General features: G+C 63.8%; 102 protein-coding genes and 1 pseudogene (2 of these 103 cut by a window edge). 69 read left to right on the top strand and 34 right to left on the bottom strand.

The window, feature by feature from the left end; genetic code table 11:
• Both BUA41_RS05600 and BUA41_RS05605 read left to right on the top strand, forming a co-directional pair.
• Nucleotides 1-34, top strand: partial view of a LysR family transcriptional regulator gene (locus tag BUA41_RS05600; protein WP_072820582.1) — the final stretch only. The gene continues 872 nt to the left of window position 1, outside the view; 34 of the gene's 906 nt are visible here — the last part of the coding sequence; the start codon falls outside the window, past its left edge; it ends in the stop codon at nt 32-34.
• An 83-nt stretch (nt 35-117) separates the two neighbouring features.
• Nucleotides 118-1,122, top strand: a complete 1,005-nt coding sequence (locus tag BUA41_RS05605; RefSeq protein WP_072820585.1) for a glutathione S-transferase family protein — start codon at nt 118-120, stop codon at nt 1,120-1,122.
• A gap of 55 nt (nt 1,123-1,177) precedes the next feature.
• Here the strand turns inward: BUA41_RS05605 and BUA41_RS05610 are convergent, their stop codons facing one another.
• Complete coding sequence (locus tag BUA41_RS05610) at nt 1,178-3,325, bottom strand: heavy metal translocating P-type ATPase (RefSeq protein ID WP_072820588.1); 2,148 nt, start codon at nt 3,323-3,325, stop codon at nt 1,178-1,180.
• Between the two features lie 83 nt (nt 3,326-3,408).
• On the opposite strand from BUA41_RS05610, the gene BUA41_RS05615 reads away from it, so the two are divergent.
• From BUA41_RS05615 to bioA, 11 genes are all read left to right on the top strand, one after another.
• Nucleotides 3,409-3,870, top strand: a complete 462-nt coding sequence (locus BUA41_RS05615; protein WP_245791853.1) for a MerR family transcriptional regulator — start codon at nt 3,409-3,411, stop codon at nt 3,868-3,870.
• 95 nt (nt 3,871-3,965) lie between these two features.
• On the top strand, nt 3,966-5,633 hold the full coding sequence (locus tag BUA41_RS05620; RefSeq protein ID WP_072820594.1) for a putative bifunctional diguanylate cyclase/phosphodiesterase: 1,668 nt from the start codon (nt 3,966-3,968) through the stop codon (nt 5,631-5,633).
• Nucleotides 5,634-5,639: 6 nt separating this feature from the next.
• The gene (locus tag BUA41_RS05625; protein ID WP_072820596.1) at nt 5,640-6,077 is read left to right on the top strand and encodes a BLUF domain-containing protein; all 438 of its coding nucleotides are present in this window, start codon (nt 5,640-5,642) and stop codon (nt 6,075-6,077) included.
• 106 nt (nt 6,078-6,183) lie between these two features.
• Nucleotides 6,184-6,537: a Lin0512 family protein gene (locus BUA41_RS05630; protein WP_072820599.1), complete on the top strand. Its 354-nt coding sequence runs from the start codon at nt 6,184-6,186 to the stop codon at nt 6,535-6,537.
• Nucleotides 6,530-6,916, top strand: a complete 387-nt coding sequence (locus BUA41_RS05635) for a Lin0512 family protein (RefSeq protein ID WP_072820601.1) — start codon at nt 6,530-6,532, stop codon at nt 6,914-6,916. The genes BUA41_RS05630 and BUA41_RS05635 overlap by 8 nt, the downstream gene beginning before the upstream one ends.
• Before the next feature lie 57 nt (nt 6,917-6,973).
• Nucleotides 6,974-8,029 (top strand): biotin synthase BioB, encoded by a 1,056-nt coding sequence (gene bioB / locus BUA41_RS05640; protein WP_072820604.1) that lies wholly within the window; start codon nt 6,974-6,976, stop codon nt 8,027-8,029.
• Nucleotides 8,013-9,200 carry an 8-amino-7-oxononanoate synthase gene (gene bioF / locus BUA41_RS05645; protein WP_072820606.1) on the top strand — a complete coding sequence of 396 codons (1,188 nt, stop codon included), beginning with the start codon at nt 8,013-8,015 and terminating at the stop codon, nt 9,198-9,200. Before bioB ends, bioF begins: the two co-directional genes overlap by 17 nt.
• Nucleotides 9,197-9,907, top strand: a complete 711-nt coding sequence (locus tag BUA41_RS05650; RefSeq protein WP_072820609.1) for an alpha/beta fold hydrolase — start codon at nt 9,197-9,199, stop codon at nt 9,905-9,907. The genes bioF and BUA41_RS05650 overlap by 4 nt, the downstream gene beginning before the upstream one ends.
• A gap of 2 nt (nt 9,908-9,909) precedes the next feature.
• On the top strand, nt 9,910-10,698 hold the full coding sequence (locus BUA41_RS05655) for a methyltransferase domain-containing protein (protein ID WP_072820612.1): 789 nt from the start codon (nt 9,910-9,912) through the stop codon (nt 10,696-10,698).
• Between the two features lie 3 nt (nt 10,699-10,701).
• Nucleotides 10,702-11,418: a dethiobiotin synthase gene (bioD, locus tag BUA41_RS05660; protein WP_072820615.1), complete on the top strand. Its 717-nt coding sequence runs from the start codon at nt 10,702-10,704 to the stop codon at nt 11,416-11,418.
• Entirely contained in the window at nt 11,415-12,680 is a 1,266-nt protein-coding gene (gene bioA, locus BUA41_RS05665) for an adenosylmethionine--8-amino-7-oxononanoate transaminase (RefSeq protein ID WP_072820618.1), read from the top strand. Before bioD ends, bioA begins: the two co-directional genes overlap by 4 nt.
• Here the strand turns inward: bioA and BUA41_RS05670 are convergent.
• Nucleotides 12,677-13,267 carry a TetR/AcrR family transcriptional regulator gene (locus tag BUA41_RS05670; RefSeq protein ID WP_072820622.1) on the bottom strand — a complete coding sequence of 197 codons (591 nt, stop codon included), beginning with the start codon at nt 13,265-13,267 and terminating at the stop codon, nt 12,677-12,679. The genes bioA and BUA41_RS05670 overlap by 4 nt on opposite strands.
• Nucleotides 13,268-13,477: 210 nt before the next feature.
• On the opposite strand from BUA41_RS05670, the gene BUA41_RS05675 reads away from it, so the two are divergent.
• From BUA41_RS05675 to BUA41_RS05695, 5 genes are all read left to right on the top strand, one after another.
• A complete protein-coding gene (locus BUA41_RS05675; protein WP_072820625.1) occupies nt 13,478-14,032 on the top strand; it encodes a carboxymuconolactone decarboxylase family protein in 555 nt (184 codons plus the stop codon).
• A 170-nt stretch (nt 14,033-14,202) separates the two neighbouring features.
• A complete protein-coding gene (locus BUA41_RS05680; protein WP_139249060.1) occupies nt 14,203-15,234 on the top strand; it encodes a TRAP transporter substrate-binding protein in 1,032 nt (343 codons plus the stop codon).
• 24 nt (nt 15,235-15,258) lie between these two features.
• Nucleotides 15,259-15,762, top strand: coding sequence for a TRAP transporter small permease (locus tag BUA41_RS05685; protein ID WP_072820629.1), 504 nt, complete (start codon nt 15,259-15,261; stop codon nt 15,760-15,762).
• Entirely contained in the window at nt 15,759-17,036 is a 1,278-nt protein-coding gene (locus BUA41_RS05690; protein WP_072820631.1) for a TRAP transporter large permease, read from the top strand. The genes BUA41_RS05685 and BUA41_RS05690 overlap by 4 nt, the downstream gene beginning before the upstream one ends.
• A 4-nt stretch (nt 17,037-17,040) precedes the next feature.
• Nucleotides 17,041-17,814, top strand: a complete 774-nt coding sequence (locus tag BUA41_RS05695; RefSeq protein WP_245791854.1) for a M15 family metallopeptidase — start codon at nt 17,041-17,043, stop codon at nt 17,812-17,814.
• 187 nt (nt 17,815-18,001) lie between these two features.
• Here the strand turns inward: BUA41_RS05695 and BUA41_RS05700 are convergent, their stop codons facing one another.
• Nucleotides 18,002-19,651 (bottom strand): methyl-accepting chemotaxis protein, encoded by a 1,650-nt coding sequence (locus tag BUA41_RS05700; protein WP_072820633.1) that lies wholly within the window; start codon nt 19,649-19,651, stop codon nt 18,002-18,004.
• Between the two features lie 216 nt (nt 19,652-19,867).
• Here BUA41_RS05700 and dsbD point away from each other — a divergent pair, with 216 nt between their 5' ends.
• Complete coding sequence (gene dsbD, locus BUA41_RS05705; RefSeq protein WP_072820635.1) at nt 19,868-21,748, top strand: protein-disulfide reductase DsbD; 1,881 nt, start codon at nt 19,868-19,870, stop codon at nt 21,746-21,748.
• 44 nt (nt 21,749-21,792) lie between these two features.
• Entirely contained in the window at nt 21,793-22,572 is a 780-nt protein-coding gene (dsbG, locus tag BUA41_RS05710; RefSeq protein WP_072820637.1) for a thiol:disulfide interchange protein DsbG, read from the top strand.
• Nucleotides 22,573-22,598: 26 nt separating this feature from the next.
• Here the strand turns inward: dsbG and BUA41_RS19455 are convergent, their stop codons facing one another.
• The 7 genes and pseudogenes from BUA41_RS19455 to BUA41_RS05745 form a co-directional block, all read right to left on the bottom strand.
• Complete coding sequence (locus BUA41_RS19455; RefSeq protein ID WP_072820639.1) at nt 22,599-22,871, bottom strand: c-type cytochrome; 273 nt, start codon at nt 22,869-22,871, stop codon at nt 22,599-22,601.
• Nucleotides 22,872-22,942: 71 nt separating this feature from the next.
• Nucleotides 22,943-23,371, bottom strand: a pseudogene (locus tag BUA41_RS19715) (c-type cytochrome); the annotation flags it as partial.
• Between the two features lie 62 nt (nt 23,372-23,433).
• Nucleotides 23,434-24,750, bottom strand: coding sequence for an ATP-binding protein (locus BUA41_RS05725; RefSeq protein WP_072820641.1), 1,317 nt, complete (start codon nt 24,748-24,750; stop codon nt 23,434-23,436).
• Nucleotides 24,747-25,436 (bottom strand): response regulator, encoded by a 690-nt coding sequence (locus BUA41_RS05730; protein WP_072820644.1) that lies wholly within the window; start codon nt 25,434-25,436, stop codon nt 24,747-24,749. The genes BUA41_RS05725 and BUA41_RS05730 overlap by 4 nt, the downstream gene beginning before the upstream one ends.
• A gap of 72 nt (nt 25,437-25,508) precedes the next feature.
• Nucleotides 25,509-25,922 carry a DUF6691 family protein gene (locus BUA41_RS05735; RefSeq protein WP_072820646.1) on the bottom strand — a complete coding sequence of 138 codons (414 nt, stop codon included), beginning with the start codon at nt 25,920-25,922 and terminating at the stop codon, nt 25,509-25,511.
• Complete coding sequence (locus BUA41_RS05740) at nt 25,919-26,380, bottom strand: YeeE/YedE family protein (protein WP_072820649.1); 462 nt, start codon at nt 26,378-26,380, stop codon at nt 25,919-25,921. The genes BUA41_RS05735 and BUA41_RS05740 overlap by 4 nt, the downstream gene beginning before the upstream one ends.
• A gap of 12 nt (nt 26,381-26,392) precedes the next feature.
• Nucleotides 26,393-27,259: an MBL fold metallo-hydrolase gene (locus tag BUA41_RS05745; RefSeq protein WP_072820821.1), complete on the bottom strand. Its 867-nt coding sequence runs from the start codon at nt 27,257-27,259 to the stop codon at nt 26,393-26,395.
• Nucleotides 27,260-27,464: 205 nt separating this feature from the next.
• Between BUA41_RS05745 and BUA41_RS05750 the strand changes: the two genes are divergently transcribed.
• Entirely contained in the window at nt 27,465-27,860 is a 396-nt protein-coding gene (locus BUA41_RS05750; protein WP_072820652.1) for a SirB2 family protein, read from the top strand.
• Here the strand turns inward: BUA41_RS05750 and hemN are convergent.
• Both hemN and fnr read right to left on the bottom strand, forming a co-directional pair.
• Nucleotides 27,853-29,241 (bottom strand): oxygen-independent coproporphyrinogen III oxidase, encoded by a 1,389-nt coding sequence (gene hemN / locus BUA41_RS05755; protein ID WP_072820657.1) that lies wholly within the window; start codon nt 29,239-29,241, stop codon nt 27,853-27,855. The two genes, BUA41_RS05750 and hemN, sit on opposite strands and share 8 nt — an antisense overlap.
• Nucleotides 29,242-29,382: 141 nt before the next feature.
• Entirely contained in the window at nt 29,383-30,153 is a 771-nt protein-coding gene (fnr, locus tag BUA41_RS05760) for a fumarate/nitrate reduction transcriptional regulator Fnr (RefSeq protein ID WP_072820659.1), read from the bottom strand.
• Nucleotides 30,154-30,374: 221 nt separating this feature from the next.
• On the opposite strand from fnr, the gene BUA41_RS05765 reads away from it, so the two are divergent.
• On the top strand, nt 30,375-30,695 hold the full coding sequence (locus BUA41_RS05765; RefSeq protein WP_072820662.1) for a carboxymuconolactone decarboxylase family protein: 321 nt from the start codon (nt 30,375-30,377) through the stop codon (nt 30,693-30,695).
• A gap of 89 nt (nt 30,696-30,784) precedes the next feature.
• Here BUA41_RS05765 and BUA41_RS05770 read toward each other — a convergent pair whose 3' ends face one another.
• From BUA41_RS05770 to BUA41_RS05795, 6 genes are all read right to left on the bottom strand, one after another.
• Nucleotides 30,785-32,158, bottom strand: a complete 1,374-nt coding sequence (locus BUA41_RS05770; RefSeq protein WP_072820665.1) for an MFS transporter — start codon at nt 32,156-32,158, stop codon at nt 30,785-30,787.
• Between the two features lie 200 nt (nt 32,159-32,358).
• Nucleotides 32,359-33,858: an MFS transporter gene (locus BUA41_RS05775; RefSeq protein ID WP_072820667.1), complete on the bottom strand. Its 1,500-nt coding sequence runs from the start codon at nt 33,856-33,858 to the stop codon at nt 32,359-32,361.
• A gap of 52 nt (nt 33,859-33,910) precedes the next feature.
• Nucleotides 33,911-34,369 (bottom strand): universal stress protein, encoded by a 459-nt coding sequence (locus BUA41_RS05780; RefSeq protein WP_072820670.1) that lies wholly within the window; start codon nt 34,367-34,369, stop codon nt 33,911-33,913.
• Nucleotides 34,370-34,447: 78 nt separating this feature from the next.
• A complete protein-coding gene (locus BUA41_RS05785) occupies nt 34,448-36,061 on the bottom strand; it encodes an MFS transporter (protein ID WP_072820823.1) in 1,614 nt (537 codons plus the stop codon).
• Between the two features lie 362 nt (nt 36,062-36,423).
• The gene (narL, locus tag BUA41_RS05790; RefSeq protein ID WP_072820673.1) at nt 36,424-37,089 is read right to left on the bottom strand and encodes a two-component system response regulator NarL; all 666 of its coding nucleotides are present in this window, start codon (nt 37,087-37,089) and stop codon (nt 36,424-36,426) included.
• Between the two features lie 6 nt (nt 37,090-37,095).
• Nucleotides 37,096-39,003, bottom strand: coding sequence for a type IV pili methyl-accepting chemotaxis transducer N-terminal domain-containing protein (locus tag BUA41_RS05795; protein ID WP_072820676.1), 1,908 nt, complete (start codon nt 39,001-39,003; stop codon nt 37,096-37,098).
• A gap of 185 nt (nt 39,004-39,188) precedes the next feature.
• Between BUA41_RS05795 and BUA41_RS05800 the strand changes: the two genes are divergently transcribed.
• The 8 genes from BUA41_RS05800 to BUA41_RS05835 all read left to right on the top strand — a co-directional run bounded on the left by BUA41_RS05800 (nt 39,189) and on the right by BUA41_RS05835 (nt 50,385).
• Nucleotides 39,189-40,496 (top strand): MFS transporter, encoded by a 1,308-nt coding sequence (locus tag BUA41_RS05800; protein WP_072820678.1) that lies wholly within the window; start codon nt 39,189-39,191, stop codon nt 40,494-40,496.
• Between the two features lie 209 nt (nt 40,497-40,705).
• Nucleotides 40,706-44,458: a nitrate reductase subunit alpha gene (locus BUA41_RS05805; RefSeq protein ID WP_072820681.1), complete on the top strand. Its 3,753-nt coding sequence runs from the start codon at nt 40,706-40,708 to the stop codon at nt 44,456-44,458.
• Complete coding sequence (gene narH / locus BUA41_RS05810) at nt 44,455-46,020, top strand: nitrate reductase subunit beta (protein WP_072820684.1); 1,566 nt, start codon at nt 44,455-44,457, stop codon at nt 46,018-46,020. Before BUA41_RS05805 ends, narH begins: the two co-directional genes overlap by 4 nt.
• Nucleotides 46,021-46,070: 50 nt before the next feature.
• Nucleotides 46,071-46,826 carry a nitrate reductase molybdenum cofactor assembly chaperone gene (narJ, locus tag BUA41_RS05815; RefSeq protein WP_371829239.1) on the top strand — a complete coding sequence of 252 codons (756 nt, stop codon included), beginning with the start codon at nt 46,071-46,073 and terminating at the stop codon, nt 46,824-46,826.
• 13 nt (nt 46,827-46,839) lie between these two features.
• Nucleotides 46,840-47,523, top strand: coding sequence for a respiratory nitrate reductase subunit gamma (gene narI, locus BUA41_RS05820; RefSeq protein ID WP_084671188.1), 684 nt, complete (start codon nt 46,840-46,842; stop codon nt 47,521-47,523).
• Between the two features lie 136 nt (nt 47,524-47,659).
• Nucleotides 47,660-48,481, top strand: a complete 822-nt coding sequence (locus BUA41_RS05825; protein WP_072820688.1) for a peptidylprolyl isomerase — start codon at nt 47,660-47,662, stop codon at nt 48,479-48,481.
• 79 nt (nt 48,482-48,560) lie between these two features.
• Nucleotides 48,561-49,295, top strand: coding sequence for a Crp/Fnr family transcriptional regulator (locus BUA41_RS05830; protein ID WP_072820691.1), 735 nt, complete (start codon nt 48,561-48,563; stop codon nt 49,293-49,295).
• Nucleotides 49,296-49,341: 46 nt separating this feature from the next.
• Nucleotides 49,342-50,385 carry an ATP-grasp domain-containing protein gene (locus tag BUA41_RS05835; protein ID WP_072820694.1) on the top strand — a complete coding sequence of 348 codons (1,044 nt, stop codon included), beginning with the start codon at nt 49,342-49,344 and terminating at the stop codon, nt 50,383-50,385.
• On the opposite strand, the gene BUA41_RS05840 is transcribed toward BUA41_RS05835, so the two are convergent.
• On the bottom strand, nt 50,327-51,283 hold the full coding sequence (locus tag BUA41_RS05840; RefSeq protein WP_084671190.1) for a LysR family transcriptional regulator: 957 nt from the start codon (nt 51,281-51,283) through the stop codon (nt 50,327-50,329). The two genes, BUA41_RS05835 and BUA41_RS05840, sit on opposite strands and share 59 nt — an antisense overlap.
• A 119-nt stretch (nt 51,284-51,402) precedes the next feature.
• Between BUA41_RS05840 and BUA41_RS05845 the strand changes: the two genes are divergently transcribed.
• From BUA41_RS05845 to BUA41_RS05875, 7 genes are all read left to right on the top strand, one after another.
• Complete coding sequence (locus tag BUA41_RS05845; protein WP_072820698.1) at nt 51,403-52,851, top strand: aldehyde dehydrogenase family protein; 1,449 nt, start codon at nt 51,403-51,405, stop codon at nt 52,849-52,851.
• Between the two features lie 149 nt (nt 52,852-53,000).
• On the top strand, nt 53,001-53,993 hold the full coding sequence (locus tag BUA41_RS05850) for a dipeptidase (protein ID WP_175546934.1): 993 nt from the start codon (nt 53,001-53,003) through the stop codon (nt 53,991-53,993).
• Nucleotides 53,994-54,052: 59 nt separating this feature from the next.
• Complete coding sequence (locus BUA41_RS05855) at nt 54,053-55,648, top strand: BCCT family transporter (RefSeq protein WP_072820700.1); 1,596 nt, start codon at nt 54,053-54,055, stop codon at nt 55,646-55,648.
• Complete coding sequence (locus BUA41_RS05860) at nt 55,635-57,386, top strand: hypothetical protein (RefSeq protein ID WP_072820702.1); 1,752 nt, start codon at nt 55,635-55,637, stop codon at nt 57,384-57,386. Before BUA41_RS05855 ends, BUA41_RS05860 begins: the two co-directional genes overlap by 14 nt.
• Nucleotides 57,387-57,413: 27 nt before the next feature.
• Nucleotides 57,414-58,181, top strand: coding sequence for a DUF3726 domain-containing protein (locus BUA41_RS05865; protein ID WP_072820704.1), 768 nt, complete (start codon nt 57,414-57,416; stop codon nt 58,179-58,181).
• 216 nt (nt 58,182-58,397) lie between these two features.
• Nucleotides 58,398-60,962, top strand: coding sequence for an ATP-binding protein (locus tag BUA41_RS05870; RefSeq protein WP_072820706.1), 2,565 nt, complete (start codon nt 58,398-58,400; stop codon nt 60,960-60,962).
• Entirely contained in the window at nt 60,959-62,746 is a 1,788-nt protein-coding gene (locus BUA41_RS05875; RefSeq protein ID WP_245791855.1) for a putative bifunctional diguanylate cyclase/phosphodiesterase, read from the top strand. Before BUA41_RS05870 ends, BUA41_RS05875 begins: the two co-directional genes overlap by 4 nt.
• 79 nt (nt 62,747-62,825) lie before the next feature.
• Here the strand turns inward: BUA41_RS05875 and BUA41_RS05880 are convergent, their stop codons facing one another.
• The 3 genes from BUA41_RS05880 to BUA41_RS05890 all read right to left on the bottom strand — a co-directional run bounded on the left by BUA41_RS05880 (nt 62,826) and on the right by BUA41_RS05890 (nt 67,602).
• A complete protein-coding gene (locus tag BUA41_RS05880; RefSeq protein ID WP_072820708.1) occupies nt 62,826-65,024 on the bottom strand; it encodes a TRAP transporter large permease subunit in 2,199 nt (732 codons plus the stop codon).
• 128 nt (nt 65,025-65,152) lie between these two features.
• A complete protein-coding gene (dctP, locus tag BUA41_RS05885; protein ID WP_084671193.1) occupies nt 65,153-66,319 on the bottom strand; it encodes a TRAP transporter substrate-binding protein DctP in 1,167 nt (388 codons plus the stop codon).
• 596 nt (nt 66,320-66,915) lie between these two features.
• Nucleotides 66,916-67,602: a GntR family transcriptional regulator gene (locus BUA41_RS05890; protein WP_072820709.1), complete on the bottom strand. Its 687-nt coding sequence runs from the start codon at nt 67,600-67,602 to the stop codon at nt 66,916-66,918.
• A 129-nt stretch (nt 67,603-67,731) separates the two neighbouring features.
• On the opposite strand from BUA41_RS05890, the gene BUA41_RS05895 reads away from it, so the two are divergent.
• From BUA41_RS05895 to BUA41_RS05945, 11 genes are all read left to right on the top strand, one after another.
• Nucleotides 67,732-69,363: a gamma-glutamyltransferase family protein gene (locus tag BUA41_RS05895; protein ID WP_072820711.1), complete on the top strand. Its 1,632-nt coding sequence runs from the start codon at nt 67,732-67,734 to the stop codon at nt 69,361-69,363.
• A gap of 2 nt (nt 69,364-69,365) precedes the next feature.
• Nucleotides 69,366-69,929 carry a chromate transporter gene (locus BUA41_RS05900; protein ID WP_072820835.1) on the top strand — a complete coding sequence of 188 codons (564 nt, stop codon included), beginning with the start codon at nt 69,366-69,368 and terminating at the stop codon, nt 69,927-69,929.
• Nucleotides 69,926-70,456, top strand: a complete 531-nt coding sequence (locus BUA41_RS05905) for a chromate transporter (protein ID WP_072820713.1) — start codon at nt 69,926-69,928, stop codon at nt 70,454-70,456. The genes BUA41_RS05900 and BUA41_RS05905 overlap by 4 nt, the downstream gene beginning before the upstream one ends.
• Before the next feature lie 157 nt (nt 70,457-70,613).
• On the top strand, nt 70,614-71,588 hold the full coding sequence (locus BUA41_RS05910; RefSeq protein ID WP_084671196.1) for a Bug family tripartite tricarboxylate transporter substrate binding protein: 975 nt from the start codon (nt 70,614-70,616) through the stop codon (nt 71,586-71,588).
• Nucleotides 71,585-72,124: a tripartite tricarboxylate transporter TctB family protein gene (locus BUA41_RS05915; RefSeq protein WP_084671198.1), complete on the top strand. Its 540-nt coding sequence runs from the start codon at nt 71,585-71,587 to the stop codon at nt 72,122-72,124. The genes BUA41_RS05910 and BUA41_RS05915 overlap by 4 nt, the downstream gene beginning before the upstream one ends.
• A gap of 24 nt (nt 72,125-72,148) precedes the next feature.
• Nucleotides 72,149-73,660 carry a tripartite tricarboxylate transporter permease gene (locus tag BUA41_RS05920; RefSeq protein ID WP_072820718.1) on the top strand — a complete coding sequence of 504 codons (1,512 nt, stop codon included), beginning with the start codon at nt 72,149-72,151 and terminating at the stop codon, nt 73,658-73,660.
• A gap of 113 nt (nt 73,661-73,773) precedes the next feature.
• Complete coding sequence (locus tag BUA41_RS05925; RefSeq protein ID WP_072820839.1) at nt 73,774-74,799, top strand: GlxA family transcriptional regulator; 1,026 nt, start codon at nt 73,774-73,776, stop codon at nt 74,797-74,799.
• A 239-nt stretch (nt 74,800-75,038) separates the two neighbouring features.
• A complete protein-coding gene (locus BUA41_RS05930; RefSeq protein WP_072820720.1) occupies nt 75,039-76,289 on the top strand; it encodes a sarcosine oxidase subunit beta family protein in 1,251 nt (416 codons plus the stop codon).
• Between the two features lie 201 nt (nt 76,290-76,490).
• The gene (locus BUA41_RS05935; RefSeq protein WP_072820721.1) at nt 76,491-76,892 is read left to right on the top strand and encodes a sarcosine oxidase subunit delta; all 402 of its coding nucleotides are present in this window, start codon (nt 76,491-76,493) and stop codon (nt 76,890-76,892) included.
• On the top strand, nt 76,889-79,942 hold the full coding sequence (locus BUA41_RS05940; protein ID WP_072820723.1) for a sarcosine oxidase subunit alpha: 3,054 nt from the start codon (nt 76,889-76,891) through the stop codon (nt 79,940-79,942). The genes BUA41_RS05935 and BUA41_RS05940 overlap by 4 nt, the downstream gene beginning before the upstream one ends.
• The gene (locus BUA41_RS05945) at nt 79,935-80,585 is read left to right on the top strand and encodes a sarcosine oxidase subunit gamma (RefSeq protein WP_072820725.1); all 651 of its coding nucleotides are present in this window, start codon (nt 79,935-79,937) and stop codon (nt 80,583-80,585) included. The genes BUA41_RS05940 and BUA41_RS05945 overlap by 8 nt, the downstream gene beginning before the upstream one ends.
• A gap of 77 nt (nt 80,586-80,662) precedes the next feature.
• On the opposite strand, the gene BUA41_RS05950 is transcribed toward BUA41_RS05945, so the two are convergent.
• Nucleotides 80,663-82,741 (bottom strand): TonB-dependent siderophore receptor, encoded by a 2,079-nt coding sequence (locus BUA41_RS05950; protein WP_072820726.1) that lies wholly within the window; start codon nt 82,739-82,741, stop codon nt 80,663-80,665.
• A 253-nt stretch (nt 82,742-82,994) separates the two neighbouring features.
• Between BUA41_RS05950 and BUA41_RS05955 the strand changes: the two genes are divergently transcribed.
• From BUA41_RS05955 to BUA41_RS05980, 6 genes are all read left to right on the top strand, one after another.
• A complete protein-coding gene (locus tag BUA41_RS05955) occupies nt 82,995-84,650 on the top strand; it encodes a multidrug ABC transporter permease/ATP-binding protein (protein ID WP_072820727.1) in 1,656 nt (551 codons plus the stop codon).
• 153 nt (nt 84,651-84,803) lie between these two features.
• Nucleotides 84,804-86,894 (top strand): TonB-dependent siderophore receptor, encoded by a 2,091-nt coding sequence (locus tag BUA41_RS05960; protein ID WP_072820729.1) that lies wholly within the window; start codon nt 84,804-84,806, stop codon nt 86,892-86,894.
• Between the two features lie 107 nt (nt 86,895-87,001).
• Entirely contained in the window at nt 87,002-87,679 is a 678-nt protein-coding gene (locus BUA41_RS05965; protein ID WP_139249061.1) for a hypothetical protein, read from the top strand.
• Between the two features lie 147 nt (nt 87,680-87,826).
• Entirely contained in the window at nt 87,827-90,037 is a 2,211-nt protein-coding gene (locus tag BUA41_RS05970; RefSeq protein WP_072820734.1) for a thiamine pyrophosphate-dependent enzyme, read from the top strand.
• Complete coding sequence (locus BUA41_RS05975) at nt 90,034-91,095, top strand: acyl carrier protein (RefSeq protein ID WP_072820735.1); 1,062 nt, start codon at nt 90,034-90,036, stop codon at nt 91,093-91,095. Before BUA41_RS05970 ends, BUA41_RS05975 begins: the two co-directional genes overlap by 4 nt.
• Before the next feature lie 98 nt (nt 91,096-91,193).
• Nucleotides 91,194-91,718 carry a DUF1353 domain-containing protein gene (locus tag BUA41_RS05980; RefSeq protein WP_072820736.1) on the top strand — a complete coding sequence of 175 codons (525 nt, stop codon included), beginning with the start codon at nt 91,194-91,196 and terminating at the stop codon, nt 91,716-91,718.
• A gap of 15 nt (nt 91,719-91,733) precedes the next feature.
• Here BUA41_RS05980 and BUA41_RS05985 read toward each other — a convergent pair whose 3' ends face one another.
• Together BUA41_RS05985 and BUA41_RS05990 are read right to left on the bottom strand one after the other, a co-directional pair.
• Nucleotides 91,734-92,138: a type II toxin-antitoxin system VapC family toxin gene (locus BUA41_RS05985; protein WP_072820738.1), complete on the bottom strand. Its 405-nt coding sequence runs from the start codon at nt 92,136-92,138 to the stop codon at nt 91,734-91,736.
• The gene (locus BUA41_RS05990) at nt 92,135-92,392 is read right to left on the bottom strand and encodes an AbrB/MazE/SpoVT family DNA-binding domain-containing protein (protein ID WP_072820739.1); all 258 of its coding nucleotides are present in this window, start codon (nt 92,390-92,392) and stop codon (nt 92,135-92,137) included. Before BUA41_RS05990 ends, BUA41_RS05985 begins: the two co-directional genes overlap by 4 nt.
• Nucleotides 92,393-92,565: 173 nt before the next feature.
• Between BUA41_RS05990 and BUA41_RS05995 the strand changes: the two genes are divergently transcribed.
• Nucleotides 92,566-93,882: a hypothetical protein gene (locus tag BUA41_RS05995; RefSeq protein WP_072820740.1), complete on the top strand. Its 1,317-nt coding sequence runs from the start codon at nt 92,566-92,568 to the stop codon at nt 93,880-93,882.
• Nucleotides 93,883-93,938: 56 nt separating this feature from the next.
• Here BUA41_RS05995 and BUA41_RS06000 read toward each other — a convergent pair whose 3' ends face one another.
• Complete coding sequence (locus tag BUA41_RS06000) at nt 93,939-94,310, bottom strand: helix-turn-helix domain-containing protein (protein WP_072820741.1); 372 nt, start codon at nt 94,308-94,310, stop codon at nt 93,939-93,941.
• Between the two features lie 3 nt (nt 94,311-94,313).
• Complete coding sequence (locus tag BUA41_RS06005) at nt 94,314-94,778, bottom strand: type II toxin-antitoxin system HigB family toxin (protein WP_245791856.1); 465 nt, start codon at nt 94,776-94,778, stop codon at nt 94,314-94,316.
• Between the two features lie 98 nt (nt 94,779-94,876).
• Here BUA41_RS06005 and BUA41_RS06010 point away from each other — a divergent pair, with 98 nt between their 5' ends.
• Both BUA41_RS06010 and purU read left to right on the top strand, forming a co-directional pair.
• Nucleotides 94,877-95,770: an alpha/beta hydrolase gene (locus BUA41_RS06010; protein WP_072820743.1), complete on the top strand. Its 894-nt coding sequence runs from the start codon at nt 94,877-94,879 to the stop codon at nt 95,768-95,770.
• 129 nt (nt 95,771-95,899) lie between these two features.
• Nucleotides 95,900-96,766 carry a formyltetrahydrofolate deformylase gene (gene purU / locus BUA41_RS06015; protein WP_072820745.1) on the top strand — a complete coding sequence of 289 codons (867 nt, stop codon included), beginning with the start codon at nt 95,900-95,902 and terminating at the stop codon, nt 96,764-96,766.
• A 40-nt stretch (nt 96,767-96,806) separates the two neighbouring features.
• Here the strand turns inward: purU and BUA41_RS06020 are convergent, their stop codons facing one another.
• The gene (locus tag BUA41_RS06020; protein WP_175546935.1) at nt 96,807-97,148 is read right to left on the bottom strand and encodes a type II toxin-antitoxin system PemK/MazF family toxin; all 342 of its coding nucleotides are present in this window, start codon (nt 97,146-97,148) and stop codon (nt 96,807-96,809) included.
• Nucleotides 97,148-97,423 carry a ribbon-helix-helix protein, CopG family gene (locus BUA41_RS06025; RefSeq protein WP_072820749.1) on the bottom strand — a complete coding sequence of 92 codons (276 nt, stop codon included), beginning with the start codon at nt 97,421-97,423 and terminating at the stop codon, nt 97,148-97,150. The genes BUA41_RS06020 and BUA41_RS06025 overlap by 1 nt, the downstream gene beginning before the upstream one ends.
• A 214-nt stretch (nt 97,424-97,637) precedes the next feature.
• On the opposite strand from BUA41_RS06025, the gene BUA41_RS06030 reads away from it, so the two are divergent.
• The 5 genes from BUA41_RS06030 to BUA41_RS06050 all read left to right on the top strand — a co-directional run bounded on the left by BUA41_RS06030 (nt 97,638) and on the right by BUA41_RS06050 (nt 102,589).
• A complete protein-coding gene (locus BUA41_RS06030) occupies nt 97,638-99,071 on the top strand; it encodes a coniferyl aldehyde dehydrogenase (RefSeq protein ID WP_072820751.1) in 1,434 nt (477 codons plus the stop codon).
• A gap of 10 nt (nt 99,072-99,081) precedes the next feature.
• Entirely contained in the window at nt 99,082-99,609 is a 528-nt protein-coding gene (locus BUA41_RS06035; RefSeq protein WP_072820753.1) for a twin-arginine translocation pathway signal protein, read from the top strand.
• Between the two features lie 32 nt (nt 99,610-99,641).
• Nucleotides 99,642-101,234, top strand: coding sequence for a GMC family oxidoreductase (locus tag BUA41_RS06040; protein WP_072820843.1), 1,593 nt, complete (start codon nt 99,642-99,644; stop codon nt 101,232-101,234).
• Nucleotides 101,235-101,353: 119 nt separating this feature from the next.
• Complete coding sequence (locus BUA41_RS06045) at nt 101,354-101,728, top strand: putative zinc-binding protein (RefSeq protein ID WP_072820845.1); 375 nt, start codon at nt 101,354-101,356, stop codon at nt 101,726-101,728.
• A 96-nt stretch (nt 101,729-101,824) separates the two neighbouring features.
• Nucleotides 101,825-102,589 (top strand): sulfite exporter TauE/SafE family protein, encoded by a 765-nt coding sequence (locus tag BUA41_RS06050; RefSeq protein ID WP_072820755.1) that lies wholly within the window; start codon nt 101,825-101,827, stop codon nt 102,587-102,589.
• Nucleotides 102,590-102,592: 3 nt separating this feature from the next.
• On the opposite strand, the gene thiE is transcribed toward BUA41_RS06050, so the two are convergent.
• The 3 genes from thiE to BUA41_RS06065 are packed head-to-tail and all read right to left on the bottom strand — an operon-like array spanning nt 102,593 to nt 104,604.
• Nucleotides 102,593-103,204 (bottom strand): thiamine phosphate synthase, encoded by a 612-nt coding sequence (thiE, locus tag BUA41_RS06055; protein ID WP_072820757.1) that lies wholly within the window; start codon nt 103,202-103,204, stop codon nt 102,593-102,595.
• Nucleotides 103,194-103,994: a hydroxyethylthiazole kinase gene (gene thiM, locus BUA41_RS06060; RefSeq protein WP_072820761.1), complete on the bottom strand. Its 801-nt coding sequence runs from the start codon at nt 103,992-103,994 to the stop codon at nt 103,194-103,196. The genes thiE and thiM overlap by 11 nt, the downstream gene beginning before the upstream one ends.
• A gap of 22 nt (nt 103,995-104,016) precedes the next feature.
• Complete coding sequence (locus BUA41_RS06065) at nt 104,017-104,604, bottom strand: helix-turn-helix domain-containing protein (protein WP_072820763.1); 588 nt, start codon at nt 104,602-104,604, stop codon at nt 104,017-104,019.
• Between the two features lie 407 nt (nt 104,605-105,011).
• On the opposite strand from BUA41_RS06065, the gene BUA41_RS06070 reads away from it, so the two are divergent.
• The 5 genes from BUA41_RS06070 (at nt 105,012) to BUA41_RS06090 (ending at nt 111,256) form a co-directional block, all read left to right on the top strand.
• Nucleotides 105,012-106,664: a BCCT family transporter gene (locus BUA41_RS06070; RefSeq protein ID WP_072820765.1), complete on the top strand. Its 1,653-nt coding sequence runs from the start codon at nt 105,012-105,014 to the stop codon at nt 106,662-106,664.
• Between the two features lie 93 nt (nt 106,665-106,757).
• Nucleotides 106,758-108,134: an NAD(P)/FAD-dependent oxidoreductase gene (locus BUA41_RS06075; RefSeq protein WP_072820767.1), complete on the top strand. Its 1,377-nt coding sequence runs from the start codon at nt 106,758-106,760 to the stop codon at nt 108,132-108,134.
• A gap of 32 nt (nt 108,135-108,166) precedes the next feature.
• Nucleotides 108,167-108,553 (top strand): nuclear transport factor 2 family protein, encoded by a 387-nt coding sequence (locus tag BUA41_RS06080; RefSeq protein WP_072820769.1) that lies wholly within the window; start codon nt 108,167-108,169, stop codon nt 108,551-108,553.
• A gap of 146 nt (nt 108,554-108,699) precedes the next feature.
• Entirely contained in the window at nt 108,700-110,166 is a 1,467-nt protein-coding gene (locus BUA41_RS06085) for an NAD-dependent succinate-semialdehyde dehydrogenase (RefSeq protein WP_072820771.1), read from the top strand.
• 121 nt (nt 110,167-110,287) lie between these two features.
• Nucleotides 110,288-111,256 (top strand): alpha/beta hydrolase, encoded by a 969-nt coding sequence (locus tag BUA41_RS06090; protein WP_072820773.1) that lies wholly within the window; start codon nt 110,288-110,290, stop codon nt 111,254-111,256.
• Here BUA41_RS06090 and BUA41_RS06095 read toward each other — a convergent pair.
• Both BUA41_RS06095 and csiR read right to left on the bottom strand, forming a co-directional pair.
• A complete protein-coding gene (locus tag BUA41_RS06095) occupies nt 111,231-111,830 on the bottom strand; it encodes an exopolysaccharide biosynthesis protein (RefSeq protein WP_072820775.1) in 600 nt (199 codons plus the stop codon). The two genes, BUA41_RS06090 and BUA41_RS06095, sit on opposite strands and share 26 nt — an antisense overlap.
• 44 nt (nt 111,831-111,874) lie before the next feature.
• Nucleotides 111,875-112,558: a DNA-binding transcriptional regulator CsiR gene (gene csiR, locus BUA41_RS06100; RefSeq protein ID WP_072820777.1), complete on the bottom strand. Its 684-nt coding sequence runs from the start codon at nt 112,556-112,558 to the stop codon at nt 111,875-111,877.
• Nucleotides 112,559-112,703: 145 nt separating this feature from the next.
• On the opposite strand from csiR, the gene glaH reads away from it, so the two are divergent.
• On the top strand, nt 112,704-113,684 hold the full coding sequence (gene glaH / locus BUA41_RS06105; protein ID WP_072820779.1) for a glutarate dioxygenase GlaH: 981 nt from the start codon (nt 112,704-112,706) through the stop codon (nt 113,682-113,684).
• A gap of 59 nt (nt 113,685-113,743) precedes the next feature.
• On the top strand, nt 113,744-114,246 hold the beginning of the coding sequence (lhgD, locus tag BUA41_RS06110) for an L-2-hydroxyglutarate dehydrogenase (protein ID WP_072820781.1). The gene runs 694 nt beyond the window's last position; only the first 503 of its 1,197 coding nucleotides appear in the window; the start codon lies at nt 113,744-113,746; the stop codon falls past the right edge of the window.

The raw sequence follows: 114,246 nt of genomic DNA on the forward strand, positions 1-114,246 counted from the left end.
TGGAAATCGCTCTCCATTCGATGATATCGAATGAATGGGTGGAAAAGTTGCGCGGAAGGATCGAGAAAATAGGTTTACGCTGGGTCAGGATTCCACAGCCAACCGGAGGAGAGTCTCATGGGTCTGTTGATCGAAGGCGAATGGCATGACCAGTGGTACGATACCAACAAGCATGGCGGCGAATTCGTCCGCGAGTCCGCCAAGCTGCGCGACTGGGTGACGGCGGATGGTGGCCCGGGCCCTCAGGGGCAGCCGGGGCTTCCCGCGGTTCAGGACCGCTATCACCTCTACGTCTCCCTGGCCTGCCCCTGGGCGCACCGCACCCTGATCCTGCGCAAGCTCAAGGGCCTGGAGGGGCTCGTCGGTGTGTCGCATACCAGCCCGCTGATGCTCGACCAGGGCTGGAGCTACCATCGGGACGAGGGCTCCAGCGGCGATGCGGTCAATGGCGTGGAGTACCATCACCGGCTCTATACCCTGACCGATCCGCACTACACCGGGCGGGTCACGGTACCGGCGCTGTGGGACAAGCACCAGGAACGCCTGGTCAACAACGAATCCGCCGACCTGGTGCGCATCTTCAACACCGCCTTCGACGGGCTGACCGGCAATCACCTGGATTTCTATCCCGAGCCGCTGCGCGAGGCCATCGACGCCGTCAATGCGGACGTCTACGACCACATCAACAACGGCGTCTACAAGGCCGGGTTCGCCACCGACCAGGCGGTCTACGACAAGCATGTCATCGCCCTGTTCGAGGCGCTCGACCGGATGGAGGCGCGGCTTGCCGAACAGCGCTACCTGGCCGGGGAGTGGCTCACCGAGGCGGACATCCGCCTGTTCACCACCCTGATCCGCTTCGACGCGGTCTATCACGGTCACTTCAAGTGCAACCTGCGGCGCATCGAGGACTACCCGAACCTCTCCCATTACCTGCGCGAGCTCTACCAGTGGCCGGGGGTCAAGGAGACGGTGGACTTCGCGCATATCCAGCGCCACTACTACTACAGCCACGACACTATCAACCCCACCCGCATCGTGCCGCGAGGGCCGGTTCTCGATCTGGATCGCCCCCACGACCGGGAACGCCTGCCCGGGCGCGGGGTTGTCACGAATGCCTGAGGGCATGAAGGCACATAGAATCCCTTGTGGTAAGGCGCCGCTGGTGGCGTGCGCCTCACGCCTCGAACCGATGCCTCAACAACCGCATGGCGTTGAGGGTGACCAGCACGGTGGCGCCGGTATCGGCCATCACGGCGATCCACATGCCGGTGATGCCGAAAATGGTCGTGATCAGGAAAATGCCCTTCAAACCCAGGGCCAGGGCGACATTGGTGTGTATGTTGGCCAATGTGGCTCGTGACAGGGCGATCAGCTCGGCGATGCCCGTCACCCGATTCCTGAGCAAGGCGGCATCGGCGGTTTCGATGGCCACGTCGGTGCCGCCCCCCATGGCGATGCCGATGTCCGCCGCCGCCAGTGCCGGGGCGTCGTTGATGCCATCACCCACCTTGCCGATGGGGCCGCGGCCGCTTGCACGCCACTCGTTGACCCAGCGTGCCTTGTCTTCCGGCATCAGCCCGGCGTGGGCGTCGATACCCAACACGCCGGCGATCGCCCGGGCCGTGCGCGGGTTGTCGCCGGTCAGCATGATGCCGGTGACCCCCAGTCGCGACAGCGCCGCCAGCCCCGCCCGGGCGTCTTCGCGTGGCTCGTCGCGAAGCGCGACCAGGCCCAGCACCCGGGCTCCATCGATCAGCACGGCCACGCTCTTGCCTTCGTTCTCGAATTGCTCGACGCTTGCCCGGTGCGATGCGCCCAGCGGTACCCGCGCGTCGGCACCGCGCGGGTTGAGCAACATCAGGTCGATACCCTCGATGCGTCCGGCCACCCCCTGGCCGGCGATGGCATGAGCCTGTTCGACATGTGCTGGCGCGATGCCGCATTCGGCCGCATGCGCTACCACCGCCTGGGCGATCGGATGGCTCGATGCCTGCTCCAGGCCGGCCACGAGATACAGAAGCTCCCGTTCGTCGGCCTCCCCCGGGCAGAGATCGGTCACGCATGGCTTGCCCGTGGTCAGGGTCCCGGTCTTGTCCAGGGCCACGGCCCTGATCGAGCCCAGGGTCTCCAGCACGGCGCCGCCCTTGATCAACAGCCCGCGCCTGGCGCCGTTGGAAAGCCCGGCAGCGATGGCGGCGGGGGTGGAAATCACCAGCGCACACGGGCAGGCGATCAGCAGCAGGGCCAGCGCTCGGTAGACCCACTCGGACCAGGCCGCGCCAAGGGCCAGGGGAGGCAAGATCGCCACCGCCAGCGCCAGGGCCACCACGGCGGGCATGTAGATTCTGGCGAAGCGGTCGATGAAGCGCGCCACCGGTGCCTTGGACTCCTGGGCCTCTTCCACCAGCCGAATGATCCGCGCGATGGTGTTGTCGGCCGCCCCCCGGGTGACTTCCACCGTCAGCGCGGCATCCAGGTTGACGGTACCGGCCAGGACCTCATCGCCGATCCCCTTGTCCCGAGGCACCGATTCGCCGCTGACGGGAGACTCGTCCAGGCTCGACGTGCCGGCGAGGATGCGGCCGTCGCAGGGCAGCCGCTCCCCCGGCCGAATCTGGACGCGCTGGCCGGGCTCGAGCGCATCGGCGCTCACCTCGCGTAGCGAGTCACCATCCCAGAGGCGTGCCGTTCTCGGCGTCAGGTCGGACAGCGCCGAGATGCTGCGTCGCGCGTGGGTGGCCGCGACCCCCTCGAGCAGTTCCCCGACGGCGAACAGGAACACCACCACCGCGGCCTCCGCCGCCGCGTCGATCGCCAGCGCCCCTGCGGCGGCGATCGTCATCAGCATCTCGATGGTGAAGGCCTCGCCGAGTCTCGCCATCTGCCAGGCCGTGCGAGCGATCGGTACCAGTCCCACCAGGGTGGCTGCCACGAAGGGCCAATCGCCCAGCACCGGCCAGGCCAGCTCGAGGCCGATCGCCAGCACGAGCAGTATTCCGCTGCCCAGCACCAGCCGCCCCTTGGGGGTGTGCCACCAGGGTGTGCCCGCCGAAGCATCCGGCGAGTCCGACGAGGCATCCTGCTCCGGTGCGATGCCATAGCCCAGGCCGCGGATCGCCGCCAGCACCGCCTGCCGATCAAAGGAACCACCCGCCGGCGTCACGATGACGGTCCCCGCGGCGACATTGGCCGAAACCTCGTCGACGCCGGGCACCCTCGAGACCGCCGACTCCACCTTGGTGCCGCAGCCGGGACAGTCCATGCCCTGAACGCGCAGCCGAAGGCTGTCGCTGTGGTCGCTATCGTCTGGTTGATTCGCCATCGGAAACCCCTGTCATTGCCAAGGCCATGCATGGCTTCCAAGATAATTCCTATAGCCACTGCAGCTTCAAGTCGGAGGACCCCATGATGTCGACGCCTGACGGACGCCCCATGAGCATCGGCACCCTGGCGGATCGCGCCCGCTGCAAGGTGCAGACGATCCGTTACTACGAGCAGATCGGGCTGCTGCCGCCGGCGCCGCGAAGCGCCGGCAACCAGCGCCGGTATGGCGACGCCGTGTTGCATCGCTTGACCTTCATCCGCCATGCCCGGGATTTCGGCTTTTCCGTCGAGGCGATTCGCGAGCTTCTCGACATGGCCGATCATCCGACCATGCCCTGCGACGAGGTGGACGCCCTGGCGCGGCGCCATCTCCAAGAGGTCGAGTCGCGACTGGCGAGGCTTTCCGCACTGCGCGACGAACTGGCGCGCATGGTGGCCCTGTGCCACGGGGGCTCGGTGGATGAGTGCCGGATCATCGAGGCCCTGAGTGATCACCGGCTGTGCCGCCAGGAAGCGTCACATGGCGGGGCATCCCTTAAGTAAGATTAACACCTGCCGATACTCGACACGGGCATTCGCGAACGAACCAGCGTGCGAATGATGATGCCAGCACGAATGGAACTGTCGAGGCGGCCAAGATGGACGAGTGCATTTCAGCAATACTTCCCGAGAGTGTGCAGGCGTCGGCGACCGGTATCGCCATTCTCGATGACCAGGGTGTGGTGGTGTATGCGAATCCGGCGTTCGCGGTGCGGCTCGGCCGTGCCGATTCGCAGGCGCTGGTCGGCACATCGCCGATACCTGCCTGGACGCGCAGCGCCGGTGAGGATGAACGGCGAGCGCTCGAGCGCCTGTTGCGCGCTCCCGAGGCAGGGGCCTTCACCTTGCCGGTCGCCGGCGACAGCGCCACGACGTTGTATCTCGAGGCGCGACGCTCCGATCGGCGCATCGTCGTGGCCACCACTGGCTGGCCCCAGCCGGGGAGCGTGCCGCGCAGCGTCGTGGCCCAGCTCGATGCCCTGACGGGCCTGGGCAACCGGGCGATGTACGACGAGCAGATCCGCTGCCTGGGCAATGCAGGGGCCGGGCAGGTTGCCACGGCGGTCATCCTGATCGACTTGGATCGTTTCAAGCAGGTCAACGACACCTTGGGACACGCTACCGGCGATAGCCTCCTGGTCCTGGCCGCCAAGCGCATGCGTTCGGCAATACGCGGTGATGACACCCTGATCCGCCTGGGAGGCGACGAGTTCGTCATCCTGCAGTACCGGAATGAACAGCCTGCCGGCGCCCGGGCGATTGCCGAGCGCCTGGTGGAGCTCCTGCAGCGGCCGTTCTTGATCGATGGCCATCAGGTCAACAGCGGTGCCAGCGTCGGGGTCGCGCTACTCGGTCACGGCACCAGCGATCCGGCCGATTTGCTCAGGCATGCGGATCTTGCGCTCTATGAGGCCAAGCGCCAGGGGCGCTCCCGCTACTGTTTCTTCGAGTCACACCTGGAGTCTCGCGCCTTCGAGCGTCGCGCTCTCGAACTGGATCTGCGACGAGCCTTGGGACTGCGTCAATTCTCCTTGTTGTATCAGCCGCAAAAATCCTTTTCGGACAACACCATCAGCGGCTTCGAGGCCCTCATCCGCTGGGACCACCCGGCCCGCGGGCGGGTCTCGCCCGCGGATTTCATCCCCCTGGCCGAGGAGATCGGCGAGATTCACGCCATCGGCGAGTGGGTGATGCGCACCGCCTGCCAGCAGGCCGCCAGCTGGGAGGGGGATCCCAGCGTGGCGGTCAACGTGTCACCGATCCAGTTCGAGAGCGAGAACATCGTGACCGTCGTGCGCCATGCCCTGGATGCCAGCGGCCTGGCCCCGGAGCGCCTCGAGATCGAGATCACCGAAAGCACTCTCATGAGCAACACCGAGGACGTGATGCAACGCCTGTGGGCCATCAAGGCGATGGGGGTCGGCATCGCCATGGACGATTTCGGCACCGGCTACGCGTCACTGAGCCACCTCAACAGTTTCCCGTTCAGCAAGCTCAAGATCGACAAGTCCTTCATTCAGGCCGAGCAGTCGCCACGGGCAAGGGCGCTGATGAAGGCCATCCTGGCGATGGGCTCGAGCCTGGGCATGACCACCATCGCCGAAGGCGTGGAAACCCTCGATCAATACGAAGAACTCTGCCGCGGTGGCTGTACCACCGCCCAAGGCTATTACATAGCCAAACCAATGACGCCCGAGACCATCGAGCATTTCATGCGTGCATGCCGGGCCGCCTCCCACCATCCTAACCTCATGATTCAGGAGTGATCATTCGTGGACTCGACGCTTTACCGACTCGTTTACCTGAGTCGCAACACCATCGTTGGCGATGACAGCAGGCTGCAAGAGGAGATCGATGACATACTGAAGGCCTCGCGCCGCAACAATTCCCGGGCCCAGGTCACCGGCGCCTTGATGTTCAATAGCGGCTGCTTCGCCCAGGTGCTGGAAGGGCCGCACGACAAGATCCAGGAAACCTTCGAGCGCATCCAGTGCGATGCACGTCATACCCACGTGAGTGTGCTGGCCTTCGACCCGGTGCACGAGCGGGGGTTCTCGGAGTGGAACATGGCCTACGTCGGCCAGGATGCGCACAATCTCGCGCTGTTCGCCGGCCTCAACGAGGCGTCCGGTGTCGACTTCGCGGCGCTTGATGGCGATGAGGTCTATCGCCTGCTGCGCGGCCACCTGGAGGAGGCCGAGACCGCCTGAGTGCGATCGCCGGCCCTTTCTACTCTTTTGCCTCGAACGTCGCCATACTGCGCCTTGTGGGATGGATTCGAAATCCGAAACGCCACGGAACAATCGAGGAGGGAGGATGGCAAATAAACGCGTAGTGACGCAGTTCGGCATGGGCAGTTCGCTGCGGCGCAGGGACTACACCGAGGCGGCGGCCCGGGCGATCCGGGATGCGCTATGGCACAACTCCCTGAGCGTGGCCGAGCTGTTCGATTTTCCCAAGGAGGCGATGATCATCGACGTGGACGTGGGGGTGCAAAGGCCCGAGGAGGTCGACACACAGGCCCTGCTCGCCCTCTTTCCCTACGGCCAGCCCTCGGTCAGCGTGGTGAAGGGAGGGCTGGACGTGCCCAAGCCCGGCGGCGATGGCCTGACCGTGATCGCCAATGTCGCCCTCAAGGTCTCCTTCGACATGGAGTCTACCCATGGCTGAACAAGCATCGACCGAAAAGCGCGTCATCCTCGAGATGGGCACCGGCAACGACCTGTACGGTGGCGATTACACCAAGGCCGCCAGTCGGGCGATCCAGGATGCCCTGCACCACTCCTCCATCGTGCTCTTCAAGTCCCTGGGCTACGATCACGGCCTGATGCGCGTGCAGGTCACCATCGGTGTGCAGGAACCGGACAAGGTCGACACCGAAGCGCTGGCCGCCGAATTGCCTCGAGGCCGGGCCGAGGTCGCTGCGGTGCATGGCGGGTTGAATGTGCGTGATGACGCACAGGACACCACCCACGTGATTGCCACGGCCGCCATCGAAGCCTTCCTGCCCGACATGGCGCAAGCGTGGCGGTTATCCGGGAAACGTTGACACCGGCGACTCATCCTTATAGCGTTTGTTAACCTAAATTTAGGCATTGGGTTAACAATGTACGAATCCGCTACCCGCCACGACTGGCGCCTCGAGGAAATCGAGGCGCTGCTCGCCCTGCCCTTCAACGATCTGCTGTTTCGTGCCCAGCAGGTGCACCGGCAGCATTTCGATGCCAACGCCGTGCAGGTCTCGACGCTCTTATCGATCAAGACCGGTGCCTGCCCGGAGGACTGCAAGTACTGCCCGCAGTCGGGCCACTACGCCACCGGGCTCGGCAAGGAGAAGCTGCTGGAGATCGACAGGGTGGTGGCCCAGGCCGAGGCGGCTCGGGAGGCTGGCGCCAGTCGCTTCTGCATGGGCGCGGCCTGGCGCAGCCCGCGGGAGCGCGACCTGCCGGTGGTGCTGGAGATGGTGCGCCGGGTCAAGGCGCTGGGCCTCGAGACCTGCATGACCCTGGGCATGCTCGCCCCCGCCCAGGCCGACCAACTCGCCGAGGCGGGGCTCGATTACTACAACCACAACCTGGATACCTCGCCGGAGTATTACGGCGAGATCATCACCACCCGGACCTACGCCGATCGGCTCGAGACGCTGGACAACGTGCGTCAGGCTGGCATGAAGGTGTGCAGCGGCGGCATCCTGGGACTGGGCGAGGCCCCGCGAGACCGTGCCGCGCTCCTGCAGCAGCTGGCACGGCTCGATCCGCATCCGGAGTCGGTGCCTATCAATCAGCTGGTCAAGGTGCCCGGCACGCCGCTGGAAGAGGCCGAAGAGCTCGATCCCATCGATTTCGTGCGTGCCATCGCCGTGGCCCGCATCCTGATGCCCCGGAGCCATGTACGGCTTTCGGCGGGCCGCGAGCAGATGAGCGAATCGACCCAGGCCCTGGCCTTCCTGGCCGGCGCCAATTCGATCTTCTACGGCGACAAGCTCCTGACCACCGCCAATCCCCAGGCCCAGCGGGATCAGGAGCTCTTCGCCAAGCTGGGGATCGACCTGGAGCGGCGCGAGGTGACGGGCGACGACGATGTCGCCCTGCGTACCTTGGCCGCAGCAGGGCCGAATACCGCTAGCGCTCAAGCACTCTATTACGATGCCAGTCTCGCCTGAGGTGCCGGGTCGGCCAAGCGTCTCGGGTGGCTGGCGCCAGCGTCTGCTGGCTCGCCAGGCATGCCATCGTGAACAGGGGCTGTGGCGTGAGCGCCGGATGCATGGTCGCATGCTGATCGATGACTTCGCTGGCAACGACTACCTGGGCTTGGCCAGCGATCCGCGTCTGGTCCAGGCCACCGCCGAAGGCGCACGGCGATACGGTGCGGGGGCCTGTGCCTCCCAACTGGTCAGTGGTTATCTCGAGGTGCATCAAGAACTGGAGGCGCGCCTGGCGGCGCTGGTCGGGCGCCCGCGCGCGCTGTTGTTCTCGAGCGGCTACCTGGCCAATCTGGGCGTACTCCAGGTACTGTGCGATCGCAGCACGGCCGTGTTTCAGGATCGGCTCAATCACGCCTCGCTACTTGATGGAGCCAGGTTGGCCGGGGCGCGTACGCGGCGTTTCCATCATGGCGATCTCGATGACCTGGCACACCTGCTGGCGCGCTGCCCGAGCGATACACCACGTCTGGTGGTCAGCGATGGTGTGTTCAGCATGGATGGTGATGTCGCCGACATTGCCGGTTTGTCCGAAGTCTGTCGACGTCATGACGCCTGGCTGATGGTCGACGATGCCCATGGGCTGGGCGTGCTCGGCGAGCATGGCGATGGTTGTGCGGGACGTCGCCATGGGTGTGATCAGGTGCCGGTGCTGGTCGGTACGCTAGGCAAGGCGCTGGGCACGGGGGGCGCCTTCGTGGCCGGAAGCGAGCTGCTGATCGAGCATCTCATCCAATTTGCCCGACCGTACATCTACACCACCGCCGAGCCCCCCGGCGTGAGCGCGGCGACGCTCGGGGCGCTGGACATTCTTGAACAGGAGCCCGAGCGTCGCGCGCGGCTGAAGGCACACATCGCCCGTTTCCGCGCCCAGGCCAAGGCCATCGGCCTGCCACTTCTGCCGTCGTCGACCCCCATTCAACCCGTGTTGCTCGGCGACAGCACCCGGGTGCAGCGCTGGGCCGCCAGATTGCGTGCCCAGGGAGTGCTGGTGGGTGCGATTCGTGCCCCGACGGTGCCCCGGGGCCAGGCGCGCTTGCGCATCACCCTGAGTGCGGTGCATCGAGAAGAGCAGATCGATCGATTGCTCGATGCCCTGGCATCGCTGAAGGCCAGGGAGGAAAGACCATGAGCGGATTGGTGCTTCTATCCGGCTGGGGAATCGATGCACGTATCTGGCAACCGCTGACGCCATACTGGCCGGCCGGTTTTTCTTTCCACATGCCGGACTGGCCCGGCTATGCGGGGCGCGCGGTATTACCCGATCCGCAGGATACTTCAGCACTTGCCAACGCCATGGCTGCAGCGCTGCCCTCCGGCAGCGTCTGGGTCGGCTGGTCGCTGGGCGCCCTCCTGGCCGTCAGGTTGCTCGATCACCTGCCGGCGCCCCGAGCGATCGTCATGCTCGGCATGGGCAGTCGTCTGTGCACACCGGGGGGAGTTACCCCTGCGGCATTAAAGGCCTTTCGACGGGCATTCGCGCACGACGCCCTTGGCGCCTGGCGACATTTTCTGGATTGGCAGCTGGAGGGTGAACCCGACCCACCGCACGCCCGGCAACGGCTCTCGGCGCTGATCGGCCCCCGGCCCAGCGCCGCCCCCGCCACCCTGGCGGCTGGGCTCGACCTGCTGGATCGACTGAATGTCTCCGACCGGCTTGCCGCACCGCCCTGCCCGATCCTGCGCCTGGCTGGTGAGCAGGACCCGTTGCTCAGCGACGCCGATCTGGCCGCGGCAGAAATACGCCTGCCGCTGGCCGGACATTGCCCGCAGATTTCCCAGCCGGAAGCGCTGGCGGAGCAGCTTGTAGCCCTCGGTTCGCGGAGCGCGGCCTCGTGAACATGGCGTCGACCCTGCCGGCCGGGGAGCACCAGGAATGGCGCGGGCGGGTTGCTCGGGCCTTCTCGCGTGCGGCGTCACGTTACGTGCAGCTGGCGAAGGCCCAGCAGGCCATGGGCGGCCGTCTATGGCCGCATCTCCCTGGCCAGGCCCAACGCATACTCGATCTCGGCTGCGGCCCGGGCGATTGGAGCCTGCGCCTGGGCATGCGCTACCCGGGTGCCCAGGTCGTCGGCCTCGATCTGGCCCCGGGAATGCTGGACGAGGCGCAGCGCCGTCATGGTCAGGCGGCGCGCTGGGTGTGCGGCGATGCCATGGCCTTGCCCCTGGCGGCGCGCAGCGTCGATCTGGTGTTTTCCAATCTGGCGATACAGTGGTGCCCCGATCTGGATAAGGCCATGCGCGAATTGCACCGGGTGCTGCGCCCCGGCGGACGAGCTCTGATCAATACCCTGGGGCCAGGCACGCTGATGGAAGTGGCCAGTGCCTGGTCGCGGCCAGGGGCTCCCACCGGGGTTCTGGAGTTTCGAGGCGCCGCTCGATATCTGGCGAGCGCTCGCCTTGCGGGTTTTCGCCACATGCGGCGACTGGTCAGGTCCGAGCGTTTCTTCTACCCCGATCTCGACGCGGTCATGGCTTCCATCAAGGGTGTCGGCGCCCAGGTGGCCCGCCCCGGCGCACGACTGACACGGGCCGATCTGCTGCGAGCCGAACAGCGTTACGAGCGGTGGCGGGAACCCGCCGGTCTCCCGGTTAGTTACCGGTGTATTACTCTTTTGCTGGAGCATTGACCCATGACGACGTTCTTCGTCACCGGCACCAATACCGATGTCGGCAAGACCCTGGTCAGCTGCGCCCTGCTGGCGCGGGCGCGCGCCCGAGGCTTCACCACCCTGGGGCTCAAGCCAGTGGCCTCGGGCAGCGAGGTGACGTCGCAAGGGTTGCGCAACGCCGACGCACTGGCGCTGCAGGCGCATTGCAGCCCCCGCGCTTCCTACGCCGAGATCAATCCCTACAGGTTTGTACCCGCCATTGCGCCGCATCTGGCCGCCCGCCAGGCCGGTTGCGAACTGACGCTGGAGGCACTTGCCACTTGCCTTGCTCCGACCCTGGCAGAACCGTATGAGCTGGTGCTGGTGGAGGGGGCCGGTGGCTGGCGCGTGCCGCTGAACGATAGCGAGGATCTGGCCGGCCTGGCGGTACGCTTGGAGCTCCCGGTGATCCTGGTGGTGGGGCTCGAGTTGGGTTGCCTGAACCAGGCGCGACTCACCGCCGAGGCGATCCGGAGCGACGGGCTCCGGCTGGCGGGCTGGGTCGGCAGTCTGCTCGACCCCGGTTTCGCTGTGGACGAGATCGCTTATCGCGACAACCTGGCCACCCTCGAACATCATCTGCCCGGGCCTTGCCTGGGCATCTTGCCACGCCTAGAGGCCGAATCACCCGAGGCCCTGGCGCATGTCGCTGCGACCTATCTCAGATTGTCCTGTCTATCCATCGAGGCACCTTCATGAACTCGCCGGTCTGGCATCCCTACGCCCATCTCAAGACCCAGCAACGCATGCCCAAGGTCGTCGGTGGCCACGGGGCGCACTTCACCCTCGAAAACGGCGACACCTTGCTGGATGCCACCTGTTCCTGGTGGTGCATGATCCACGGTTACCGGCACCCACGCCTGGTGGAAGCGATCCGCGATCAGGCCGAGCGGCTCTGTCATGTGATGCTGGGTGGCCTGAGCCATGATCCTGCCGAGCAATTGGCTCTGGAACTGGTGCGGATCTCTCCCCCGGGGCTCGAGCATGTGTTCTTTTCCGACAGCGGCTCGGTGGGCATGGAAGTCGCCATGAAGATGGCGGTGCAGTACCACCATTTGCTGGGGAAACCCGAGAAGCATCGCCTGCTGTCGTTGATGAAGGCCTATCACGGCGACACCCTGGGCTGCATGGCGGTTTGCGATCCCGAGGAAGGCATGCATGCCCTGTTCGCCGATGCGCTGCCCCGTCATCATTTCGCCCCCGCGCCGCGGGCCGGATTCGAGGCCAGCCAGGAGGAGGTACAAGCCGATCTCGACGCCTTGCGCCGGGTGCTGGAACGCCATCATCGGGAGATTGCGGCACTGTTGATGGAGCCGCTGCTGCAGGCTGCCGGCGGGCTCAACATGACCTCGCCCCACTATCTGCGTGGCGCCCGGGCATTGTGCGATGAATTCGACGTGCTGCTGATCTTCGATGAGGTGGCTACCGGCTTCGGTCGCACCGGACGGATGTTTGCCGCGGAGCATGCCGGTGTGACGCCGGATATCCTGGTGCTCTCCAAGGGGTTGACCGGCGGCTACCTGGGGCATGCCGCCACCCTGGCCACGAGTCGCGTTCACGATGCCTTCGTCGGTGACAGTGCCTTGCACGCCTTCATGCACGGGCCAACCTTCATGGGCAATCCACTGGCCTGCCGGGTGGCACTGGAGAGCCTGGCGGTATTCGAGGAAGAGGACTATCTCGCCAGAATCGACCTGCTCAATCGCGTGTTGCGCCAGGAGCTGCTCTTGGACACCGGGCTGCGCGATCACCCCGAGGTGGCCGATGTGCGGGTCCTGGGTGCCACTGCAGTGGTCGAGGTGAAGGGGGGTGCCGCACTGCATGGCGTGGCGGACTTTGCCCGGCGGCATGGCGTCTGGCTGCGCCCCTTCGGGCGCTGGCTCTACACCATGCCGGCCTACATCACGAGAGAGGACGAAGTGCGCCGGATCACCGCCGTGATGAAAGACTGGTTTCGCTAGGCCACGGCAAGACGCTCGACATCGTCGGCCATGTCGTCGGCCAAGGCGTGCAGGGTAGCTCGGTCTATCTTTCGCTCGGCATAGGCGCGTAACCCCATCACCTGGGCCTGAAAGCGACGGCCGAGGCGCTCGGGGTCCTGTTCGGGAGCCAGTTCGCCGGCGTCTCGAGCCGCCTCGAAGGCATCGATGAATCGCGTCTCCATGCTGTCGAGTAGTTCCTGGGCGAGGGCGGATTGTCCTCCCGGCCCCAGCTCCAGTAGCGTCTTCACCAGCATGCAGGCGTGGCACGGCCGCGGCGTGTCGCGCAGCCCCCCCAGCTGTCGCAGGTAATCGGCCAGGCCACCCAGGGGCGAGGGATTGGCTGCAAGCGTGCGTTCGAGCTCGACCAGGCCCTGGCGGCCGTAGCGCTGCAGCACCTCCTGAAAGAGCCGTTCCTTGCTGCCGAAGCTGGCATAGATGCTGCCAGGACGCATGTCGAGGGTATCTTCCAGATCCTTGAGCGAGGTCGCCTTGAAGCCCTTGCGCCAGAACAGCGCGAGAGCCTTGTCGAGGGTTTCCTGGCGATTGTGCAGGGTGTGGCGCGGCATGGAGGAATCCTGCTTGCGTGATGCCCGTCGGAGCATCGTTCGCATGGTTTTGAGTGGGTGCTCAAATCTTATCTTGAACGATTGCTCAAATCCAGTTACGGTGGAATTGACATTTTTAAAGGGAATCATGCGATATATTTTGAGCAATTGCTCAAAATATATCGTCGCCAAAGACATTCGACCCTTGTGGATTCCCCAGGAGGTATCAGCATGACCGATTTCACGCTGCACGATAAGAACAACGCTCCCGAGCAAAGCCAGGAACTGCTGGATGGCTCGATCGCTGTCTTCGGCATGATCCCCAACCTGCATGCGCTGATGGCCGAAGCCCCGGGCCTGCTCCAGGGTTACCAGCAGCTTCACCAGCTGTTCACGGAAACCAGCTTCGATGCCACCGAGCAGACCGTGGTGTGGCAGACGATAAACGTCGAGCATGCCTGCCACTACTGCGTGCCGGCGCATACCGGCATCGCCAAGCAGATGAAGGTCGACGACGAGGTCACCGAGGCGCTGCGTAGCGAAACCCCGCTGCCGAGCGAGAAGCTCGAGGCCCTGCGTGATTTCACCTTGGCGATGGTGCGCGAGCGTGGCGAGGTCGATGACGCCACGGTCAAGCGCTTCCTGGACGCCGGTTATACTCAGCGCCAGGTGCTGGAAGTCGTGCTCGGGCTGGCCCAGAAGGTGATGAGCAACTACACCAACCATCTGGCCCGGACGCCGATCGACGAGCCTTTCAAGCGCTTCGAGTGGCATAAGCAAGGCTGAAAGCACTTCACCGACTCCTGATTGAAAGCTTCCCTGTGTTTCAGGCGGACCCTCGTGGGGCCGCCTTTTTCGTACCCTGGCTCACGCCGCATGGACTCGACAAGATGCGCCGGTCGACCAATACTCAGTCGTGTTGCTCGACAAATCCGAATAACAACAAGGAGATGCTCATGTCCTTTTCCAGGTGCTTCTTGACCACGGTGCATGCAGCCTGTCTGCTCGGCGCTATCACGCTGGCGGGCACGGCCCAGGCAGCCACCGTGAACCTGAGTTACAACGGTGCGCCGGACCCGGAGAAGAACGCGGTGCATGTGTTCGCCTCCAATCTCAAGCAACTGGTGGAGGAGAAGACCGACGGCGAGCTCGAGCTCAGGCTCTACCCCAACAGCCAGCTCGGCGAGGAGCAGGCGCGCATGGAGCAGACCATGAGCTCGCCGAACCTGAACATCGCCTCCTTCGCCGGAATATCGCCGGTGATGCCGGAAATCTTCGTCAGCGCCATTCCCTTCCTGTTCGAGGATTTCGAGGCCGCACGCACCTTCTTCGACGAGGGCGACTACTGGAAGGCATTCGACGAGACGCTGCGCGAGCGCACCGGCATCGAGATGCTGGCGGTGGTCGAGGAGGGTGGTTTCCTGGCCTTCACCAACGACAAGAAGCCCATTCGCGCCCCGGCGGATTTCGAAGGGCTGCGCTTTCGCGCCATGGACCCCAGCCAGGTGGCGCTCTACGAGGCCTTCGGTGCCTCGGGCACGCCGATCCCCTGGACCGAGGTGTACATGGCCCTGCGCACCGGCGTGGCCGACGGCCAGATGAACCCGCCGATGTACATCATCCTGGGCAGCCTCTACGAGGTGCAGGACTACCTGACCCTGGCCAACATCCAGTACTCGGACCAGTTCCTGGTGGGCAACGGCGCGATGATCGACGGCTGGGACGAACAGACGCGCCAGGCCTTCCTGGCGGCGGTCGACGAGGCCAATGCCATGGCCCGGGAGCACAACGAGGACAAGGTGGAGGAGCGCATCGCCTATCTCGAGGAGCAGGGCATGCAGGTCATTCGCCCCTCCCAGGAGAACCTGAACGCCTTCCGCGAGCAGGGGCAGCCGGCCTACCTGGAGTGGCTGAAGGAGCAGGACATCGAGCAGCGCTGGATCGACATGGCGCTTGAGGACGCCGGCATGACCCAGCTGGCCCAGTGACAGGCCAGGTGCGTTAGTCACGTTATGCCGAGTTCATGGTTCTCATTGCGTGAGCGGGTGCTGGCGGTGAGTCGGCGCGTGTCGCTGACGATCGCCAGCCTGCTGCTGCTGATCAATCTGGGGATCATTCTCTACGCGGTCTTCCTGCGCTACCTGGCCGGCGGCGCCCCCATCTGGACGGACGAGCTGGCGCGCTTTCTGATCATCGCCGGCGTGATGCTGGCCGCCGGCGCGGTATGGGTGGAGGGCGGTCACATGCGGGTGGCGCTGATCGAACGACTCTTGCCGACGTCGTTGTGCCGCCTGCTCAATCTCTACCAGTGGCTGCTGACCCTGGGGCTGGCCATCGGCGGTGCCCTGTTCAGCTACCGCTATGCCCAGTCGGTGGCCATGTTCACCAGCTCGGGGCTGGGCATCAGCCGCACCATACCGATGATGTCGATGCCCATCGGCTTCGCCCTGCTGGCCTGGCACGCCCTGTGGTACGGGCCGGCGCCGCTCAAGACGCTGGCGGAGTCGGACCCATGACCCTCACCATGCTGGCGGTCTTCCTGGCGCACGTGCTGCTCGGCCTGCCGCTGTTCCTGGCCCTGCTGACCACGGCGGTGGTGGGCTTCCTGTTCGTCGACCCGACGATGCTGGCGCGCATGATGCCGCAGCAGTTCTTCGGCGGCATCAACGTCTTCTCGCTGATGGCGATCCCGCTGTTCATCCTGGCCGGCAACCTGATGAACGCGAGCGGCCTGACCGAGCGCCTGATGGGCCTGGCACGCCTGCTGGTCGGTCATCTGCGCGGCGGCATGGGGCATGTCAACGTGGTGTCGAGCGTGTTCTTCGCCGGGGTCAACGGCTCCGCCGTGGCGGATACCTCGGCGCTGGGCGCCTTGCTGGTACCGTCCATGCGCAAGGAGGGCTACTCCACCGCCTTCGCCGCCGGGCTGACCGCCGGCAGTTCGCTGATCGGGCCGATCATCCCGCCCAGCATCTTCATGATCCTGTACGCGTCGCTGACCAACACCTCCGTGGGGGACCTGTTCCTGGCCGGAGTGATTCCCGGGCTGGTGCTGGGGGTGGCCTTCATGGCGATGAATGCCTTCTACGCCTGGCGCAAGGGCCTGGCCACCCGCGGTGGCTGGCCGGGTGCCGCCGAGCTGGGCCGGGCGGCGCTGGGGGCCCTGCCGGCCTTGATCGCCCCGTTCATCATCGTCGCCGGTATCGTGCTGGGCTTCGTCACCCCCACGGAATCCGGTGCGCTCACGGCGCTCTACGTGGCCCTGTGCGGCGTGGCCCTGGGCAACCTGCGCCCTGCCGACTTCTGGGCAGCGATCGTCGAGACGACGCGCCTCACCTCGGCGATCTTCCTGATCATGGCGGCCTCGGCGACGATCAGCTGGCTGCTCTCCTATGCCCAGGTGCCCACCCAGTTCGTTTCGCTGCTGGCGCCCTACACCGACCAGCCGATCCTCGTGCTGCTGATGCTCAGCGGCATCACCTTCGTCACCGGCATGTTCATGGAAGAGGTCTCGGCACTGATGCTGCTGACGCCGATCTTCGCCCCGGTGGCGATGATGGCGGGTATCGATCCGGTGCACCTGGGGATCATCATTACCCTGAACATCACCATTGCCCTGATCACGCCCCCCATGGGCGCCTGCGTGTTCGTCGCGGCGGCGGTCAGCCGTCTCGAGATCACGGCACTGTTCCGGACCATCTGGCCCTTCGTGCTGACCGCGATGCTAGTGCTGCTGGTATTGATCCTGTTCCCGTCCCTGACCCTTTGGCTGCCGAACCTGATTGGATGACGCGATGAGCGAGAATATGCCCACCCCCGATGTCGGCGCCATGGAATGGCCACCCATCCCTAGCCGGGACGAGCCGGCCTGGGCGACGCTGAGCGGTATCCCCATCCTGGCCGATGCCGCGCCGCTGGTGCCCGTGAGCCTGGCCCCCGAACCGCTCAAGACGTTTCCCGTCTACGCCAGGCAGGGCATTCCCGGGGCGGTGGCCGAGTGCTATGTGCGCGAGGAAGTCTACCGACGCCTGCTCGCCGCGGCGCGTTCGCTGCCCGAGGGGCTGGGCCTGGTGGTGCTCGATGGCTGGCGCCCCTGGCGGGTGCAGCAGTACCTGTTCGAGACGCTCTACGAGGCGATCCGCGTTCATCATCCCGAGGCCGACGAGGCCGAGCTGGTCGCACGTACCCGCGAGTTCGTGGCCGTGCCCAGCACCGATCCCCAGGCCCCCAGCCCGCACCTGACCGGCGGCGCGGTAGACGTGACCCTGTGTGATGCCGATGGCCTGCTGCTCGACATGGGGTCGCTGTTCGACGAGGCCATTCCGGCGTCCCATAGCGATCATCTCGAACGCCAGGATGATCTCGACGAGCGTCAGCGTCTGGCCCGGGACCGCCGCCGCCTGCTGCATCACGTCATGCAGGCCCAGGGGTTCACCAACCTGCCCAGCGAGTGGTGGCACTTCGACTTCGGCGACCAGCTCTGGGCCCTGTATGGCGGTCACGACCGGGCGCTGTACGGCCCGTCGGAGCCGGAGTCGATCGAGAATCGCTGGCGGCGGCAGTTGTAAGAACCTGTTTATGATCTGCCGCGTGTCGGTCATACGTCGTTAAATTCGGTCTTAAAATACTCATTTACACCAGTAAACTCCGTTTTTTCGTCCGAATTTGCCTTGTCTGACGCTAACTCGCTAGATCGTAAACGGGTTCTACAAAGCCAATGCCAGCGACCGGTAAGAAGCCGCCTGAGGCCGACTGTCAGGCGGCCTGTTCGTTGGAGCGCCTCTCGTCAAGAGCGCTCGGACCGCTTGCTTCCTGCTGCACCTGTCTTGCCTTGCGCGCCTTGAAGCGCTGCTCCCGGCTGACGTGCTCCCTGGCGCCCTCGACCCGCAAGGAGCAGATTGCATTCCTCAGCGCATTCACCTGGCCGGCGAGCAGGGTGTTGACCTCCGCGGAATGCTGCACCCGCGAGGCGTTCTGCTGGGTGACCTGATCCATCTCGGAGACGGCGCCGTTGATCTGCTGGAGCCCCTGGGCCTGCTCCCGGGAGGCGATGGCGATTTCCTCGATCAGTTGATTGATCGTGGCCACGGCCTGGATGACGCCTTGATTGTTGCATTCCAGCTGCCTGATCTGCCGTTCACCCTTGTCGATTTCCGCCAGGCTGCCGTCGACCAGCCGCTTGATCTGTTCAGCGGACGCCGCGGCTTGGCCGGCCAGGGTGCGCACTTCCTTCGCCACCACGGCAAAGCCGCGACCGTGCTCGCCGGCCCGGGCCGCCTCGATGGAGGCATTGAGCGCGAGCAGGTTGGTCTGGAAGGCGATCGAGTCGATCACCCCGATGGCTTCCGCCATCTTGCCGGCGCTCGCGGTGATCTGCTGCATTCTTTCCACCAGCCCGCGGACGTCCTCCTCGCTGCGGCTGACCTCCTGGCGAGCGCTTCCGGCATGCTGCTCCGCCATGACGGTGTTGCTCGAGTTCTGCTGCACCGTGGTGGTCAGCTCTTCCATGCTGGCGGCGGTCTCCTGGAGACACACTGCCTGCTGCTCGGTGCGCGAGGCGAGGTCTTCGTTGTTCTGCAGCAGGCTCTGGGTGTCTTGATCCACCTCGTTGAGCATCTTCTGGATATCGAGGGAAATGTTGGCCAGGCTGCGGTGCATGATGCCCATGGCGTCGATGATCTCCCCGAGTTCATCCCTGCCCGTGGACGGCGGCTCCGCGACCAGGTTGCCCGCGGCGATCTGCATGGCGAAACGGCGGGTGCGGTCGACCGACCGGGCAATCCTGCGGTAGCACAGCCCGGCCAGGGTCAGCATCAGCAGGCTTCCGGCCAGCTGCCCCGGCACGCCGAGCCGATCGCCCAGGGTCGTCAGCAGAACCGCCAGCAGGGCGAGCAGGACGACACTGCTCTTGATGCTGAAGGGGTTGAAGCGCGACAGCCGTCCGATGATGCCGCGCCGGACGATTCGACCGCGGTCGAGGCCGATGCCGCGGCCCTTGCCGCTGCGCAGACGCGTGTAGGTCCGTTCCGCGAAGGTCTTTTCCGCTTCCGTCGGCTTGACCCGCACCGAGGTGTAGCCCTGCACCTTGCCGTTTTCCTGGATCGGTACCACATGGGCCCGCACCCAGTAGTAGTCGCCGTCCTTGCGCCGGTTCTTGACCATGCCGGTCCAGATGTCGCCGGCCTGGATCGTGTCCCACAGGTTGGCGAAGGCTTCCTCGGGCATGTCAGGGTGGCGGATGAGGCTGTGGGGCGCGCCGATCAGCTCGTCGTGGTCGAAGCCGCTGACCTCGACGAAGGTGGGCGAGGCATAGGTGATGCGTCCCTTCAGATCGGTACGCGAGATCAGGTTCTGGTCATCGCGAATTTCGTACTCGCGGTCGGTGACGGGCGGTTTATTGCGCATGACGACATTCTCGTTGCGGTGAATGGCTCGCAACTTACTTCCCGGTGACACCCGAGTCGACAATTCGGCGAGAGATGTCACCCTTGTTTACATTCATGCCCGATGAAGCACCCTTGCCACGCCTTTCATCGCGTGATGAGCGACACCTGTTTCACGGCTAATGCCGAGCTAATCCGCATCTGTCAAAATGGCCTTTTTCTGCGATGGAGTGGTTCGATGCCAGACACTGTTCTGCCGCGTTTCGTCGCCCGGCTGCTGTTGCTGTTGCTGGCCCTGCTGAGTACGGGCGCCCTGGCCGCCGGTCAGGACTTCCTGCCCGTGGACAAGGCATTCAAGCTGCATGCCGAGAAGCAGGAAGGCGAGGTGGTGCTGCGCTGGGAGATCGCACCGGGCTATTACCTCTATCGCAAGCGTCTGGGCATCGAGGGCGAGCCTTCCGCCATCGCACCGTTCTCGCTGCGCGAGGGCGAGGTCATCACCGACGAGTACTTCGGCGAGTCCGAGGTCTACTATGACGAACTCGAGGTACGGGTCGCTCCCCGGCAGGCGGAGCGCCTGGCGTTGACCTGGCAGGGCTGCGCCGAGGATGGCCTGTGCTATGCCCCGCAGCGCGACAAGCTCGACCTGGCCAGCATGAGCCTGGAAAACGGCACGTTGGCGGGCGGCGGATTCTTCTCTTCCCTGAGTGGCTCGGGGTCCGGTTCCGGGCCCAGCAGTCCGGCGGTGAGCGAGGCCGATCCACCACCGCGTGAACAGGTCCGGGAAAGCGATTTCGGCGAGGATCAGCGCCTGGCCTCGAGCCTGGCCGACGCTGATGTCGGCTGGGCACTGGCGGCCTTCTTCGGCATGGGGTTGCTGCTGACGTTCACGCCCTGCGTGTTGCCCATGGTGCCGATACTCTCCAGCCTGGTGGTGGGCTCGGGAGCCAGCACCCGGCGCGGCCTGATGCTTTCCCTGGCCTTCGTGCTGCCCATGGCGCTGACCTATGCGGCTATCGGCGTCATCGCCGCCCTGGCCGGCGCCAACCTGCAGGCCATGCTGCAGACCCCCTGGGTGCTGGGTAGCTTCGCACTGATCTTCGTGGTCCTGGCGCTCGCCATGTTCGGACTCTTCGAGTTGCAGCTGCCCAGCGCCCTGCGTCAGCGTCTCGATAGCCTGCAACAGCATCAGCGTGGCGGTACCCTGGGCGGTGCCGCCGCCATGGGGGTGCTCTCGGCGGTGCTGGTGGGCCCTTGCATGACCGCCCCCCTGGCCGGGGCGCTTCTGTATATCGCCGACAGTGGCGATGCGCTGCTGGGCGGGGCCGCGCTGCTGGCCCTGGGGCTGGGCATGGGTGCGCCGCTCCTGCTGGTCGGCGCGCTGGGTGCACGGCTGCTGCCGCGACCGGGAGAGTGGATGACCCGGGTCAAGGTGCTGTTCGGTTTCGTGCTGCTGGGCATGGCCATCTGGTTCATCGCCCGGGTCGTTCCGGACAGCGTCGAACTGGGCCTCTGGGGCCTGTTGCTGGTGGGCATCGCCGTGGCCCTGTGGCAGATGAGCATCTCGAACGCACCGACACCGGCCCAGCTGATCGCGCGCACGGCCGGACTGGCGCTCGGGCTGTGGGGCGCGGTGATGATCGTGGGCAGTGCCGGCGGCGGCGACGACCCCTATCGTCCCCTGGCGTTCCTGCAGCAGACCGGTGGCGGCGGTGCGCCGATACAGGAAGAGTTCATGACGCGTTTCGAGGATGTCGAGAATCTCGGTGAGCTCTCGGGTCGTGTCGAGCAGGCTGGTGCGGGGGGGCAATGGACGCTCGTGGACGTCTACGCCGACTGGTGCATCTCCTGCAAGGTGATCGAGGAGGAGGTGTTCGGCGATCCTAGAGTCCAGGCCGAACTGACGAACATGCAGCTACTGCGTCCGGACGTGACCGAGAACGATGCCGCCGATCAGGCCATGCTCAAGGCCTATGGCATCCTGGGACCGCCGACGATCATGCTCATCGGCCCCGACGGCAATGAGCGGCGAGGCCAGCGCATCGTCGGCGAGATCGGTGCCGAGGAGTTTCTCGAACGACTCGAGCAGGCGCGGGAAGGAGCGCGCAGCGCGTCCTGAGCCGCGAGGACAAGAACGCCATCGACATCACGAAAGGAGCTTCCATGATCGATATTATCCGCCGGCGCCGCGGTTTGCTGCTCTTGGCGCTGCCAGGCCTGTTCTGGCCGTTGGCCAGTCTCGCTGAGGAGGAGTGGCCGGCGCCCATCCAGGCACTGGAAAAGCAGGGCCTGACCGTGCATGAGCGTTTCGAGGCGCCCGCCGGCTTGACCGGTTACGCTGCCAGCGTGCAGGGCCGGGAAGTGGCGGTCTATGTCACCGAGGATGGCCAGCATGCCATCGTCGGTACCCTGCTGGATGCCGAGGGCAACGATCTTTCCGCGGCACCCCTAGCCAAGCTGGTCGGTGGCCCCCAGGACGCCGCCCTGTGGCAAAAGCTCGAAGAGAGCACCTGGATCTCCGACGGTGACCCGGCGGCCGAGCATGTGCTCTACACCTTCACCGACCCCAACTGCCCCTATTGCCATCGGTTCTTCGAACAGACCCGACCCTGGGTCGAGGCCGGCAAGGTACAGCTGCGTCACATCATGGTCGGCATCTTGAAGAAGGACAGCCCGCAGAAGGCCATCGCCCTGCTGGCCGCCGATGATCCCACCCAGGCGTTGCGCGAGCATCAGCAGGGCGAGGAGGTCGAGATCCCGGACACGCTCTCCCGGGAGCAGGAGGACGAACTGTTCGCCAACAACCAGTTGATGCGCTCGCTCGGCTTCGGCGCCACGCCCACCACCTTGTATCACACCGGCGAGAACGACCGGCTGGCGGTGACCCAGGGCGCCCCGGGAGAAGAGAAGCTGGTGGAGATGATGGGTTCGCCTAGACCCTGATTGCATCATCTCCAGCATAGCCCCAGTCACTTCGACTCGATGGCCGCCTTGCCGCCGATGTTGTCGTGGTCACCGAGTATCTTGCCGTCGACCTCCTTGCCATAGTAGCCAGGGTGCTGATAGTAGGTCTCGGCGGTCGCCGCGAGAGAGTCCATGCCTTCACGCCGCGGATCCTGGGGGCGCTCGTGGCTGTTGATGAAGGCTGCCACGTCCCAGGCCTGCTGATCGCTGAGGGTGTTGGGCTTGCCCAGCGGCATGTTGGCCTTGATGAAACCGGCAGCCGTATTGACACGATGCATGCGGCGCCCCAGTTGTAAGCGCCATCGCCCCATAGCGGCGGAAAGACCTGGCGCTCGGCCACCCTCTGGCCGGCGCCGTCATCACCGTGACAGATGGCGCACTGCTCGGCATACACCTTGGCCCCGCGCTCCCGGTCATAACCGTTCTCGGGTTCCTTCAGCTTGGGGTAGCCGCGGCCGGGTAGTGCCTGATTGCCGGGTGCTGCGGTGGCCAGCCAATGGAAATAGGTTTCCAGGGCCACCAGCGGCTCGCTGTCGGCCTCCGGCGGCACCCCGTTCATGGAGTCGGTGAAGCAGCCCTGAAGGCGCTCGGTCAGGGTGTTGACCTTGTCGTTCTTGCTGCGATAGGCCGGGTACATGCCGAAGGAGGCCCACATCGGTGCGGAATTGGCCAGATGTCCCGCATCCAGGTGGCAATTGCCGCAGTTCTGATCGTTGAACACATGGGTACCCCGCAGTTGCTGGGTATCGATGAACAGATCGCGGCCCTTGCGGACCATGTCGCCGTACTGACCGATACGGCCTGCATCACGTGGTTGAGATCATCGTCTTGGTGTGCCAACTACCCCGGCACGGCTTTGGGCAGCCGGAGCGTCACGGTCAACCCGTGCGGTCGGTTGTGGTCGACCATCAAATGACCACCGAAGCGCTCGGCGAGGGTGGCCACGATGGCCAGGCCCAGGCCACTGCCGCGCCCGGCACCGTGACGCCAGAAGCGTTCGGTGAGCCTGGCCAGGGAAGCATCATCCACTCCGGGGCCACGGTCACTCACCATGAAGTCTAGCCCAGCGTCACCTTGTTCCAGTATCAAGCGGACCGAACCTCGAGCGGGACTGAAGCGTCGGGCATTTTCCAGCAGGTTGCGCAGGGCGGTCACCACCAGTTCATGGGGCGCTGCAAGGCGTATGCCCTGCTCGGGTTGGTCGATCAGGAAGGTATCGCGTGCGTCGGGGCCCAAGGCGGCCAATGCGTCCTCGACCACGGCATCCGAGAGGCTATCGCCCGGAGGTTGATCTTCGTGATCACCCTCGAGACGAGCCAGCATCAAGAGCTGCTCCAGGGTGTTCTGCAGCCGCGCTACCCCTTCCTCGGCCGATGTCTGGGCCTGCCGGGCCGCCTCACCCTCACGACGGCGCGCGATCTGCAAATGGGTCTTGATGGCCGTCAGAGGCGTGCGCAGTTCGTGAGCGGCGTCATTGGTGAAGCGCTGCTCGCGAGCCAAGGCACGCTGGATGCGCAAGAGCAGGGCATTGAGGGTATCGACCAGAGGTCGCAGCTCCGCGGTCAGACCTTGGGTCGCCACCGGTGCCAGGGCGTTTGGCTGGCGTTGGGCCAGAGAGCGCTGTAAACGGGAAAGTGGACGCAGGCCGCGTCGGATGCCGGCCCACAAGACGACCAGGCTCCCCACCAGGGCAACCAGGAAGGGCACCACGGTTACCAGGAGAACATCGCGCAGCAGCCGGTCGCGCTCGTTCACCCGATCGGCGGTGGTGATGGTCAGGCCGTCCTGGCGGTAAGTGAACACTCGCCAGTACTCGCCATCGACCTGGCGGTAACTGTGCCCTGACGCCTGGGGGGCGAGAACATCATCCAGGTCACCATGGGTACGGGCGATGACTTTGCCCCCGGGGGAGCGCACCTGGCAGGCCAGCCCCGCGATGGCGGGAATCGACAGACGAGGCCTCTCGGCACGCTTCCAGGCATTCTCCGGCAGCGTTCCCACCAGTCCCGCCGCCATGCGCGCCGATTGGGCCAGACGCTGATCGAGGGTGCTCTGCAACTCCTCATGCAGATCGCGCATCAACCAGGCGGCCGCCAGGCCCCATAGCAGGGTCAGGGTCAGACCCAGGGTCAGCAGCAGCCGGTTGCGCAGGCTCATTCGTTGCGCTGCCCGGCGTCGATGGCCGCGGGATCGCCGAGCCGATAGCCGAGACCGCGTACGGTCTCGATCACGCCACTACCCAGCTTGCGGCGCAGGAAATGGATATGCACGTTGAGGGCATTGCTCTCGACCTCATCGTTCATACCGTAGAGACGGTCCTTGAGCTGATCTGCCGTCAGCACACTACCCGGGGCCTGCAGGAAGACTTCGAGCAGCATCAGTTCACGTCGCGGCAGTGAGATCTCGCACTCGTCAAGGGTCAGCCGCCGGGCCAGCGGATCGAAACGCAGTGATCCGTGCTCGATCAAGGCGCGGGAACGCCCGGCTACACGACGCACGAGTGCCTGGAGTCGCGCTGCCAACTCATCCAGATCGAAGGGCTTGAGCAGGTAGTCGTCGGCACCCCCCTGCAGACCGGTCACCCGATCACTGATCCTGTCCCGGGCGGTGAGTACCAGCACCGGAACGTTCACGCCGGCGGCACGCCACTCGGCCAGCAGGTTCAGCCCATCCCCATCGGGCAGGCCCAGATCCAGCACCACCACGTCACTGGAGAAGGTGCGCAAGGCTGCCCGCGCATCGGCCAATGTCATTACGGGATCGACCACGGCATCGTAGTCCGCCAGCCCGGCCTGGATGCCAGTGGCGACGAGGTCGTCATCTTCTATCAGCAGTACGTGCATGGTGCCTTCTCGGAAGGAGCCTAACCTTCAGGGAGGTGACCCATGAAGGCCGTGAGCATCCAGGGGATGTGTTCAGGATGTCGCGGGTAGCCGGCGGGCCAGGAACCATCCGCCGATCATGGCCACCAGCATGGCGACGAGCGGCGCTGTGATACCCGCGATGGAAGCGAACGCCGGTCCCGGGCAGTAGCCGGAGAGCCCCCAGCCAATGCCGAAGAGTGCTGCGCCACCGATCAGGCGCCCATCCAGGTCGCGCCGGGTCGGCAGATGAAAGCCCTGGGCCACCAGAGGCTGCTCGCGGCGCAGCACCAGCCGATAGCCGACGAAGGTGGTCGCCACCGCTCCGCCGAGGACGAAGATCAGGGTCGGGTCCCAGGCGCCGAAGATATCCAGGAAGGCCAATACCCGGGCGGGGTCGGTCATGCCGCCGATGGCCAGCCCCAGGCCGAACAGTAGCCCGGCGATGTATCCCATGAGTGCTCTCATGCGCCACCTCCGATCACATGACGCACCAGGTAGACGGTGAGCATGGCGACCAGCAGGAAGGTCAATGTCGCGACGATCGAGCGAGTCGACAGGCGGGCGAGGCCGCAGACGCCATGACCGCTGGTACAGCCGCCACCGATGCCGGTGCCGACGCCGACCAGCAGGCCGGCAAGCAGCATGAGCCCTACACCCCCGACAGGCTCGCCGACCACCTTGCCGGGGGATTCGACCACGTTGCCCAGGTCGCTACCCGATAGAATCAGGATCAGCGGGCCGCTGATCAGCCCAAGCAGGAAGGTCAATCGCCAGGCGGAATCGCCCTGGCTGCCGCCGGCCAAGAGCCCGGACAGAATGCCGCTGATGCCGGCGATGCGGCCGAGGGTCGCCATCAGCCAGATGGCGGACAGGCCGATCAGCACCCCGCCGATCAGGCCATGCAGGCTTGCCGTTACATCCACACGAATTCTCCTTTAGAACAGATTGATGGGGACCTTCAGATAGGTCTGTCCGTTGTCCTCGGCGGGCGGCATGGCGCCGGCGCGCATGTTGACCTGCACCGACGGCAGGATCAGTCGCGGCATGCCCAGGGTGGCGTCGCGCTCGGTACGCATCTTGACGAAGGCCTCCTCGTCGACCCCTTCGTGGACATGAATGTTGTTCGCGCGCTGTTCGGCCACGCTGGTCTGGTGCTGGTACTCCTCACGCCTGGGCGCCTTGTAGTCGTGGCAGAGGAACAGCCGGGTCTCGCCGGGCAGGTCCAGGACCTTCTGGATCGAGCGATACAGGGTGCGGGCGTCGCCGCCGGGGAAGTCGCAGCGTGCCGTGCCGTAGTCCGGCATGAACAGGGTGTCGCCGACGAAGGCCGCGTCGCCGATCACGTAGGTCAGGCAGGCCGGCGTATGTCCCGGAGTATGCAGTACCCGGCCTTCCAGGCCGCCGATGGAAAAGGTGTCGCCTTCATCGAAGAGATGGTCGAACTGGCTGCCATCCCGGGCAAACTCGCTGCCGGCATTGAACGCCTTGCCGAAGATCTCCTGTACCTCGCGGATTTTTGCCCCGATCCCGGTCTTGCCCCCCAGCCGTTCGTGCAGATAGGGCGCGGCGGAGAGATGATCGGCATGCACGTGGGTCTCGAGGATCCACTCGACCTTCAGGTCCTGGCGTCGAATGAAGTCGACGATGGCGTCGGCCGAGCGCACGTCGGTACGCCCCGCGGCATAGTCGAAGTCGAGCACCGAATCGAGAATGGCGCAGGCCTGACTGTCCGGGTCCCGCACGACATAGCTGAAGGTGTTGGTTGGCTCATCGAAGAAATGAGTCACGATAGGATTGCGCATGGAAGCCTCCAGGGTCATCGATGATTTCCAATATGGAGACCGCAGAGCGTAACACAAGTTCTATCGTTAGATGATTATGGTATAAACGGGGCTGGTTCGAGATTCCTTGCGACGGATGCAAGCGCCTGGTCGATGTAGTAAAACGGACGGCCTCACGCGCGCCTCGCGGCGCCCGATCTCATCCGTCGAGACACCTGGACCGAGCATGGGCAGTTACTTTCTGATCAAGCACCTTCATGTGACCACGGTGGGCCTGAGCCTTGCACTCTTCCTGCTGCGCAGCTGGTGGTCGGTACGTGGCTCCTCCTGGCTGCAGCAGCGATGGGTGCGCGTGCTGCCCCACCTGATCGATACGCTGCTGCTGGCGACGGGGATCACGCTGATGATCCTGCTCGAGGCCTGGCCGACCCGGCAGCCCTGGCTCGCCGCCAAGCTGATCGGGCTCCTGGCCTACATCGGGGTGGGCACGATCGCGATCAAGCGAGGGCGGACCGCAACGGCCCGGGCCATCGCGGCACTGATTGCCGTCGCGATCTTTGCCTACATCGTGGGGGCTGCCGTAGCCCATCATCCCCTCTCCTGGGCCTGGTTCGTCACATGACTCGGGAGAAGCGCCGTTGTTGCGGCTTGTTGAGATAGCGATCGAAGACCATGGCCACCTGCCGCAGCAGCAGACGACCCGCAGGAAGCAGCGTGATGGCGCCCCGTCGGACCATGACCAGGCCGTCGTCGGCGAGCGGCGCGAGAGCGGCCAGTTCCGGCGCGAAGTAGTTGCGAAAGACGATACGATACCGGGCTTCTATGCTGGCGAAGTCGAGCCACTCCTGACACATCAGCCGGTCGATCACCTCGCGACGCAGCAGGTCGTCGAAACTCAGGTCGTGACCCCGCCAGATGGGCAACTGCCCGGTATCCAGACGGGTGTAGTAGCGGGAGAGTTCCCTGACGTTCTGGCTGTAGCTGTCACCGATCTTGCCGATTGCAGTCACCCCCAGGCCGATGAGGTCGCAGTCGGCACGGGCGGAGTACCCCTGGAAGTTGCGCTGCAGGCGATGGGTGTGTCGTGCCCGGGCCAGCTCGTCGTCGGGCAGGGCAAAGTGATCCTGGCCGATATACACGTAACCCGCCGTCGTGAGTCGTGCCAGGGTCAGTTCCAGCAGTTCGAGCCTGCCTTCCCGGGAGGGCAGGTCCTCGGCTCGTGATCGACACGGGGTCCGCGATGCCTCGTCTGATGGGTCATGATCGTGGACCGTGAGCCGGTCGGGATGCAGCGCGATCGCCTGGTCCAGGGTGGCATCGAAACTCTCGAGGGTCTGCCCGGGCAGCCCGCGCACCAGATCGATGTTCAGCGAACGAAAGCCTGCGTGGTGCGCGGCCGCCACCAGGTCGGCGACCTGGTCATCCTTCAGCGGGCGACCGATCGCATCCTGGACCTTCGGATCGAGGTCCTGCACGTCCAGGCTGAGTCGGTCGAACCCCAGCGCGGCGAGCGAGACGATCCGCTCCGGTGTCACGGAGCGGGGATCTACCCGCAGGGAGAACTCGCGATCGTCGCTGCTTGCGATCCGAAACTGCCTCGCCAGCTCGTCGAGCAGTGCCATCAGATGCTCGTCGGTGAAACAGGCGGGGACGCCATCGTCCAGGTGCAGTTGTTCGACCTGGCGGTCATTGTCGAACAACTGTGCCTGGAGCGTGATTTCGCGTTTCAGATGGTCCAGGTACTCGGAGGCATGCACTGTGCGCCGGATGGCGGTGCCATGGGAACTGCCACCGCTGCGACGCGGGCGGCACAGGGGGGTGTGCACCCCGACCGCCAGGGGCTTGGGAATCGGGTCCTCGTTGCTGGCTTGCGCCAATTGGTGATATTCGCTGGCCGAGAAGCTCTTGTGAAGATGGGGCAAGCCGGGGTAGAGGCTGTAGCACGGACCTGGTCGGTCGTACTTCTCCAGCAGGGCTCGATCGAATGTCGGTGTGGCGGCCATCTCATCACCATGGAGAAGGGTTTTGAGAGCCACTATAGCGATGGCCACCGGGATGGATGTTGACTTGAGTCACGTCCGCTCATGCCGAAACGCGTGAGAGGGCTCGCGCAGCAATCCTCGGTATGGGCCCGGGCTGCGCCCTCAGGCGCGCCCCGAGCGGGTCGTGTCGCTGGCGTCCGGCCCCGTGCCGTAGGCGAGCTCGGTCAAGGCGCACTTGTCGAGGATGGAAACTTCCTTGCCGGCGATGCTCAACAACCCCTGCTCTTCCAGACGTCGGAAGGTCCGGCTCATGGTCTCGGGGACGAGGCCCAGGTAGTTGCCGAGATCCAGTCGCGACATCGGCAGGCGAAAGCGGCTGGCGGAGAGGCCGCGATTGGCGAAGCGGTCCGAGAAGTTCAGGAGGATGGCCGCCAGACGCTGTTCCGCCGAACGCCGGGTCAGGAGCTGGGCGGTACCCTGCTCGGTCACCAGTTCCCGGCTCATGATCCTCACCAGCTGGTGCTGTAGCGCCGGAGCCTGTTCACCCAGGGCTTCCAGGGAGTTGAACGGAATCTCGCACACGCTGGTGGTCTCCATGGCGATGGCCGCGGAAGGGTGGCGATCGGAGGTGATCGCGTCGAGGCCGATCACCTCGCCGGGCAAGTGGAACCCGGAGATGTGCTCGTCGCCGTTCGAGAGCAGGGTGGAGGTCTTGATCGATCCGGTGCGCACCGCGTAGATCGCAGTGAAGGGGTGCCCTGCCTGGAAAAGATAGTCGCCGCGGGCGATCGGCTTGCGCCGATGGACGATCTCCTCGAGCTTGCCGATGTCTGCCGTCGAGAGCGATTCGGGCAGGCACAGCGATCTCAGGCGGCAATTGCGGCAGCTGTCGCGCACCTCCTTCAGCGTCGTCACGCCACGGGGCAGGGACATGGTGTTGTTCTCCTCACAGCAGGCCTTGCATGTCGATACGTGCGATTCTAACGAAAAGAGGGCAAGGGCTCGATGGTTATGTGCGCATAGTATAGGTTAAACGAGTGGGTATCGAGTGGTCGCGAGAGATGACGGCCCGGGCTCGCTTGTACACATCCGTAGTATGTACTTGTAGCATCGGCAACAGCGTTTTCAACTTGAAAGGTAAGGAGAGTGTCTCGATGTCTCAGCAGAATCTGCCCTCGGGCGCCGGCGAAGTCGCCAACGACTATCCCGAGATCTGGGAAGCCTACGCTGCCCTTGGCGAGGCTTGTGCCAAGGCTGGCCCCCTGGACGAGCGGACTCGCCGTCTGGTCAAGTTGGCCCTGGCCGTGGGAGCGCGTTCCGAGGGGGCCGTGCACTCCCACGCCCGGCGGGCCATGCAGGAATCCATCGGTGCCGAGGAGCTCAAGCAGGTGGCGATGCTGTCGATTCCCACCCTGGGCTTCCCCGCGGCCGTGGCGGCGCTGACCTGGATCGAGGACGTCACCGACGGGCGCTGAACCTGATCGCACCCGCGCTGATTTGCCGCGGGTGCGATGCGTCAACTTTTCTAACTACCGCCCCGGCCACGCCAGGGCGGTATCTCGGTTCATGATGCCGGTTCGTTATCCTGGGTGTCTGCACCACGTGCCGGATGGCGCCTGGCATAGGCGGCGGCCGGCCCCTGGATCTCGGGCAGATAGCGGAAGCGCTCCTCGGCGAGTTCGGGGACACGCTGACGCTCCATGCGCCGAATCGCGCCGTGCATCCAGATCAGCGACACCGCCACGAGCACGAAGAGCACCATGTAGGAGCTGGTCCACACCCCGGTGAGATCGAGCACGGCACCGAACAGGATCGGCAGGAAGAAGCCGCCCAGGCCGCCGATCATGCCCACCAGGCCGCCGACGGACCCCACGTTCTCGGGATAGTAGACCGGGATGTGCTTGTACACCGCCGCCTTGCCCAGGGACATGAAGAAACCGAGCAGCACGGTGAGCACCACCACGCCCCACAGCGGCATTGCCAGGGTGAAGGCGATCTCTCCTTCCTTGCCTTGCACCACGTAGCTGGTCTCGGGGTAGGCGAGCAGGAACAGGCACACCAGCGAGGCGATGAAGGTCAGGTACATGATCGCCCGGGCGCCGTAGCGATCCGACAGCCAGCCCCCCAGGGCACGGAACACGCTGGCCGGCAGGGTATAGAGGGCCGCCAGGGTGCCGGCCACGGCGATGCTCACCTCGTAGGCGCCGACGTAGTAGCGCGGCAGGTAGGAGGCCAGGGCGACGAAGGCGCCGAAGACGAAGAAGTAGTAGAGCGAGAAGCGCCATACCTGGAGATGCTTGAGCGGTTCGAGTTGTGCCCGGGTGGAGGTGGGCTTGCCGCCTCGGCCGCGCCGCGATCGGGTCAACGGGTCCTCCTGGGTGAACACCCAGAAGGCGACGGCCATCACCGCCAGCACGATGGCATAGACCACGGCGGTGCGCTCCCAGCCTACCGCCAGCAGCAGGAAAGGCGCCCCGAAATTGGTCACGGCCGCGCCGGCGTTGCCGGCACCGAAGATGCCCAGGGCGGTGCCTTGCTTCTCCTTTTCGAACCAGTAGGAGGTGTAGGCGATGCCGACGATGAAGGAGCCGCCGGCCAGGCCGACGCCTAGGGCCGCCACCAGAAACATCGCGTAAGTCTCGACATAGGAGAGCAGGAAGACGCAGACGGCGGTGATCATCATCAGCAGGCTGAACACCCGACGCCCGCCAAACTGTTCGGTCCAGATGCCCAGGAAGAGGCGGCTGATCGAGCCGGTCAGCACCGGTGTGGCCACCAGGATGCCGAACTGGGTCTCGTTGAGTCCCAGGTCCTGCTTGATCTTGACGCCGATGATGGAAAAGATCGTCCACACGGCGAAACACGTGGTGAATGCCACGGTGCTGAAGGCCAACGCCCGGTATTGCTGCGGGCGGGTCACTCCTTCGAGATGCTGCATCGCTCCCTCCTCGCCTGCTTGGCTCGAGACTCTCACATGACAGGCGAACAGCCTGACATGCCGCCCAAGGCTGTCCATTGACGCGGATCAATATAGAAGGGGGCGTCTTGTCTCGCCCGAGGAGTTTGCTACCACGTAGAAACGCCGAGGGGGCGCCCGACCGGTTGTCGGGCGCCCCCTCGGGTTGCTTCAGCTACCGCTTAGCCCTTGGCTTTCGCAGCCTGCAGGTGCTGCTCCTCGATCTGGCGATCAACGGACGACACGTAGTACTCCTCCTCGAAGGCGTTCTCCGGCTCCTTGAGCCACAGCAGGCAGATCAGCCAGCTGATGAAGGCGCCGGTGGCGATGATGAAGAAGAACTGACTCGGCGTGACGAAGGTGAAGATCGTCAGGTAAACCACCGCTCCCACGTTGCCATAGGCGCCTGCCATGCCGGAGATCTGTCCGGTGATGCGGCGCTTGATGGAGGGGATGATGCCGAAGGTGGCACCTTCCGCCCCTTGCACGAAGAAGGAGGTGAAGATGGTGATGACGATGGCGATGACCAGCGGCCAGGAGGAGTTGAGCAGGCCCATGAGCGTGAAGCCCACCGCGATGCCGAGCATGTAGCTGAGCATCACGAAGCGACGGTTGCCCATGCGATCCGACACCAGGCCACCCATGGGGCGTGCCACCAGGTTCACGAAGGCGAAGGAGGCGGCGATCAGGCCGGCCATGGCGGCATTCAGCCCCCAGGTCTGCTCGAAGAACATCGGCAGCATGGAAACCACCGCGAGCTCCGCACCGAAGTTGGCGAAGTAGGTGCTGTTGAGCGCCGCGACGCTGTTGAACGGGTACTTGTCATCCTCCGGCACGCCCTTCTTGAGGATCGGCACGTTGACGCGCAGGATCTGCACGATCTGGTAGACGACGATGGCAGCGATGACCAGATAGGCGATGGTGGCCCCGGTGGTCGAGAGGTAGCCGATCTTCTGGATGCGCCATACCAGGATGGAGAGCACACCGATCAGCGGGATGGTCCAGAGGATCAGCTTGATCATGTCGCCCCAGCTGCTGACCTCCATGGCGGCTGCCTTGCGCGGCTTGCGATGCGCCTTGGCATCCGGGCCGTCGGTGATGGCGAACCAGTAGTAGACGCCGTAGGCGGCCATGACGATGGCGCTCTGGGCGATGGCCCAGCGCCAGCCGTCTTCACCGGCATACATGGTCAACGCAATGGTGGGCAGGGTCATGGCGGCGGCGGCGGAACCGAAGTTGCCCCAGCCGGCGTAGAAACCCTCGGCGAAGCCGATGTCCCGCGGCTTGAACCACAGCGCGGTCATGTGGATGCCCACCACGAAGCCGGCACCGATGGAGCTGAGCACCAGGCGCGAGACCAGCAGCTGCATCATGGTATCGCCGAAGGCGAACACCAGGGCGGGAATCGACATGGTGACCATCAGGATCGAGAACACCCGACGCGGGCCGAAGCGATCCAGGGCCATACCGACCAGGATCCGCGCCGGAATGGTCAGGGCCACGTTGCAGATGGCGAAGAGCTTCAAGTCGTCCGCGGTCAACCAGTCGACGCTGCGCAGCATGCTCGAGGCGAGCGGCGCCATGTTGAACCAGACGTAGAAGGTGATGAAGAAGGCAATCCAGGTCAGGTGCAACGCCCTGATCTCTGGACTGCGGAACTTGAAGATGGAGGAGACTTTCATGGTCGTATCATCCTGTATCCTGAAATAAGCGAGGTGTTGGAGAATCCGGAGTTCAAGGGCTGGGGAGTATCAACAGGGGACACTCTGCCCGTCGTGCCAGGAAGGAGCTGACGCTGCCGAAGGTCATGTAGTCCAGCTCGTCGACGAAGTAGGTCAGCGACTGGGCGATGATGCCGCCATCGGGCTTGTGGCTGTGCCGGGCGATGACCAGCAGGTCGGGGGTCTTCTTCTGGGTCGCCTGGAGCAGCCCCTTGCGGGCATCCCCCTCGGCGAGAAGTGTCTCGGCCTCGAACTCCTCCTTCTGGGCGAAGGCCACGCCCTCTTCCAGCGCTCGCTTGAGCTCGTCGTACTCCTCCTGGAACAGTGATTCGTTGGCATCCGTGGCGTCGCGTGGGTTTTCCGCCACGCCCACCAGCAGCAGCGATGGCTTCATCGGCCGGAACATGTCGATGATCTGGGCCAGGGCCAGCTTGGCGTTACGCGACCCGTCATAGGCGATCATGATTTTCATTGCGTACCTCTCATCAATTCCCACAGGGTGGCTGGAGGTTGAGAAAAGGCCCGGGCACGTTGGCCCGGGCTGTTGTTGTCAAGGGTTTCTTACGTCGGCGTTCTTGCGCAGGTAGAACCACCAGTTGACCAGCAGGCAGAGGGCATAGAAGACCGCGAAGCCATACATGGCCATTTCCGGGGTGCCGGCCTTGATCTGTTCGCCCATCACCCGCGGGGCGATGAAGGCGCCGTAGGCGGCCACGGCGGAGGTCCAGCCCAGTACCGGACCCTTCTGCTGCACGTTGAAGATCACGCCGATGCTGCGGAAGGTGGAGCCGTTACCGATGCCGCTGGCGGCGAACAGCGCGATGAACAGCAGCAGGAACATCCAGAAGAACTGGTTGGGATCCGTGGAGTTGTAGGCCAGCATCATCACGTAGCCCACGCCGACGGAGGCGGCGACCATGATGGCGGTCATGATCTGGGTGACGATGGCGCCGCCCAATTTATCGGAAATCCAGCCGCCCACCGGGCGAATCAGGGCGCCGACGAAGGGACCCATCCAGGCCCAGGTCAGGGCGCTGGGGGCATCCGGGTTGGCCACCCGGGTCATGGTGCCGTCGGCGGCGACTTCCATCATGTTGCCGAAGATGACGGTGATGGACAGCGGCAGGGCAGCGGAGAAGCCGATGAAGGAGCCGAAGGTGGCGATGTAGAGCACCGTCATCGCCCAGGTGTGCTTGTCCTTGAAGATGGCGAACTGGGTCTTGATGTTGGGCTTGATGCTACCCGGCAGCAGGCGCAGAAGCCCCACGGTCAGGGCGATGGTCAGCGGCAGGGCGATCCACATGTTGAGCAGGCCCAGGCCGACCGGCGCGGGCAGGAACAGGTAGAGCCCCACGGCAGCGGCCACGAAGCCGATGCCGTAAAGCCCCAGGATCTTGCCGAAGGCGGCCAGCGGAGTGCCCGGATGCGGGGTGATGGTGCGCAGGTTGTTCATGCCGAACCAGCCGGCGAAGGCCAGCGGAATCAGGAAGACCAGCCAGATGAAGCCGGCATTCTGGATCCAGGTATCGGTACCGGCATCGATGCGCCCGATCAGGGTGCCGCTGGCGCGCTGCAGTTCCATCGGGTCGCCGGCGATGGCGCCGAAGATGCCCACGGTCATCACCAGGGGAATCAGGATCTGCATGGTGGTCACGCCGAAGTTGCCCAGGCCGGCGTTCATGCCCAGGGCATAACCCTGCTGCTTCTTGGGGTAGAAGTTACTGATGTTGCTCATGGAGCAGGCGAAGTTGCCGCCCCCGATGCCCGACAGCAAGGCCAGCAGCTGGAATACCCACAGCGGCGTATCCGGGTTCGTCAGCGCCAGGCCGGTGCCCAGCGCCGGGATCATCAGCAGGGCGGTGGTCAGGAAGATGGTGTTGCGTCCGCCGGCGATGCGAATCATGAAGGAGGCCGGGATGCGCAGGGTAGCGCCGGACAGACCGGCGATGGCGGTCAGGGTGAAGAGTTGCTCGACCCGGAAGGGAAAGCCCAGGTTGAGCATCTGGGTGGTGATCATGCCCCACATCAGCCAGACGGCGAAGCCCATCAGCAGGCTGGGGATCGAGATCCACAGGTTGCGGGTGGCAATCTTCTTGCCTTCCCGATTCCAGAACTCCTCGTTTTCGATATCCCAGTGCTCGATGTCGGCGTTTCGGCGTTGCAGGCCGCCCCCCGAGTGCCCCCGGGCGCTGAGCGCACCGTCGTGTCCGATATCCACGTTCTTTTCGGTCATGCTGCTTCCCCCTCTAGATGAGCTTTCAGACGCGCTTTTATGGAGCCCCGCCTGGCGGTCGTCGCATTGAGCAAGATCAAGAGGCAGGGCTTTGAGGCGAAAGATACGCCCTATGCATAGAGGGGGAAACTGGTAAAAAAAGCTGCGAAAGCAGGGAGATACCACTTTCGAGATAGAGTAAGAAGTATTTTATCTATCTGTTAGTAAAGCGATTTTTGTGCAGTGCGGAGAAGAAATCCAAGCATTTTGATGATGCGCCGCTTTTTGGAGGTATCCACGAAAACCACCCCGGCTCAATCGTCGATGCCTGCCTGCACCGCCCACACGGCGGCCTCCACCCGGGAGCGCAGGTTGAGCTTCTTGAGCAGGTGCTTGACATGCACCTTGACCGTGCCTTCGGTGATGTCGAGCTTGCGGGCGATCAGCTTGTTGGAAAGCCCCGCGGCCAGTTCACGCAGGATTTCCCGCTCGCGCTGGGTCAGGCTGTGCACATCCGGGGTGGCGGGCTTGCTGCGCTGATTGCGCAGGGCCTCGGCGAGCAGCGCCGTGAGGCTTTCGCTGATCACCATGCGGCCGAGCCCGGCCTGGCGTATCTGGCGCACCATCTCGTCCGGATCCATGTCCTTGAGCAGGTAGCCGTCGGCGCCGGCGCGCAGGGCGGCCACCACGTCCTCTTCATGATCCGAGACGGTGAACATTACCACGCGCCCGGCGAAATCCGCCTCGCGCAAGCGCTTCAGGGTCTCGATGCCGTTCATGCCCGGCATGTTGAGATCCAGCAGGATCATGTCCGGATCGAGCTCCGTCGCCAGGCGCAGCCCCTCCTCGGGTTCGCCGGTCTCGCCGAGCAGTTCCAGGTCCTCCTCGAGCTCGAGCAGCTGCGCGACGCCTCGACGCAGCAGCGGGTGGTCGTCGATGATCAGAAGCGTGGCGGGGGAGTCGTGGACTGAGTTGACCATCTTGGCTTATTCCCTGTTCCCGTAGGTGGCTGTGGCGATGGTGGCTTCTGCCTGGGCCGGCTGGCGCGCGATCAGCCGTGCCGTCTGGGGCGTGAAGGTGAGCTTGACCAGGGTGCCGCCGGCGGCGCGATTGGAGAGCTGAAGCTCGCCGCCCAGGGTCTGGGCGCGATCGCGCATGATCACCAGACCGTAATGCTGCGGGGGCGAGGTGTCATCCTTCAGGCCGATGCCGTCATCCTCGATATGCAACTGCAGCTGGGCGTTGGTGAAGCGCACCGTCACCGCGGCCCAGTGGGCGTGGGCGTGCTTGTGGGTATTGGCCAGGGCCTCGCGCACGATCTGCAGGACGTGGATCTCCTCGTTGGGGTTGAGCAGATGCGGCGGCACGTCGTAGAAGAACTCCACCGGTATGGCCATGCGCTCGGCGAACTCTTCGGTGGTCTGCAGCAGTGTGGACTTGAGCCCCGGCCCCTCGAGCTTGAGACGGAAGGTGGTGAGCAGCTCCCGGAGCTGCCGGTAGGCGCTGTTGAGGCCGGTACGCAGCTCGTCGAAGACCGCGGCCTGGGTCTCGCGCGGGGCGTCCTTCTGCTGCATGCGCTCCAGCCGGGCGACCTGCATCTTCAGATAGGAGAGCGACTGGGCCAGGGAGTCGTGCAACTCCCGGGCAATGATGGTGCGCTCGTTCATCAGCGTCACCTGCTGCTGCTCCTCGATGCGACGCTGCAGATAGACCGCGGTGGCCAACTGATCGCTCAGGGCGTTGAGCAGGCGCCGAGTGCTGTCGCTCAGGGCGAGTTCCTTGGCATACCAGACTTCCAGGGTGCCGAGCAGTTCGTTGCCCATGTTGATGGGCAGCAGCAGGCATTCGCGCTCCTGGTTCGGCTCGAGCTTGAGCGAGCGGGGCTCGATCAGGCAGGCATGACACTCCCAGTCGCGACAGTAGTCGGGCCGCGTGGCCGAATGGGTGGCCAGGATCGGTGTCTGGCGTTGATCGACCGGGTCGTTGAGCGAGAGCTGGATGGGGCCGACGTCGAGCAGCCTCTCGAGCTTGCGCAGCATGGGGGCGGCGCTGGCACAGAGATCGTTGCCGCCGCCATAGAGCGAGCGGCTGCCGTCGTGCAGGATCTGCATGGCCTGGTTGCTGCGTTGAAGCTCCTGCTGCTTGCGGGATACGCGCTCTTCCAGGGCTGCATAGCTCGACCCCAGTTCCTCGGCCATGGTGTCCAGGGTGCGTCCCAGCAGCGCCAGTTCGTCGTTGCCTCGCAGGCGGCTTCGTGGACGGAAGTTGTGGCGCGCGACCTCCCGGGCCAGGGCGACCAGCTGGCGCAGCGGAGTGACCAGATTATGGCGGATGTCGTAGAGCGCGATGGCGACCACCACGGCGGTCAGGATCAGAAACAGGATCTGCAGGGCACTTATCAGCCGGATCTTCGATTCGGTGTTCTGCTCCAGCAGGGTCACCATGCGGTCGATGTCGGCCACCAGGTTGTCCAGGGTGGCGAGCATGGCATCGCCATCCAGGTTGCCCTCGTTGACCGCACTCCTTACCTGCGGGGCCAGCTGCTGCTCCCAGCGTGCCAGAAGCTGCTGATAGCGGCGCTTGAGGACATGCTCGCTGGCCGCGGGAATCGCACCAGTGAGTTCGGCACTGGTGAGCCGCTCGTGAAAGCGTTCCACCAGGCGCTCGACCTGACGGCGCTCCTCCGGCCCCGGCTGCTGCCGGTAGTAGAGCAGGGCGGTGGCGATCTGGTAGCTGTTCATGCGCAGCGAGCCGGCCATGTTGATGGCCGCGGCGTCCCCGCGACTGCTGTTGGCGACCGTCATGGTGACGACGATGCTGATCAGCGCCATGGCCGTGATCGCCAGCAGCGACGCCACGATGCGTGCCACCAGGGAACGTTGCAACAGTTTCATCGAAGCCGGGATCCTCTCGAACCGCAACGAGTGACGGAAATTCAGTAGGAAAGACCTGCTACTTTACTCGGTCATCGCCTAACCCTCAAAGGTGTACCCAAAAGGGGTTACTCCCGATGCCCTTTTGACGCTCGAAGGCGGCCTCGTGAGAATTCCCCTGAGCATCTCACGAGTCCTGCCCAACGATGACCATGGCCCGGGAAGCCCCTTCGAACCTGCCGACCAATGGCTACCAGCCGTTGGTCGTGGTGGTGTTGTCGCCGCTGACCTTCGCCCTGGTGTTCGCCTGCTGGACCCTGTTCGCCGTGCTGGGCATGGAACTCAAGCGCGCGCTGGGGTTCGACGATATCGACTTCGCGATCCTTCTGGCCACGCCCATGCTGGCCGGTGCCGTGGCCAGTCTGCCCATGGCCCGACTGGCCCAGTGGTTCGGCGGCCGCCGCGTCATGCTGGGGTGCCTGCTGCTGGCCTGTCCTTTTCTTTGGTGGATCAGTATAGCCGAGCACTACATCGAGTTCCTGCTGGCCGGCGCCGGGCTGGGCCTGGGCGCCGGTTCCCTGGCGGCGGGCCTGGTCTACGTGGCGGCCTGGGGGCCGCGCGGGCGCATCGGCCTGGCCCTTGGCCTCTACGGTGCCGGCATGCTGGGCGCCGGCCTGAGCTATCTGCTGCTGCCCCTGGCCAGTCAGGCCTATGGCTGGCGCCTGGCCCCCAAGCTCTACCTGCTGCCGGTGCTGCTGGTGGCGCTTCTGCTGTGGCTATTCGCCGAAGACGAGGCCTACGAGGACGACGCCGCATCCGACGGGCCGGAAGAGAATGCGAACCGGCGCGCAAGACGACGACGCTGGCAGCGCTTGCTGGCCGCACTGGTGCCGCCGGCCAGTTGGCAACTCTGGCGCCTGGCCATCTACTACAGCTTCTTCTACGGCGCCTTCGTGGCGCTGGCCCTGTGGTTGCCGAGCTATCTTTCCGCCCAGTATCAGCTGTCGTTGCAGCAGGCCGCGCAGTGGGCGCTGCTGTTCATCCTGTCCGGGGGAGCGGGTCAGATCGTCGGGGGGCTCCTGGCGGATCGCCGCGATTTCCGGGCGCTCCGCTGGTGGGTGAGTGCTCTGGTGCTGGTATGCCTGTTCCTGCTCTCCTATCCGCCCTTCTCGATCCAGATCCAGGGCGTGCACGGCGAGGTGGCCTTCAGCTTCAACATGCCGCTGAGCGGCTTCATCGCATTGCTCTCGTCGATGGGGTTCGCCATGGGCGTGGGCAAGGGCAGCCTGATGCGCACGATCTATCGGGATCACGGCGACGACATGGCCCGGATCGGCGGCCTGGCACTCACCCTGGGGGGAATGTTCGCCTGCGTGCTGCCCCTGGTGTTCGTCATCGGCAACGAATGGATCGGCATCCGCAGCGTGGGCTTCATGTTCCTTTACGGGGCGCTGGCGGTCTGCATGCTGGTCATGCTGTGGGATCACGCCAGCACTACCCACTCTCGCCGCTGAACCGGCTTATCTCCACCCTGCATGGCCATCTATCCCCTTGGAGGTAGGCCCGGGGTATGTGGAGGTAACCACGGCGAAATTACCTTGCCGATACCGCAGAATTAGCCTCAACACCGCCGCTGGAGGGGGGCGATACCGCATCCCTACCGAAGGCAGGCCGAGTGAGCCCAAGGGTTCGCTCTTTTTTTCGAGGAACCTGGAGATCGACCATGAGTCACTTTCTGGATCGACTGAAGTACCTGGCCAACAAGCCGCCGCAATTCGCCGACGGCCATGGCGAAACCCGTGATGAAGCCCGTTACTGGGAAGACGGCTACCGTCAGCGCTGGCAGCACGACAAGGTCGTGCGCTCCACCCATGGCGTGAATTGCACCGGTTCCTGCAGCTGGAAGATCTACGTCAAGAACGGCCTGGTCACCTGGGAAAGCCAGCAGACCGATTATCCGCGCACCCGCCCGGACCTGCCCAATCACGAGCCCCGCGGCTGCCCGCGTGGCGCCAGCTACTCCTGGTACCTCTACAGCGCCAACCGCCTGAAGTACCCGCTGGTGCGCCAGACCCTGATCAGCCTGTGGCGCGAGGCGCGCAAGACCCATGGCGATCCGGTGGATGCCTGGGCGTCAATCGTCGAGGACCCGGCCAAGACCAAGCAGTACAAGCGCACCCGGGGCCTGGGTGGCTTCCTGCGTGCCGACTGGGACGAACTCAACGAGCTGATCGCCGCGGCCAACGTCTATACCGCCAAGCAGTACGGGCCGGACCGGGTGATCGGCTTCTCGCCGATTCCCGCCATGTCCATGGTCTCCTACGCCTCCGGCGCTCGCTACCTGTCGCTGATCGGCGGGGCCTGCCTCTCCTTCTACGACTGGTATTGCGACCTGCCGCCGGCCAGCCCCCAGACCTGGGGCGAGCAGACCGACGTGCCGGAGTCCGCGGACTGGTACAACAGCAACTATCTGATCGCCTGGGGCTCCAACGTGCCTCAGACCCGCTCCCCAGACGCCCACTTCTTCACCGAGGTGCGCTACAAGGGCACCAAGACCGTCGCCATCACTCCGGACTACGCCGAGGTCTCCAAGCTCTGCGACGAGTGGCTCTCTCCCAAGCAGGGCACCGACGCCGCGCTGGCCATCGCCATCGGCCACGTCATTCTCAAGGAATTCCACCTCGAGAAGCCCAGCGCCTACTTCACCGACTACGTGCGCCGCTACACCGACATGCCGTTTTTGGTGGAGCTGGAAACCCGTGAAGATGGCAGCTACGTGCCGGGCCGTCAGCTGCGTACCTCGGATTTCGAGAACGCCCTGGGCCAGAGCAACAACCCGGAGTGGAAGACCGTCGCCTGGGACGAGACCTCCGACCGCCTCGTCGTACCCCGCGGCTCCATCGGTTTCCGTTGGGGCGAGGAAGGTCGCTGGAACCTGGAGCCCCTGGACGCAGACGGCAAGGAGGTCAAGCTGACCCTGTCGCTGGCCGAGCGTCACGACGAGATTGCCCGCGTCTGCTTCCCCTACTTCGGCGGCATCAAGCACGAGCACTTCGACCATGTCGAGGCCAACGAGGTACTGCATCACAGCCTGCCCGCCAAGCGCCTGACCCTGGGCGACGGCCGCAAGGTACTGGCGGTCACCGTGTTCGACCTGATGTGTGCCAACTACGGCATCGACCGCGGCTTCGGAAAGGAAGGCGAGGACGACGGCGCGACCAGCTACGACCAGGTCAAGCCCTATACCCCCGCCTGGCAGGAGAAGATCACCGGGGTGCCCGCGGAGAAGGCCATCCGTCTGGCCCGGGAATTCGCCGACAACGCGGACAAGACCCACGGGCGCAGCATGATCATCGTCGGTGCCGGCATGAACCACTGGTACCACATGGACATGAACTACCGTGGCCTGATCAACATGCTGATCCTGTGCGGCTGCGTGGGGCAGACCGGCGGCGGCTGGGCGCACTACGTGGGCCAGGAGAAGCTGCGTCCGCAGACCGGCTGGCTGCCGCTGGCCTTCGGCCTCGACTGGAGCCGCCCGCCGCGCCAGATGAACGGCACCTCGTTCTTCTACAATCACTCCAGCCAGTGGCGTTACGAGAAGCTCGAGATCAAGTCCATCCTCTCGCCGCTGGCCAAGGCCGAGGACCATCAGGGCAGTCTGATCGACTACAACGTGCGCGCCGAGCGCATGGGCTGGCTGCCTTCCGCACCGCAGCTCGATACCAACCCGCTGCGCCTGGCCAAGGCGGCCAAGGACGCCGGCAAGTCCACCGCGGATTACGTGGTCGATGAGCTCAAGAGCGGCAAGCTGCGCTTCGCCGCGGAAAAACCGGACAGCCCCCAGAACTTCCCGCGCAACATGTTCATCTGGCGCTCCAACCTGCTGGGCAGTTCCGGCAAGGGCCACGACTACATGCTCAAGTACTTGCTCGGGGCCAACCACGGCATCCAGGGTAAGGATCTGGGCAGCATGGACGGCATCAAGCCGCAGGAAGTCGATTGGCAGGAGGAGGCCGCCGAAGGCAAGGTCGATCTGCTGGTGACCCTGGACTTCCGCATGTCCACCACCTGCCTCTACTCGGATATCGTGCTGCCCACGGCGACCTGGTACGAGAAGGACGACCTCAACACCTCGGACATGCACCCGTTCATCCACCCGCTGACCGCGGCCACCGATCCGGCCTGGGAATCGCGCAGCGACTGGGATATCTACAAGGGCATCGCCAAGGAGTTCTCCCGGGTGTGTGTCGGCCACCTCGGCGAGGAAACCGATCTGGTGACCCTGCCGCTGCAGCACGACTCCCCGGGAGAGCTGGCCCAGACCACCGTGCTGGACTGGAAGAAGGGCGAGTGCGAGGCCATTCCCGGCAAGACCATGCCCAGCCTGATCGAGGTCAAGCGCGACTATCCGGCCACCTACGAGCGTTTCACCTCGGTGGGGCCGCTGCTCGAGAACATCGGCAACGGCGGCAAGGGCATCAGCTGGAAGACCGAATCCGAGGTCGAACTGCTCGGCAAGCTCAACCGTCGCAAGCTGGACGGGCCGGCCAAGGGCCAGCCGATCATCGACACGGCCATCGACGCCGCCGAGGTGATCCTGACCCTGGCGCCGGAAACCAACGGCCAGGTGGCGGTCAAGGCCTGGGGCGCGCTGTCCAAGATCACCGGACGCGATCACACGCACCTGGCCGAGCCCAAGCACGACGAGAAGATCCGCTTCCACGACGTGGTCTCCCAGCCGCGCAAGATCATCTCCAGCCCGACCTGGTCCGGCCTCGAGGATGAGCACGTCTCCTACAATGCGGGCTACACCAACGTTCACGAGCTGATCCCCTGGCGCACGATCTCCGGTCGTCAGCAGTTCTACCAGGATCATGCCTGGATGCGGGCCTTCGGCGAGAGCCTGCTGGTCTATCGTCCGCCGATCGACACCAAGGCGGTGGCCAGCGTGCATGCGCCGAAGAGCAACGGCAATCCGGAAATCGCCTTGAACTGGATCACCCCGCACCAGAAGTGGGGCATCCACTCCACCTACTCGGACAACCTGCTGATGCAGACCCTGTCCCGGGGCGGACCCATCGTGTGGATCTCCGAGGATGATGCCAAGGCCATCGGCATCGAGGACAACGACTGGATGGAGCTCTACAACGCCAACGGCGCCATCGCCGCACGGGCGGTGGTCAGCCAGCGCGTCAAGGTGGGCATGGCGATGATGTACCACGCCCAGGAGCGCATCGTGAACGTGCCCGGTTCCGAGATCTCCGGCACCCGGGGCGGTATCCACAACTCGGTGACCCGGATCTGCCCCAAGCCGACCCACATGATCGGCGGCTACGGTCAGCTGGCCTATGGCTTCAACTACTACGGCACCGTCGGCTCCAACCGCGACGAATTCGTCATCGTGCGCAAGATGAAGCGCATCGACTGGCTGGACGGCGAGGGCAATGACTACGAACAGGAGTCCGTGAAATGAAGATTCGCTCACAAGTAGGCATGGTCCTCAATCTGGACAAGTGCATCGGCTGTCACACCTGCTCGGTGACCTGCAAGAACGTCTGGACCAGCCGCGAGGGCATGGAGTACGCCTGGTTCAACAACGTCGAGACCAAGCCGGGCATCGGCTATCCCAAGGAGTGGGAGAACCAGAAGAAGTGGCGCGGCGGCTGGCTGCGTCGCAAGGATGGCGGCATCGAACCGCGCATCGGCGGCAAGTGGCGGGTGCTGGCGAACATCTTCGCCAATCCCGACCTGCCGGAGATCGACGACTACTACGAGCCGTTCACCTTCGACTACCAGCATCTGCACACTGCCAAGATCGGCGAACACCAGCCCGTGGCGCGGCCGCGTTCGCTGATCTCCGGGCAGCGCATGAAGAAGATCGAATGGGGCCCCAACTGGGAGGAGATCCTCGGCACCGAGTTCGCCAAGCGCCGCAAGGACGTCAACTTCGAGAAGGTCCAGGCCGACATCTACGGCCAGTTCGAGAATACCTTCATGATGTACCTGCCCAGGCTCTGCGAGCACTGCCTGAACCCGACCTGCGTGGCTTCCTGCCCGAGTGGCGCGATCTACAAGCGGGAAGAAGACGGCATCGTGCTGATCGACCAGGACAAGTGCCGCGGCTGGCGGATGTGCATCTCCGGCTGCCCCTACAAGAAGATCTACTACAACTGGAAGACCGGCAAGTCCGAGAAGTGCATCTTCTGCTACCCGCGTATCGAGGTAGGCTACCCGACGGTATGCTCCGAGACCTGCGTGGGGCGGATTCGCTACCTGGGCGTGCTGCTCTACGACGCGGATCGCATCAAGGAGGTCGCCGCCTCCGAGGACGAGCGCGATCTCTACCATCGCCAGTGCGAGATCTTCCTCGATCCCCACGACCCCAAGGTCATCGCCCAGGCACGCAAGGACGGCATCCCGGACAACGTGATCAGTGCCGCCCAGGCTTCGCCGGTCTACAAGATGGCGATCGACTGGGGCCTGGCCCTGCCGCTGCACCCGGAATATCGTACCCTGCCGATGGTCTGGTACGTGCCGCCCCTGTCGCCGATCCAGTCCGCCGCGGAGGCGGGTCACGTGGAGTTCGACGGCATCCTGCCGAAGATCGAGTCGCTGCGCATCCCGGTGCGCTATCTCGCCAACATGCTCACCGCCGGTGACGAGGCGCCGGTGGTACTGGCACTCAAGCGGCTGATGGCGATGCGTCTCTACATGCGCGGCAAGCACGTGGAAGGCAACCCCGAGGCCGACGTGCTCGACGAAGTGGGCTTGAGCGTGGCCCAGGTGGAGGAGATGTATCGCTACCTGGCCATCGCCAACTACGAGGATCGCTTCGTGATCCCCACCAGCCATCGCGAGATGGCTCGGGATGCCTATGCCGAGCGCGGCGGGTGCGGCTTCAGCTTCGGCGACGGCTGCCACGGCGGGAGCGATCGGACCAATCTGTTCGGCGGACGCAGCCAGAGATCGACCCTGGTCCAGCCGGTGGAGACCTTCGATCCGCAGCCGGAGAAAGAGAAGGAGGTGCAGTCATGAGCAACCAGGCAGTCATGAGCGACGAGGCAGCCGTGAGGGACGAGGCAGCCATGAGCGACCAGACGCTGTTGAGCCTGCGCGTGCTGGCTCGGCTGCTGGACTACCCGAGTGCGGAGCTTCAAGAGGCCGCACCGGAGATGATCGAGATCCTCGCCGAGGAGAAACGTCTGAGCCCGGCGCTGCGCCGGGCCCTGATGAGCTGGTGTCAACGGCTTCTCGAGGCGGATCTGCTCGATCTGCAGGCCGAATACGTGGCGCTCTTCGATCGCGGCAAGTCCACCTCGCTGCTGCTGTTCGAGCACGTGCATGGCGAGTCCCGGGATCGCGGCCAGGCGATGGTCGACCTGCTCGCCGAGTACGAGGCCGCCGGCTTCGTGCTCGATGCCAGGGAGCTGCCGGACCACCTGCCGGTGTTCCTCGAGTTCCTCTCCACCCGGGACGAGGCGGAAGTGGGGCGCTGGCTGGGCGAGATTCGCCATATCCTCGCCCTGCTGGCCGCGCGCCTCGAGGAGCGCGACGCGGACCACGCCCTGGTGCCCACCGCCCTGCTCGGGCTGATCGGCGCCGAGGACGAGATCGAGGCACACCGCCCCAAGGTCAAGGAGGAGGAGCCGGATCACACCGCCGAGGCACTGGACGCGGTCTGGGAGGAGGAGGCGGTACGCTTCTCCGCCCAGTCCGACGAGGACTGCGCCCTGCAGTCCGCCGAGGGCCGCCGGCTGGCCGAGCGCAAGCGCGAGGTGGCGAGTCAGCCGATTCGCATCATGCCCAACCCGGGCGCATCCTCAATCGTGGCCGATCGCTAACAGGAGAATCGCCATGTTCATGGAATATCTGCAACATCTTATCTATGGCTACTATCCGTACCTGGCGGGTACGGTGTTCCTGGTCGGCAGCCTCTTGCGCTTCGATCACGGCCAGTTCACCTGGAAGACCGGCTCCAGCCAGATGCTGTCATCGAAGAACATGCGTATGGCCAGCAATCTCTTCCACATCGGCATCATCGTGATCTTCTTCGGTCACCTGTTCGGCATGCTCACGCCGCACTGGGTCTATGCACCGTTCCTGAGTGCCGGCACCAAGCAGGTACTGGCCATCCTCATCGGCGGCATCGCCGGCGTGCTGGTGCTGATCGGGGGTGGCATGCTGCTGCATCGGCGTCTCACCAACCCGCGGATCAAGGCGTCCTCCAGCCTCATGGACACCTTGATCCTGGGAATCATCGTCTTCCAGGCAGCGCTCGGCATCATCACCGTGTTCTTCTCCCTGGGACACCTGGACGGCGAGATGATGCTGACCCTGGCGGCCTGGGCGCAGTCCATCGTGTTCTTCAGCGGTGGCGCGGCGGACTACATGGCGGAGGTGTCCTGGATCTACAAGCTGCACGTGTTCCTCGGCCTGACCATCATCCTGCTGTTCCCGTTCAGCCGTCTGGTGCACGTCTGGAGCATTCCCCTCGGTTACTTGGGACGGAATTACCAGATTGTCAGACGTAGAGGCTAAAACTGGCCTTGCTTGACCAGGCGTTGTTGGAGATCGGCATCAAACTGCTCATTTACTTCGGTAAACTCCGCATTTTCGCCGCTCTCCGCCTAGCCTGGCCATCGCACGCTCAGTTTTGAGGTTGAGGAGATAAGCTATGCAACTGATCGAAGTCGAGAACCTGCCCGGGGGGAGCGCCGCTCCCCCGATTCGGGTCGGTGACGTGGCGATTGCCGAAGAGGCGATCGCCCAGGAGATGCAGTACCACCCCTCGGAGACCGTGGGTGAAGCCCAGCTCAAGGCAGCCCGGGCCCTGGTGGTACGCGAGCTGCTGAGCCAGCGGGCGGTGGAACTCGGTCTGCCCCCCGTGGTGGATGCCCAGGGTGTCGAGAACGACGCCGCGATGACCGAACTGCTGGACCGGGAGCTCGAGGTGCCGGAGCCGGACGAGACCGCCTGCAAGCGCTTCTTCGAAGCCCACCCGGAGCGCTTCTATGACCCGGTGCAGCTCAAGGTGCGGCACATCCTGCTGGCCGCGGCGCCAGATGATGCCCAGACCCGGGATGCCCAGTATCACGAGGGTGTCGAGCTGCTCGAGGAACTGACGGTGGTACCCGAACGCTTCACCGAGTTCGCGCTGCGTCATTCCGCCTGCCCCTCAAAAGACGAAGGTGGGGAGCTGGGATGGCTGACCGCCGGGCAGACCGTGCCCGAACTCGACCGTGCCCTGCAACACCTGCCCGAAGGGCTGCACGATCGCCCCCTGGCATCGCGTTACGGTTGGCACCTGGTCAGCATCGACAAGCGAGTCGAGGCCCAGCCGCTGCCCTTCGAGGCGGTCGCCGACAAGGTACACCATACGCTGCACGAGCAGGCCACCCGACGCGCCCTGCGCCACTACCTGCTGGCGCTGGAGGAGACCTACGGTGTCGAGGGGCTGGCCCTGGACGAGGATGCGGATGGCGCCTTGATGCAATAGCGTGGCCCTTCCGGGGCCACTGGTGGAGGCAAGGGCCCGCCCTACCGGGCGGCCGGCGGATGGAAAAGGTATAACGATCATGAGTTCCGGGACTTCGCACACGTCACAGGATGAGGTATCGACCAAGCCACAACATCTGCGCGAGCTGGTGATCAAGGTCCCCTGGCTCAGGCATCTCGAAGCCAAGCAGCTGGATGACCTGATGGCCTCGTCCTGCGTCCGGGTCGTCGAGCATCATGAATGGCTGTTCCACCAGGGCGAGGCCGCACGTTGGCTGTATGTCGTGCTCGGTGGCGGTGTGCGCCTGGTGCGGACCGCCGAGGATGGTCGTCTGGCGACCATCCGCTGCGCCGAGCGCGGCGATACCGTGGGCGAGTTGAGCATGCTCTCGGACAAGCCGCGTTACCTCTATTCCGCCGAAGCGCTGGCCCGCACCCATGTGCTGGTGCTGGATCTGGCCCTGTGCTGGCAATACGTCGACGCCAGTCCCGACTGCCGTGCGAAGTTCATGCTGCAACTCTCCGAGGAACTGACCGATCGTCTGGAGGACATGGTACTGTTGACCCAGGGCGATGCCATGTCGCGATTGATCGGCTTCATCCTGCGCCAGTTGCCGGTGCCGCCCCGGCTCCCCGGCGTGGTCCACCTGGATACGCCCAAGTACCTGCTGGCAGCCCAGCTGGCGATGACTCCCGAGACCCTGTCGCGATTGCTGACCCGCCTGCGCGAGACCGGGGCCATCAGCGTCGAGCGCGCGCGACTGATCGTGCACGATGACCAGCAGCTGCGTGAGCTGATGGCGAAAAGGCATTAGGGGCTCGCCGGTGGCGTCACCACATTAAACTTTCAATGATAAAAATATGATAGCTATTCATGCTCGTTCGGGAAGCTTTAGCGATAAATGGATCGAATATTGTGAAAGACACCGTATCGCTTACAAGGTAGTCAATTGCTATGCATCCAATATCATCGAAGAGATGCATCCTTGCAGCGGGTTGATGTGGCACTGGAAAGAGGACGATACCAAGGCGCTGCTGTTTGCCAGGCAGTTGACCGTCGCGCTCGAGGCAATGGGCAAGCAAGTCTTTCCCGGCAGCGCCACCATCTGGCACTACGACGACAAGATAGCGCAGAAGTATCTGCTCGAAGCGCTGGATGCGCCGCTCATTCCCACCCACCTCTTCTATGATGAACGCCAGGCGATCGCATGGACGAATACCACCGAGTTTCCCAAGGTGTTCAAACTCAGAGGCGGAATACTCTCTGAAAATGTGCGCATCGCGAGGGACAAGAAGGCAGCCATTCGTTTCATTCGCAAGGCCTTCGGTTCCGGCTACAGGGCCAAGAGCCGTGTTCACTATCTCAACACGCGGATGCGGCGTTTCTGGCGGGAAAAGAGCTTGAAATCCTTCGTCGGTATCGGCCGGGGCGTCTACCGCGTCCTCTTCCCCACAGCCAAGGTGGCGAGCAATAGGTCTATCGAAAGGAACTACGTCTATTTTCAGGATTTCGTTCCCGACAACGATCACGATATTCGCGTCGTCGTCATCGGCGCCCGGGCGTTTGCCATCAAGAGGCTGGTGCAGGAAGGCGATTTCCGGGCCTCGGGTAGCGGGCACATCGTCTACGATCCCCGGCAGATTCCCGAAGAGTGCCTGAAGGTCGCCTTTGACGTCACCGAGCAGCTCGGCTCCCAATGCGCCGCCTACGACTTTGTCTTCGGCGAGAGCGGCCCGATGATCGTGGAGGTGAGTCACAGTTTCTGGCCAGCGGTGCACCGTCCCTGTCCCGGCTACTGGACGAAGGAGCTTGCCTGGGTGGACGGAACGTTCTCCTTCGAAGACTTCATGATCGAGGATTTCGTCGGGGAGTGTACCCACGCGCGAGAAGAGAGGAGTGCATGACGCCTTGACGCCAACTTGCACTGCCTCGCTCGATGCTCTCCACGATGAAGGCTCCTATCGCCTGAGCCGCCGGCGACAGGCTGCGGCGCGCGGATTTTAGCAGACCGATCTCGCGCTCGACGTTGGGATCGGCGAAGGGAATGAAGCGAAGCCGTGGATGTTCTTCCGGGAAGGCCAACTGTGGCAATGTAGTGATGCCCACGCCGGCTTCGAGCATCGCCGTCAGCGAAATCATGTTGGCGACGAAATAGGCGTTCTGCTCGATCAGCGGTGCCGCCTTGGTGCCTTCCAGCAGGCGTGATGTCCCGTTGCCGATCAACGCATGGCCTTGCAGTTCCTGCCAATCGAGCGCCTCACGCGAGGCGAGAGGGTGATCGTCGCGACATACCACCCCGACCCTGTCGCGCATCAATGGTTTGAAATCTAGCTCATCATCTCCCTGCCATACGCTGCCCACTCCTAGGTCCGCTTCACCGCTCGTCACCTGACGGCGCACGAATTCTGCGTTGCCGTCTTGCAGGCTGACCTTGAGCTCGGGATAAAGAGCAATGAATCCCCCCAGTATGTCGGGCATGAGCCGGCTGGCGACCGAGGGCACGGTAGCGATATCGAGACGCCCGGCCTGCTTGTCGACCTGCGCCTTGAGCTCACGACTCAGCCGGTCGTGCTGGGCGATGAATTCCCGAAACCGTGGCAGGCAGTAGCTGCCGAAGGGTGTCAGCTCTACCTTGCCGCTTTTCTCGAACAATGGTTCTCCCAAGCGCTGTTCGAGCTCCTTGATCGCCATGGACAGCGCCGGTTGGCTACGGTGCAGCTGCCGTGCCGCCGCGTTGAAGCCGCCTTCATCGACGATAGCCAGCACGTAGCGCAATGGCTGAATTTTCAATTCCGGTGGCACCGTGCCTTTTCCTCTTCACGCTTCAAGCAGTAAGTTAAGTTTATCGTTCAATTTTTATAATTGATTATATTTATAGACCAATCTTCGCTAGCCTGACAGCAATCTTGCAGGAGGTTTTCATGTCCCTGGTGCACTCTCTCTACATCGACGGCGACTGGCTGGCCGGTACGGACACCCTGACCAACCTCAACCCATCGGATACCAGCGATACGATCGGCGAATTCGCCCAGGCCGGCACCGATCAGGTCCAGCAGGCCATCGTCGCGGCGCGCCGGGGCGCGGCACAGTGGGCGAAAAGCGGCCTGGAAGCCCGTTATGCGGTGCTGATGGCGATCGGTGACGAACTGATCGCGTGCAAGGACGAACTGGGTCGCCTGCTCTCCCGGGAAGAGGGCAAGACCCTGGCGGAGGGTGTCGGGGAGGTCCATCGCTCGGGTCAGTTCTTCCACTATTATGCCGCCGAGGTACTGCGCCAGATCGATGATCGGGTCGACTCGGTGCGCCCCGGGGTCGAGGTGGAGACCCGCCGCGAACCCGTGGGCGTGGTGGGCATCATCAGCCCCTGGAACTTTCCCCTGGCCACCGCGGTGTGGAAGATCGCCCCGGCGCTGGCCTTCGGCAACGCGGTGATCTTCAAGCCGGCCAATCTGGTGCCGGCCAGTGCCTGGGCGCTCACCGAGATCATCAGCCGCCAGAATCTACCGGCCGGCGCCTTCAACCTGCTGATGGGCTCGGGAAGCCGTGTCGGCGATGCGCTTGTCTCGAGCCCCGACATCGATGCGGTGAGCTTCACCGGCTCTCTGGACGTGGGACGCCGGGTGGCCGCCGCCACCGCCGGCAACCTGGTGAAATGCCAGCTCGAGATGGGTTCCAAGAACGCCCTGATCGTCGCCGCGGATGCGGATCTCGACCTGGCGGTCGAGGCCGCCTTCGCAGGCGCCTATTCCGGTACCGGCCAGAAGTGCACGGCCTCGTCGCGATTGATCGTGGTCGAGGCCGTGCACGATGCCTTCGTCGAGAAGCTGATCGACAAGCTCAAGACCGTCAAGGTCGCTCATGCCCTGGAAGAGGGAGCGCAGATCGGCCCGGTGGTGGATGCCCGCCAGTTGGAATCCAATCTGGCCTGGGTCGAGCGTGCCAAGGCCGACGGTGCCACCCTGGCCTTCGGTGGCGAGCGTCTGACACGCGACACCGAGGGCTATTACATGGCACCGACGCTGTTCACCGGGACCCGCAACGAGATGGCGATCAATCGCGAGGAGGTGTTCGGTCCCATCGCCTGCGTGATCAAGGTACGCGACTACGAGGAGGCCATCACGACCCTCAACGACACGCACTTCGGTCTGACTGCCGGCATCATCACCGATTCGCTGAGGATCGCCAGCGATTTCAAGGCGCGGGCCGAGACCGGTTGTGCGATGGTCAACCTGGCCACCGCGGGCACGGATTATCACGTGCCCTTCGGCGGGCGCAAGGACTCGAGCTTCGGCCCTCGCGAGCAGGGTCGCTACGCCCGAGAATTCTACACCCAGGTCAAGACCTGCTATGTGAAAGGAATCACCGACTAAATGTCTGCACGAACGAATCGCTGCGTTGCGCGGTGCTCAAAGACTCGCCTAACCCCATGTTATGTCTCGTCTTCTGCGCTCCGTGCGCCTTGCGTTTCATTTCGTTCGACGATTTATTCAGCGATCCTCCCGTCATGAGGAGCATGAAGATGTCCCGGGAAATGCTCGTCGTCGATGGCCTGCAGTACTCCAACTGGTCTCGCGAGATCTTCGAGCAGATGCACGAGGGTGGTGTCGATGCGGTGCACGCCACCCTGGTCTATCACGAGAACGCCCGCGAGACGCTGTCGCGGCTGGGCGAGTGGAACCGGCGTTTCGAGGCCCACGACGATCTGATCATGCCGGTGCACGAGGCGGCGGATATCGAGCGCGCCCGCCAGGCCGGCAAGGTGGGCATCTTCCTGGGCGCCCAGAACTGCTCGCCCATCGAGGACGATATCGACATGGTCGCCCTGCTGCGTCGCCTGGGCCTGCTGATCATGCAGTTGACCTACAATAACCAGAGCCTGCTGGCCTGCGGGTGCTACGAGGCGGAAGACAGCGGCATCACCCGCTTCGGCCGCCAGGTGATCAAGGAGATGAACCGGGTGGGCATGGTCATCGACATGTCCCACAGCGCCGAACGCTCGACCCTGGACGCCATCGAGCTCTCCGAGCGCCCGGTGATCGTCTCCCATGCCAACCCCCACGCCTGGCACCCGGCCAGACGCAACAAGTCGGACAGGGTGCTGGAAGCCATCGCCGAATCCGGTGGCCTGCTGGGGTTCTCGGCCTATCCGTTCCATCTCAGGGACGGCCCGGACTGCACCCTGGCGGCTTACTGTGACATGATTGCGGCCACGGCTGACCTGATGGGTATCGAGCATATCGGCATCGGTACCGACCTTTGCCAGGCGCAGCCGACCTCGGTGCTGGAGTGGATGCGCAACGGTCGTTGGTCGAAGGAGATGGATTACGGCGAGGGAAGCCAGACCAATGCCGGCTGGCCGCGCCCGCTGTCCTGGTTCCGAGACAATCGCGACTTTCCCAACCTCATCGCCGGACTCCGCCAGCGCGGATTCGACGAGGAAGAAATAGGGCGCATCATGGGACGCAATTGGGTGGAACTGCTCGAGCGTGCCGCGCCGCCGAGCGTTTCCTGACTTCGATGGCGTCTTGCCCAAGCCCAGTACCAAAAGTCGACAACAAAGGGCCTTTTATCATGAGCAATGACAGTGCAGCGAGTCACTCGTCATCGGAAAGCAATACCTCACGCTGGGGGGACCCGGTCGTCCTCGGCGTCAGCATCGGCTTCATCGTGCTGTTCGTGGCGATGTCGCTCTACGACATCGACATGGTCGCCAACGGCATCAGCGCCGGCTTCGCCTGGACCGCCAGGACCCTGGGCAGCTTCTTCCAGCTGTTGCTGCTGCTGACCTTCTTCATCGGCATCGGTCTGGCCATGACGCCGGCGGCCAATGCTCGGGTCGGCAACCGGCACACCCCGGAAATCAGCACCTTCAAGTGGTTATCGATCATCATGTGCACCCTGCTGGCAGGCGGGGGCGTGTTCTTTGCCGCCGGCGAGCCGGTCTATCACTTCGTGGTCACGCCCCCGGCCTTCGACAGCGAGGCGGGCAGCGCGGAAGCCGTGGCCGGCGCCCTGGCGCAATCCTTCATGCACTGGGGCTTTCTGGCCTGGGCGGTACTCGGATCGCTGACCGCCGTGGTGCTGGCCCATTCGCATTACGTGAAGGGACAGCCCTTGCGGCCGCGTACCCTGCTGTACCCGGTGCTGGGGGAGAGCGTGATGAGGGGCTGGCTCGGCGGCCTGGTCGATGCGCTCTGCGTCATCGCCGTCGTGGCGGGCACCGTGGGGCCGATCGGCTTCCTGGCCACCCAGGTCAGTTTCGGATTGCACGAACTGTTCGGTTTTTCCCAAGGTTACGCCACCCAACTGGTCGTGCTCGGGGTGCTCGGTGCGGTCTATGTGACCTCGGCGGTGACCGGCATCCAGCGCGGTATCCAGTTCCTGAGCCGCTTCAACGTCTTTCTGGCCCTGGCGATTGCCGTGGCGATCTTCCTCCTGGGGCCCACGCTGTTTCTGACCAACGCCTATCTGCAAGGCTTCGGGGAGTATCTCTCCTCCTTCTTCACCATGGCGACCATGACCACCGAGACGGCGCCGGCCTGGTGGATGCAGTGGTGGACGGTGTTCTTCTTCGCCTGGTTCATCGGCTACGGCCCGCTGATGGCGATCTTCGTGGCGCGTATCTCCCGGGGGCGCACCATTCGCCAGATGATCCTCGCCGTGGCGGTGATGGCGCCGATTGCCACCACCATCTGGTTCACGCTGCTGGGCGGTTCGGGAATCTTCTATCAGATGAACGGCATGATCGATCTCGGCGAGGCGCTCAACAACTTCCAGTTCGACGTGGCAACCCTGACCGTGGCCCAGGCACTGCCCGGCGGCACCTTCATGGCCCTGGCCATCCTGTTGCTGACCACCATCTTCGTCGCCACCACCGGCGATTCGATGAGCTACGCCATCGCCGTGGTGGGCACGGGGCACGACGATCCGAACCCCTTCATTCGCGCCTTCTGGGGCGTCGCCATGGCGCTGATGGCCGCCATCCTGCTGTACATGGGGTCGGGACAGATCAGTGTACTGCAGCAGTTCATCGTCATTACCGCCATTCCCGTGTCCCTGGTACTGCTGCCGTCGTTGTGGACGGGGCCCCAGGCGGCCTATGCCATGGCGCGTGAGCAAGGGCTGTTGCTGCAGCCCAAGGAGAACAAGGAGCATGCTCGATCGTGATGGGCGGTCCGATGCGGAGCCAGCGCTGCGCCCGGCCAGGCAGGTCATGGCCCTGGAACGGCTGGGCAGTCTTCACGCCAGTCGTCTGAGCTTCGTACGCACGCTGATGCGCCAGATGGCGCATCAGCACTGGCAGGTGAGCTGTCGCCGCTTCGAGCTGGACGAAGAAGGCCATGGCATCGCCATCTACCGCGTACAGACGCCCCACGGTCGTTACCACGAGGTGATCTTTTCCCAGCCTCTCGACGATGCGGCGCGCTCCGACCGGGTCATCGCCGAGGCCTGGGACGTCACCTTCGGGCTGGTCGAAGGGGAGGTGGACGAGTCCCTGCTCGAGCAGATGGCCACCAACGTGCCGTTGCAGGAGGCCGGCCGGCAGCACCCGCGACTGCTGGTGCTGTCCCGGGCCAACCGCAGCCTGCGCAACTTCGTCCATTTCACTCGGGCCCTGGCCAGCGGCCGCCAGCCGGATCCCGCCTGGCTGACCCGTGTCGGCTATCTGTATCGCACTACCGCCGTCTACGGCAACGGCAAGTTCGGTATCGCCGATTTCGCTCGCCTCAGGGACAACCCGGACTTTCGGCGGCCGTTCTCGGCCCAGATGCTGGCCGTCTACCTGCTACGCCACTTCTCCATCGCCCAAGTGGAGCATATCGCCCGGGCTCGAGGCGGGCCCAACGCGGTAGCCATGAATCCCGAACTGGGCCGGTACCTGGGAATCGGCAACTCCACGGGCCTGGGCATGGCACCTTTCCTGATCAATCACCCCAAGCTGATCCAGCAGTGGATCCACTGTCGCGAACGGGCGCTGGCCCTGGCCATCGATCAATCGCCCAGCGAGGCGGAACGTGGACGCCTGATCGAGTTGACCCGACGCGCCCTGGGCCACCTGGAGCAGACCGTCACCGAGGACGTCGAGCAGAGCGCTCGCAATGCCGCCACGGTCGCGGCACTGCCCGGGGTAGTGGCCTGGCTGCGGCAGGTGCCTCTGGCGCCGGACCTGTGGCAGCAACTGGTGGCCTGGGGGGAGCATACGCTGCCCCTGGAAACTCAGGAGCTCATCAACACCCTGTTGATCGAGCTCTACCCGCGGCAAGTGGACGCGCTCGAGGATCACATGGGCGTCGAGGAGCGCATGGAGCTGGTCCCGGACATGCCCCTGGTGCGCCTCAAGCAGCTGATCGACACCCACTACGACTGGGCGCTGAACGAAGACTACGACGCACCGGATGCCTGTTACTGGTTCTGGTATCGCTCGGCGGAGAAGGAGGAGCCACGCCTCGGCATGCGCCACGCGGAGCCCGGCCAGGAGAAGGAGATGCCGCTCGCGATCGCGCCCCGGGTGCGCAAGGCCTACGAGGCGCTGAGCCGCTTCCTGGAGGAGCATCCGCGTGCCCTGGTCGTGGAATTTCTGATCGCCAACCCTCGCCACAAGGAGGTCGTGCGGCGCATCCAGAGCATGGCTGATACGCCTTACGGGGAGATTCGCGCCAACCTCTGGCATCGCGACATGAAACCCATGCACCTGTTGCGCACCAAACTGTCGTTCTTCGGTGCCAGCCGATTCGATCCCAAGTCGGACCGCTGGGTCCGCATCACCCTGTTCCAGGGCGCGCCCCTGGTCGAGGAGCTGAATGCCGAACCGGTGGACTTGATCGATTTCGACGACTGGAGCTTTCCCCTGGAGCCCGGCATCGCAAGCGTGTCGGTGGTGGAAGCAGCGACTCGACAGGGGTGAGCCAGGCAACCTCGGGAGGGCCTTGCCATGAAAGTCTCCTACAACGAACTGCAGGGCCTCTGCCGCCAGGCGTTCAGCGGCATGGGCTTCGAGGAAGGCGAGGCGGCGGATGCGGCGGACATGGTGGCCTGGATGCAGTGTCATGGCCTGGAAGGGCTCGATGCCCTCGGCCGCGGACTGGACCATCTGTTGCGCGAAGATCCCGATGAGCTGCCCGGCATGCTCTACTGCGATGGTGACCTGGCGGTGCTCGACGGCCACGGACAGAGCGTGCTGCGTGCCTCGAGCCTGGCGGTGGAGCTGGGCTTTGCCAAGGCGCGGGCCCGGGGATTGGCGATCATCAAGATTCGCCATTGCCACAACCGCCAGTTGATCCTGGGCTATCTCTCCCGCCTGGCAGGACGCGGCATGAACGTCACGGCCTTCTGGCGCAACGCCCAGATGCCGCTGACCGAGCAGGTGGTGGGCTTTCGTGCCAACCACACGGTGCCGGAGATCCGTGTCTACGCCGTGCGAGAGGTTCCCGAGGAGAACGAGCCCAACGACGGCATTACCCTGGTGCTTGCCAATCACGTCGACCTGCTGCCGGCGATGCGCTCGGAGTATCGCTATGAACTGCTGGCGCAACAGGGGGAATCCGAGCTGCTGGCCTGCCGTGAACGCGCCTTTGCCGAGGGCATCGAGGTCGACGACACTCTCTGGCAGCGGCTCAAGAGCCTGGCATCGCGTATCCTGGTGGAGGCAAGCGATGCCTCGCGGGAAGGTGCCGGTGCCGGCAGCCGCGATGACGACTGACGAAGCGCGCGACCTGCCGACTGCTTTCTTCAATGCTGCCATCACCCTCCTCGAGAAGCGCACAAACGCCTCATATTGAGCTTTACTTAAAGAAACGCCTTACCCGATGGCCTCCGACACGCTAAAGTTCTATTTATCGACAAGATCGTGATAATCGAAAAACTATAAGAGCTACGCCAGCAATACCAGTGCGTATTACTGATACAGGGAGTGGTCATGGGTGGCTTCGAAACCTCGGCTGAGGTCGCTCGGTCGCGAGAGGTACTACGCACGCTCTGTTCCCGAACGGATATCGATCTCGAGCCTCTCACGGCATTGACCCGCGATCTCTTCGCGACCTCCATGGTGATACTGTCGCTGCCCGGTCTCGGTCGATACTGGTCATCCTCTGCCCGGGAGGTGATGCTCTGCGTTGCCGATGGCGCCACCTTCTGTCGCCAGGTCGTGGCCAGCAACGAGATGCTGGTGATCGAGGATACCCAGGCGTCGCCATCGTTCGCGGACCAGGCCTCGCAGGTTCGCTTCTTTGCGGGGTGCCCGATCGCGCTGGAAAAGGAGCGTCCGGTCGGCAGCCTCTGCGTGCTCGATACCCATCCCCGAGGCTTCGGTGAGGCCCAGCGCCACCAGCTGCTTGGGCTGGTCCGTCAGGCCGAACAGCTGTTGCGCCTGCACGTGCGACTCGGGGAGGCAAGCCAGCAGCAAGAACACCATCGGAAGCTCTCGCTGCTGTTCTACAACGTGTTCGACAGCTGCCGGGAGCCCATCTACGTGCGCAATCGGCGAGGCCGTTTTCTTGCCGCCAATCGGGCCAGCTATGCGCTGATGAATGAAAAGGCAGAAAACCTGACCGGCGAGGCGCGTCTCGGTGATTACTTCTCGGCCGCGGTGGTGGAGCAGCTGGAACAGGGGGAGCGCGAGGTCATCGCACATCGCGAGTCGCGCAACGTGCTGTTGCCGCCCATCAACAACCGCCAGTTCGAGATCACCATTTCACCTCTGATCGATGAGTGCGGTGACACCCGAGGCGTGGTTTCCGTCGCCCACGATATCACCGAGGAACACCGTCAGGCCCTGCTGCTCAAGGTACTGCACCAGGGGATTACCGACTACCAGGCCTTGATGTCCGGCGAGCGGCTCTGGGATTTCCTGCTGCAGGCGCTGCGCAAGCTGACGCTCAGCGACTACGCCCTGATCGGCGAGGTGATCGAACAGGACGATGGGCCGGCGTTGAGAATTCACGCCATCACCGAGCTCATCTGGGGTGAGCAGTCGCCCGGGCTGATGCAGGGGCTGCGCAGTGGCGTCGTGACGCTCTCCAATTCCGACAGTCTGCTGGGGCGGGTCTTCGCCCGGGGGGAGACGGTCATGACCGATGACCTTTACCGCCATCCCAGGCAAGGCGGCTTCCCACCGGACAACCCTCGGCTGCACAATTTCCTGGGGGTGCCAATCCACGACGGACAGACGCTGATCGGCATGTACGCCATTGCCAACGGACACCATGGCTATGACGAAGCGCTGCTCCGGCGGCTCGAGCCGTTCACGGCGACCTGTGCCCTGTTGATCAATCTCTACCGCCAGTTCGCCGAACGCGAGCAAGTGATGCAGGCCCTGGCCTCTGCCCGGGACCAGGCGGAGCGCGCCAGCCAGGCCAAGAGCGAGTTTCTCTCCGCCATGAGCCATGAACTGCGCACGCCGCTGAATGCCATTCTCGGCTTCGCTCAACTGCTGATGAACAGTCGCCGTGCCTCTCTCGACGAACGACAGCGGCGCCAGGTGGCGCATATCGAGAAGAGCGGCACGCATCTTCTCAACCTGATCAACGAGGTACTGGATCTTTCCCGTATCGAAGCGGGTCGTCTGCAGCTTTCCCTGGAAGGCATTGCGCTACAGGGGGTCATCAAGGATGTGGTCGAGACGCTGACCTCCGCCGCCCGAGCCGCCCAGGTCACGATCGCGGTGGACGAACCGGCCGCCACCCTGCAGGTACGCGCCGATTACACGCGCCTCAAGCAGGTGCTGCTCAACCTGCTTTCCAACGCCATCAAGTACAATTCCCATCCGGGACGGGTGCGAATCCATCACCATCGCCGGGGGCAACGGCTGAGAGTGATCATCAGCGACACGGGACCCGGTATCGCCGAAGAGCGGCGTGACGAACTGTTCCAGCCCTTCAACCGTCTCGACGCCGAACATGGGGGCATCGAAGGCACCGGTATCGGTCTTTCCCTGACCAAGAAGCTCGTCGAACACATGGCGGGAGAGATCGGTGTCGACAGCCGGCCGGGTCAGGGTAGCGACTTCTGGTTCGAGCTGCCCCTGGCCGAGTGTGACGAAGCGGCGACGGCACCGCGTGAAATGTCGACCACCGGCGCCTCCCGGGAATCCGCTGGTCGACATTGGGAGGTGTTGTACATCGAGGACAATCCCGCCAACCAGCGCCTGATGGAGGATATCTTCCTCGATTGCCACGACATGGCACTGCACGTGGCGCCGAGCGCCGAAATCGGCCTGTCGCTGCTGCAGCACCAGCCCTTCGACTTGATCCTGATGGACATTCACCTGCCGGGGATGAATGGCCACCAGGCCCTGGCCAGGCTGCGCCAGGACCCCCGGTACCGGGATCTGCCGGTGATCGGTCTGTCGGCCAATGCCATGTCGCGGGACATTCAGCAGGGGCGCAGGGCAGACTTCACCGGCTTCTTGACCAAGCCCATCGATATCGCCGAGCTGCTCGACGCGATCTCCCAGGCACTACAAGGCAGGCAAGCGACGTCATGAACGAAGTGGATTGCCCGATGGAACTCGCCAGCAAGCGGGTGCTGATCGTGGACGATCAGCCCACCAACATAGAGCTTCTGGAGACGCTGCTCGAGGAACACGGCTTCGAGCAGCTGGAGGGCGTCAGCGATCCTCGCCAGGTACTCAATCACTGCCGCCGACAACGTCCGGACCTGATCCTGCTGGACATTCGCATGCCGCACCTGGATGGCTTTCAGGTGCTGGAGCAACTGGAAAGTCATTTCGCCGAACAGATGCCTCCGGTGATCGTGCTCACCGCCCAGATCGACGATCAGACCCGCCTGCGTGCCCTGAGCATGGGCGTCAGGGACTTTCTGGGCAAGCCCTTGAGGCACGACGAGGTGATCCAGAGGCTGAATAACGTGCTTGCCGTGCAGCACCGTTATCAGGTGCGCGATCGCCAGGCCGACGAGCTCGAGCTAATGGTGGCCGAGCGTACCCGCCAGCTGGAGTACCAGTCGCGTACCGATCCCATTACCGGCTTGCCCAACCGCCGTGCCCTGCTGCAGCACCTCGACGCCCTTGCCCGGGCGGGGCGCTCGATAGGACTCTTGTTCATCGCCCTCGACAGCCTGGACGATATCGTTCGTCTGCATGGCTACGGCGTGACCGAGACCCTGCTGTGGGGGCTGGGGGACTCGCTCGAGGAGCAGCTCGACGCGTCCCACTATCTCGGGCTGTGGGCCGGAAGCGAACTGCTGATCGTCTGGGCCGATGCCACGGACCTCGCCTCCCTGGAGCGCCTGGCCCTGGTGGTTCACGAGCACATCCAGACCAATCATCATGTCGGCGACCTGCTGCTCCCCCTCAAGGCGCGCATCGGCGTGCACTTCGCCCAGGGAGGCGAGCCCGAGCGTCTCGTGCAGATGGCGGCGCTGGCGCTGCCGCTCCCCCAGCGGGACAATCGGCATATCCAGAGCTATACGCGGGGCCTGGAGGCCGCGCAGCAGAAGCACCTTTCCCTGCAACAGGCGCTGCACGGTGCGGTACTGCGCGGAGAGTTCTCGCTGACCTACCAGCCCAAGGTGTCCTTGGTGGATGGCCGCGTCCAGGGCGTCGAAGCCCTGCTGCGCTGGTACCATCCCAATCTCGGCTGGGTGCCCCCGGAAGAGTTCGTTCCGCTGGCAGAGGCCAGCGGCGATATCCTGGCCATCGGAGCCTGGGCCCTCGAGGCCGCCATCCGTCAAGCTGCCCAGTGGTACGCCGAGGGCCGCATCGCCGACGAGTTCGATGTCGCGATCAATGTCGCGGCCCGGCAGCTGTCCCAGAAGAACTTTGCCGAGCGCCTGCTGTCGCTACTTGTCGATCATCGGCTTCCCTGCCAGCACCTCTCCCTGGAAGTCACGGAATCCGACCTGATGGTCGATGTCGAGACGGCCCGGACGCAGTTGACGTTGCTGTCGCGTGCCGGCATTCGCATCGCCATCGATGATTTCGGAACCGGCTACTCCTCCCTGGCCTATCTGAAGGCCCTGCCGGTGTCGGTCCTCAAGATCGACCGCGCCTTCGTCGATGGGCTGGCCGACAATCCCGAAGACCAGCGTCTGGTCAGGATGATCATCGCCCTGGCACACGGCTGCGGCTGCCTGGCGGTGGCCGAAGGCATCGAGTCCCGGGATCAGGCCAAGTTGCTCAAGGGCCTGGGCTGTGACGTGGGTCAGGGATACCTCTATTCCGCCCCGCTCACCGCGGACGAGCTGGTTGCCTTGTGTCGCGAAGCAGAACCTGGCCTTGCGAACTTGCGTGCGTGTCTGGATCCTTGAACAGGAAACCCGACATCGAAAAACCCCCGCCCGATTCACGGCAGCGAATCGGGCGGGGCTTCGTCATGCCGGCGTATCGCTAGCGATAGACCAGGTTGGGCAGGTAGGTGATCAGCGCCGGGAAGAGGATCACCAGCAGCAGACCGAGCGCCTGGATGCCCAGGAAGGGCAGCGACGACTTGAAGATCTGCGCCATGGTGATGTGCGGCGGGCACACACCCTTGATGTAGAAGAGCGCATAGCCGAACGGGGGGCTCAGGAACGACATCTGCATGTTGACCAGATAGATGACGCCGAACCACAGCGAGACGTTGGCCGCGTCGACCCCGGGCAGCCCGAACAGGCCGTCGAAGGAGAGCGGCTGGATCAGCGGCACGAAGATCGGCACCGCCAGCAGCAGAATGCCTACCCAGTCGAGGAACATGCCCAGGGCCACCAGCAGCACCATCATCACCATCAGCACCCCGTAAGGACCGAGGCCGGCACCGGAGATCAACTCCTGCACGAACTCCTGTCCGCCCTGGAGGATGTAGAAGCCGACGAAGATGGTGGCGCCGAAGATGATCCACATCACCATGGCCGTGGCTACCAGGGTGGTCATGCACGCCGCGTGCAGGTTGGGCCAGGTCAGGCGTCCGTGCATGGCGGAGACGATCAGCGCGCCGAAGGTGCCGATGCCGGCGGCCTCCACCGGGGTGGCCAGGCCGGTGAAGATCACCCCCAGCACCACGATCACCAGGATGATCGGTGCCAGCATGTTGCGCAGCAGCCGCAGCTTCTCCCTGGTGCTGACGCGATCTTCCACCGGTAACGGCGGGGCCGCCTTGGGATTGATGGCGCCGCGCAGCCAGCAGTAGAACCCATACATGGCGGCCAGCAGCAGGCCGGGAATCAACGAGCCGAGATAGAGCTCGCCCACCGACTGCTGGGCGACCACACCATAGATGATCGCCAGGATCGACGGCGGGATCAGGATGCCCAGGGTACCCCCGGCCATGATCGAGCCGATGGCGATCTCGGGATCATAGTGGCGCTTGAGCATCGCCGGCAGGGCGATCAGGCCCATGGTTACCACGGCGGCGCCGATCACCCCGACCATGGCCGCCAGCAGGGTCGAGGCGACTACCGTGGCGATGGCCAGGCCGGCCTTGAGTCCGCCCATCCACTTGTAGACGGTGTCGAACAACTCCTCGATCAACCCGGCCTTTTCCAGTACCGCCGCCATGAAAATGAACAACGGGATCGCCGACAACTGATAGTTGGTCATCATCGGGAAGATGCGCGAGGGGATCAGGTTGAGCATGAACTGATCACCGACCAGGTACAGGAACACCACGCCGAGACCGCCGGTGACGAAGGCCAGCGGCAGGCCGGCCACCAGCACCAGCATCAGGGTGCCGAACATCAGGGCGGTCAGGGTGCCGATGCTGACGTTGGCCAGACTGTTCTCGATGCTCAGCGGGAAGCTCTCGTAGTCGTTGACCACCACGTTGACGACTTCATGCAAGGCATAGAGCGCGAGTACGATGCCCAGCAGCACGAGCAGCCAGGCGAAGGTCGAGCTCCCTTCGTGACGGGCTCGGGCATGACCGAAGGCCTGGATGTCCTTGATGAGCTGGGCGATGCCTTGCAGCAGCAACAGGACGCCACCCAGCACCAGGGTGAACTTGACCGGGTAGTACTGCACCGACCACTCGGTGAAGGAGGTCTCGTTGGCGTAGCCCTGGCCGAAGAAGAAGATTTCCTGATTGACCGACTGAGAAAAGAACGTCCAGCCGGTGGTGATCAACGCCACGGTGAAGATGAAGAAGAACACCGAGGTCATGATGTCCAGTGCAGCCTTGGTCAGCGGCTTGGCGCGCACATAGAGGATATCCACGCGCACATGCCCCCCCTCGCGCAGGGCGAAGGCGCCGGCCAGCAGGTACTGCATGCCGAACATCAGGAACATGGATTCATGCGCCCAGTTGGTCGGCGAATTGAGGGCGTAACGCACGAAGACTTCGTAGCAATAGACAAGCGGTGCGATCAGCGACCAGTAGGCGACGTAGCGCCCGGTAAAGCCGGAGACCTTGTCGATGACTCGGGTCAGAGCATTGCCGGGGGGGTGGTAGTCGGTGTCTTGTTCAGCGGCGGGGGCACCGCCAGTCGTCGCACCGCTGACCGTGCCGCCGCGGCGAAAGCTGCGATCCACGAACAGCATCACCACCAGCGGCAGTACCAGCAGTACCGACCAGTAGAACCAGTGGGGCAAAACAAAATTGATCTGAAGATCCATGAACGTTCTCTCGTCAGCACGGCATCAGGGAGGCCGGTCGCTGCTTGTACTGTTTTTCTGTTGGTCAGGGAAAGCCGAACCCGCGCACCGGAACAAGAGGTGCGCGGGCCTTTCTTCGGTATGGCGTGTCAGTCGTCCAGCGAGTAGCCCTGGAGGTCCTCTTCGGTCACCAGGGCGATGGCCGGGTCCTGCATGGTCTTGAGGTGGGCGCGGAAGAGCCGGGTGGCGTCCGGATCCTTCTTGGCCCACTTGAACCACAGCGGGATCGCCGCCTTGCGAAAGCGCGAGGCATCCTCCTCGGAGAGATGGATGATCTCGATACCCTTCTCTTCGTACTTGGGCCAGGCCTCGGCGTTGGCCTGCTGGATCGCGGCATAGTGCTCGCGGGAGTAGGCGGCCACCAGATCGTGCATCAGATCCTGGGTCTCGGGCGACATGCGCTCATAGACGCGCCGATTGACCGCGATGTCCATGAGGTCGACGGCCTGGTGCAGGCAGGGTGTGGAGGGTGGGCCCATGATGATGTACTTGGCCACCTGCCAGAAGCCCAGCTCGTAGTTCACCGCCGCGCCGGTGTAGTCGGCGGCATCGATGGTGCCCTTCTCGAGCGCCGGATAGACCTCGGAGCCCGGAAGCAGCGTGGTACGCGCACCGATCGAGGCGAAGGTCTCGGCGACGATGCCTCCTGGCATGCGGATCTTGACGCCCTTGAAGTCGTCGAAGCTGCGCAGCGGCACCTTGGAGTGGATCAGGTTGAGGTCATGGTGCACATGGCCCAGGAATTCCAGTCCCTGCTTGCGGTACAGATCCTTGGCGATCTCGAAGCCGCCATAGGCGCCGAACATCACGTCCCACTGGTGGGGCACCGACAGCCCCATGGGGTAGGCGGTCAGGAACACCCCGGCAGGCATCTTGCCGGGCCAATAGACGGTAAACCAGTTCTGGCCCTCGAGAACGCCGTTGCGAACCGCATCGGCGACCTCGAAGGCCCCCGCCACGGCGCCGGCGGGGAACGGCTCGATGGTCACCTCCCCGGCGGTGAGCTCCTTGACACTGTTGGCCCAGGTCTCGAAGGTCTTGTAGCCGGTCGTTCCCGGTTGCCAGGAGGACTGCATCCGGATGCGGATGCCCGCCTGGGCCTGGGCGTTGCCGATCCAGGGGGCCGCGACGGCCGCCGCGGATCCTACGGCAGCGGCCTTGAGGAAGTTGCGACGACCGTTCGATTGGCCGGTGGCGTTCGTGCTGGAATCGGTATGAGAAGGGGTGATGGACGATTGTTGCTGTTCTTTTTGCATACCATGTCTCCTGGGTTCAGGTTCGACTGCCTCGGCGTGGGCGAGGCAAGCTCTTGTTGTTATCCCTAAGGAATCACTGCATAAATGCCTACACGAACGAATTGCTGCGTTGCGCGGTGCTCGAAAACTCGCCTAACTCCATGTTATGTCTCGTTTTCTGCGCTCCGTGCGCCTTGCACTTCATTTCACTCGGCGATTTATTCAGCAATTTCCTAATTCGCGTGCCGGACCGAAGCTTCGCCTTGTCGTATCAACTGTTTTACAGCGGCATCAAGAGCGACGGGCTCCCCTGTCCGGGGTTGCCGAGATGCACGTCGGCGGCCCAAAAGCACGTTCAGGCTTACATTAACCGAGTTGCGTTGGCTTGCCATCGTGTTTCTCAACGCTAAGGATTGCTGCCGAAGCGCATTTTCGACAGCAAAATCCTCGTTGGCCGCATCATCGTTGACTTGCGGCTGGTCAGACCAATTGACCCGGCAATCAACTTTTCATACCAAAGCAGCATAGCGCTTCTGTGGCGCCGTGCACGCCTGCGCTATTGCCGCCGCCGAATCGGCACCAGAAGTTGCCGGCACGTCTAGGCGTCGTGAAGCGGCTCATGCCTCTGAGGGACAAGCGCCTTTGGCGATTTGATGAGACAGGTGGATATGCAGTTCAAGCAATTCTCGAGCCTCGCCAGCGTGGCGCGCCAGGGCCAGAGTGACCAGCTCGGCGTGATGCTGGTCGAGGAGTTCCCGGGTAGCCGGATCACTCGGCGCCAGTCGACGATAGCGATCGAACTGATCGTGCAGTTGCTCGATGAAACGCAGCAGCCAGGGGGAGCCGCTAGGCGCCAGAAGGGTGCGATGAAAATGTTGATGCGCCTGCTCCCAGCGTTCGATCTCGCCGGGTGTCTGATCGGCACGTCGCAATCGATGCTGCGCCGCCAACAGCTGTGATTCCCATTCCGCATCCCCCGCCTGAAACGCCTGGACCAGTGCCATGCATTCCAGTTGCGTGCGCAGATGCGCAATATCTGCAAGCTCCGAAGCGTCGAGAGTCGGTACCCGAAAGCCACGCTGATTGAGTTGCTCGAGCAAGCCGTACGCAGCAAGCCGGTTGAGTGCCTCGCGCAGTGGGCTCAGCCCCACCTGATAGCGGGATTTGAGAGCGCTGATGGCGAGTTTTTCCCCCGCCGTGAAACGCCCCCTGATCAGGTCTTGCTTGAGGGCATTGAAGACCTGGCTGGCGGCGGTGATGCCCGAAGCGCTATGAGTCTCTGCTAGCGGGTGGGACGTCGACATGTCATAGACCTCGAAAACAGGCTTGCAGGTTACGTCGTCGATTGACGCTAGCCAAGTGGTTAAGCCATAGTCATTCCAGAAAATCGATTTTTGCAAAAAATACCGATCATAACCAGCGCCGGAGTCGCCATGCGTACCCCCTTCTCGGACAGCACTCCCTACCCGTCCCGCCGTAGCCCCATGTATGCCCGCGATGGCATGGTGGCCGCGTCCCAGCCCCATGCCAGTCAGATAGGGCGGGATATTCTCGCTCAGGGAGGCAACGCGGTGGATGCCGCTATCGCGACTGCAGCCGCCTTGACGGTGGTGGAGCCCACCGGTTGTGGCATCGGCGGGGATGCGTTTGCGCTGGTGTGGATTGCCGAGGACGAGCAGGGCAACGGCGAGTTGCATGGCCTCGACGCCAGCGGTGCTGCCCCGGCGTCACTGTCCCGGGAGGCGGTACGCGAGGCGGGCCATGAGAAGATGCCGCTGTACGGCTGGACACCCGTGACCGTACCGGGCACGCCGGCGGCCTGGGCAGAACTCTCGCGGCGCTTCGGCAAGCTCGATTTTGCCACCTTGCTGGCGCCGGCGATTCGTCTGGCCGACGAGGGCTTCGTGGTGTCACCGATGATCGCCAGCCTGTGGGCGCGAGACGAGGCGGTCTTTCGCCGGAATCTCTCCGGCGAGGCGACGCGCGGCTGGTTCGATACGTTTACCCCGAAAGGTCGAGCGCCCCGGGCCGGCACCTGGCATCGCTGCGTGGATCAGGCGCGGACGCTTGCCGCCATTGCCGAGACCCAGGCCGAGAGTTTCTATCGCGGCGAGTTGGCCGAGCGCATCGATGCATTCTCGCGACAGACCGGCGGCTACCTGCGCGGCTCGGATCTAGCGACCTATCGGCCGGAATGGGTCACGCCGATATCGGCGCGCTATCGCGACGTCGAGCTGTGGGAAATTCCTCCCAGCGGGCAAGGCCTGGTGGCGCTCATGGCGCTGCGCCTGCTCGACGGCTATCCGCCGGCCCTTCGCGATGACCCCGAGGGCCTGCATCGCCAGCTCGAGGCCATGAAACTCGCCTTCACCGATGGCCAGGCCTATATCACCGAGTCTCGCCACATGCGCCAGCGGGTCGAGGATCTGCTGAGCGATGCCTACATCGAAAAGCGCCGCGCCCTGATCGGCGAGCAGGCGATCGACCCGATTCCCGGCCAGCCCGCCGCCGGTGGCACGGTGTATCTCGCCACCGCCGATCGCGACGGCAACATGGTGTCCTTCATCCAGAGCAACTATCACGGCTTCGGGTCCGGCGTGGTGGTTCCCGGCACCGGCATCGCCATGCAGAATCGCGGCCACGGGTTCAGCCTGGACCCTGATCACGACAACTGCCTGGCGCCGGGCAAGAAGACCTTTCACACCATCATTCCCGGATTTCTGACCCGGAACGGCAAGGCGCTGGGGCCCCTGGGCGTGATGGGCGGGTTCATGCAGCCCCAGGGGCATGTCCAGGTGGTGACGAACATGGTCGATGCGGGCCTCAACCCCCAGGCCGCCCTGGACGCGCCGCGCTGGCAGTGGATGGGGGGCAGGACCATCGGAATCGAGCATGCCTATCCTGCCTCGCTGGTGCGCGCCATGGCCGAGCGCGGACACCTCATGAAGGTGGAGCATGACAGTCGCGGTTTCGGGCGCGGGCAGGTCATCCTGCGCGACCCCGAGACCGGTATCTACTGCGGGGGAACCGAGCCGCGCACCGATGCCAATATCGCGGTGCTGTGACCATGGGCGTGCAGAGTGAGCTGTTCCTGGCCTTCTTTCGTATCGGGATCTTCGGCTTCGGCGGCGGGCCTTCGATGATTCCGCTGGTGCATCAGGAGGTGGTCAAGCGCCATGCCTGGATGGATGACGACGCCTTCGCCGATGTGCTGGCCATCGGTAACACCCTGCCAGGCCCCATCGCGACCAAGATGGCAGGCTACATCGGCTATCGCGTGGGCGGGGCGGCCGGCGCGGTGAATGCCGTGCTGGCCGTGATCGTGCCGGTGATCGTGGTGATGATCGCCTTGCTGGGACTCTATTTGCGCCATGGTGATCAGCGCTGGGTGCAGGGCATGGGCCAGGGGGTGATCCCGGTGGTGATGATCATGATGGCGCAGCTGACGCTGGACTTCTTCAATAAATCCCGCGCCGGGCTTGGCTGGATCACGACGCTGATCATGGGCTTGGCGGCGGCAGGACTGATCTACGGGTTGGGCCTTCATCCGGGGTTGGTCATCGGCGCCATTCTGATCGCGGCACTGCTGCGCCCCGATCCTGCCAGTCGCAAGGGCGAGGTCGCCAAATGATCTACTGGCAGCTTTTCCTGGCGTTCTTCATTCCCAATATCGTCGGCTATGGCGGCGGGCCTGCCATCATTCCCCTGATCGAAAACGAGGTGGTGGGCAAGTACGGCTGGATGAGTCATCAAGGCTTTGCCGAGATCCTGGCGCTCGGCAATGCCCTGCCCAGCCCGATCGCAACCAAGATGGCGGGCTATATCGGCTACGACGTGGCAGGCGTGGGTGGCGCCCTGATCGCGGTGCTGGCCACCGTCGGGCCCTCGCTTCTGCTGATGCTGGCGGCGCTGGGCACCCTGTACCGCTACCGCGATTCGATCAAGGTCAAATCCATGAGCCAGTGGGTGCGCCCGGTGGTCATGGTGCTCATGGCCTATCTGGCCTGGAGCTTCTTTCATACGGGCCTGGTGACCATCGGGTCGATACACACGCTGGTCATCGGTCTCGTGGCTGCCATCCTGTTGATGGGAACACGAATTCACCCGGCCCTGGTGGTGTGTTTCGGCCTCGGCTATGGCGCCTTGCTGCTCGGTTGAGGCAAGGCCTCGATGCATCCATGTCACGCAATGAAGGGGGGAACCGTTCACCGGAAAAGCCATTGAAAGATCAACGCTTGACTCGATGAAGACGACGTTTCAATTGCAAGATGCTCAACAAGGACAAGCTGCCATGATCCGCACAATGAAATCTCGTATGTCGTTGCGGACCTCCAGACGCCTGATGGGCTCTCTCGGCTTGCTGTTGGCCGGCTCCAGCCTGTTCGCGACCGTCGCCCTGGCGCAAGAGGACACCTACCCCGAGAAGCCGGTGGAGTTCATCGTGCCCTGGTCCCCGGGCGGCGGCAGCGACACCCTGATGCGCCTGGTTTCCAACCATGTCGAGGAGTATCTCGGCGAGCCGATGCCCGTGATCAACATGCCGGGTGTCAGCGGTACCACCGGGCTCAAGGAGCTGGCCGATCGTGGCGCCGATGGCTATACCGTCGGCCAGGTGCATGAAGGCCTGCTAGTGGCGCATCATACCGATCTGACCAGCCTGAACTGGGACGATTTCGATCCCGTTGCCGCCATCACCAACTCGCCGCAGTACCTGACCGTGAACGCCGATAGCCCTTGGCAGACGTATCAAGAGTTCATCGACCACGCCAAGGAGAATCCGGGCGACGTGCGCGTTGGCGTAACCCTGGGCGGCATTCCGCACGTGCACGCGGCGATGATCGAGGACATCGAAGACGTCTCGTTTCGCTATGTCGGCTTCGAGGGCACCGGTGCGCGCATTCGCGCCCTGGTAGGCGGTCATATCGATGCCGCCATCGGTGACATCGCCTCCAGCGGCGAATTCGTCAAGAACGACGACCTGCGCTTCCTGGCCGTGGGAACGCCCGAGCGTCAGGAGGCTACCCCGGATGTGCCGACCTTCAAGGAACTCGGGCGCGAGGCGCTGGAGTTGAGCATCGTGCGTGGCGTCGTGGCGCCCGAAGGAACGCCGGACGCACGCATCCAGACGCTGGCTTCGGCCTTTGAACAGTTGAGCAAGGACGACGACTTCATTCAGGCGGTCAACAATGCCGGCGCCACGGTCAACTTCGAGGGGCCCGAGGCGTTTGCCGACTATCTCGAGCGCACCAATGAGACCGTCGAACGTCTGTCCGGGAAGCTGGCCAAATGAGTAGCCCTTCACCCGACCGCTCCTCTTCGGAGGAGCGGTTCACCGAGTCGTCGGGACGCTCGGCACCACTCGCGCACATGATCTTCAATGCGGCAATGGCCGTGCTGTTCGCCGCGTTGTTCCTGCGGGCCGGTGAGTTGCCATCCTCGATGTGGGAGCCTCTCGGTGCGAGCAGCTTTCCACGACTGGTGCTGGCACTCCTGATACTGATCAACCTGGCCATCGTCGCCAAGGAGTGGCGCGCTTTCGCGGCCCGATCCGCTGCCGAGCGCGGCCTGGTGGGGCGCTGGGCGTGGCGGCATCGCCTGGCCTTTGGCGTGCTGGGGCTGTTCGCGCTGTTCATTTTCGCGGTGCCCTGGCTCGGCTTTGCCTGGGCGGCGCTCGTGTTTCTGATGCTCGGCCAATGGCTGCTTGGCGCCCGCTCGCTCAAGGGGCTGATCATCGCCCTGGCCGTTGCCCTGGTCTTTTCATTCGGTGTCGAGACGCTGTTTCGCGAGGTGTTTGTCATCAGCCTGCCGCGTGGCCTTTTCGGCTAGGCAACCGCAAGGAGCCCGGACATTATGGATGCCTTATTTTCCGGTATGGAGCAGCTTTTCACGCTGGGCACCATGCTGACCATGCTGCTGGGGGTCGTGGCGGGCGTGATTGCCTCGGCGATTCCGGGCTTTACCATTACCATGGCCATCGTGCTGACCCTGCCGCTGACCTTCACCTTGCCGCCGCTGCAGGGGATCGCCACCATGCTGGCGGTCTATGTCGGCGGCTATACCGGCGGCCTGATCAGTGCCGCCTTGCTGGGCATACCCGGTACCCCGTCCTCGGTGGCGACCACCTTCGACGCCTTTCCCATGGCGCGAGCCGGGCAGCCCGGGCGCGCCCTTTCCCTGGGGGTCTGGGCCTCCTTCTTCGGTGCCCTGATCAGCACCGTCGTGCTGATCATCGCGGCACCGCCGCTGGCCATGATTGCCGTCAAGCTGGGGGCCTGGGAGTACTTCTCGCTGATCATCTTCGCCATGACGGTGGTCGCGAGCCTGGTGGGCAAGTCGATACTCAAGGGGCTGTTGACGGGGCTTTTGGGACTGTTCATCGCCACCGTGGGCACCGATCCGATGATGGGCGTTCCCCGTTTCACCTTCGATACGGACCTGCTCGCCAATGGCTTTCCCTTCCTGGTGGTGCTGATCGGCATCTTTGCCGTCAGCCAGCTTCTGCAGGAAGTCGAGGACGCCGAAGCGGTCAAGCATGGCAAGGCGCTGATACCCGCCAATGTCTCCTTTCGTCCGCTGGAGGGCCTGCGTGAGGTCCTGATACACCCGGTCAACCTGGTCCGCTCCTCCCTGGTCGGTGTCTTCATCGGTGCAGTGCCCGGCGCCGGCGGCAGCATTGCCAACCTGTTGGCCTACGATCAGGCCAAGCGTGCCTCCAAGACATCCGAGACCTTCGGCACCGGAAATCCGGAAGGCGTGGTTGCTTCGGAATCGGGGAATTCGGCCACCTCCGGCGGTGGCCTGATCCCGATGATCGCGCTGGGCATCCCCGGAAGCGCCGTGGATGCGGTGCTGATGGCGTCGCTGATGGTTCATGGCATCGGTGTCGGCCCGCGTCTCATCCTCGATCACGGTGATCTGGTCTATGGCATGTTCATGGCCATGCTGGTCGCCGCCTTCATGGTGCTTGCCGTATGTCTTGTCAGCATGCGGCTTTTCCTGCGGGTGACCGATGTACCCCGCTCGGTGATCGTGCCGGTGGTGCTGGTCTGCTGCGTGGTCGGCGCCTTCGCGCTCAACAACCGCGTTACCGACATCTACCTGTTGCTCGGGATCGGCATCTTCGGCTACGTGCTCAGCAAGCTCGACTATCCGCTGGCGCCACTGGTGCTGGGGGTAATCCTGGGGCCCATTGCCGAAACCAACCTGCGCCGGGCGCTGATGTCCGACGAGAACTGGACCCTGTTCTTTACCCGTCCCATCTCCCTGGGCTTGTTGATATTCGCGGCCATCTCGATCCTGCTGGCCATTCGCCACCACCGGCGCCAGAAGGCATCGAAGGCGATCTACCCTCCCTCGCCATGACCCACGAAACACGCTCCAAGGCGTCGAGAAAAGGTCACCCCGGGTTCAACCTGTCCGCTGAGCTCGGGGGATTTGCTATCGTGTGACTGTCTTTGTTCGATCGGGATTCGACCGTGACGCCTGCCAACAGCCAAAGGCTGTCCATCGGCTTCGTTCTGCTGCCGCGCTTCACGATGCTGCCTTTTGCCGGCTTCGTCGATTGCCTGCGCCTGGCCGCGGATGAAGGCGACATGAGCCGCCAGCTGCGCTGTCACTGGACCTTCATGACCAGCGACGGGGAGGGCGCGCTATCGAGTTGCGGGGCGACCATCACCCCCTGCGAGCAATACCAGGACCCGGCGCGTTTCGATTATCTCGTGGTCATCGCCGGGGTGCTCAAGGACAAGGAGATGGTGGATCGCGCCACGATCGACTATCTCAAGCGGGCGGATAGGCAAGGCGTGCCGCTGGTAGGGATCTGCACCGGGGTGTTCGCGCTGATCCAGGCCGGCCTGATGCACCAGCGGCGCTGCTGCGTGAGCTGGTACCACCACGGCGACCTCGTGCGGCGCTTCGGCCAGGTCACCCCGGTATCGGATCGACTCTTCATCGACGACGGCGATCGCCTGACCTGCGCCGGGGGCATCGCCTCGGCGGATCTGGCCGCCTATCTGGTCGAGCGGCATCTCGGCCGCGCCTGGGCCAAGAAGAGCCTGCACATCATGCTCATCGACGAGGCGCGGCAAGGCAATCATCCCCAGCCGCATCCGCTGGTGCTCAACAAGGTCGACAATCGCCAGGTACGGCGCGCCATCGCCATCATCGAGCAGCACCTGGGCGAGCTGATCTCCGTCGATGAACTCGCCGACCGGGTGGGGTGTTCCCGGCGGGGGCTCGAACGCAGTTTCCGCGAGTCCCTCGGCGTAAGCCCGCAGAAGTTTTCTCGCGACCTGCGCCTGCGCTACGGCCTGTGGCTGCTTCATTTCACCAGCAAGAGCATCACCGAGGTCGGCGAACGCTGCGGCTTCTCCGATACCGCGCACTTCTCGCGCAACTTCAAGGACACCTTCGGCTACAGCCCCTCGGAGGTCAGGAAGGGCACGGTCGGTTTACAGGAAGACCTGGTCGATCCCTTCTTTCTGCACATCGGCAAGACCTGATCGGGCCATTTGCATTTTCAATGCCTGGAAAAATATAAAAAACAATAACTTGTCGCGAGCCTGCTTTTGGCAACTATTTTGTCGCATTCATTCAATTCTTGCTCCCGCCCCTCGGTTATTAATTGATGCCTACCCCGGTCCATCAACAACAAGGAGCAGCCCATGGATGCGACCCTCGCCTCGACAAGCAACCTTCGCCAGACCGCCATCGCCTAGGACAGGTCCATAGGAGAATTCTCATGCAACGCTATTCGGGCTTCGGGCTGGTCAAGCATGCACTGAGCCACCACGAGAACTGGCAGCGCCAGTGGCGCAACCCCACGCCGAAGAAGCAGTACGACGTGATCATCGTCGGCGGCGGCGGCCATGGCCTGGCCACCGCCTACTATCTGGCCAAGAACCACGGCATCAAGAACGTGGCAGTGCTCGAGAAAGGCTGGCTGGGCGGCGGCAATACCGCTCGCAACACCACCATCGTGCGCTCCAACTATCTATGGGACGAGGCGGCGCGGCTCTACAACCACTCCCTCGACCTGTGGAAGGGCCTGTCCCAGGAGATCAACTACAACGTGATGTTCTCCCAGCGCGGCGTCATGAACCTGGGTCACACCCTGCAGGACATGCGCGACATCCAGCGCCGGGTGCATGCCAATCGCCTGAACGGCATCGACAGCGAGGTGATCACGCCGGAGCAGATCAAGGAGATCGTGCCGATCATCGACACCTCCAGGCGTGCCCGCTATCCGATCATGGGCGCCTCCTGGCAGAAGAGCGCCGGTGTGGCGCGGCACGATGCGGTGGCTTGGGGCTATGCCCGGGCGGCGGATTCCCTGGGCGTGGATCTCTTGCAGAACACCGAGGTCACCGGCTTCAAGATCCGTGACGGCCAGGTGTTCGGCGTGCACACCAACCGCGGCGACATCGAGGCCAGGACCGTGGGCTGCGTGGCCGCGGGCAACTCCGGCGTACTGGCGAAGATGGCCGGCATCAGGCTGCCCCTGGAGTCGCATCCGTTGCAGGCCCTGGTCTCCGAGCCCCTCAAGCCGATTCTCGACACCGTGGTGATGTCCAACCACGTCCACGGCTACATCAGCCAGTCGGACAAGGGTGACCTGGTGATCGGCGCCGGTATCGACGGCTACAACGGCTACGGTCAGCGCGGCAGCTTCTCCACCGTGGAGCACACCCTGCAGGCCATCGTCGAGATGTTCCCGATCTTCTCCCGGGTGCGCATGAACCGCCAGTGGGGCGGCATCGTCGATACCTGCCCCGACGCCTGTCCGATTCTGTCGAAGACTCGGGTCAAGGGGCTTTACTTCAACTGCGGCTGGGGTACCGGCGGCTTCAAGGCCACCCCGGGCTCGGGGCATGTGTTCGCCGCGAGTCTCGCCAAGGGCGAGATGCATCCCATCGCCGAGCCGTTCTCCATCGATCGCTTCAATACGGGAGCGCTGGTCGATGAGCACGGTGCCGCCGGCGTCGCCCACTAGGTACTGACGAAAACGGTCTGCGCTCGACAATACGGCGTTAAAAAATGGCTCAATATGCTCATTTACGCACCTGTAAACTCCGCTATTTCGCCATTTTTTGCCTTGTCTTGCCATCGCTCGACGAGTTTTCGTTCAGCACCTGGTAGCCATAGCAGCGCAGAAAAACTATTCACTTTCATCCGAGTGATGGAGGAATAAAAAATGTTCTACATTCATTGCCCTTACTGCGACGAGCATCGCGAGGAAGAAGAATTCCACCCCAAGGGCCAGGCGCATATCGTCCGTCCGGCGGACCCAGAGAACTGCACGGACGAGGAGTGGGGCGACTATCTTTTCTTCCGCGACAATCCGCGCGGCATCCACCACGAGCTGTGGGTGCATGCACTCGGCTGCCGAAAGTTCTTCAATATCACCCGCAATACGGTGACCTACGAGATTTACGAGACCTACAAGGTCGGTGAGCAGCCGTCGGTGACCGCCGAGCGCCTTGCCGCCAAGGAAAAACAGTCCGGTGTCCAGGTCGCCGATGGCGGCTGGCAAACCGTCGGTGCCCGGCCCGAATCCCTTGACCTGAATGCGTCGAATGAGGAGGAACGGGCATGACTCAATCCAATCGTCTGCAGCAGGGCGGTCGCATCGATCGCTCTCGTGTCCTGAACTTCACCTTCAACGGCAAGACCTACCAGGGTCACGCCGGTGATACCCTGGCCTCGGCGCTGCTCGCCAACGGCATCGACGTGGTCAACCGCAGCTTCAAGTACTCCCGCCCTCGCGGCATCGTCGCCGCCGGTGCGGAGGAGCCCAATGCGGTGGTCCAGCTGGGGCAGGCGGAGGCCGCCCAGGTGCCCAACGTCCGCGCCACCCAGCAGGCGCTCTATGACGGCCTGAACGCCCGCTCCACCAACGGCTGGCCCAACGTCCAGCGCGACGTGATGAGCTGGGTCGGCAAGCTGGGCGGCGGCTTCATGCCACCGGGCTTCTACTACAAGACCTTCATGGCCCCGGCCTCGATGTGGATGACCTACGAGAAATACATCCGCAAGGGCGCCGGCCTGGGCCGGGTGCCCGGCGAGAACGATCCGGACATCTACGATCACATGAACCAGCACTGCGACGTGCTGGTGATCGGCGCCGGCCCGGCGGGCCTGGTGGCGGCGCTCACGGCGGCCAACAGCGGTGCTCGGGTGATTCTCGCCGACGAACAGGAAGAGATGGGCGGCTCGCTGCTCGACAGCCGCGAGACCCTGAATGGCGCGCCGGCGAGCGAGTGGGTCGAGAAAGCCCTCGGCGAGCTTGCGGGCATGGACAATGTAACATTGCTGGCCCGTACCACCGCCAACGGCTATCACGACCACAACTTCGTGACCCTGCACGAGCGGCGCACCGAGCACCTGGCGGACACGGCGCCCCTGGCCAACGGTCGTCGCCAGGCCCGCTCGCGGCTGCACCGGGTGCGTGCCGCCCAGGTGGTGCTCGCCACCGGCGCCCACGAGCGGCCGCTGGTGTATGCCAACAACGACGTGCCCGGCAACCTGCTGGCCGGTGCGGTGTCGACCTATATCCATCGTTACGCGGTGGTGCCGGGCAACAAGCTGGTGCTTTCCACCAGCAACGACCATGCCTATCGCGCGGCCCTGGATTGGGCGGATGCCGGCCGCGAGGTGGTGGCCATCGTCGATGTCCGGGCCAATCCGGACGGCGATCTGGTCAAGGAGGCCCAGTCCAAGGGCATCCGCCTCATTACAGGCTCCGCAGTGATCGAAGGCAAGGGCGCCAATCGGGTGACCGGGGCGCGGGTCGCGAAGATCGACATCGATCGCTTCGCCGTGACCGGCCAGGTGGAAGAGCTTGTCTGCGATACCATTGCCAGCTCCGGCGGCTACAGCCCGGTGGTGCACCTGGCCTCGCATACCGGTTCGCGGCCGACGTGGCGGGACGACATCCTCGGCTTCGTGCCCGGCAAGGTGACCGGCATGACGCCGGCGGGCGGTGCCCAAGGCGTCTATATCCTGGCCGATGTGCTTCACGACGGTGCCCAGGCCGGCATGCAGGCTACCCAGGCCAGTGGTATCGACACGGTTGCCGAGTTGGCTTTGCCCCAGACGGATTCATCCCGGGAATCGCCGGCCTGCGCGCTCTATCAGGTGCCCCACGAGAAGCCGACCCTGCGTGCGCCCAAGCAGTTCGTCGATCTGCAGAACGACGTGACCGCTGCGGGCATCGATGTGGCAACGAAAGAAGGCTTCGAGTCCATCGAGCACGTCAAGCGCTACACTGCCATGGGCTTCGGCACCGATCAGGGCAAGCTCGGCAACATCAACGGTATGGCCATCGCGGCACGCCTGCTCGAGCGTTCCATCCCCGAGGTGGGCACCACGGTGTTCCGCCCCAACTACACCCCGGTCACCTTCGGGGCCATCGTCGGCCGCCACGCTGGGGAGCTGTTCGACCCGGAGCGCTACACCGCGCTGCATCAGTGGCATGTGGAACACGGTGCCGAGTTCGAGGACGTCGGCCAGTGGAAGCGCCCCTGGTATTTCCCACAACGACGCCGCGCAGAGGATGGCGAGCGCTGGGAAACCATGCACGAGGCCGTGGCCCGGGAGTGCCTGGCGGTGCGCAATGGCGTGGGCATCCTGGACGCCTCGACGCTCGGCAAGATCGACATCCAGGGGCCGGATGCCCGGGAGTTCCTGGGCCGCGTCTACACCAACAAGTGGGCCAAGCTGGCCCCGGGGCGAGTGCGCTACGGCCTGATGTGCAAGGACGACGGCATGCTGATGGACGACGGCACCACCAGCTGCCTGGGCGAGAACCACTTCCTGATGACCACCACCACCGGCGGCGCCGCGGCGGTGCTGGAGTGGCTGGAGCTGTGGCACCAGACCGAATGGCCGGAACTCGAGGTCTACTTTACTTCGGTCACCGATCACTGGGCGACCATGACCGTGACCGGGCCGGATGCCAGGAAGCTGCTGTCGGAGATCACCGACATCGATCTCGATCGCGACACGTTCAAGTTCATGGACTGGCGCAATGGCAAGGTCGCCGACGTGCCGGCCCGGGTGTTCCGCATTTCCTTCACCGGCGAGCTGTCATTCGAGATCAACGTCCAGGCCAACTACGCCATGCATGTCTGGAAGACCCTGTTCGAGCATGGCGAGAAGTACGACCTGACCCCCTACGGCACCGAGACCATGCACGTGCTGCGCGCCGAGAAGGGACTGATCATCGCCGGGCAGGACACCGATGGCTCGGTGACGCCGGAAGACCTGGGCATGCAGTGGGCGATCGGCTACGACAAGCCGTTCTCCTGGATCGGCAAGCGCGCCCTGGCCCGCACGGACACCGCGCGCCAGGATCGCAAGCAGCTGGTGGGCCTCAAGCCCACGGACCCCAGGGTGGTGCTGGAGGAAGGCGCCCAGATCGTCTTCGACAAGGACCAGGCGATCCCCATGGACATGCAGGGTCACGTGACCTCGAGCTACTACAGCCCGACCCTGGAGAGCGGTTTTGCCCTCGCGGTGGTCAAGGGCGGCCAGGAGCGCATGGGCCAGAAGGTCTATCTACCGATGCCCGGCGGCATGACTCACGAAGCCGAGATCGTCAGTACCGTATTCATCGATCCCAAGGGAGAGCGCCAGAATGTCTGATACCACTTACGGCAACGTCGCGACCTTCGATACCCGGCCGGACATGGCGATTCCCAGGGAATCGCCGCTCTCCGTGGCCTATCACCGGGGCAGCGTGCCGGCGCCGTCCCGGGACGGCCAGGTCCTGCTCGAGGAAAAGCCCTTTCTCGGCCACCTGATCCTGCGCGGTGGCGCCATCGTTCTCGACGAGGCTTTGCGCGAGGTGCTGGGGATCAATCTGCCCGGTCGGCCCCTGGGGCTGGCCCTGGACGAAAGCGGCGAGTGCTCAGTTCAATGGATGTCACCGGACGAATGGCTGGTGATCGTGCCCGGTGGCGAGGAGTTCGAGCTGGAAAATCGCCTGCGCTCGAAGCTGGGCGAGGCGCATTTTGCCATCGTCAACGTCAGTGGCGGCCAGACACTGGTCGAACTGTCCGGTGAAAAAGCGCGGGACGTGCTGATGAAGTCCGTGCCCTACGACGTGCATCCGCAGAACTTCCCGGTGGGCAAGGCGGTGAGCACGGTGTTCGCCAAGGCCAGCGCCATCCTGCGTCGTCCCGCGGAGGATCGCTGGGAGCTGGTGCTGCGCCGGAGCTTCGCCGACTACGGCTATCGCTGGCTGCTGGACGCCGGCGAGGAGTTTGGCATCGGCGTGAAGCGCTGAACGCCGCGAAGCGAATGAATGAAAGCCGGGGCTCAGTGCCCCGGCTTTTCGGTTATAGGCGCTAAGGTGTCCAACACTCAAAACGCATAGCTGATGTGAGCCTTCACACTGCGCTCCGCACCGAAATAGCAGAAATTCAGGTCGAAGCAGGAGGCGACATACTCCTTGTCCAGCAGGTTGGTGACATTGAGACGCGCCTCGACGTTCTTCAAGCCGACCTGCCCCAGGTCGTACCCCAGTGTCGCGTCGACCAGCGTGTAGTCCGGCACCTTCTCGGTATTGGCGTCGTCGGCGTAGATGTCGGCGTAGTAGCGCACGCCCAGACCGGCATCCACTCCCGCGAGGGCGCCCTGGCGGACATCGTAGTGTCCCCATGCGCTGGCCTGATGACGTGGCACCTGGTTGTCCTGGTTGCCCTCGGTCTCGTTGCCGGTCTCTTCCAGGGTGACGTCGGTATAGGTGTAGCTGGCCTGCAAACGGAAGTTGTCGGTGAGCTGCGTATGCGCCTCCAGCTCGAGGCCGCGCGACTCGATCTCGCCCACGGCGCGGAAGAAGTCCTCGTTGGGCAGCTTGGTTGAGACGTTTTCCTGAGAGATGTCGAAGAGCGCCAGGCTGTAACGGCTCCGGGATTCGGAAGGCTGATACTTGAGGCCCACCTCTATCTGCTCGCCTTCGGTGGGCTTCAGCAGATCGCCGCTCGCGTCGGTGGTGCTGTTGGGGCTGAACGAGGTCGAGTAGCTGGTATAAGGCGCCAGGCCGTTATCGAACAGGTAGAGCAGTCCGGCGCGTCCGCTGAACTGGGTGTCGTCGAGCTCGCTCGCCGTGCCGCTCTGCTGATCGGTATTGGTGATGTCCACCCAGTCGTGACGCCCGCCGAGGGTTAGGCGCCAGTCGCCGATGGCCATCTGGTCCTGCAAGTAGACGCCGGTCTGGCTGAGTTCCCGGCGGCGTTTTATCGAGGCGATCGCGATCGGCTCGGCGCCATACCGCGGGTCGAAGGCATCGATGGGAGGGGAGGTGCCTGAGGGCCAAGTAACATCGTTCTCGCGATCCTGGTAGTCGGCGCCCAGCAGCACCGTATGCTCGACGAAGCCCGTGGTCAGGTTCGCCTCGAGCTGATTGTCCAGCGTCCAGGCCTGCAACGACTCGTCGGCACCCGAGTAGAAGCGGTTGAGTTCGGTGTCCGAGCCCCAGCCGAAGGCATAGACCTGAGCAAGCTCCACGTCGGCGTCCAGATATCGCAGTTTCTGACGTGCGGTCCAGGCATCATTGAAGCGATGCTCGAACTCGTAGCCGATCATGCGCTGCTCGCGCTCGAACTTGTCGTAGTCGTCCTCGCCCTCGAAGAAGGTATTGTCGATTCGGCGCCCGTTGCGATCCACGACGGTGCCCTCGTAGGGCAGGCCGGCGTGATAGCCACCTTCCGGGTCCTTGTGCAGGTAGGCGTAGAGGTCGAGACTCGTGGCGTCGGTGATGTCCCAGCTGAGCTGAGGTGCGAAGGCGTAGCGCTCCTCCTCCACCGGGCCGTATTGGGTATCGGCGGCCTGGGCCAGGCCGGTCAGGCGATAGGCCAGCCGGCGCCCTTCGTCCAGCGGGCCGGTGACGTCAAAGGCGGCGCTGCGCTGGGCGTTGTTGCCCGCGCCGAGGCGGATCTCGCCGCCCGTCGTGAAGTCGGGGCGCTTGCTGGTCAGCGCGACGAGCCCCCCGGGAGAGGCGCGGCCGTAGAGCACGGAAGCCGGGCCTTTGACCACCTCGATCCGTTCGAGAAAGTAGGGATCGATCACCAGCGAGCTGAAGGCGCCACCATCGCCCAGGATCTTCAAACCGTCGAGATAGGTATTGTTCACGCTGCCATCGACGAAGCCGCGCAGCACGATGTAGTCGTAGCGGTTGGAGGCCCCGATCTGATTGCTGAACACGCCCGGAGTGTAGTCCGTGGCGCGCTGCACGGTTTCGGCGCCTTTCTCCTGCCAATCCTCGTTTTCGATCACGGAGATCGCCTGGGGTGTCTCGATGAAGGGCGTATCGGTCTTGGTCGCCGCCTGGCCCGTGACGGTGACGGTCGAGAGCCGTTCCGCCTGCTGGGCCTGGGCGACGGCCGCCGCACCGACGGCGGCGAGAGAGATCGTTATCGTCATGGAGCGCGAAATGAACATGCGGCGAGTGTTCCTTCGGTAAGAGTGGCTATTGCAGATGATGAGAGCGATTGTGGCGTCCTGAACAGAGAATACTCTCTTTAGCAAATATAAATCATTATCATTTATTTTTCCAAGTAGGCGGCGCTGAGGAAGGCGCTCGAAGCGATGCCAGGTTGTGGCCTTCATTTCGAGGAAATGAGAATGATTCATTGACTAGCCACCCCTTTTCCCGAAGGGTGAGCGCCTGGTACGTCATCGTTCGGGGTAATGCATGGAGTTGTTGCGCGTCGTCTTTCGCGACTATCGCTGGCCGTTCGTCGGTGTCATGGTGCTGAGCCTGGCGAGTGCGGGCCTGGGGATCGGCGTCATCGCCTTCATCAACCGGCGCCTGATCGAGACCGTGGGGTCGCCGCTACACATCTTGCCCCAGTTCCTCGGGCTGATCGTCCTGCTGCTGCTGATCACCCTGGGCGCGCAGCTCGCGCTGACGACGTTGGGCCATCATTTCGTCCATGGGCTGCGGGGACGGCTGGTCAAGCGTATCCTCGATACCGACATCGAACGCCTCGAGCAGCTGGGCAGCGCCCAGCTACTGGCCAGCCTGTCCAGCGACGTGCGCAATATCACCACCGCCTTCGTGCGACTTCCCGAACTGGTGCAGGGCGTGATCCTGACCCTGCTGTCGGCGGCCTACCTGGCCTGGCTCTCGCCGCCGATGCTGGCCGTCGTCGCGGCATGGATCGCGCTGACGATAGTCGGTGGCTGGCTACTGGTAAGACGGGTCTATCGTCACCTTGCCGAGGTCCGCGAGACGGAAGATCGCCTCTACCAGGACTACGCCGGGGTGATCGACGGGCGCAAGGAGCTGCACCTCAATCGCGACCGAGCCCGGCATCTCTATGAGCTGGTCTACGAGCCGGATGCCCGCGCCTATCGTCATCACATCATCCGTGCCGATACCTACCACCTGAGTGCCGTCAACTGGTCCAACATCATGATGCTGGGCGCCATCGGCGTGGTCTTCTTCCTGGCCAACGGACTGGGCTGGGCGAACACCAACGTCGCGGCGACCTATTCGCTGGTCCTGCTGTTCCTGCGCACCCCATTGCTTCAGGCGGTGGGTGCCTTGCCGACGCTGTTGAGTGCTCAGGTCGCCTTCGACAAGCTCAAGAGACTCACGCTTGCCAATCACCGATCGGGATTCGAGAGCGGTCCGTCGCTCGAGGCGTGGCAGACCCTGGAGCTGCGCGGCGTGACGTTCCAATACACGAAGCATGATGGTCAGGCCGGATTTACCGTGGGCCCCATCGACCTCACTCTCCGACGGGGCGAGCGGGTCTTCCTGATCGGCGGCAACGGCAGCGGCAAGTCGACCCTGGCCAAGCTGTTGACCGGGCTCTATCGACCGCTGGCCGGCGAGATACGTGTCGATGGCCGCGTCATCGACGAGGCGCGCCTGCCGGCCTATCGTCGATTGTTTTCGGCGGTCTTCACCGACTTCCATCTCTTCGATCGGCTCCTCGGGCCCCAGGGGGAGAGGCCGGATGAGTCCGTGATCGATGCCTGGCTCAAGCGATTGAAGATGCAGGACAAGCTGCATTTCGATGCCGATCGCGTCACCAGTACCCAGCTCTCACAGGGCCAGCGCAAGCGCCTGGCCTTGCTGCTGGCGGTGGCGGAGCAGCGCGACATGCTGTTGCTGGATGAGTGGGCGGCAGACCAGGATCCCGTGTTTCGGCGGGTCTTCTACCGCGAGCTGTTGCCGCTGTTGCAGGCAGCGGGGCACACCGTCTTCGCGATCAGCCACGACGATACCTATTTTGCTCATGCCGATCGGCTGCTCGAGATGCGCGACGGCCGATTGCAGGAGCTGACCGGCGAACAGCGGGTCCAGGCGAGTCGGGACGCGGTATCCCGGCTTGGATAAGGCTACTCGAGCCAGGGAGGCGATGGCCGGAGTCACTCATTGCCAATACAAATGAAAATGATTACTATCTGCTTTCAGTGATCGTCCGCCCTTGCCGAATTCTGGACATCGCTTGCCGACGCCTGACCTAGAAAATCCAACCGAGAGTTCCCGATGCCTCATCCCCGTCTAGTGCCCGCGCCCGCCAACTGTCTTGGTCGGGCCATCTGCCGTTGCCTGAACGTTTCGTTGTCCGGCACCCTGCTGGCGATTCCCGCGGCCGCGCTGGCGCAGGATGCCCAAGAGAACCCGGCTCAGGAAGAGACCACGGAGACCATGGTCGTGGTCGGCACGGCGCTGAAGGTCGAGGCACCCCTGGTGGAAACACCTCGGCCGGTGTCGACGGTGAATCGCGAGGAACTCGACGAGCGCAACGTCCAGAGCCTCGATGAAACCTTCCGCTATCGCGCAGGCGTGCTCTCCGGCCACTATGGCGCGGACAACAACACGGATTGGTTCAAGGTGCGCGGTTTCGATCACTCCACCTATCAGAACGGTCTGCGCATCTATCGCGAGGGGTTCTATCAGTGGCTTCCCGAGCCTTACGGGCTGGAGCGCGTCGAGGTCTTCAAGGGGCCATCCTCGATCCTCTATGGCGAAGCGCCTCCGGGTGGTCTGATCAACGCCGTCAGCAAGCGCCCGACACGCGAGGAGCAGGGACGCGTCGACCTGCAGGTCGGCAACCGCGATCATCGCCAGGTCGGACTGGATACCTCGGGGCCATTGAGCGAAAGCGGTGACGTGCGCTATCGGCTGGTGGGGCTCTACAAGGAGCGCGACGGCGATCTGGATCATACGGAGAACGAACGCTACTACCTGGCGCCGAGCCTGGCGGTGGACCTGAGCGACGACACCACGATTACCTTCCTGGGCAGTTTCCAGAAGGACGATGGTGTGCCGACCAACCCCTTCAAGCTGGCCTATGGCACCGTGCAGGACACGCCGTTCGGCAAGGTGGACCCTTCCACCAACTACAGCGAACCGGGCTACGACAAGGACGAGCGTACCCAGAGCGCCCTGGGGTACGAGTTCGAGCACCACTTCAACGACACCTGGACCTTCGAGCAGGATCTGCGCTACAGCGAACTGGATCTGGACTTGAGAAGCACCTACATCCTTTCTCAAGCGTCGGCCACGGAGGGATATCGTGGACATCTCCAGCGCGATGGCGAGATCGAGAGCTGGACCGTGGACAACCGCATGGTCGGCAAGTGGTTCACCGAGCGCACCGAAAACACGCTGCTGATTGGCATCGATTATCAGGACTTCAATCTGCAAGGCGCGGAGGGAGATCTGTTCTCCTTCGGCGCGCCCATCGATATCTTCGATCCCGAGTACGGCAACTTCACGCCGGTGGACGACAGCCAGCTGATCGAGCGCGAGATCGACAAGCAGCAGCTGGGCCTCTACCTGCAGGATCAACTGCGCCTCGACGACCGCTGGGTCTTGCTGGGGGGCGTGCGTTACGACAGCGCGGAGACCGACAACGCCAATCGCACCAGCGGTGTGACCCAGCGTTCCGACGACGATGCCCTGTCCTGGTCGGGCGGGGTCATGTACCTGGGTGAGAACGGGATCAATCCCTACCTGAGCTACACCGAGTCCTTCGAGCCGATCGGCCGCGTCGATGACGGTGGCTCGCTGTACGACCCGCGGGAGGGCGAACAGTGGGAGCTAGGGCTTAAATACGCACCACCGGGCTGGGACGGCTATGTCACGGCGGCGGTGTTCGATCTCGAGGAAAACAACACCCTGGTGACGTCTCCCGCCGGTTTCCAGGTGCAGGAAGGCGAGCGAAAGTCCACGGGGTTCGAGCTCGAAAGCGTGAGCTACCTCACCGACAACCTGCAGCTGACCGCCGCCTACACCTACACCGATGCGCGACTGGAAGACGACGAGCGCGCACCGCTGATTCCCCGCCATCAGGCCTCGGCCTGGCTGGACTACGCCTTTGCCGGCAATGCCCTCGACGGCCTCAAGATCGGTGGCGGCGTGCGCTACGTCGGTGAGTCCGTGGACGGCGACATCGAGGTACCGGACTATACGGTGGTGGATGCCATGGCCAGCTATGATCTCACCGATCACTGGCGGACCCAAGTCAACGTCACCAATCTCACCGACAAGGAGTACGTGGCCAGCTGCGATTACTGGTGCTACTACGGCGAGTCCCGCAGCGTGATCGGCAGCCTGAGCTATCGCTGGTAGGAAATCGGTTGAAATAGGCCTGCTATCAGCCGCTTTCCAAGGCTTTCGAGAGGCAAGGCAGTGGTAGATTGGGTAAGAAATCTATCACGCCAAAGCGGGGCCGATCGATGAAAACCACCATGCGTCTCATGAGCGCCATCACGCTGGCGGCATTGGTTGGCGGCTGTGCAACGTCCGGAAGCGATCCTGTGCCGCCCGCCTATGACACGAGCCGCGGCGATGGCGTGCCTCCGGCCGATGGCTTCTATCTCGCCGAAGAGGCAAGCGAGGAGCGGTACACGTACCAGGCCTTGATGAGCAACATGCTCGCCACCGCCGGCACGGCCTTGCTGTTGAGCAGCAATGCCGGGCTCGGCTTGTCGCTGGGCAAGTCGTTCGGACTCGGCCTGGCCGCCTCGATGCTGGAACCCTCGCCAGAGGAGGAAGCCGGCGCAGATTCCTCCCGAATACCCACCGCTCAAGCGATGACGCCAGAAGAAATGCAGGCCTATGTTCGCGCCTCGATGCAGCAGGCAGGACGCCAGGCACTGATGACTCTGGGGGTGTCCGATCAGGCGATCGAACAGGGCCTGCGCTACCAGTCTGCCTACGCGCAAATCAGCGGCAGCACCTTCGTGGTCAGCGAGCAGGAGGGCTGCCTGAAGAGGGTGGGAAGCGACGGCTCCACGGCCTGTGTGCTGAAGCTCCAGTTCGAAGCCCCGGTCCAGGGAGGCCCTCGGGCCAGGCCCCTGTTCGCCGGCAACCAGGGCGGCGTCTATCAGGCCCCCGGTGACTTCGGTCTGTAGCACCGTTCCGTTCGTCTCGTTGTCAGTTCATGTTGGACTCCACTTGCTCCCGGTCAACCAGCCGGGAGTTTTTTGTTTGCGCCCGGGCAGTGCTCTTGGTTACATCCGTGGAGTGTCGATGGATTTCGCTCGAGGAGCTGCACAACAATGAATCCCTTCCCCCTGGAGGAGCGCCTCTTCGAGGCGCTGCGTAATGGCGACTGGCCTAGCCCTGCTCAGGCGTGGCGGTTGGATGAGGTAGGACTGACGGCACCGACGCTGGTCGAACTGTTCGAGTCCCAGGTGCTCAGCCGCCAGCTGGACCTGCATGCTCGGCGCCTGCAGGCCCGCGGCGAGGCCTTCTACACCATTGGCAGTTCCGGCCACGAGGGCAACGCGGCGATCGCCAAGGCATTTCGGGTGACGGACCCGGCCTTTCTTCACTATCGTGACGCGGCCTTCCTGCTCCAGCGCAGCAAGCAGCTGCCCGGCCAGACCCCGACCTACGACATGCTGCTGAGTTTCGCCGCCTCCAGCGCGGACCCGATCTCCGGCGGCCGTCACAAGGTGCTGGGCTCCAAGGCGCTCAACGTGCCGCCCCAGACCAGCACCATCGCCTCCCACACGCCCAAGGCGGTAGGCGCTGCCCATAGCCTGGGGGTATGGCGGCGGCTGGGCAGGCGCGGCGAGTGGCCCACCGACAGCGTGGTGTTGTGCAGCTTCGGGGACGCTTCCTTCAACCACTCGACCACCCAGGGCGCCCTCAACGCGGCGGCCTGGGCAGCCTACCAGGGCGCGCCGATGCCCTTGGTCATGATCTGCGAGGACAACGGCATCGGTATCTCCACGCCGACCCCCGCCGGCTGGATCGAGCAGAGCATGCGCGGGCGCCCGGGCTTTCACTACGTAAGCTGCGACGGGCTCGACCTGCTCGACACCTACCGTGCCGCCCGGGAGGCGGAGCGTCTGGCACGCCGCCTCAAGCAGCCGGTGTTTTTGCACATGCACTGCGTGCGCCTGATGGGTCACGCCGGCTCCGATGCCCAGCAGGCCTACATGACGACGCAGCAGATCAAGGCCGCCGAGGCGCGGGACCCGCTGCTGTTCAGCGCCGGCCTGCTGGTGCGCCACGGCGTGCTCGACCCCGAGGCCCTCCAGGCGCTCTATCACCACATCGGTGAGCGGGTCGCCCAGGTGGCGGAACTGGCCATCCAGCAGCCCAAGCTGGAAAGCGCCGAGGCGGTGATGGCCTCCATCGTGCCGCCGCCGCGACCCGGCCGCCGCCGACCCGTTGAACACCAGGTGGACGAGACGCCGGCGACCATGGCCCGACTGCTCGGCCAGACCCTGTACCGGCTGATGGAGGAATATCCCCATCTGGTCATGGCCGGGGAGGACATCGGCCGCAAGGGCGGTGTCTATGGCGTGACCCAGCGCCTGCAGGCCAAATACGGTGCCTATCGCATCATCGACACCCTGCTCGACGAACAGAGCATCCTGGGCCTGGGCATGGGACTGGCCCATAACGGCTTCGTGCCCATCGTCGAGATCCAGTTCCTGGCCTACCTGCACAACGCGGAGGACCAGCTGCGCGGCGAAGCCGCCACCCTGAGCTTCTTCTCCCAGGGGCAATACACCAACCCCATGGTGGTACGCATCGCCGGGCTCGGCTATCAGAAGGGCTTCGGTGGCCATTTCCACAATGACAATGCCATTGCCGTGCTGCGCGACATTCCCGGCCTGCTCCTCGCCTGCCCCTCGAACGCCGCGGACGCGGTGGGTCTCTTGCAGGAGGCCGTACGCCTGGCGGACGAGGAGCAGCGCGTGGTGGTGATGCTCGAGCCCATCGCCTTGTATCACTGCCGCGATCTGCTCGAGGAAGGCGATCAGGGGTGGAGCTTCGCCGACCCGGGCCCCGAATGCCGGCTACCCGTGGGATCACTGGGCCAGTGGGGCGAGGGGCGCGATCTGGCGATCGTCACCTACGGCAACGGCGTCTATCTCACGCACCAGGCCCGAGCCAGACTCGAGACCCAGGGCATCGAACTGCGCATCATCGACCTGCGCTGGCTGACGGCGCTCGACCATGACGCGATCCATCACCGGGTGGCCGACTGCGCCCAGGTATTGTGCGTGGACGAATGCCGCCGCAGCGGTTCAATCAGCGAGGAAGTCATCACCGGCCTGGTGGAGCGGGGCATGGAATCCCCTCGCCTGCACCGCCTGACTGCCGAGGACAGCTTCATCCCCCTGGGGCCGGCGGCGACAGTCACCTTGCCTTCGGTCGAGGCGATCATCGCCCATGCCACGCACCTGGTGGGCGGTAGTCGCTCCTCGCGACAACGGGCGTTGACCGCCGAGGGGAGGCCGAGGTCATGAGCGAACTGACACACGCCTCGCGCCGGGAGCGCCTGGTGATCGTCTGCCCCGGGCGCGGCACCTACAACCAGGCGGAGTGGGGCACCCTGACCCGCCATGCCGCCGGTAGCGCGTGGCTGTCGCGCTTCGATGCGCTGCGCCGCGAGCAGGGCCAGCCCACCCTCAGCGAACTCGACGGCGAGACACCGTTTCGCATGAGTCTTCACGGGCGCGGTGATCACGCCTCGCCGCTGATCTATGCCTGCGCCCTGGCGGACGTGCTGGCCATCGATCCGGCGCGTTACGAGATCTGCGCCGTGACCGGCAACTCCATGGGCTGGTACATCGCCCTGGCCGTCGGCGGTGCACTGCCCAAGGACGCTGCCTTCACACTGATCAACACCATGGGCCACCTGATGCAGACCACCCTGAACGGCGGGCAGGTGATCTATCCCTGGGTCGATGACCAGTGGCGGCCCCAACCCGAGCGCCGCCGGGAGCTGTTGGCGCTGATCGAGACCCTGCATGGCCAGGATGGCAGCGAGCTTTATCTCTCCATCGACCTCGGCGGCATGCTGGTGTTCGGCGGCAACGAGGCCGGGCTCAAGCGCCTGATCGAGGAACTGCCGCCGCTGGAGCGCTTCCCCCTGCGATTGCATCAGCATGCGGCCTTCCATACGCCGCTGCAGGAGGGCGTGAAGGCCGAGGCCAGAACGCGCCTGCCGGCAACATCCTTCGGTGCTCCCCGGCTGCCGCTGATCGACGGCCGAGGCAAGCTCTGGACGCCCTGGAGCACCGACCCCGAAGCGCTCTGGGACTACACCCTAGGCGAGCAGCTGGTGACGCCCTATGACTTCACCACCGCCCTCAATGTGAGCGTGCGCGAGTTCGCCCCGGACCGCATCGTGATCCCCGGGCCGGGATCGACCCTCGGCGGCGCCGTCGCTCAGGCGCTGATTCAGCTCGGCTGGCAAGGGCTCGACAGCAAGGCCGCGTTTCAAGCCATGCAGCAGAGCGAGCCAAGGCTGATCAGCATGGGTATCGAAGAGCAAAGGAGGTGGTTGGTGGATGAGGAGTAGGGCAATTAGCGATTCTGTGTCTTGTGGTGATTGACGGGGGGTGCTTGAAGGCAACCGATAGGCTTTCGTACCGGTAGATAAGAAAGCGGGAGGGGGCGATGGAGTATGGCGAGTTTGTCGGCGAGGTCGTGACCACCTGGCTGGTGGAGCGGGAATCGCGGGATCGCCTGATGCGTCTGGAGGCGGACTTCATCTATCGCGACCCCCAGGGCCGGGAGTGGCTGGCGCCCAAGGGGCGAACGGTCAACGGTGCGAGCATCCCGTCTTTCCTGTGGGGGCCGGTGTTCGGCTCGCCCTACCTGGGCAACTTTCGTCGCGCAAGCGTGGTGCACGATATCGCCGAGGAAGACCGTGAACGTTCCTCTCGGGACGTGCACCGCATGTTCTTTTATGCCATGCGCTGCGACGACACCGAGCCTTGGCTGGCTGGTGTCATCTATGCGGCGGTGCGCGTGTTCGGCGAGAAATGGGGCACGCCCCAGAGCGTTGCCATGCCGCCGACCCAGGACAACATTGCCGCCTTCCTGGAGATGGTTCACTCCTCGGAGTTCACCGGAAAAGACGCCCTGGATGACCTGGATAGCCTGCTCGAGGATTTCATGGGTCGACGCATGGAACGTTAATCGATGGCATATCAGCTAGCCTTCTCTGGTGCCGGGCAGAGTAAGCGATCGGCGATCGAAGGTATAGATTCCCGAGTACGGCTCGCCTTTCGAGCGTGCAAAATAGGCGGCTTTTCTGGCAATCAAGGCACCGGGAAAATCCGCATTCTTTTGCCGGTAATCCTGCAAAGCCTGCCATACCGTCTCGTCGTCCTCGAACATCAGCGTCGGCTCTTGCAGCAGGCTGTTGATGACGTCGACCAACGCTTGCTTGTCGGCACGATACTTCTTGCCTTTCAGTGTCCAGAGAGTCTCGACAAGGACGATATCCGTTATCAGTACCAGTGTTTCGCCTTGGAGCAAAGCCTTGGCTCGGTGCGCCTGAGCCTCATCATCCTGCAGTAGATAACGCAAGAGCACATTGGTATCGATGGCGATCACGTCGCCGATTCCCGGCTGGCATCGCGTTGCTCCACCGCTTCTTGCAAGGAGTCTTCATCGCTTAGGGAAGGGTCTCCCGAAAGATGGGCAAGCGCGCCCTCGGCTGCGCCAACGTGCTGTTTCATCAAGGTGATTTGACCGTCGTGGATGAACACCTTGACTTTGTCGCCGGGCGTAATGCCTATCTCCCGACAGAGATCGATGGGTAGCGTGATTTGCCGCTTCGAGCTGACGGTAGCTAGAGTCTTGGCCATACGGTTCGCTCCTTTATACATCAGGATGAATAAGCGCTGAGTACGCTTTACTTTTTGGAGATGGTAAATTTTCAAAGCAGACAAGTTGTGGGCAAATTGCAGCGGTAGCTGATAGAGGATAGGCAAGCTGTTAGGCTGCTCACACCATCCGTCACCGGCCTCGATAGACCGTCATGCCCACCCCGGCTTCCTTCGTGCCACGCCATGCGCTGGCGGGCCTGCTGATCCTTGCAGGTCTGCTGCTCCAGGTCCTCGGCTTCACGGATTTCGTCTCGGTGCCGCATCTGGTGGGCTATGCTTTCTGGCTGGCGACGCTGCTGCTGTGGCGCGACATACCCCAGCGTACGCGCCTCCAGGCAGGGGTTCTCGCCGGACTCGGGCTTGCCATGCTGCTGGTAACGGATCTCCATTACGGTGAATCGCTTCAATGGGCGGGTATCCTCGACGGCAATACCCATGTGGTGGCGATGCTGGTGGGGGTCAGTTTCATCGGGTTGATCGGCAATCGCCGCGACCGCTCGCTCGGGCGCTCCGTCACTGGCCTGCGAGGTACCGCCGGCACCTGGTTGGGCGTCCATCTGCTGGGGATCATCCTCAACCTCTCGACGGTCTTCATGATCGGCGACCGCCTGGCCCGCAATGGCACGCTGTCCCTGCCTCAGCTGCTGGCGCTCAACCGCGGCCTCTCGAGCGCGGCGCTCTGGTCGCCTTTCTTCGCCTCCATGGGCGTGGTGATGACACTGGCACCGGGAATGACCTATTCGAGCGTGCTGGCGGTGGGCTTGCCGTTGGCGCTGCTGGCCGGTGCCATCACGCTGCTCGACCTTTCCCGACGCTTCGATCTTGCCGAGGTGACCGGGTTTTCTCTCTCGCCGCGAAGCCTGATGATGCCGTCCGCCATGGCCATGCTGGTGCTACTCTTTCACTATTGGCTGACGCCTGGGTTGACGATCGTCAGCATCATCACCTTCCTGCTGCCGGCGGTGGCGTTGGCCAGCAATCTGGTTCAAGGGCCACGCTGGACATTTGCCCGCACTCGCCGGCATGCGCTGGAACGGCTGCCCGCCATGCGTGGCGAGATTTCTCTTTTTCTTTGCGCGGGGCTCTTCACCCTGGGATTGTCGAGTCTGATCGATGCCGCCACCGGCGGTGAATGGACGCTCTTTGCCGAGTTCGGTGCCGCGCAAGGGGTGATCAGCTTCCTGGTCATCGTGGCCAGCGCCATCGCCGGCCTGCACCCCATCATCGGCGTGTCGGTGCTGGCGTCGATGCTGGATCTTAAGGGCAGCGAGCAGACCCTTTTCGCCTTCGTCGCCCTCGGCGCCTGGGCGGTGGGCACCGCTGCCGGCCCCCTCTCGGGCATCAATCTCTCGCTACAAGGGCGCTACGGCATCAGCGGCTACCGCATGATGAGGCACAACCTGGGCTACGCGGCGGTGATGGCCGGGCTGGTGTCGATGGGTATCCTGGCGCTCGATATCGCGCTGTGACGGCAAAGGGCCGACTCTCGTAGAAAGCCGTGAATAGCGCCAAAAATCGGAACGTTTCAAGCGCTCTTGGGTGGCTTGATCAGGCTTTCTGCTGGGATGCCGAACATTTCATGCAACCTCCAGACCATGGCCAGGGTCAGATTGCGCTTGCCGTTCAAGATTTCGTAGACCCGATTGCGCCGACCGATGGCCTTCTCCAGGTCGCGGGCCGTCAGCCCTTCCTGGTCCATGCGAAACTTGATGGCCTCGATCGGGTCTGGCAGGTCGACTGGATAATGCTCTGCTTCGTAGGCTTCGATAAGGATCAGCAGGATCTCGAAATGGTCGCCATCGTCGGTGCCGGGTTCGGGTTCGTTCTCGAAGAAAGCGGATGCTTGCCGCAGGGCAGCTTTATAGTCTTCCTCGGTACGAATCGGGCGAATGTTCATGTGTCACTCCATTTCAACCGTTGCGGCATCCACCTTGTCGTATTCTTTGTGGGTGCCGATGAACTTTATGTAGACCGCTCCGAACCGGTAGGCGATGGCAACGATCAGCCGGTAATCATTGCCCTTGATATTGAACACCACACGCTTGTTGCCAACGGGGCTAGCATTTCGGTACTTGGCCTTGATGTCATGTGCGTCCTTCCAGGTAGCGTGCCGAGCCTCTTCTACCCAGGCCTCCAGAGGCGCCTTGGCATCGGGATGCGTATTCCAGAAGTCGCGCAAATTTTTGATGGCAATGATCCGCATAGGCTGCATGTTGTCCCATGATGGGACTAAAGGCAAGCAGAATAGTTCCCACACTCCGACAAAGCGTTGATTTAGTGAACGCTTCTCAATGTGTTGAATCCGAAGCTGTCCCTGTTCTTTCTTGCCTTCCTGCCCTAGTTCGTAACGCCGTGCGCCTTGCACTTCATTTCGCTCGGCGATTTATTCAGTAATTCCTTAGCAGTGCCCTTGATGGTGCTCCAGAATGTGGGAATGCGTTCGTTATAGAGAGGGAAGCGCCCATGCCCGCAGGGTGGGTTCTGCTATCGACACTGCTGCTTGGCGGTGCCGGCCTGCTGCATCTCTTCCATCGGCGGCTGCGAGTCAGCCTGGCCGCCCCACGGGTGCCGGTGGAGCGCAGCCTGGCCGAACACGGGATAGAAGGCGAGACGGTGAGCATTCCTACTCGGCGCGGACGGACGCTGGTAGGCTGGTGGCTACCCGCCGATGGGCGGGGCGCGGTGGTGATCACGCACGGCTGGGGCGCCAATCGAGAGCTGATGCTGCCGTTGGCTCGCCCCCTGCAGGCCGCGGGTTGGAAGGTGTTGCTGTTCGATGCCCGCAATCACGGCGAGAGCGACGACGACACCTTCTCCTCCATGCCGCGTTTCGCGGAGGATACCGAGGCCGCCCTGGCATGGCTGCGCCGCCGGCCCGGCATGGCCGAGGAGCCGGTCGCGTTGCTCGGCCATTCGGTGGGGGCCGCCGCGGTGTTGCTGGCTGCCTCGCGCCGAGACGAGATCGCCGCCGTGATCAGTCTCTCCGCCTTCGCCCACCCGGATGGCATGATGCGCCGCTGGCTGGCCAGCAAGCGATTGCCGTTCTTTCCACTGGGCTGGTATGTGCTGCGCTATGTGGAGCACGTGATTGGGCATCGCTTCGACGCCATCGCCCCGGTGACCACCCTGCCGAGGGTACGTTGCCCGGTGCTGCTGGTGCACGGCCGCGACGATAGCGTGATTCCCCCGAGTGATGCCGAGTGCCTTCATGCCCATCGTGGCGGTGCTTTTGTCGAGTTGCGTTTTCTGCCGGGCGATCACGATCTTAGCCAACACATCGACGACGAGTTACCACAACTGCTGGCCTTCCTGGCGACGTTCACGACGCCAAAAATGGACGAGTGCCGGCCTGCCTAGGAATAATATAGTTACCGAGAATAGCGAAGGCAGGATGGCCTGCTTAGGCGCGCATGGCTTTTGTTCCCTATCGCCGATGTTGCCTGGTTAGAATGGTTCTTGCCGTTCGCTGCCGATCGAGGAGCCTCCATGAGCACCGCCGATACCTGGATACTCACCGCCCAATGCCCTAGCCGCCTGGGCACCGTGGACGTGGTCACACGCTTTCTCAAGGAAAATCACTGCTACATCACCGAGCTCAACTCCTTCGATGACCGGCTGGCCTGCCACTTCTTCATCCGCGCCGAGTTTCGACCTGAAAATGAGGGATTCGATAGCGAGCGCTTCCAGGATGAGTTTGCCCCTCGGGCAGCAGAGTTCGACATGACCTTCGAACTGACCCCGCCGGGTAGGCGCACACCCGTGGTGATCATGGTCTCCAGGACGGATCATTGCCTGAATGATCTGCTCTATCGCTATCGTACCGGGCAGTTGCCCATCGACGTGCGAGCGGTGATCTCCAACCACCCGGATCTCGAACCCCTGGCGGCCTGGCATCGGATTCCCTATCACCATTGCCCCATCACGCCGGAAACCAAGCCGCAGCAGGAAGCCGAGGTGTGGCGAATCATCGAGGAAACCGGTGCCGAGCTGGTGATACTGGCGCGTTACATGCAGGTATTGTCGCCAGGGATGAGCGCGCGACTCAGCGGTTGGGCGATCAATATCCATCACTCGCTGCTGCCCGGCTTCAAGGGCGCCAAGCCCTACCACCAGGCCTACGAGAAGGGCGTCAAGCTGGTCGGGGCCACGGCGCATTACATCAACGACGATCTGGACGAAGGCCCGATCATCACCCAGGGCGTCGAGGCGGTGGATCATAGCCATTACCCCGAGGACCTGGTCGCCAAGGGGCGTGATATCGAGCGCCAGACCCTGGCCCGGGCCATCGATTACCACCTTCAGCGCCGGGTATTCCTGCATGCCAGGCGCACGGTGGTGTTTGCAGGAAGCTGATGTTGACGCCTCTTTTATTCTCTCAAGGCAGGTCTCAGGTCTAGAGCAAACCCATTACCGCCTTGAGGCTTTTTTCCAATGCCGACATTTCACTATCGGTCAACAAGGCCAGGGGGCCATCACTGAGTCGCCGACGATCCAGCGTACGGGGATGTTCTGCCATCGCATAGCAGGTTTTCAATAGCCGGTCTCGGGGGGCGATCTCGATTCGAAGCGTCTTGAATGTCGGTCGATACTGCGTCGTGAGCGGTACTACCACCAGGGTCGAAAGCGCGCTTTCCAGAAGCTCGTCGGCCTGCAGGATAACCACGGGGCGAGCCTTGCCGATTTCCTTGCCCTTATTGGGATTCAAGTTGGCAACCCAGATTTCGCCACGCTGCATCAACGCCACCAGTCGCTGGTGACGTCATCATCATCCAGGGCCTGATCATCAGTGGCATCGGCCAGCGCGCGCGCCTCGGCGCTTGCCGCGCTATCCTCGCCAATGGCGTTGGCGGCGGTGACGACCTCCGCCATGAAGCGCTCACGCTCGCGTCGCGTCACGTAGTCGGTGATCGCTTCCCGCACGATCTCGGAGCGTGACCGACCCTCACGCTCGGCTTCCGTGGCAAGCAGTGTTTCGACCTCGTCGGGTAATCTCAAGCTGATGGCAGCCATGGCATGTTCTGCGTATTACGATATGTAATACACAGGGTAGCGTACTATCCGAAAACTAGCTACACACGACCCTCGGCAGGGCTCGATATCTCCTCCGATATCGCAGGCATGTCGGCGACGAACGGCGTCATGGCCTCGTCTTCTCTTCCGACTATCGTTTAAACGTTCGAATGAGGCTATAACGAAGGAGTGATCCTCGACATCTGGAGCCTTCATGACCGCCAGCCTGCCGGAAACCCCGCACCGCCTCGAGCGTATGCAGCACCTGTTCGAGGCCCAGCGTCAGGCCTACGAGCATGAGCCCGTGCCGGAGGCAGCGCAGCGCATTGATCATCTCAGGGCGCTCAGGGCGAGCCTGGTTCGCCATCAGGAGGCACTGATCGAGGCGATCGATCGGGATTACGGTCGCCGCTCAGGGGACGAGACGCGCCTTGCCGAGATTTTGCCGACGGCGCAGGGGATCGATTATGCCGTCAAGCGCGTGCGGCACTGGATGAAGCCTTCACGACGACGAGTCGGGCTGGCCTTCCAGCCGGGCAAGGCACGCGTGGTCTATCAACCGCTGGGGGTGGTCGGCATCATCGTGCCCTGGAACTACCCGTTCTATCTGGCCCTGGGGCCGTTGACCGCCGCCCTGGCCGCCGGCAACCGGGCGATGCTCAAGATGAGCGAGTTCACCCCGGCTACCGCCGAGGTGGTGGCCCGCTTGCTGGACGAGGTCTTCGACGAGACGCAGGTGGCGGTGGTCACCGGCGAGGCCGAGGTCGGCAAGGCGTTTTCGCAGTTGCCCTTCGACCATCTGCTGTTCACCGGCAGCACCGCGGTGGGCCGTCAGGTGATGCGTGCTGCCGCCGCCAACCTGACCCCGGTGACGCTCGAACTGGGCGGCAAGTCGCCGGCCATCGTCTCCCGGAACGTGCCCATCGAACATGCCGCCGAGCGCATCGCCTTCGGCAAGGGACTCAATGCCGGCCAGACCTGCGTCGCGCCGGATTACGTGCTCTGCCCCCGGGAGCGCGTCGACGAGCTGGTGGAGGCGCTACGCCGGCAGTTCACGTCTCTTTATCCTGCCCTGCACGACAACCCCGACTACACCTGGATCGTCAACGACCGCCAGCATGGGCGTCTCAAGGGGTACCTCGATGACGCCCTGGCCAAGGGCGCCCGGGCGATCGCGATCAACCCGGCCGAGGAGGAGTTCGATGATGTACGTGTCATGCCGCCCACGCTGGTCCTCGATGTGGACGACACCATGCGCCTCATGCAGGAGGAGATCTTCGGCCCGCTGCTGCCCATCGTCCCGGTCGACAGCCTCGAAGATGCCATGAGCTACGTGGCCCGACGCCCACGCCCGCTGGCGCTGTACTACTTCGGTTACGATCGGGCCGAACAGCGCCGCCTGATGAGCCATACCCACGCCGGCGGCATGTGCGTGAACGACAGCGTGCTGCACGTGGCCCAGGAGGACCTGCCCTTCGGCGGCATCGGTGCCTCGGGCATGGGCCACTACCATGGGCACGAGGGGTTTCTCACCTTCAGCAAGGCCAAGGGGGTGTTCATCAAGCAGCGCCTCAATACGGCCAGGCTGATCTACCCGCCCTATGGCGGACGGCTGCAGCGGCTGATCTATCACTGGTTCCTGCGGTAAGGACGTACCGATGCCGATCGTGCTCTCGCGTCGCGAGCTGTTGAAGCTGGGCCTGGGTACCAGTCTGGCCGTGAGCGCGATCGGCGTGACCGCAAGCCTCGCCGGGTGCTCCTCAGATCGGCCGGCGACGGGCTTTGCGGTGCTGCGCGATGGTGACCTGGCGCCCCTGGCTGCGCTGCTTCCCATCATGGTTGGCCCGCACCCGGCGTTGCAGCAGGAGCAGGGCGCCATCGAGGCCGCGCTGCACCAGCTCGATCGCAGCCTGGCCTCCATGTCGCCGGCGATTCAAAAAGAGGTTCGGGAGTTGCTCGATCTGCTCAACCTGCCATTGACCCGAGGCCCCTTGACCGGTGTTTGGGGTGCCTGGGAGAAGGCGTCACCCGAGGATATCGACGCCTTCCTGGTTCGCTGGCGGGACAGTCGTCTCGACCTGTTGCGACAGGGCTACAAGGCGCTCAACCAACTGCTGCTGATGGCCTGGTATGCGCTGCCGATGGCCTGGGCCGAGACCGGCTACCCGGGGCCGCCCCGGATATGAGTGATTCGTCGACCAATAGAAGGTAAATGCCCATGCCGGTGCCCGATCCGTTCCTGCAAGGTGTCGCCCGAGGCTGGCGCGTGCTCGATGCCTCCCGGCTCGAGGCGGACCCGGTCTTCGAGGCCGACGTCATCATCGTCGGCAGCGGGGCTGGCGGTGGTGTCAGTGCCGAGATCCTCGCCGGGGCAGGGTTGTCCGTGCTGCTGGTCGAGGAGGGCTCGCTCAAGACCTCCAGCGACTTCGAGAATGACGAGGCCAAGGCCTATGCCGAGCTCTATCAGGAAGGGGCGGCGCGCATGACGAAGGATGGCGGGATCAGCATCCTTCAGGGGCGAACGGTTGGCGGCTCTACCACCGTGAACTGGACCAGCAGCTTTCGTACGCCAGAGCCGACCCTGAGCCATTGGGCCGAGGCCCACGCGGTGACGGGCCTCGATGCCGTGAGTCTCGTACCCTGGTTCGAACACATGGAAGCACGGCTCGGCGTGTCGCCCTGGACCGTCGCACCGAATCCCAACAACGATGTTTTGCGCGCCGGCTGCGAGGCGCTGGGCTGGCACTGGGCGACGATCCCGCGCAACGTCCGCGGCTGCTGGAACCTGGGCTACTGCGGTACCGGTTGCCCGACCAACGCCAAGCAGTCGATGCTGCTGACCACCGTGCCAGCTGCCCTGGAGGCCGGAGCCACCCTGATTCATCGGGCCCGTGCCGAGCGGCTGGTGCTCGAAGGCGATCGGGTCGTGGGGGTGGAATGTCGGGGCATGAATGCGACCCTCAGCCGGCCCGAGGGGCCTCGTCTGCACTTGCGTGGCCGCCATGTGGTGCTGGCCGGCGGCGGCATCAACACACCGGGACTGCTATTGCGCTCCAAGGCGCCGGACCCGTTCGAGCGCCTCGGCAAGCGCACCTTCCTGCATCCGGTGAACCTGACGATGGCCCGGTTCGAGCAACGCATCGACGGCTACTATGGGGCGCCGCAGTCGGTGCACAGCGACCACTTCCAGTGGCGCGAGGGCGTGACCGGCCCCATGGGCTTCAAGCTGGAGGTGCCGCCCATGCAGCCCAGCATCATGGCGGCCCTGTTCGGCGGTCATGGTATCGAGAGTCTTGCGCGCATGAGCCGACTCTCCCACAGCAACGTCGTCATCGCCTTGCTGCGCGACGGGTTCCATCCCGAGAGCCAGGGCGGGCAGGTGATGCTGCGAAGCGATGGCACGCCGGTGCTGGATTACCCCCTCAACGACTATCTCTGGGATGGGGTACGGCGCGCCTACCTGGCCATGGGCGAATTGCAGTTCGCCGCCGGTGCCAGCGCGGTGATGCCTGGCCACAGTCGCGCCCGCTTCAGTCCCAGCTGGCCGGACTTCCGTGAGCAGGTGAAGGCGCTGCGCTATGCCCGGCATGACGTGCGCCTGGCCAGTGCCCACGTGATGGGCGGCTGTGGGCTGGGTGACGACCCGCGCCGCGCCGTGGTCGACAGTCATGGCCGACACCATCAGCTCGCGAACCTGTCCATCCTCGATGGCTCGCTGTTTCCCACCAGTATCGGTGCCAACCCGCAGCTTTCCATCTACGCCGTGGTGGCCTGCCTGGCCAGCAGGCTCGCGGCGCGACTTGGTGCGTGAATGAAGCTTCCTTGACTGTTCTCAACGCATGCGAGACTCGAACATGAGACGATGGTCGCGCTCGGGGCGAGGCCCCGGCAACCCCGATGATCGTTCCGATAGGAGGTGTCGTGACCAGCATGCAGACTCCACGCAAACCCCGCACCCTGATCTACTCCTGTTCCGGTTGTTCGGATGTCGCTCAGCTGGCCAATGACGTGGCGGTGCGCCTCGACCATGCCGGTGTGGCAGAGATGTCCTGTATCGCCGGCGTCGGCGGCGGCGTGCCGGGTCTGGTGAAGACCGCTCGGTCGGGCCGGCCGATCGTGGCCGTCGACGGCTGCCAGATGCACTGTGTCACCCACTGCCTGGAAAATGCCGGCGTCACCGCCACCGAGCATGTCAAGCTCTACGAGAAGGGCTACAAGAAGCGGCGGGGCAAGCGCTACAGCGACGCGGAGATCGCCCAGGTCTGCGACGATGTCAGCGACATCATCGCGCGGCTGCCCGTCTGACCCGGCAAGGCGGGCACCCTCTCAGCGCGTCGCCTGCCACCCTGGCCGGGTGAATTCGCTATAGTAGAGCGTCATTTTGTCATCGGGACGCTTACCTTGCCTCTGCTTGAATCGCTTTCTCCGCTCTCCCCGATATTGAACCTGGCTTTGGTGGGGCTCGCCATGCTCACCTCGGTCATCTCGGCCAGCGTGGGCATTGGTGGCGGCACGCTGTTGATCATCGTCATGGCGCAAGTCATGCCTGCCACGGCGCTGATCCCGGTGCACGGCATGGTCCAGCTGGGCTCCAACCTGGGGCGCGCGACCCTGACCTGGCGCCACATCGACCGCCAGGTGATTGCCGCCTTCCTGCCCGGGGTCGTGCTGGGTGCCCTGGCCGCCGCCTGGCTGCTGATCCGCCTGCCGAGCGGGGTACTGGAACTCGCCATCGCGGCGTTCGTGCTCTATTCCTGCTGGGGCCCGAGCCTGCCCAAGGGCCGCCTGGGCAAGGGTGCGACCCTGGCCGCGGGTGCGGTGACCACGTTGCTTTCCAGCCTGATCGGTGCCAGCGGTCCCCTGGTGGCGGCCTTCGTCAAGCACAGCCAGACCACCGCTTTCGCCCGGGTGGCGACCTTCGCCGCCTGCATGAGCCTGCAGCATCTGACCAAGGCCTTCGTGTTCGGCGTGGCGGGATTCGTTTTCCGTGACTGGCTGGGGCTGATGGCGGCGATGATCGCCGCCGGGCTGCTCGGCACCTGGCTAGGGCTGCGACTATTGCGGGGCCTGAGCGACAAGCGCTTCGATACGCTGTTCAAGTGGATGCTGACGCTGCTGGCGCTGAGACTTCTGTGGATGGGAATCGAGGAGCTCGTGGCGTCATGAGCTTCAGGTGGCGAAGCGTTGCGTCGCTGCCTGGGGGTCCGGGGCGGCACAGATCGCCGAGATCACCGCCAGGCCCTGGGCCCCGGCCTCGCGTACTGCCCGCACATGCTGCGCCTGCAGCCCGCCGATGGCCACGCCGGGCAACCTGCTCGCCGCGGCCAGCGACGCCAAGCCCTCGAAGCCCAGTGGCGCCTCATGGTCGCCCTTGGTCGAGGTGGCGAACACCGGCCCCAGTCCCAGATAGTCGATGAGGGCGGGATCGACCTGGGCGAGCTGTTCGTGGCTGTTGATGGAAAGCCCGAGGATGGCCTCGGGGCCGAGGGCCGCGCGTGCCGCCGCCGCGTCCCCGTCGGTCTGGCCGATGTGCAGGCCGTCCGCCCCGACGGCCAGGGCTACCTCGAGCCGATCGTTGATGATCAGTGGCACGCCACTTCCGGCCAGCGCCGTTTTCAATGCCTTGGCCTGGGGAATGAGTTCGGCGTCCGTGGCGTGCTTATCACGCAGCTGCACCATGGTCACGCCGCCACGCACCGCGGCGACGACCGTGGCGACCAGGCCGCGCTCGGCGCACATCGCCGGATCGGTGATGAGATACAGGGAAAGGTCAAAGGACATCGTCGATCTCCACGCGCAGGCGGGCATTGAGCTGGCTGTCATCCAGCTGATGAAGGACATCGAGAAAGGCGACGGCGAAACTGCCGGGGCCGTCGGCTTGCTCATGGGCGATCTCGCCGGCCACGGCGTAGCAGGTCATGGCCGCCAGCACAGCCTCGAAGCGATCCTCGGCGCCGACGAGAAAGGCGGCGATCACGCCGGTCTGGGAGCAGCCCATCACGGTGATGCGCGACATCATGGGATGCCCGTTGGCGACCCGGGCGCGACGTCTGCCATCGGTGACGAAATCCACCGGGCCACTGACCGCCACCACACCGCCGGTGCGAGCGGCCAGCGTGATGGCGGCCTGCTCGGCGGCCTCGACGGCATCGGTGCTGTCCACACCGCGCCCGCCGCCGCTCGCCGAGGCCAGGGCAATGATCTCCGAGGCGTTGCCGCGAATCACCGTAGGGTTCAGCTCCACAAGACGCGCACCGACCCGGCGACGATACGCCGTGGCGCCGACCGCCACCGGATCGAACACCCAGGGTGTTCCCGCTTGATTGGCGGCCCGGGCGGCAATCTCCATGGACTCGACCCACTCGGCCGAGAGCGTGCCGATGTTGATGCTCAGCGCATCGGCAAGTGCTGCGAACTCCGCGACTTCTTCCCTAGCATGCACCATCGCCGGCGAGGCGCCGATCGCCAGCAGCACATTAGCCATCACGTTCATCGCCACATGATTGGTGATGTTCTGTACCAAGGGCGCACGTCGGCGCAGGCGGGCAAGATGAGAGGGACAATCGAACATGCGGGTGCCTCCAGCCGGAGCCTCAGTAATCGTTGCCGGTCATGACCCAGAGTATCTGAGTTTCTGTTTCACCGGGATTGTGGATCAGGTGCGGCTTGTCGTCGGCCAGCGAGAAGCTGTCACCTGCCTCGAGGGTAAAGGTCTGGTCGCCGATCGTCAGCTCCAGTGTGCCGGCGGCGACATAGCCTGCCTCCTCGCCCTTGCGTCGTCTCGGCGTTTCACCGCCACTTCCCCCCGGCATCAACCGGGTCATGATGAGCAGCAGCTGGCCACTGAGCCGCGGTGACAAGAGCTCCTCCCGGGCGCCGATGCCTAAAAAGGCCATGGTACGTCGATGATCGGCCCGGACGATATATTCGCTTTCTCCATTGCTGGCGTTTTCCTCGGGATGGAAGAACCAGCTTGCACGCACCCCCAGCGCCTTGCTGATGGCCTGGAGCACCCCGATGGGCAGCGATGAAGTGCCCCGCTCGACCTGGCTCAGGTAACCCACGGACTTGTCGACCTCCTTGGCCAGTGTCGCCAGGGTGATCCGCTTTGCCTTGCGCAGATCGCGAATCTGACGTCCGACATGCAGGTCCTCGGGTGCGGCTTGATTCTTCTTTTCCATGGTGGCTGCTGTTGTCAGTGGAGAGGAAGTGGCTCGGTTTCGGCAAGGGTAGCATGAAATCCATGTGCATGAAAAAAAACGATTAATTTTCACACGCTAGGTTCATGCTCCTCGGCTGAAGTTCTTGCGGAAAGCTTTCCTTCATGCCTTTAGAAAATCGATAAGAGTATGATATTGAAATAAAAATCTAGAAAATCACGAGGCTCGTTCGATCCAGACCACTTGGCGGGCCGCGAGGCATCGAGACTGGTCGTTCTCTAGGCAAAATGAAAAAATATTTTATTTTTTCATTTAAAAGTTTATAAACCCTTGCTACTTTCATTTCTGTGAGGCCATTAGCCGCTTGCTTCATGCGCGCCGAGTGGTCATTCCAACAACAAGAGATGATGATGCGAGGATCTGCAACGATGAATCGCCCCTACAACAACAAGCCTCATCGGCGGGGCGGGGTAACGACCCGCCTGTTCGGTGAATACGATCACACCCTGTTCTGGCCGGTGCTGACGGTATACGCATCGATCATCGCCTGCGCCCTGTTCTTGCCCGAGGCCACCGGAGCGACGCTATCGGGCATCCGAGACTTTCTGATCTTCAATTTCGGCTGGAGCTTCCTGCTGGGCGTGGGGGCGACCTTGATTTTCTGTCTGTATCTGGTCATCAGCCCCTTCGGGGACCTGAAGCTGGGTGCCGACGACGAGGTGCCGGAATTCTCCTATGGTGCCTGGATATCGATGCTGTTCAGTTGCGGTTTCGGCATCGGGTTTGTCTTCTTCAGTGTTGCCGAACCTCTGACCCATCTTTATGAATCCTCTCATGTCATCGACATGGGTGCCGCGGGCGAAGCCGCGGGGGTCCCCAAGGCGGTTCAGCTCACGCTGCTCGACTGGGGCATGCATGGCTGGGCCGTGTTTGCCATCGCCGCCTGGGCCATCGCCTTCCCCGCCTATCGCCTGGGGCTGCCCCTGACCGTGGCAACCGGCCTTTACGGCATTCTCGGCGAGCGCTGCAACAGGAGTATCTGGGGACGCCTGGCCAATGGACTGGGCATCATCGGCACCATCGGTGGCAATGCCACGATGATCGGGCTGGGGGTCGCGTCCATCAGCTATGGTCTCAACCAGCTGTTCGGGCTCGACCTCGGCCCCCTGGGGCAGGCTCTGGTCATGATGGTGGTGATCGTCGCCTACGTGATCTCCGCTGCCACCGGGGTGGAACGCGGTATCAAGTTTCTGAGCCAGGCCAACATGATCATGGCCGGTATCATTCTCTTTGCACTGCTCTTTTTCGGCCACGCGCCAGCGCAATACCTGTTGAATCTTGCCACTCAGCAGATTGGAGACTACTTCGGCCAGGTCCTGGCGCTGCAGTTCTGGACGGATGCCGGCAACTTCGAGCAGCGGGAATGGCTTGGCTGGTGGGTCGTCTTCTACTGGCTGTGGTACATCTCCTATATCCCCTTCTGCGGCGGCTTCATAGCGCGTATCTCCAGAGGCCGCACCCTGCGTGAATTCATTGTCGGCGTCATCCTGGTCCCCATGCTGCTGGCAATTGGCTGGTTCAGTATCTGGGGCGGGTCAGCCGGCTATGTCGATGTCAGCGGGATCGCTCCCCTCTGGGAAAGTGTCCAGGAGAAGCCGGAATCCGGCATCTATACGCTGCTCGAGAGCATGCCGGGCGGCTGGTGGCTCAGTCTGATGGTGCTTTTCAACATCGTGGTCTTTGCGGTCACCACCTCGGACTCGGCTTCCTTCTTTGCCGCCATGCAGGTGTCCAACGGCCAGGAAAACCCGAAGGTTTCCATGCGTCTTCTCTGGGGCGTGGTAATCGGGTTTACCGGCATCATGTTCCAGCTCACCGGCGGGTTCGATGCCATCAGAAGCCTGGCCATCGTGGTGGGAGCACCGTTCTTCTTCGTCGGTATCGCCTACATGGTCTCGGTGTACCGAATGCTCAACTCGGCGAAGAAGGGCGGCATGAGAAACGATGATTTCGGTGTGTTTGCCAGAGGACTCGCCTCCTACGTCAAGCCCGCGAAAGCGGTTCGGGAGTCTCAGGAATAGATCGCCTTGTCCTTGAGCAATCGAAAACACCTGGTCGTTAACACGCCCCCTCGGGGGCATCATCTGCAGTCTTGAGCAAGGTGGATAAAACCGATGCCAACCCCCCAACCTTATTACCCGCATTACGATCCGCTGCGTGACGCCTCTCCTGGAACGGGGATGGATTACGCACCGACCTACTGGCGCTACCACGCGGGTGAGCCGCCCGAGGACGATGGCCCGATAAACACCGATACGCAGGCAGATGTCGTGCTGATCGGCGCCGGTTTCACCGGCCTTGCCACCGCGCTGTTTCTCGCCCGGGAATACGGCATCAAGGCGGTCGTCCTGGAAGCCAATCAGATCGGCTGGGGCTGCACCAGTCGCAACGGAGGGCAGGGGCACCTGGCCTGGGGGCGGCTGAGTCGCAGCCAGTGGGTGAAGAAATGGGGCGTCGACACCGCTCGTCGACTGCACGCCAACAGCCTCGAGGGCTTCGAGGTCTTCAAGAGCATGGCCGAGGACCCGGAGATCGACTGCGAGCCCCAGAACCACGGCAATCTGCTCATCGCCCACAGCGAGCATGCGTTGAAAGGGCTGCAAGGCGAGTCGCGCCTGTGCAACGAGGCCTTGGGTTACAAGACCCGAATCCTGGATCGCGAGACGGTGCTCAGCGAATACATCGGTGACCAGGAGTGCCACGGTGCCCTGCTCGAGCCGGTGGGAATCGCCGTTCAACCATTGAAACTGGCTTACGGCTATGCACGGGCGGCTCGCCGGCTCGGGGCCAGGATTCACACGGGAAGCCCGGTCCAGGCCTGGACGACCGAGGGCGGCGTGCATCATCTACGCACCCCGGGGGGCACCGTGCGCGCCCGGGTCGTTGGCATCGCGACTGCCGGCTATACCAGCCCGAACCTGCACAAGCTCACCGCCTATCGCAACATGCCCATCATGGCCAACTCGGTATGGACGCGCACGCTGAGCGATGACGAGATAGCCGCCTGCGGTTTTCGCTCGACCATGATCATTACCGATACCCGCAAGTTGCGTCACTACTACCGCTTCCTGCCGGAAAAACGCCTGCAGATCGGTACCCGCAGCGCCATCAGCGGGGCGGATGCCCAGAATCCCAAGCACCTGCGGACGGTGCGGGAGGCCATCGCACGCAAGTTTCCCGCGCTCGAGGGGATCGAGACGCCCTGGTTCTCCCACGGCTGGATGGATATCTCCCACGACATGATGCCGCGCATCGTGCAACCCGACTCGAAGCAGCAGGTGTTCTATGCCCAGGGCTACAGCGGCAACGGCGTCTCCTTCTCGGCCTATGCCTCGAAAAAGCTGGCCGCCCTGATTGCCGGCGAGCCGATCGCCGAGTCCGACCTTCCGATATTCAGCTCGCCGCTGCCCGGCCATCCGCTGCGTCCCATTCGCCGGCTGGGTCAGCGAGCGCTCTACAAGTACTTCCAGGTACTGGATGCCGTGCGCTGATGAGGCGCTCATGACACGAACGGAGATAGAAAATGACCGACCAAGACATGCAGGCGCTGTTCGCTGCCTTCAATCGCCACGATATCGACGCGGTGATGTCCCACTTCCACGACGACATCGTGTTCGAAACCGTTGCCGGAGCGGAGACCTACGGTACCCGTATCACCGGGAAGCTGGCGGTCGGCGAGCAGTTCGAGAACACCTGGGGAACGATGCCGGATGTTCAGTGGCGAAATGGCAAGCATTTCTTCGTGGACGACAAGGTGGTCTCGGAGTCGACCTTCGTGGCGACTCTGCCCGATGGCAAACGTGTTCATGCGGACGGGGTGGACATTTTCACGCTTCGCGATGGCAAGATCGTGGGCAAGCAGGCGTTTCGCAAGCAGCGCCCGCCGTTCGATCCGACCCCGCAAGTGTAAAAAATAACACTCTAATGTTTTAAATATGAACCGATGGCTCTCGCATGCGAGGACTTGGGGCAATATGATGGCCATGATCCTCGACATGCACGTGCGCAGGGAGAGGCCGACATACCGTACTTCCGCCGAACATCCAAGGAGCCATCATGACGCTACAGTTGAAAGACCCCAGCTTGTTGAAGACGAAGGCCTACATCGACGGCCAGTGGGTCGACGGTGACGCCGGGGAGACCTTCGATGTCGTCAACCCTGCCACCGGCGAGACGATCACCCAGGTGGCCAGCGTGGGTGCCGAGGAGACCCGTCGTGCCATCGAGGCGGCCCAGCGCGCCATGCCAGCCTGGCAGGCCAAGACCGCCAAGGAGCGTGCGGCGATCCTGCGGCGCTGGTTCGATCTGATGATGGAAAACCAGGAAGACCTGGCGGTGCTCATGACCAGCGAGCAGGGCAAGGTGCTGGCGGAATCCCGAGGCGAGGTGGCCTACGGCGCCTCCTTCATCGAGTGGTTCGCCGAGGAAGCCAAGCGCATCTATGGCGACGTGATCCCTACCGTGGCCAACGATCGGCGCCTGCTCACCATCAAGCAGCCAGTGGGCGTGGTGGGGGCCATCGCGCCCTGGAATTTTCCCAACGCCATGCTGGCCCGCAAGGCCGGACCGGCGCTGGCGGTGGGCTGTACCTTCGTCATGAAGCCGGCCAAGGAAACCCCGCTTTCCGCCATGGCCATGGTCGAACTGGCCGAGCGTGCCGGCATGCCCAGGGGCGTGCTCAATCTGGTGGCGGGCAAGAGCGCCAGCGCCATCGGCAACGAACTCACCAGCAACCCCATCGTGCGCAAGGTCACCTTCACCGGCTCGACGGCGGTGGGCAAGCAGCTGCTCAAGCAGTGCGCCGACACCGTCAAGAAGGTTTCCATGGAACTCGGCGGCAACGCCCCGGTCATCGTCTTCGACGATGCGGACCTGGACAAGGCCGTGGCCGGCGCCCTGGCCTCCAAGTACCGCAACGCCGGGCAGACCTGCATCTGCGCCAACCGCATTCTGGTCCAGGACGGCATCTATGACGCCTTCGTCGAGAAGTTCACCGCCAAGGTCAACGAGTTCAAGCTTGGCAACGGCCTGGAGGAAGGCGTGACCATGGGGCCGCTGGTCAACGAAGGCGCCGTGAAGGACGTGCACGAACTGGTCGAGGATGCCCGTTCCAAGGGCGCCAAGGCGACCACCGGCGGTGCGCCGGCGGACAAGGGCGCCTGCTTCTACCAGCCCACGGTGCTGACCGATGTCAACAAGGACATGCGCATCTTTCATGAAGAGATCTTCGGGCCGGTGGCGCCGCTGTTCCGCTTCAGCGACGAGGCCGAGGCCATCGCCATGGCCAACGACACCGAGGTGGGTCTGGCATCCTACATCTATACCCGGGATGTCGGGCGTGCCTGGCGCGTCTCGGAAGGCATCGAGTACGGCATGGTCGGCGTCAACGAGGTGGCCATCACCAGCGAGGTGATTCCCTTCGGTGGCATCAAGGAGTCCGGCCTGGGCCGCGAGGGCTCCAAGTACGGCGTCGAGGATTACCTGGAGATGAAGTACATCTGCATGGGGGGCATCGATAGCTGATCGATAGCGGCCACGCATCGATGATGAAGCCGGCGAAAAATCGTCGGCTTTCTTCATAGGAGGCTGGCAGGGGGTGTACTAGGCTTTCGAAAAACGCGTTTCGGATCTTCGAGGATCGCTTATGAGCACTCACCTCAGCCCCAAGCTGCAACCCTGGCTGGATCAGGTCAACACGCTGCTGGCTCAGCAGCGCAAGGAGGGAGCTTCTTTTTCGCCGGTCAGCGCGCGGGAGGCACTGGCCTACGTGACCATGACGCTGGTCACGCAACGCCCTGAGCTGCCCTGGGTCGGGGACGTGGTGGTCGACACCGGCGACTATCCGGTGCCGGTGCGCCTCTACGATCCGGCGCCGGAAACACCCAAGCCGGTGTGCGTCTATCTGCACGGCGGCGGCCACATGTCCGGAGGCGTGACGGTCTACGATGCGATCTGTCGCAAGCTGGCCGAGGCGAGCGGCCATCTGGTGGTGTCGGTAGAATATCGCCTGGCGCCGGAATGTCCGTACCCCGCCGCGGTGGAAGACACCCTGGCGGTCCTCGAGCATCTCTGGCCGGCGCTGGAAGCCAAGCAACGCCGGGTCGTCGAGTCGCTGAGCGTGGCCGGCGATTCCGCGGGTGGCGCCCTGGCCGCGACGGCCAGTGCCCGGTTGCAGGGTGACGGGCATATTCCCCTGCATCGCCAGATACTCATCTACCCGAGTCTCGATTACACCCTCTCCTACCCCTCCGTGCAGGCCCTGGGCCAGGGCTACTTCCTGGAAGAGGCGCGCATCCGCTGGTATTTCGACAACTACTTTCGGCTGGGTGGCGACCGCCACAGGGCCTCGCCGCTGTCCATGCCGCTGACCGCGGCCATGCCGGAGACCCTGGTCGTCACCGCCGGCTTCTGCCCGCTGCGCGACGAGGGGCTGGCCTACGTGAAGCGCCTGGAAGAGAGCGGTGTGACGCACCGGCATCATCACTTCCCGGACATGCTGCACGCCTTTCTCAACATGGAGGACCTAGTGGCGCAAGAGTGCAACGAGGCGTATCGGGTGATGGCCGAGTTCTTGAACGACGGGCGGTTCATGTCATCACCTGATAGCCGATGAACCCGACGCTCAAGGCCGTCAACGCAAAGGCGATCAGGGTCAGCAGGCCATCCCGGGCGATCAGCGCCAGGCCAAATACCGTCAGGGCGGCGCCGGCGAAGTTGGCGGAGAAGGGCACCACCTCCATCAGCGGCATGGCCAGGGCGATGGCGCTACAGATGATGGCGATCGCGTAGAGCGCCGAGCCGCGGGTCAATCGACTCAGGCGGGGTTTCAAAAGCTTGTCGACGTAATGCGCCGGCTTGCGCAGGAACGTCAGTGCCCTGGCGAACTTGTCGCGTGGCACCGAACGCTCGAGCAGCCAGCGGGGCAGCCAGAGTTCCTTGCGGTGCAACAGCAGCTGCATCGAGACCAGCAGCACGAATAAACCCATCAGCGTCGGCATGCCGGGGATGTCGCCGATCAGCGGTGCCAGCGTGATGAGTCCGGCCACCAGCAGCAGCGAACCGAACGAGCGACTGCCCACCACGGCGACGATCGTGCTGACATCGACGCGCTCACGGTTCTGGGTGGCCCGACAGAGATGGTCGATCAGCTGTTCGAGGCGGGTGATTCCCTGATCATCATCGTCCATGACTGTTTCGATCCCTCTGGCCTCGTCGAAGGCAAGTCGTGTGGCTATTTATCGCGTCGAAGCATGACCTCGCGAATGATCGAAACCGGCGTCATCAGGTGCTCGCGGATCATCAGGCTTGCCCGCGGGGCATCCCGGGCCAGCAGGGCCTCGACCAGAGCCGCATGCTCCTGGCGCTTGTGCTCCAGCGCCTCGCTGGAAAAGACCGTCTCGCACAGCCATAGATGGCGGTAGCGCTCGACCTGGTCGAGCAGACTCTCGCGGACCTGCAGCAGATGACGCGAGCCGCAACCGGCGGCGATGGCACCGTGGAAGGCCTGATGGCGTCGGTCCCAGACATCGAGCATCTCCTCGGGTCCGCTGACGTCCATTACCTTGGCCAGCGTATGCGCCTTGGCCAGTATATCCGCCTCCCAGGCGACATCGCCCCGGGCGATGGCCAGCTCGACGATCAAGCCTTCCAGGTGCGCCCGCGCATCGTAGATGTCCTCGAGTTCCGACACCGACATGGGAGCGACCCGATAGCCCCGTTGACTAACGGCCACCACCAGATGTTCCGCCACCAATTGCGACAGCGCTTCGCGCAGAGGGCCGGTGCCCAGGTCGTAGCGCTCTTTCAAGCGACTCATCAAGAGCTTTTCTCCGGCTGGGTAGACGCCGCGAATGATGTCACGCTTGAGCCGGGCATAGGCGCTGACGCCGAGGTTATGTCGCGCGGGGTGCTCCATGGTTTCGCTATCCGCAGTAAAGGAATCGTCATCATAGCGAATGTCCACCCGGGCATAGAAATGTATTTTTCAAACAATAAAATTGATGTTTTATAAAAATGTAGATATTTTGAAGGCGTATCCCTGTTCCTGCTAGGAGAGCGCCATGACCGCCCTGACCCGCCTGCCCTCGATCACCATGCCTCTGCCCGATGCCATCCAGGGCTTTCATCTGTCGACGTCACCCCAGTCGGAGCGACTGCTGCAGCTGACCTTCCCCCGGGAAACCGTCGAGGCCTTTCTCGCGGCAGTGGCCGAATGGCCGGTCCAGGCCCTGGAATACAAGTCGTTCCTGCGTTTTCGCGTGGCCCGCATTCTCGACGACCTGTGCGACAACACCCTGCAGCCGGTGCTGATCAATACCCTGGTGGACCGTCATACGGGGGGCTTCCTGGTGACGCCGGAGGGCCTGGACCGGGTCGAGCAGGCCGACGACATGGTCAAGTTCGCCACCGCCGTGGCACATCTGATGGGACGCTCCAACTTCGACGCCATGAGCGGCCAGTACTACGCCCGCTTCGTGGTGCAGAATGTCGATGACTCCGACAGCTACCTGCGCCAGCCGCATCGCGTCATGGAACTGCACAACGACGGTACCTTCGTCGAGCAGGACACCGACTACGTGCTGATGATGAAGCTCGACGAGCAGCACATGCAGGGTGGCGATTCCTTGCTGCTGCATCTGGATGACTGGGAAGGGCTCGAGACGTTCTACCGCCATCCCCTGGCGCGCCGCGAGATGCGCTGGACGGCGCCGCCCAGCAAGAAGGTGGCCGAGGATGTCCATCATGCGGTCTTCGACGTGGACCGCGAGGGCCGGCCGATCATGTCCTACATCGACCAGTTCGTGCAGCCGAAGAACTTCGAGGAGGGCAACTGGCTGGCGGACCTGTCCGACTCGCTCGAAGGCAGCGCGAACAAGCTATCGGTGGCCGTGCCCATCGGCAGCTTCGTGCTGATCAACAACCATTTCTGGCTGCACGGCCGGGATCGCTTCACGCCGCACCCGGTGCTGCGCCGCGAGCTGATGCGTCAGCGTGGATATTTCACCCATGCCAAGACGCTGCGCAATCCACGCCAGGTATAATCGACGAACGAACGGGCTGTGGCGACCACGGCTCGCCCCCAACGACGCGAGGCATCACGGTGTACGACTTCATCATCATCGGCGGTGGCATCCTCGGCATGTCCACCGCCATGCAGTTGATTCAGGCTTACCCCGGGCGGCGGATGCTGCTGCTCGAAAAAGAAAACGGTCCCGCACAGCACCAGACCGGCCATAACAGCGGTGTGATCCATGCCGGTGTCTACTACACGCCGGGCAGCCTCAAAGCGCGCTTCTGCTTCGAGGGCAACCGCGCCACCAAGGCGTTCTGCGAGGCCCAGGGCATCGCCTACGAAGAGTGCGGCAAGCTGTTGGTGGCGACCAACGACATCGAGATGCAGCGCATGCAGGCCCTGTGGGAGCGCACCGAAGCCAACGGCCTGGAGCGCTATTGGCTAGGGGGGGACGAACTGCGCGAGCGTGAGCCCAACATCAGCGGGGTCGGCGGTATCTTCTTCCCCTCCAGCGGCATCGTCAGCTACGCCGAGGTCGCCGCCGCCATGGGGCGCGAGTTCGAGGCCGCCGGTGGCGAGATCCGCTATGC

It is taken from the genome of Modicisalibacter ilicicola DSM 19980, from assembly GCF_900128925.1.
GTDB lineage: Bacteria > Pseudomonadota > Gammaproteobacteria > Pseudomonadales > Halomonadaceae > Modicisalibacter > Modicisalibacter ilicicola.

Coding starts and splice junctions, on each gene's coding strand:
- BUA41_RS05605 (WP_072820585.1), top strand. CDS start 118: ATGGGTCTGTTGATCGAAGGCGAATGGCATGACCAGTGGTACGATACC.
- BUA41_RS05610 (WP_072820588.1), bottom strand. CDS start 3,325: ATGGCGAATCAACCAGACGATAGCGACCACAGCGACAGCCTTCGGCTG.
- BUA41_RS05615 (WP_245791853.1), top strand. CDS start 3,409: ATGATGTCGACGCCTGACGGACGCCCCATGAGCATCGGCACCCTGGCG.
- BUA41_RS05620 (WP_072820594.1), top strand. CDS start 3,966: ATGGACGAGTGCATTTCAGCAATACTTCCCGAGAGTGTGCAGGCGTCG.
- BUA41_RS05630 (WP_072820599.1), top strand. CDS start 6,184: ATGGCAAATAAACGCGTAGTGACGCAGTTCGGCATGGGCAGTTCGCTG.
- BUA41_RS05635 (WP_072820601.1), top strand. CDS start 6,530: ATGGCTGAACAAGCATCGACCGAAAAGCGCGTCATCCTCGAGATGGGC.
- bioB (WP_072820604.1), top strand. CDS start 6,974: ATGTACGAATCCGCTACCCGCCACGACTGGCGCCTCGAGGAAATCGAG.
- bioF (WP_072820606.1), top strand. CDS start 8,013: ATGCCAGTCTCGCCTGAGGTGCCGGGTCGGCCAAGCGTCTCGGGTGGC.
- BUA41_RS05650 (WP_072820609.1), top strand. CDS start 9,197: ATGAGCGGATTGGTGCTTCTATCCGGCTGGGGAATCGATGCACGTATC.
- BUA41_RS05655 (WP_072820612.1), top strand. CDS start 9,910: ATGGCGTCGACCCTGCCGGCCGGGGAGCACCAGGAATGGCGCGGGCGG.
- bioD (WP_072820615.1), top strand. CDS start 10,702: ATGACGACGTTCTTCGTCACCGGCACCAATACCGATGTCGGCAAGACC.
- bioA (WP_072820618.1), top strand. CDS start 11,415: ATGAACTCGCCGGTCTGGCATCCCTACGCCCATCTCAAGACCCAGCAA.
- BUA41_RS05670 (WP_072820622.1), bottom strand. CDS start 13,267: ATGCCGCGCCACACCCTGCACAATCGCCAGGAAACCCTCGACAAGGCT.
- BUA41_RS05675 (WP_072820625.1), top strand. CDS start 13,478: ATGACCGATTTCACGCTGCACGATAAGAACAACGCTCCCGAGCAAAGC.
- BUA41_RS05680 (WP_139249060.1), top strand. CDS start 14,203: ATGTCCTTTTCCAGGTGCTTCTTGACCACGGTGCATGCAGCCTGTCTG.
- BUA41_RS05685 (WP_072820629.1), top strand. CDS start 15,259: ATGCCGAGTTCATGGTTCTCATTGCGTGAGCGGGTGCTGGCGGTGAGT.
- BUA41_RS05690 (WP_072820631.1), top strand. CDS start 15,759: ATGACCCTCACCATGCTGGCGGTCTTCCTGGCGCACGTGCTGCTCGGC.
- BUA41_RS05695 (WP_245791854.1), top strand. CDS start 17,041: ATGAGCGAGAATATGCCCACCCCCGATGTCGGCGCCATGGAATGGCCA.
- BUA41_RS05700 (WP_072820633.1), bottom strand. CDS start 19,651: ATGCGCAATAAACCGCCCGTCACCGACCGCGAGTACGAAATTCGCGAT.
- dsbD (WP_072820635.1), top strand. CDS start 19,868: ATGCCAGACACTGTTCTGCCGCGTTTCGTCGCCCGGCTGCTGTTGCTG.
- dsbG (WP_072820637.1), top strand. CDS start 21,793: ATGATCGATATTATCCGCCGGCGCCGCGGTTTGCTGCTCTTGGCGCTG.
- BUA41_RS19455 (WP_072820639.1), bottom strand. CDS start 22,871: ATGCATCGTGTCAATACGGCTGCCGGTTTCATCAAGGCCAACATGCCG.
- BUA41_RS05725 (WP_072820641.1), bottom strand. CDS start 24,750: ATGAGCCTGCGCAACCGGCTGCTGCTGACCCTGGGTCTGACCCTGACC.
- BUA41_RS05730 (WP_072820644.1), bottom strand. CDS start 25,436: ATGCACGTACTGCTGATAGAAGATGACGACCTCGTCGCCACTGGCATC.
- BUA41_RS05735 (WP_072820646.1), bottom strand. CDS start 25,922: ATGAGAGCACTCATGGGATACATCGCCGGGCTACTGTTCGGCCTGGGG.
- BUA41_RS05745 (WP_072820821.1), bottom strand. CDS start 27,259: ATGCGCAATCCTATCGTGACTCATTTCTTCGATGAGCCAACCAACACC.
- BUA41_RS05750 (WP_072820652.1), top strand. CDS start 27,465: ATGGGCAGTTACTTTCTGATCAAGCACCTTCATGTGACCACGGTGGGC.
- hemN (WP_072820657.1), bottom strand. CDS start 29,241: ATGGCCGCCACACCGACATTCGATCGAGCCCTGCTGGAGAAGTACGAC.
- fnr (WP_072820659.1), bottom strand. CDS start 30,153: ATGTCCCTGCCCCGTGGCGTGACGACGCTGAAGGAGGTGCGCGACAGC.
- BUA41_RS05765 (WP_072820662.1), top strand. CDS start 30,375: ATGTCTCAGCAGAATCTGCCCTCGGGCGCCGGCGAAGTCGCCAACGAC.
- BUA41_RS05770 (WP_072820665.1), bottom strand. CDS start 32,158: ATGCAGCATCTCGAAGGAGTGACCCGCCCGCAGCAATACCGGGCGTTG.
- BUA41_RS05775 (WP_072820667.1), bottom strand. CDS start 33,858: ATGAAAGTCTCCTCCATCTTCAAGTTCCGCAGTCCAGAGATCAGGGCG.
- BUA41_RS05780 (WP_072820670.1), bottom strand. CDS start 34,369: ATGAAAATCATGATCGCCTATGACGGGTCGCGTAACGCCAAGCTGGCC.
- narL (WP_072820673.1), bottom strand. CDS start 37,089: ATGGTCAACTCAGTCCACGACTCCCCCGCCACGCTTCTGATCATCGAC.
- BUA41_RS05795 (WP_072820676.1), bottom strand. CDS start 39,003: ATGAAACTGTTGCAACGTTCCCTGGTGGCACGCATCGTGGCGTCGCTG.
- BUA41_RS05800 (WP_072820678.1), top strand. CDS start 39,189: ATGACCATGGCCCGGGAAGCCCCTTCGAACCTGCCGACCAATGGCTAC.
- BUA41_RS05805 (WP_072820681.1), top strand. CDS start 40,706: ATGAGTCACTTTCTGGATCGACTGAAGTACCTGGCCAACAAGCCGCCG.
- narH (WP_072820684.1), top strand. CDS start 44,455: ATGAAGATTCGCTCACAAGTAGGCATGGTCCTCAATCTGGACAAGTGC.
- narJ (WP_371829239.1), top strand. CDS start 46,071: ATGAGCGACCAGACGCTGTTGAGCCTGCGCGTGCTGGCTCGGCTGCTG.
- narI (WP_084671188.1), top strand. CDS start 46,840: ATGTTCATGGAATATCTGCAACATCTTATCTATGGCTACTATCCGTAC.
- BUA41_RS05825 (WP_072820688.1), top strand. CDS start 47,660: ATGCAACTGATCGAAGTCGAGAACCTGCCCGGGGGGAGCGCCGCTCCC.
- BUA41_RS05830 (WP_072820691.1), top strand. CDS start 48,561: ATGAGTTCCGGGACTTCGCACACGTCACAGGATGAGGTATCGACCAAG.
- BUA41_RS05835 (WP_072820694.1), top strand. CDS start 49,342: ATGATAGCTATTCATGCTCGTTCGGGAAGCTTTAGCGATAAATGGATC.
- BUA41_RS05845 (WP_072820698.1), top strand. CDS start 51,403: ATGTCCCTGGTGCACTCTCTCTACATCGACGGCGACTGGCTGGCCGGT.
- BUA41_RS05850 (WP_175546934.1), top strand. CDS start 53,001: ATGTCCCGGGAAATGCTCGTCGTCGATGGCCTGCAGTACTCCAACTGG.
- BUA41_RS05855 (WP_072820700.1), top strand. CDS start 54,053: ATGAGCAATGACAGTGCAGCGAGTCACTCGTCATCGGAAAGCAATACC.
- BUA41_RS05860 (WP_072820702.1), top strand. CDS start 55,635: ATGCTCGATCGTGATGGGCGGTCCGATGCGGAGCCAGCGCTGCGCCCG.
- BUA41_RS05865 (WP_072820704.1), top strand. CDS start 57,414: ATGAAAGTCTCCTACAACGAACTGCAGGGCCTCTGCCGCCAGGCGTTC.
- BUA41_RS05870 (WP_072820706.1), top strand. CDS start 58,398: ATGGGTGGCTTCGAAACCTCGGCTGAGGTCGCTCGGTCGCGAGAGGTA.
- BUA41_RS05875 (WP_245791855.1), top strand. CDS start 60,959: ATGAACGAAGTGGATTGCCCGATGGAACTCGCCAGCAAGCGGGTGCTG.
- BUA41_RS05880 (WP_072820708.1), bottom strand. CDS start 65,024: ATGGATCTTCAGATCAATTTTGTTTTGCCCCACTGGTTCTACTGGTCG.
- dctP (WP_084671193.1), bottom strand. CDS start 66,319: ATGCAAAAAGAACAGCAACAATCGTCCATCACCCCTTCTCATACCGAT.
- BUA41_RS05890 (WP_072820709.1), bottom strand. CDS start 67,602: ATGTCGACGTCCCACCCGCTAGCAGAGACTCATAGCGCTTCGGGCATC.
- BUA41_RS05895 (WP_072820711.1), top strand. CDS start 67,732: ATGCGTACCCCCTTCTCGGACAGCACTCCCTACCCGTCCCGCCGTAGC.
- BUA41_RS05900 (WP_072820835.1), top strand. CDS start 69,366: ATGGGCGTGCAGAGTGAGCTGTTCCTGGCCTTCTTTCGTATCGGGATC.
- BUA41_RS05905 (WP_072820713.1), top strand. CDS start 69,926: ATGATCTACTGGCAGCTTTTCCTGGCGTTCTTCATTCCCAATATCGTC.
- BUA41_RS05910 (WP_084671196.1), top strand. CDS start 70,614: ATGTCGTTGCGGACCTCCAGACGCCTGATGGGCTCTCTCGGCTTGCTG.
- BUA41_RS05915 (WP_084671198.1), top strand. CDS start 71,585: ATGAGTAGCCCTTCACCCGACCGCTCCTCTTCGGAGGAGCGGTTCACC.
- BUA41_RS05920 (WP_072820718.1), top strand. CDS start 72,149: ATGGATGCCTTATTTTCCGGTATGGAGCAGCTTTTCACGCTGGGCACC.
- BUA41_RS05930 (WP_072820720.1), top strand. CDS start 75,039: ATGCAACGCTATTCGGGCTTCGGGCTGGTCAAGCATGCACTGAGCCAC.
- BUA41_RS05935 (WP_072820721.1), top strand. CDS start 76,491: ATGTTCTACATTCATTGCCCTTACTGCGACGAGCATCGCGAGGAAGAA.
- BUA41_RS05940 (WP_072820723.1), top strand. CDS start 76,889: ATGACTCAATCCAATCGTCTGCAGCAGGGCGGTCGCATCGATCGCTCT.
- BUA41_RS05945 (WP_072820725.1), top strand. CDS start 79,935: ATGTCTGATACCACTTACGGCAACGTCGCGACCTTCGATACCCGGCCG.
- BUA41_RS05950 (WP_072820726.1), bottom strand. CDS start 82,741: ATGTTCATTTCGCGCTCCATGACGATAACGATCTCTCTCGCCGCCGTC.
- BUA41_RS05955 (WP_072820727.1), top strand. CDS start 82,995: ATGGAGTTGTTGCGCGTCGTCTTTCGCGACTATCGCTGGCCGTTCGTC.
- BUA41_RS05960 (WP_072820729.1), top strand. CDS start 84,804: ATGCCTCATCCCCGTCTAGTGCCCGCGCCCGCCAACTGTCTTGGTCGG.
- BUA41_RS05965 (WP_139249061.1), top strand. CDS start 87,002: ATGAAAACCACCATGCGTCTCATGAGCGCCATCACGCTGGCGGCATTG.
- BUA41_RS05970 (WP_072820734.1), top strand. CDS start 87,827: ATGAATCCCTTCCCCCTGGAGGAGCGCCTCTTCGAGGCGCTGCGTAAT.
- BUA41_RS05975 (WP_072820735.1), top strand. CDS start 90,034: ATGAGCGAACTGACACACGCCTCGCGCCGGGAGCGCCTGGTGATCGTC.
- BUA41_RS05980 (WP_072820736.1), top strand. CDS start 91,194: ATGGAGTATGGCGAGTTTGTCGGCGAGGTCGTGACCACCTGGCTGGTG.
- BUA41_RS05990 (WP_072820739.1), bottom strand. CDS start 92,392: ATGGCCAAGACTCTAGCTACCGTCAGCTCGAAGCGGCAAATCACGCTA.
- BUA41_RS05995 (WP_072820740.1), top strand. CDS start 92,566: ATGCCCACCCCGGCTTCCTTCGTGCCACGCCATGCGCTGGCGGGCCTG.
- BUA41_RS06000 (WP_072820741.1), bottom strand. CDS start 94,310: ATGAACATTCGCCCGATTCGTACCGAGGAAGACTATAAAGCTGCCCTG.
- BUA41_RS06010 (WP_072820743.1), top strand. CDS start 94,877: ATGCCCGCAGGGTGGGTTCTGCTATCGACACTGCTGCTTGGCGGTGCC.
- purU (WP_072820745.1), top strand. CDS start 95,900: ATGAGCACCGCCGATACCTGGATACTCACCGCCCAATGCCCTAGCCGC.
- BUA41_RS06020 (WP_175546935.1), bottom strand. CDS start 97,148: ATGCAGCGTGGCGAAATCTGGGTTGCCAACTTGAATCCCAATAAGGGC.
- BUA41_RS06025 (WP_072820749.1), bottom strand. CDS start 97,423: ATGGCTGCCATCAGCTTGAGATTACCCGACGAGGTCGAAACACTGCTT.
- BUA41_RS06030 (WP_072820751.1), top strand. CDS start 97,638: ATGACCGCCAGCCTGCCGGAAACCCCGCACCGCCTCGAGCGTATGCAG.
- BUA41_RS06035 (WP_072820753.1), top strand. CDS start 99,082: ATGCCGATCGTGCTCTCGCGTCGCGAGCTGTTGAAGCTGGGCCTGGGT.
- BUA41_RS06040 (WP_072820843.1), top strand. CDS start 99,642: ATGCCGGTGCCCGATCCGTTCCTGCAAGGTGTCGCCCGAGGCTGGCGC.
- BUA41_RS06045 (WP_072820845.1), top strand. CDS start 101,354: ATGCAGACTCCACGCAAACCCCGCACCCTGATCTACTCCTGTTCCGGT.
- thiE (WP_072820757.1), bottom strand. CDS start 103,204: ATGTCCTTTGACCTTTCCCTGTATCTCATCACCGATCCGGCGATGTGC.
- thiM (WP_072820761.1), bottom strand. CDS start 103,994: ATGTTCGATTGTCCCTCTCATCTTGCCCGCCTGCGCCGACGTGCGCCC.
- BUA41_RS06065 (WP_072820763.1), bottom strand. CDS start 104,604: ATGGAAAAGAAGAATCAAGCCGCACCCGAGGACCTGCATGTCGGACGT.
- BUA41_RS06070 (WP_072820765.1), top strand. CDS start 105,012: ATGAATCGCCCCTACAACAACAAGCCTCATCGGCGGGGCGGGGTAACG.
- BUA41_RS06075 (WP_072820767.1), top strand. CDS start 106,758: ATGCCAACCCCCCAACCTTATTACCCGCATTACGATCCGCTGCGTGAC.
- BUA41_RS06080 (WP_072820769.1), top strand. CDS start 108,167: ATGACCGACCAAGACATGCAGGCGCTGTTCGCTGCCTTCAATCGCCAC.
- BUA41_RS06085 (WP_072820771.1), top strand. CDS start 108,700: ATGACGCTACAGTTGAAAGACCCCAGCTTGTTGAAGACGAAGGCCTAC.
- BUA41_RS06090 (WP_072820773.1), top strand. CDS start 110,288: ATGAGCACTCACCTCAGCCCCAAGCTGCAACCCTGGCTGGATCAGGTC.
- BUA41_RS06095 (WP_072820775.1), bottom strand. CDS start 111,830: ATGGACGATGATGATCAGGGAATCACCCGCCTCGAACAGCTGATCGAC.
- csiR (WP_072820777.1), bottom strand. CDS start 112,558: ATGGAGCACCCCGCGCGACATAACCTCGGCGTCAGCGCCTATGCCCGG.
- glaH (WP_072820779.1), top strand. CDS start 112,704: ATGACCGCCCTGACCCGCCTGCCCTCGATCACCATGCCTCTGCCCGAT.